Source organism: Aliidiomarina minuta, assembly GCF_003987145.1.
Classification (GTDB): domain Bacteria; phylum Pseudomonadota; class Gammaproteobacteria; order Enterobacterales; family Alteromonadaceae; genus Aliidiomarina; species Aliidiomarina minuta.
Map to the genome: position 1 here is coordinate 1892566 of NZ_PIPL01000001.1, position 115343 is coordinate 2007908.

The window sequence follows — 115343 nt, forward strand, 5'->3', positions numbered from 1 at the left end:
GCAGCAGGCTGCAGACTGGGCCGATGTGATCAGTTGGGAGCATGAACAATTAGCGCCAGCGCATGTGCAAATATGCGCTGACAAGTTTTTATCGCCTACGGATAAAATACTAATGCTGACCGATCGTCAGCTGGAAAAGCAGCTGTGCGATGATCTTGGCATTGTCACGTCGCCCTGGTCTGCTTTTCAAACCCGTGATGAACTGGCTCAGTTGCTTGCCGATACTCAGCAAGCGGTTGTCATTAAAGCCGCTCAAGGTGGTTATGATGGTCGCAGCCAGTGGCGCTATCAACCGGGCGATGACACCGCACAAATTTTACAGGGAGCCGGTCAGCAACCGGGTATCGTTGAAAATATGATTCCCTTTGAATGCGAGGTCTCTTTAGTGGGTGCTCGTAATGCCGCAGGCACTACCTGCTGCTATCCCCTCGTGGAAAATGTGCATACTCAGGGCATACTGAGTTATACCCTGGCTGGGCTTAGCCAGCTACCAGCGCACCTGCAACAACAGGCAGAACAGGCTTTTCAACGCTTAACCGACGAATTAAGTTACGTAGGCACGCTGGCCATTGAATTCTTTGTCGTTGGCGAAGGAAATGAAGCCCGTTTGCTGGTCAACGAAGTAGCTCCGCGAGTCCATAACTCTGGCCACTGGAGTTTAAGCGGCTGTAACTGCGATCAGTTTGATCTGCATATACGCAGTCTTACCAATACGCCCTATCCCAAACAACTCGCAACGACACCTACCCTGATGGTGAATGTTATCGGCAGCTCTTCTATAGCTGAAGAACTGTGGCAGGACGCCTGCGCGGACCCTTACTGGTACGGAAAGGCTCCTCGCGCAGGGCGTAAGTTAGGCCATGTGAATTTTCAGGTAGACAACAAAGCTAATGCTAAGGGCCTGGCAAGAAAATGGCAAAGCCCTTTACAAAAACTCGCCTAATCGACAAATAATAATCAAATAGCGGTGAACCTTTCGTTCTTTTCGATCGTTTTAACTTCCACCGCTTTTTAATTTTATTATTATGCAAACAAATACGGCTGTCCTTTTTCGTCCTTACCTCAACATTCCTCTGTGGCAATGGTTGTTTCTGATTGCCACTACGTTGGGGTTATCAGCAGCCTCTCGCTTGCTGACTGTATCGGAAGTTGAGTTTTCGGCTATCTGGCCGGCCTCCGGCATATTCCTTGGTGCTGTGCTCGCTTTAGGTAAACGTTCGCTTTGGGTGCTGCTTCCGAGCATGCTTATCTGGTCAATTGCATTGCAAAAGGAACCCTGGTTGCTGGCTCTGACGGGCGCCGTTGGACTGGCGATTGGCAGCTGTGTAGCCAGTTATCTGATTAGCAGCGGTAAGCACTCTGCAGCAAAACAGGGAACACTCTCTCCGCTCCACTACCTACCCAACTTATATTTTAAGGGCGCCATAATCGGCAGTGGCATTTCTTCCCTGATAGGGGCCGCTGGATACGCACTTGCCGTACCCACTGCAACGGACTTCCAATTGCAGAATATATGGCTGGTGTACTGGATACTCGAAGCACTCGGCGTCATTTTGTTCGCCCCATTATTCTTTCTTGTACTGCATCGTCCCCAGCTCAGCCTGCAAGGATTGAAAAAGGACTTCAGTCGCCACCGCTTCATGATCTGGGGCAGTATTGTGATTCTGGTCATTGTTGCTAGTGTCGTTCTCGGCCAAATTGGCAATAACCGCTATGCCCATGTTCTGGCGCTGGCACTTTTCCCGTTGGTGTACTGGTTTGCTACTGAAGGCAGCTCACCCAGCCTGGATTTCATCATACCCAGCTTTGCTATTATTTTTGTTGTTTTCTCTATTCATCAGTGGGCTGGCCGGCCCCCCATTGACGACATTACCGATTTACTGAGAGTTCTGTTGCAGGTTGGTATTCTGGTGGTGATGGCGCAAATAGTCGCCAACATTAATCATCAGCGTCATATATTACTAGAGAGATTCAGACGTCAGGCCTATCAGGACTATCGCACGGGACTTGCCAATGACCGGGGCCTGTACGAAGCTATTGAGAATACCCTGCAACAACACCACAACGGTAGCCATTGGCTGGCTTATATCAGCCTTACTGATATGCATATCATTAAAGAACTCTTAGCCATGGACGGGGCTATTACCATAGAAAGCGTACTAACCCAGCAACTGCAACAGTTTGCACATGATAACGCCGTCATAGCGAGGCTCAGCGAAGGACGTTATGTGGTATTGCTACCTAATGTTACAAAAGCCCAGGCCTGCGATACTATTCAGCACATATACCATGCTTTGAGCAGGCCTGTTGATGAAGCGGGTATGTCCACCGATCTGCGCATAGCTATTGGTGTAACACCGGTTAATGGACAACTTCACAGTGCTCAACAATATATCAGCGTTGCCGTACAGGCACTGAAACAGGCCCAGCAAAAAACGGTCAGTATCCAATGGGTGGCAGATCCTAAAGCCAGTGCCGCAAACCATTACACCTTGCTACACCGTTTTGGTCTGCTTAAAGAAGCCATAGAAAAAAATCAGCTCGAGCTGTTCGCTCAGGAAATTCGAGGTATTAAAAAAAACCATGAAGGTATTAGCTTTGAGGTTCTGGTGCGTATGCGGGATGAAAATAAAGAACTGCTAAGCCCGGCCTATTTCATACCTGCAGCAGAGGCTTTCGGTCTGATGCCTGCGCTGGACCGCTGGGTTATTAAACATAGCCTTGGTTTCCTGGCGGCGAACAGAAAACGTCTGCGGCATATTCAGAAATGCGCTATTAACTTGTCTGGCGCTTCGCTTTCTGATCCAGAACTCGCTAACTATATTGCCCGACAATTAACTAATTTCTCGATTCCTGCTCATAAAATCACTTTTGAAATTACGGAGACGGAAGCTATTCGCAGCAAACAACGCGCTACCGAATTCATTATCGCCATTCATCAGCTTGGCTGCAGAGTCTCATTGGATGACTTTGGAACCGGCCTCGCCTCATTTGAATACCTGCGGCAGTTTCGCTTTGACGAATTAAAAATCGATGGCGTGTTTATTCGACAACTAGCAGAAAACAATGTCGATGAGAGCATTGTTAATGCAATTTGTCAGGTCGCTGCTACTATGCAGTTAAAAACCGTCGCTGAATTTGTTGAAGACGCAGAACTTTGTGAAAAGCTTGCCAGGCTAGGTGTCGATTATGCTCAAGGCTATGGCATTAGCAAACCGAAACCGCTCAGGGAGTTATTTTTAAATGTCGAAACAGCAGAAGTACCTGCTCGCTATTGATCAGGGAACCACGTCCAGTCGCGCCGTTATATATAACGAAAAACTTCAGCCACTTGCGCAACAGGGCAAAGAGTTCAAACAGCACTTTCCGAACAACGGCTGGGTAGAACATGATCCCGAGGATATCTGGGAAACCACGCTGCACAGTTGCCGAGAAGCCATTAAAGAAGCCGAGATTGAAGCCTCTGCGCTCGGTGGTATTGGCATTACCAATCAACGTGAAACCACCTTGTTGTGGGATCGTAAAAACGGTGAAGTCTTACATAAGGCCATCGTCTGGCAGGACCGTCGCACCGCTGATTATTGCCAGCAACTCAAAGATAAGGATCTGGAGCCTTTCTTCCAAAAACGCACCGGACTGCTACTGGATCCCTACTTCTCCGGTACTAAGCTCGCATGGCTGTTAGACAATGTGGAAGGTGCCCGTGAACGGGCTGAAGATGGCGAGCTTTGCTTTGGTACTGTAGACAGTTACCTGTTGTGGCGTTTCACTAAAGGTAAAGTCCACGCAACTGACGCTTCTAATGCTTCACGCACACTGATGATGAATCTGGAAACGCGGGAGTGGGACGGCGAACTGTTAGAAAAATTGAATATTCCGGCCTCACTGCTACCTGAGATTCGCGACAATACCAGCGACTTTGGTTACACCGATAAGGAATGGTTAGGCGCTGAAGTGCCCATTTGTGCCATGGTCGGCGACCAACAGGGCGCTCTGATTGGCCAGGCCTGCATCGAGGCAGGTATGTTAAAAAGCACCTATGGCACCGGCTGTTTTGCGCTGCTGAATACGGGTCAGGACATCATTCGCTCAGACAATCGACTGTTAAGCACTCTGGCCTATCAGCTCGATGGTGAGGCTTATTATGCCCTTGAGGGCAGTATCTTTATGGCTGGGGCTATTATTCAGTGGCTGCGTGATTCCCTTGGTATGTTAGAAGAGGCCGCGGAAAGTGAGGCTCTGGCAGAAGACATCGGTTATGAGCAAAGCGAGATCATGGTTCCTGCATTTACCGGCTTAGGGGCGCCTTACTGGGACCCGGATGCCCGTGCCGCCATCCTTGGCATGACCCGTGACACCTCGCGCGAACACCTGGCAGCTGCGGCGCTGCGCAGTGTTGCCTATCAGAGTCTGGATTTAGTGCACGCCATGCATAACGACGGACAGAAGGTCGAGGCGCTGAGAGTCGATGGTGGCATGACCGAAAATGACTGGTTTTTACAGGCTCTGGCCGACATTACCGGATGTCCGATTGAACGCGCCGCTATCAGTGAGGCGACTTCGTTTGGTGCTGCTTTTCTGGCTGGGTTGCAAAGCGGCATGTTTAAAAAGCTGAGCGACATCAGTGAACTGCATAAAGTAGATAAAACCTTTAAACCTGAGATAAGTTCTGAACAACGCGACAAACTACGCTCAGTTTGGTTAGCCGCAATAGATAAAGTTCGGTAGACTAACTGCCCTTTTTAAATAGCTTCGGATATTCGCTTTGAAAAAATCAGCAGCTGCGGTCGACTTATTTAATCTCGCGAAAGAAGCGATGGCCATGTCCTATTCGCCCTATTCAGGTTTTCCCGTAGGCGCAGCCATACTCAGCGAAAACGGTAAGGTGTTTAGTGCCTGTAACGTCGAAAATGCAGCTTACCCAGAAGGAATATGCGCAGAAGCGGGCGCCATCTCAGCTATGGTATTGGCTGGCGAACGACGCATTAAAGATATTTATGTGATGGGCAACGGGGATGCATTGGTTTCGCCCTGCGGAGGTTGCCGTCAGCGCATTCGTGAATTTGCCGACGAGCACACCCAGGTGCATATCTGCGGCCCGGAAGGCGTGCGCCGTTCCCTTAATATTAACGAGCTGCTACCTTTATCTTTTGGTCCCGAGCATCTGACTCCGCCCAGTAATAAGGAATCCTGATATGTCACATGTTTCAGCAGAACAGCAAGCTCTAGCGGCAAAGGCCATCAGCCTGTTGGACTTAACCAGCCTCAATGACGATGACAACCAACACAGCATTCGCACACTCTGCGAACAGGCTGTAGTGACAGACACCCAGGGCACCCCTCATTCTGTAGCCGCGCTATGCATTTATCCCCGTTTTGTTCCTTTTGCTCGCCAGCAGCTGGACCAGCTTGGTTTCTATCAGGTTCGCCTGGCCACCGTTGCCAACTTCCCTCATGGTCAGTCAGACATTGATATTGCGGTAAAAGAAACCCGGGCCTGTATTGCTTACGGTGCCGACGAAGTCGACCTGGTATTTCCTTATCAGGCTTTTCTCGACGGTGAAGAAAAAGTAGCAGCAAGCTTAATAGCCGCCTGTAAAAGCGAGTGTAACAATAAGGCTCAGCTCAAAGTTATTCTCGAAACCGGTGAGCTAAAAAGCTCCACTGCCATCACTAAAGCCAGCGAGCTGGCTATTTTAGCCGGTGCCGATTTTATCAAGACCTCTACCGGTAAAGTGGCTGTTAATGCTACACCTCAGTCTGCTGAACTGATGCTGCAAGCCATTGCCGCACAACCGCGCGCTGTCGGTTTCAAACCCGCCGGTGGCATTAAGAACCTGGATGATGTGCAAACTTATTTTAAACTGGTTACCGATACCGTCGGCGAAGAGCGTTTAACTCCTGGCTATTTCCGTTTTGGCGCCAGCTCTTTATTAACCAGCTTGAAAAATATTTTGCAAGGTAGCGACACTCAGCCCGACAGCGAGGGATATTAAATCATGCTTCCTCAGGAAATTATCCGCGCTAAGCGCGACGGCAAAACCCTCAGCGACCAGCAGATAGAATTTTTTGTCAAAGGCATCACCAGCAACACAGTCACCGACGGCCAGGTGGCCGCATTTGCAATGGCGGTGTATTTCAATGGCATGAACCTGTCTGAACGCGTCGCTTTGACCCAGCATATGATGCACTCTGGCAGTGTCATGAACTGGGACAGCCTTAACCTGCCAGGCCCTGTGGTCGATAAACATTCCACCGGTGGCGTCAGTGATATGGTCAGCCTGATGTTAGGTCCTATGGTAGCAGCCTGTGGAGGTTACGTGCCGATGATCTCCGGCCGTGGACTGGGACACACCGGTGGTACTTTAGATAAATTTGAAAGCATTCAGGGCTACAGTACCAGCCCCGATATGCAGACCCTGCGCGATGTTGTCAAAGAGGTTGGCGTAGCCATTATTGGCCAGACCGGTGATCTTGCGCCCGCAGACAAACGTTTCTATGGTATCAGAGACGTCACCGCCACCGTGGATTCAATCCCTTTGATTACCGCCTCCATTCTATCTAAAAAACTGGCCGCAGGACTGTCAGCGCTGGCCATGGATGTAAAATCCGGCAACGGTGCTTTTATGGCAACCTATGAGGATGCCAATGCGCTGGCCGAAAGCATTACTAAAGTCGCTAACCAGGCGGGTGTGCGCACGTCGGCAACTATTACCGACATGAACCAGGCATTGGGCAGCAGTGCCGGAAACGCACTGGAAATGGTTGAAGCTGTGGATTACCTGACCGGTAAACGGCGTAATCCGCGTTTACATGAGGTCACCATGGCGCTTTGTTCGCAAATGCTGCTACTGACTGGCCTGGCAAAAAATCAGAACGAAGCTACCCAGGCCCTGCAAAAGGCTCTCGACAGTGGTGCCGCGGCAGAACGTTTTGCTAAGATGGTGGCGGCACTGGGAGGCCCGACTGACTTTATTGAAAAGCCGATGCGCAGCATGCCGGTAGCGCCGGTTATACTGCCTGTTCACAGTGCCCACAGCGGTTATTTACAGGAAGTGCAAACCCGTGATTTAGGTCTGGTTGTGGTTGAACTGGGCGGCGGCCGTACTGACCCCGCGGCTCCTGTCGACCATGCGGTCGGGCTGAGCCAGCTTCCTGCGGTAGGTGACCGTATTGAAGCGGGAGAACCGCTGGCGATGGTACATGCACGGGATCAAGCCAGTGCTGAAAAAGCATCCGAACAACTGCTGAACAGCCTTACGCTCGGCAAGGAGAAACCCGGCCAGCAAACCGTGGTCTATAAAACTATCAACCCGGAACAAGCGGCCGGACTTACTGTTAACTAAGAACGGTTAACTAAGAACGGTTAACTAAGAGCTATTAACTAAGAGGCACTGTATGGCACGCACTATTATTCTGATGATGGATTCCTTCGGTGTTGGTGCCAGTGCAGATGCTGAACAGTTCGGTGACAGCGGCGCCAATACACTAGCGAGCATTGCCCGCCAGGCGGAACTTAACCTGCCCAACCTGGAACGCCGTGGGCTGGCTAAACTGGCCGAACAAGCCAGCGGCGAACACCCCAAAGGGCTTAATTATGCAGGCAGCATAGATGCCCGCTATGGATACGCCCAGGAAATAAGCCATGGTAAAGACACGCCCAGCGGCCACTGGGAAATGGCCGGGGTACCGGTTTTGTTTGACTGGCATTATTTTCCTGAACAGCCGCACTGCTTCCCTGATACTTTTATTGACGCCCTTGTGCAGCGCAATGATTTGCCTGGTGTACTGGGCGAATGCCATGCTTCAGGCACCACTATTTTAGAACAGTTGGGCGAAACCCACTGTAGCAGCGGCCAGCCTATCATTTACACTTCAGCCGACAGTGTTGTGCAAATAGCCGCTCATGAGGAACACTTTGGTGTAGAGCGCCTGTTGGCTCTGTGTGAAGACTGCCGGGCCTTGCTCGACGAAATGCAGCTAAACGTCGGCCGGGTCATTGCCCGACCCTTTATCGGTGACAGTGCAACCACTTTCAAACGCACCGGCAACCGACGGGATTATTCGGTATTGCCCCCTGCCCCTACAGTACTGGATGCCTTAAAAGCAGCCGGAGGCGAAGTTGTCAGTGTAGGTAAAATTGCCGATATTTATGCGCATCAGGGCATTACCCGGAAAATCAAAGCGGACGGTAACCAGGCTTTATTTGACGCAACGCTACAAGCATTCAGAGAAGCTGGCGATAACAGCCTGATATTTACCAATTTTGTCGACTTCGACAGCCAGTATGGCCATCGCCGGGATATCCCAGGTTATGCCCAGGCACTTAACGAATTCGATAAACGTCTGCCTGAACTGGACGCGCTACTGCTAGACGGCGATCGGGTTTTTATTACCGCCGACCATGGCTGCGACCCCAGCTTCCCAGGCAGTGATCATACCCGCGAGTACGTACCCGTTATCTGTTATGGGCCCGGGCTTTCACCTGCTGAACTGGGGCGTCGTGAAACCTTTGCGGACATCGGCCAGAGCATAGCCAGTCATCATGGCTTGCCTGCCCTCAATTACGGACGGTCCTTTTTATGATCAAGTGGTTTCGTTGCAGTTACCTGCTGCTCATTATCTCCGGCCTTGCGCTGCTAACTTTCAGTCAACTGCAGGCCAGCCAGCCGCATGCTGCCCGCATGCAGGTAGAGGGTCCTATCACGCCGGCAACGACAGATTATTTACGCCGATCCATGCAAAATGCTGCAGAACAGAATGCTCAGGTTCATATCATTCAGATAGACACCCCAGGCGGCCTGGTGTCCTCGACCCGCGATATCATCAGCCTGATTCTTGAATCGGAAGTTCCGGTGATTACCTGGGTAGCCCCGGATGGCGCCAGAGCAGCCAGTGCCGGCACTTATATCGCCTTTGCCAGCCATGTAGTGGCTATGGCCCCGGCGACTCACCTGGGAGCTGCCACACCGGTGCAAATGTCAGCGGATGTCAGTGAGCAGCACACTCAGGAAGAGCAAGAGAGAGATCAGGAACGTGAACTGGAGCGTCGTGACGGTAGCGCCATGGAACGCAAAGTACTGAACGACGCCATTGCCTATATCAGAAACCTGGCGGAACGTCATGGCCGCAATGCCGACTGGGCAGAAGAAGCGGTGCGTGATGCCGCCACCCTGACTGCGCGCGAAGCCGAAGAGATGAACGTCGCTGACTTCCTGGCCAGCAGTGTCGAAAGCCTGCTGCACCAAGCTGATGGCCGCGAAGTGGTGATGTCTGAGGGCACACAGGTACTAGCCACCGAAGGACTCAGTGTGCGCGACTATGATGCCGACTGGCGTAATCAGATTTTATCTGTAATCACCAACCCTCAGTTTGCCTATCTGCTGTTATTAGTCGGCGTATACGGTATTATTTTTGAACTGATGAGCCCGGGAGCACTGTTTCCCGGTATCACCGGCGTAATTTGCCTGCTGCTGGCGGCTTTTTCATTACAGATCCTACCCATTAATGTGGTCGGCCTGCTGCTCATCATAGTGGGCGCTATCTTAATTGTAGTGGAGGCATTTGTACCCAGCTTCGGAGTCATAGGTGTCGGTGGCGTCATCGCTTTGGTGGCGGGTTCACTGATGTTGTACGATGGCACGGTACCTGGCGTGGAGTTACCTATGAATATCATTATTTCTGTAGCCATTTTAGGACTGCTGTCCGTGGCCTTTATTGTACTGGTTATGGCTCGTGACGCCTGGCGCAATCGTAAACCCAGCGACCGCGACGTCAAAGGACTCAGTGGCCAGGTGGTGGAAAACCTGAACCCTCAGGGGCAAGTACGTATTGATGGTCAGATATGGTCGGCAACAGCGGTTGGAGACAAACGCTTAATCACCCATGGTAAACCCATACGGGTGGTTGATCAGCAAGGTAGTATGTTGTTTGTTGAATGGATAGATAAAACCGAGCAGCGCCCTGGCACTGCCCGGTAATTCTTTATTCGCCGTTCTCTTTCTTATACAGCTCAAACCAGGCCAGTGCGTGCTCTACTTTAGCAATCATGCGGCTGGGTGTATTCGACACCCCATGGTGAGCGCCAGGTACCCGTACCATAGCGGTATCCACCTGACGTAACTGCAGCGCCTGATAGTACTGTTCAGTATCAGCGATAGGCGTGCGACGATCTTCTTCACCTGTGTACAGCAAGGTTGGTGTGCTCACATTGCCAACGAGCGACAAGGGCGAACGCTGCCAGTAGTGGTCCAGCTCTTCCCAGGGGTTACCCGGAAACTGATTCTGAATCTGGCGTAAATAACTGTCTGCAGTCAGCACTTTGCTCACCCAGTTAATTACCGGATTAGTGGCTGCCGCTGCATTAAAACGGTCGGTCAGGCCTATCGCATAGGTAGTGCCTATGCCTCCGGCTGATCCTCCGGCAATGAACAGGTTATTGCCATCAATAAAACCTTTTTCCAGCATCGCATCGACAGCCGACATATGATCACCGAAGTCATCTTCCGATGCATATTTGTTGTTCAGCAACATAGCGAAGTCTTCACCGTAAGATGTGCTGCCCCGGTAATTGTTGTACACCACCACATAACCTTCCGCAGCGTAACGCTGAAGTTCAGCAGCAAAATGCGGGCCGTAATTCAGGTGCGGACCACCATGAATTTCCAACAACAGCGGGTAACTTTTGCTGGGATCAAACCCTGGAGGCGTAATATACCAGGCATGGATCTCCTCACCGTCGATAGAAGATTCATAGGTAAATTCATGCACTTCACCCAGTTCACGCTGACCCAACAGGTCTTCGTTCAACGCAGTTAACGTCTGCGCCGGGCCATTGGCGGTCTCAATGAAACCCACTTCGCCAGGTTGTTGGGCGTGACCCCGGGTATAGGCAACGCTGCCCTCGGCATTCATGCTGAACATACCGTTGTTGTAAGGCCGCCCCGAAGGTAAGCCCGATACGTCATCGACCAGATCCAGAATACGGCTGTTCAGGGTAACGCGCGCCAGCTTACTAGAGCCGCGATCTTCATAAAGCACAACCAAAGCATCATTGCCCAGCCACTGAGGAGACTGCAACGAGCGGTCAAAATCACTAAGCAGCTCGGTACTTTCCTGAGTATTCCAGTCCATAACCCGCAGCTTGATGTTGCGATAAGGAATGTTCTCGCCACTGCCATGTAAATAGGCCAGTTGCTGGCCGTCTGGAGAAAACACCGGATGACTTTGCTGACCGCTTTCATCGGTTAGCTGAGTCAGCTCGCCGTCCACCAGTGCGACTTTAAACAAATTCGCTTCCCGGGTGACATATTCCCAGTCATCCACTCGGTTGGCGCTAAACACTATAGCTTCACTGTCACTGGTCCATGCCAGCTGACCGCCATGATTGAAGTTACCTTCAGTCAATTGCCGTGCGCTACCACCTTCTGCTGGTACGACAAACAAATGACGGTAAGCAGATTCCAGCATGCCACGGCCATTTGCCTGATACTCTGTCCGTTCAATAATCACAGGTGTTGGCGACCATTCGGCGCCTTCAGGCTTTTGCGGACGGTGCACCTTTCCCGCGTACTCCGTTTGCGGTGCTTTCACTTCTTGACTGAAAGCAATCTGAGTGCCGTCCGGCGACCAGGTAATACTGGCAGCGTTTTTGTTTAAGCTACTGACCCGCGCTGTTTTATTCTGTTCCAACCAATGCACATGAATCTGATTGCGCCCACTCTGGTTGCTAATAAAAGCAATGCGACTGCCGTCCGGCGACCAGCGCGGTTGACTGTAACTGTGTTCGTCAGCAAATAACGGGTACTGCTGCTGAGTCTCGGTATCAATGACCCACAGACTTTGCAGACTGCTGTCTGTCATGATGTCATTGCTGTTACGTACATAAACGATGTGCTCGCCGTCTGGGGATACCTGTACATCACTGGCATGCTCAAGCTCAAAAATATCCTCTGCTTTAAAATTCTGAAGTTCTGTGCCAGCCAATACTGGCGCGAGCAGCGACAAACTCATAAAGGCCGCCATAAGCGCCTGGGTCATACTTCTAAACATCATATATCCTCTTTTTCATTCTTATCTATCGCAATACATTGCTCAGCCAGCGGCCGATGTCCTGTATCTGCTCAGCACATACCTGGTGCTGCATGGGGTAAGTTTTAAATTCAACCGGGTACTTCCGCTGCTCTAGCCAGTCCCGCGCCTGCTCGCCTAACACCTGAGGCACTACAGGATCCATAGCGCCATGGTGAATTAAAATAGGAGTTTGTTGCTGTGCAAGGCTCAACTGCAAGCTATCTTTAGTCGCCAGATAAGTAGACAAGGCCATCACGCCCGCCAGCTTTTTGTCAAAGCTAAGTGCCGCTTCATAGGCTACTGCACCACCCTGAGAAAACCCGGCCAGCACAATTTTGCTAGCAGGAATCCCGCGTTCAATTTCTCGTTCAACCAGAGCAATCACCGCATCGGCTGAATTTTTCAGCTGCTTTTCGTCCACCTTACGATCCAGGCTCATTTCAACAATGTCATACCAGGCAGGCATACGCATACCGTTGTTGATGGTCACAGGGATGCTTGGCGCACTCGGAAATATGAAGCGTGGATTGACGCCTTCTGCCAGCCCAAGATGAGGTATCACAGGAACAAAGTCACTCCCATCAGCTCCCAAACCATGTAGCCAGATAACCGCAGCATTTGCCGGTTCAACCGGAGTCTTTTCAACACAAGGCAAGTAACTCATTACGGATCTATTCCTATACAATTTAATATTACAACGCACGCATGCTAAAGCAACTTAGAGTCAATCTCCAGCGCCCCGCTCAGGGTTTTATGCACGGGACATTTGTTAGCGATTTCCAATAAGCGGTCACGCTGTTCGTCACTAAGGTCGCCCTCAATGCTGATATGGCGAATAAATTTATCGCTTTTGCCGTCGCTTGCCTTACCTTTTGCATGAGTCAGGGTGACAGTTACCTTATCCAGCGGCCAGTCTTTATGCTTGGCATACATGCGCAATGTCATAGTGGTACAGGCGCCCAGACCCGCCAATACCATTTCCATCGGCGCAGGCCCTTTATCAGCACCACCTAAATCTTCAGGTTCATCAGCCAGCCACTGGTGCTGGGCCGTAGTCACCTGATTGGTAAAAGGCGCCTCTTTTTCTTCCACCTGCACTACGCCGGGTTTTAGTTTACAGCTCGACATATATAACGTTCCTTTTTTATACAATTTTTTTAGTTGGACTCTTGAAAACCTAAGTTCTCGATCCTATCTAATAAGTGCAGGCGGCGGGTCTCACTGAGAACGCAACAGCCTGCACAGGTGAAATATTTAATATCGCTCAAAGAGAGGATAGACCTATGAACACAATAGACTTAACACCACTATACAGAAGCAGCATCGGTTTTGACCGCTTAGCATCTATGCTGGACAATGCATTACGCAGCGACACCAGCTCAGGTGGTTACCCACCATACAACATCGAGGCTCTGGGCGAAAACCGTTATGGCATTACCATCGCAGCCGCCGGTTTCGAACAGGACGAACTCGACATTCAGGTTGAACGCGGCGTGCTTACCGTGCGTGGTAAAAAAGCCAACGATGACGAGGAGCGTAGCTACCTGTATCAGGGAATCGCAGCCCGCGCCTTCGAACGCAAGTTCAACCTTGCTGAACATGTCGAAGTAACCGACGCTGAGATGCGCAATGGCTTATTAGAAATCCGACTGGTAAAAGAAATACCAGAGGCGATGAAGCCACGCAGCATCGAAATCAAAAACACTGACAAGTCGATTGAGCATAAAGGCTCCGCTGCTTAAACCCTTGTTCAGAGCTTAAACAGTAACTTAAACAGTAAAAAGCAGCGCCCTTGGGCGCTGCTTTTTTGTGATTCGACACGTTCGCCTGACCCGGCTTAATACTCTGGTAACTCGTGCGCAGGCACAGGACGGCCAAACCAATAACCCTGAAAGCGATCACAGCCAAGCGCTTTGAGAATTGTAAACTGTTGTTCCGTTTCCACCCCCTCGGCAATGGTCGTCAATGATAAGGTCTTTCCCAAAGAGAGTATGGTTCGAATTAATACCTGATGATGCTCATCATCTGTCATATCACTCACAAAGCTCTGATCGATTTTTAACTCGTCAATAGGCAGGCGATTGAGATAGCCCAGCGACGAATACCCCGTACCAAAATCATCCAGCGAGAAACGCACGCCAACTTTTTTCAGACGGGCCATTTTTTGAATCACCTGTTCAGTATCAATTAAAAGCATCGACTCAGTGATTTCCAGCAATAAGCGGTCGGGGCGGGCGCCGGTTCGCTGCAACGTTTCAATTACCTTGTCCGCGAAGTCATCGGCTCTTAGTTGACGCACACTGACATTCACGGCAATGCTCCACTGAAAGCGCTGGGGATGGTTCTGCCATTCCAGCAACTGCCGACAGGCGCGGTCTAAAATCCAGTCACCCAGGCAAATAATATCATCCGACTGTTCTGCCACGTGAATAAAAACCCCGGGCATCACCATCCCCCGCTGCGGGTGGTGCCATCGGACCAGTGCCTCTACTCCAGCCACCTGCTTGTACCTATCAACCTGTAGTTGGTAATACAATTGCAACTGGTCTTCAGCAATCGCTAGTCTCAGGTCACGTTGTAACTCAAGCTGATCGGTGATTAAACGCTGAATATTGGCATCATAAAAACACTGAGTATTACGACCTGACTCCTTCGCCCGGTACATTGCCTGATCCGCCTGTTGCAAAATGGCATCGATATCACGCTCGCGACCATCAATCAGGGTGATTCCTGTACTTAGGGTAATACGGGCTGTCTGCTGGCCAAAATTAAAAGGCTCCGACAACAAGCGTTCAATTTTCTGTAGTACGACTTCGACCTCAGCAGCAGCTTTGTCCGCATCATTAGTCAAACGTGACAGCAATACCACAAACTCATCTCCGCCCAGACGAGAGACAGTATCCCGATCCCTAACCAGTTTATGCAGGCGACTACCAATTTCCTGCAGCATCAAATCACCCTGAGCATGACCGTAACTGTCATTCAGCTGTTTAAAACGGTCCACATCGATAAAGAGCAGCGCCGCATACTCCTCGCCTTCGACACTCCGTAATACAGCCTTTTCAAGTCTTTCCCGCAGTAGTCGACGATTAGGGAGTCGGGTTAAAGCGTCATAATATGCCAGCTGATTTATCTTTTCTTCAGCCAGTTTCTGTTCGGTCACATCAATGACGACACCGTTCCATAAACGGCCGCTGCTGTCCGACTCCTGGCTAGGCACTGAATGTACGTTAGCCCAATACACTTCGCCATCAGCCAGAATACGTCCTTCCCAGTAAAATTTATCGGTGTACTTAGTAGCATGAGCCTGGGCAGTAAAAAAGGCCTCCTTATCCTGCGGATGAAGTTGTTCATAAACATGCTGTGCTATCGTCACTCCATCAAAGTCTTTACTTAAACGAAAAATCTCACGGAAGCGCTGACTCGTATAGGTTAATTGGTGCTTACCTTCAGGGGTGAGCCGAAACTGATATACTCCAATAGGAATCAACCGGGTTAGCTGGTCGTACTGCTGTACTGAAAGCATCAGCTGAGCCTGCTTTTCCCGTATTTCAACGTCTGCCTTTCTCAATAAACGACGGGCCCGCAAGTAACCCAGGAGCGTCAAAAAAGCGGATAATAACCAAAGGGTCATGGGTAAAATCAGGCTATTTATCCAATCGGCAATTAACTTCGATCTGGGCGCCATGCTCACTACCCTAAGGTCATAGTTTTCTACCGGCTCCATCCAGATATAATCCCGTCGATAATCCCCAATAGCTGTTTCCCGTTGATGAAAAAAGAAGCCCCGGCCCTGCAACATAAGCTCCTGCATAGCTTCAGTTACTTGACTCGAAAAAATCGCCTGCAGTAATTCAGGATCATCATCCACCGGATGAATGTAATTTACATAACCGTCGTCTCGCAGAAATACCGCCTGGACACCTTCTGGCAAAGACATCCTCGCCCAACTTGCATCCCCGCCATCCAAACGGTTACCGGCAGTCAATACACCAGCCAGCTCATTATTCTGATCATAAACAGGAACCCGGAGTGGAATGATCCATTCACCTACAGCCTCAAAGTAATAAGGGCGGCCGATATGAAAACGCTCATCTTCAATGACTCGGCTAAAGCTTTCCCCAGTTTGTCCATGGTGAATAATATTAGGTAGCGGAGCTAGCAGATTACGAGTGCTAGTGGCAATAAACTCACCATCAAGCCCAACCAAACCATAACCTACAATACCAACATGTGAACTTTGCACCCGCTCCAGGTAAGCATCACCGGCAGCAGAGTCATTAAATACGTCGCGATAAACCAATTCATCCGCTAGTCCCCGCAAAATAACTTCAAAAGTACTAAAGTGGCTGCGCAGTCCCTGTGCCATCAGGCGACTGACATGCTGCAGTTCCTGCTCCTGCTGGTTCAGGCTGCGCTCCCATGTGAAGGCCCCAATAGCCAGAGCTGCCAATAAGAATATGGCAATGAATACCCGGCCAAAGGCACGCAGGATTGGTTCCCGATCTTTTGTCGATTTATCAACCATTAATGCCATATTTACTACTTTTCCAGGAAGCTCAGGCTTATATTTTTTATCGTGGTAAATAATGATATCGGCAGTGCGCTAAACAAACTTAAGTAATCTTTAAGTACATAAATCCTCTGCTCGACCTTGCAAAAAAACAACTTAAAGCTCAGGCTTAAAAAGTCTTATAAACAGGAGTTTATGACATGAACTTAAAAGCAATGCTAGTGAGTATTCTCGGGTTGTCCCTAGTCGCATCTGTAGCGACCGCCCAGGTTCCTTCCTTTAACTATGTGGGCGCCAGCTACACTGAGATAGAAGATGGCAACATCAATTACGATGGTTTCGAGCTGGAAGTCTCTGGCCGAATCGGTGAAAATTGGTTTCTTTCTGGCAGTTATGCCGATATTTCAACCTCTCAGGCAGAAGTGGTTTTTGATGATCTGGATATCACCTATGGTCGGCTCGGTTATATTTTTATCGAAGATGAACTAGCGGCTTTATATGCAGGCCCCCAGGTGCAGTACCTTAACTTTGACGGTGGCCTTGGTTCCACCAGCGAAACCGACCTCGGGGTTTTTGTCGGCTTGCGTTTCATTGCCGCCCCCCGTATAGAACTAATGACTGAAGCCAGCTATATTGACATGGATAACAGCATAACTCGTTTTTCAGCAGGTGCCCGCTTCTATATAACACCCAGCCTGTCGGCTGAAACACAGGCTAATTTTGGCGACTGGAGTGGCTTCAGCCTGGGTATTAATTTCCATTTTTAATATTGGGATATCCTGAGATTAGCAGAGGTTTTATCTAAGAGACTGACAAATATCAATTTTACGTCTAGGTTTATAGGGAACTTATAAAAAGGGAAATAGGTATGACTCCAGCACTCGCTCTTGGGCTGGCCTGCATTCTTTTTCTGTGGGCCATTATACTAGGCATCATGCTTGCCTTTGCACGTTATGGGAAAGAGAAAAACCCACCACCGGTTCTGGTGTGGTGGCATGGCGGTTTTGCCATTGTCGGCTTTCTTATTCTGCTATACGGCAGTTTCTTTGTTGGCTACCCCATGCTGGCAAACTTTGGCGTTCTGTTAATTGCATTAGCCGCCATATTCGGTTTATGGATGTACTTTAACTTCCATCGTAAAGAAGTATTAATCCCTATCGCTATCGTATGGGCACATGGGGCACTTGCCGCCGTCGGCTTTATCCTCATCATTATGGCCATGCTAAATATAGCTGATACGGCTCAGGTCTGAAGGCAGCCACACCCCGGCAGTGAGCTGTCGCCGGGTCTTATTTTCAAATTGCTGTCTTAACGCAATTATTACACATCTATTCGACTACACTCCTTGCTTATTAAGGCTTTCAGAGCCACGCTTAAACAGTTGTTTAAAAAAGGAGTACCTACATATGAAGATGAAAACATTATTACTTACCAGCGCCATCGGCCTTACCTTAAGTGCACCGGCAGCAATGGCAAACGAACCTTCTTTTAGCTACGTGTCCGCAAGTTACGTTGAACTCGACGAAGCGGATACTACTTTTGATGGCTTCCAAGCCGAACTTTCCGGCCGCGTTGGACAGCACCTCTTCATTTCAGGGAGTTATGCACAACTATCCGGAGGCTGGGCAGATGTGAGCAATGTCGATTTTGATATTGCCTACGGTCGCCTGGGCATTATTTTCGGAGAAACAGACCAGGTAGCTTTCTACGCAGGTCCACAGGTCCAGTATATTAATGCTGACTTCGGCCTGGGTTCCGACGGTGATTTTGACTTAGGCTCAGAAAGCTCAACGGACTACGGTGCTTTTGGTGGCGCACGACTTATGCTGACATCACGAGTCGAGCTCAACGGCGAAATTAGTTATGTGGATATGGATAACGACGACTACACCTCTTATTCTGCTGGTGCTCGTGTATATCTGACCCCTTACCTTGCAGCCACAGGCCAGATGAACTTCGGTGATCTGGACGGCTTCAGTGTTGGTGTACACTACAGATTTTAATACCATTAAAAACGGTAGTTAAATCAAATGCAGGGCTCTTGTAAAAGAGCTCTGCATTTTTTATGAGATATCAGTCCTTACTCACCCTGTGAGTAAACATTCACCCATTCAACCAGTAAGCGAACGCCATAACCGGTAGCTCCTGTTGGATGTATACCACTAGCAGATTGCAACAATGCGTTACCAGCCATATCAACGTGCGCCCAGGGTGTGTCTTCTACAAACTCACGTAAAAACATGGCGCCAGCGGAAGCGCCTGGCGAGCCACCGTTGATTAAATCCGCGATATTGCTGCGAATAGAAGCCATGTAGCTTTCGTGCATTGGCAAATGCCAGACCAATTCATCCACGGTATCGCCAGCTTGCTGCAGAGATTTTAACATCCGCTCGTCATCGCTGAACACTGCAGAATAAGCGGTACCTACCGCCCCTACTTTGGCGCCAGTTAGCGTGGCAATGTCCACAATAGCGCGGGGGCTAAATTCAGTCTCTGCATACCAAAGGCCATCAGCCAGGCCCATGCGACCCTCGGCGTCAGTATTATTAATTTCAATCGTTTTACCATTGCCCGCAGTGATAATATCGCCAGGCAGTGCCGCATATTCGTTAATCATATTCATGGTTAAAGGCACAATGCCGACCACATTGACCGGTGCATTCTGCCCTGCCAGGGCCTTCATTGCACCAGCAACCGCCGCGCCACCCGCTTTGTCGGTCTTCATGTTACGCATACCGCCGCCAGTCTTAATACTGTAACCACCAGTATCGAAGGTATTACCCTTACCCACTAATGCCAGAGGCGCTTCGTCACTTCCCTTCCAGTGCATTGCCAGCATCCAGGCACCGTCGACACTACCGAGACCGACGCTTAGCATTGCGCCCATGCCCATCTCTTCAACCTGCTCCGGGCTCAACACAGTAATTTCAACGCCCATGTCTTCCAAGGTACGTACACGCTCAATGAAAGCTTTCGGTCCCATGTTACTGCCCGGCTCATCAACTAATTGACGGGCCAGAAACACCCCACGAGCAAGCGCTTCCAGGCGCTTGTATTCGCCTTCAGCCTGCTCAGTTGCGTTCCAGGTCAGGTTCAGAGAGTTACGCTCTTCCGCATCTGACTTGTAGCGATCGAAATGATAGCCGCGCAAGTCCATACCATGCGCGATTTGCGCAATCATCAGTGCTGGGCTCCTCCCCGCGTTCAGCATGCCGGTCTGCAGCACAACATGTTCAGACTTAGCAGCATTCAGCTTTATCACTAATTCAGCACCCGCCTTTTCGTTGGTCACTCGGGTGGCGTCTGATAAGTCACCTACTCCTAACAAAAGGATACGATTTGCCGAACTTCCTGCAGGAGCCAGAACCTCAAGAATTGAACCAGCGCCGCCTTTGAACTCCTCAACCTGCATAGCTCTTTCTAGTTGAGTTTTTGTTTCTCGATCAAGACCGCCCACATTAAGAGAGTCGGTATCAGCTGGCACCAGAATCACTATTGTATCCGCCTGCGATTGATCAGCCTGCTGCGTAAAAGCAACATTTGTATTCAGGTAAGAATTCGCCAGTAGCGGCGTTGAAGATAGTGCCAGAGCGGCACCCAACATAATTGAACGTACGAGTTTCATAGAAGTCTTGCCTTGTTTTAAAACAGAGAGCTAGCATGCGTTTTTTACAATTTAAACACAAGGTTATGGCCGTTATTTGACCAGAAAAATGCGACTAATGGTATATCGGGCATCGCCCGGTAATAAATTCTTCATAAATCACCTCAATCATGTTTTTGATATTATAAGGACAGGGTGAATCTCTGAACTCTGACAAACTTTTTCAGTCCCGCGGGCTGGTTTTCTATATATAGGCTCTATCGAATTCTCACTGGTCTATTGTCTACGATTTATATTACTTGGTATGCTTATCGCGCTCAGCTCGTTCGGCCTGAGCATAGGAACTTTATATATAAGGACTTAATACCAATGAGAAAAGCCTATTTAACGGCAATACTTGCCAGTATGATTTCAGCCCCTGTATTAGCCCAAACGCCTTCATTTAACTACGTTGAAGCGGGCTATTTTGATTCCGATGGTTTAGACGGATTTAATGCCAGCCTGGTTAGAGAACTCTCGGATGATTTTGTCATCTTGGCAGATTTTTCATATGCCAGCGATAGCTTCATGGGGGTTGATGTTGACGCAACCACACTTTCTGGTGGAATTGGTTACCGCTATGCAATTAGCGAGCAAACCGTTCTGGTAGCCGGACCTCAGCTACTTTATGCTCGCGTTAAAGCAAGCACCTCTTTCAACGGTCAGTCATTCTCAGATAGCGATTCTGAAGTTGGTTTCGGTCTATTGGGCATGGTACGCCACATGGTCACGGATCAATTCGAGTTAAACGGTGGGCTTCAACACTACAACATTGCTGATAGTTCCAGCACCGATGCTTTTATTGGTGCACGCTTACACCTAAATGAGCAATTTTCACTAAGTGCAAGCCTGGCTTTCGATGATGCCGACACCGTCTCAGTAGGTGTTGCCTACCACTTCTAAAGTAACGAGCGCGCAAAGAATGGCTGAGGTTGCTGGACTTCCTCAGCCATTTTCCCTACAATCGCAACGCTTCGTGATACCCAATCAACTGGCCGTCACAATATTAGCCTGATATGCGCCCGTAGCTCAGCTGGATAGAGCGCTGCCCTCCGGAGGCAGAGGTCAGAGGTTCGAATCCTCTCGGGCGCGCCATTTCTGCAAGACCTTCCTTGATAGTAAATACTAACTTAAACTTTTCTGTGTCCATTCTGTGTCCAACTTGTGTCCACGTTCTTTACCCTCGACTTTACGGTGGCCGATTTTGACCTCTGCCTCAATTCATTAAGCGGGCTTCAGCAGTATGATGAATTAATGAGCATTCATGCGGTTGCCCTGCCCTTAACCCGGCAAAAGAGCAGATTAAACAGGATCAAAAACAGGCTGCTTAAACGGCCTGATGGCGACAACTAGCTTGAAAAATACCGGTTCAATTTATGTTCGCGATCTCGCCGTGTGTGTATGCTTAACCTCGACGTCAAAAAAAACAGCAAATAAAATGGTGGGATAACAAGATCCTTGAAAATTTCAGATCGAATAGGTAAGTTTATTATCCGTTAGGTGCTGGCTATTCTTCAGGCCTTGAATTATTTGGTTTTTAATCCACAGCGAGTAAGTGAGAGTTTTGAAAAAATATCGTGTAGGGTTTCAGCGGCAAATAAAGCTAATGATTGCCATTACATTGAGTATGACTTTTTCAGTAACATTTGCACAGACAACAGATACTAAAATAGCAGAAGAACTGCAAGCTATCGTGTCTGAAGAACATGCAGACAGTGGCTTAGTCTCTCTGGGAGCGGCAATTTCCAAAAATCGAGTGCATCTGGCGACGGCGGTATACGGTGAAAGAGAAACCAGAAGCGGTGTACCTGTTTCAATCGATGACAAATGGCATATTGGCTCCGTCACTAAATCAATGACTGCCACTATGATAGCCCGACTGGTGGAAAGAGGCGTGTTGCAATGGGATACCACAGTTGGTGACATCCTCACTGACAGCAGGGTAAGACCTCAATGGCGAGACGCCACTTTGTCGCAGCTGCTCACTCACACTGGTGGAGCTGAAACTGATTTTCCTCGGCGGATCCAGTCGCTGCACCCAAAAGAAGGGACAGAGCGCGACGCGCTACGCAAAGAAGAAGTCCTGAAAATACTAGAGGAAAAGCCCGATTATAAGCCGGGCACTGATTTCGCATATTCCAATGTTGGCTATACAATTGCTGCTGTATTGGCCACCACCAAAACCGGGAAAACCTGGGAAGATCTCATTCGTGAAGAGGTGTTTCAACCGCTGGAGTTGTCGAGCGGTGGCTTCGGTCCACCTGTCGATGTAAACGAAACGATGGAACAACCACGAGGTCATAAAATCACTTGGTTTAGCGGCCCGAAAGCGGTAACCACCGACACTGATAACTCTCCTGTCATGGGACCTGCTGGTATGATTCACATGTCGCTCAAAGACTTATCTGCCTATGCGAATGAACATCTTTTGGGCAGTCAGGGTAAAAGCGAGCTGTTGAGTGCCCAAACCTATCAACGACTCCACGAACCCGGTATGGAAGACTATGCCTATGGTTGGATTTTGGCGTTGGATGATTCCTGGGCGAATGAGCACAAAGTGTTATATCACAACGGCTCTAACCGCTTTTGGTTTGCGCTGTTAGTGATTATTCCGGAGTTGCAAATCTCTATAGCCGTCACAACCAATTACGGCGATTTAAAGCCCGCCAGAAAAAGTGCCTGGAATATCGTTAAACATATGACCGCTTTTTTAATGGAAAACCCCGATATCTAATCATCGATCTCCTCTCTTTTTACACGGGACGTATCAGCGCTCAGCTGTCGGCCCGTTGTAGCAAAAGGCTCCCGTCCTTTTCCCATTCAACCCTTTAGTCTTTGCCATTAAGTCCTTCTGGCACTAGATTCATAGCTAGTGTCTTTGACGGGAATGAGTTTGATGGAATTACTTTGAGAAACCATTAGCATGAGTTTGTGCATGTTAGTGGTGGGTTATGGTTTGAATTATTTTGCTTTCAAGAAAGGTATTGCCGACGACGATGGTCTGGTGAATACCAGTGCCTTAAAAAACGCTCTAAAGCCAAAGAAGAAGACTACAAAACCGGTAACGCCTTTTTGGACAAATGGCTGGATTTTGGCGGCGGCTATTACGGTAGCGTTGCGATGATTAAATTGCTTCTGATAGAGCTTGATCAACTGAGCGAATTTATAGCTGACTGGCAGGGACTGGACAACTTTATCGACAGCATTGGCATTGGCATGCTGGTGAGCTTTTTTGTTGAGCAAATCATGAACTTTGTACAAGCCATTATATGGCCCTCTGATTATGTCAGTCGCTTTGCAATTGAGAAGGTGGCGATTTTCGTCCTAATAACCTATATCGCATATAACATTTCCAGAAAGTGAATCGCCACTAGTTTAATAAACACTCAGTAACCACTGTAGTAAACGCCTTTTAGTAACTCGAGTCTGGTCACACTCACCACCCTTTGTCTCCGCGTGCACGAGACATCAATCTCTTAGCGACACTTCAAGTTTCTCAACTTGACGTTGATACGCTTCTGGACTGTCCTTTTTGAATTTAGCCAAGTTAAACAACTTCCATTTAACGGATGGAAAGTGCTGATAGTCATATGCAGACCAGTCGGGTTGTAGTTTGTTGAACAAAAGAATAAACCGCTTATCTGTCGCGTCTAACGACGCTTTTAGTGTATCGATGAGTTTGCGCCGGGTGGCTTCATAATCGGCGTAACTGAACATGAGATTACTCATCCCCTCGAACTGGTTTTCGAAGGCTGCTTGCTGGTCGAGTAAGTTTGGCTCGAGCATCTCATGAGTGGGTCGGTTGCTGCTGATGAGGGCGAATATGAAGCCACGTTTTATTTCGTCCGTAAAGCCAATACCTTCTAATAACAGCTTCGTATCGAAAAGGTCTCTTGGGTGCTGCCGGTCAAGGGCCGCACAGAGTTTACCGCCATAAAGCTGACCAAGGGGGACTATCGGCATGGCACAGAATACGTCGTATTGCTCTTGCGCAGATGAACACAGTGCCGTTTTGGTTGCAGGCTCTAATAAACCACGTCCGACCATATTCACTTCAACCTTAATTTGCACGCCTTGCTGACTAATCTGAAGCTTACAAACATTTGGTTTATGCTGTACGCGAATGGATGCGCTCAATTTTTCAATGCGCTCCTTTGTGCGCCAAAGTGCGGCATTAATGGCATCCAATGTTTCAGGCCGCTCCGCTATCTCGGCATAGGTTAAATCGATGTCTACGGACAGTCTGGGCATGTCCTGCAGAAACAAATTAATGGCCGTACCGCCATGCATCGCAAAACAATCCGCTTTCGCGATTTCTGGCAACACATTCAGAAGCAGCTTCACCTGCCTTTTATAAGCGTCATTCATGCCAATGCCTCCAGTGCCTTCGGTACGGTGATTTGGTACTTCGCCACATACACCCCATCGGCGACTATCGAACGCTTTCCGGAGCCTAAGTCCACGTTGTCTAAGTTCAGGTAGTTTACCCAGTCATGCTTGGCTTTATCTGCCATATAAAGAAACAGGCGTTTGACCTTGATTGATTTGCAGGCTTCAAGCAGTTTTTGCACGGACGCCGGCCGCAGGTTGTTCAGCCCCTCCATTAACTCGAAGACCTCCGTTAATGATTGTGACTTTGGTGCCAAGTATAAGCATTCCATGACTGCCCGTGCAGGGTCGGATACCTTCACTTTAAATTGCTTATGCGATAGTTCGATCAAACCAAGCTCCGGCGGTAGAAAATTGGTGAGGGCGCACTTTACCGAAAGACCCCAGTCCCGTTTCTTGAACCAAAGCGGTAAATGCTCACCCTGATCGCCAAACAGTTGGGCATGTTTCGGAGAGAGCTCTAGGTAGTGTGACTTGCCCTGCAGTGCTAATGCAGTCTTACCCCCTGGATGGATGGATAGACCCAGCTGGGTTTGCAGTGCATAGACAGCCCCCAGATAATCGACCTGGTCGCCGAAGCGGATTAATGCACCCGTACCGACAGATTCAAACCACTGGCTGTTCTTGTAACGTTTCTGGAGATCGTTGCTGTAACCATTATCAACAAGCCAGGCAGAGCAAAGCACAACCCCCGCGGGTTGGTCTCTGAGCAGCTTGTTTAATTTAGATGATGATTCAGCACTCATAGTACCAGCCTGCTATAATTTATAAACCAAGTTAACCCTGAGTTTATATTATTTTATATTTTGGGTCTATTAGTACCTAAATAAATTACATTTTAAACTGCGGGGCTGGTTGTAGATTGATGCTCAACCAAAGAAACAAGCGTACTGATCATCACTCACAAGCTTTAAAAACTCAGTAAGTCGCCTCACTTTTGGCTTTGGCTCATAAGCATGCCATTTCAAATCAGCGCGCTGCCAATAAACTTTCCAGCAATTCTGCGTTTTTACGTAGGTTGTTTTTGCTACCGGCAGTTCCATGGTTTCAGAAGGATTTTGCCACTGCGGTCTGATCTCGAAAATCTCGATACTCTGATTTTCAATTCGGTAACCAAGGTCAAGCTCTGGTCGTATGTGCACCGGCGGTCTTCGTATCGCCATGAACGCTTCAAGTTCTTTCTCACATTTCTTAATTTCGAATTCACTAAGTGCCATGGCAGATTACCTAAAGCGGGAAAAAGGAGCAGGATTTTAACCAAAAATACCCGATTTATACAGGAAGTTCAGTAGCCGATCGTCTGGCTAACTATCCTTTTTTCCATACCCTTTTGTGGCAAGTTTTGCAGCTCCCTGACAACGTACTGACATTAATTGATACTCTATCAGGCTAATTGGCCTCGCTTGACTTTTCTTGAAGCCCTTATAATACTTGGCCTAAGCGGTCAAAGCCTTTCTCCCCCATTTTACATCGTGTAGTGGCTATTCCCTCCGGAGGCAGAGGTAACCAGAAAGTCGACAAAAGAATCCCCCACACTCAAAAACGGTAGTTTAAGTCCGAATTTATCGCTTAATTTGTAGATTTACGGTAGATAATTACCGTTTTTAAGCTTATAGTACCTTAGTAACAGTAACAAACTACCGAGCAGCCTATATGAACCCTGTAACGCTACAGCTTTTTAATCAAGGACGTTGGTGGGACGCCGCATCCCTGGATTTTCACGGTGACCAGATGAATTCGTCTGTCACCCTGTCGTACCTGCCGAGCTATATTCAAAAAATACTAAGTTACGACCGCAGAGATTGTTGGGCGTGCAGCGTCAACGCTCCCGTCACCATGGTTCCTATTGAATACCCTGGGTGGCCTGCACTATTAGACGACTTGCTACCAGCGGGTGAGTCACGAGCCTGGTGGCTGAACTACCTTGATGTCAGCAGACGCAGTGAATTTGAGCAAAACTACGCCCTCCTCACTCGCGCCTGCATAGCACCCGTGGGGAATATTCGCGTAAAAGAAGCCGCTCAAAACCTAGGTACTAATACCCAACGGTTTCCCATTAAGTCAGTTGTTCAGCTTCAACATGAGTTTTTAGAGTACGCCAACGAGCAAGGTGCTGCTGTCGGAGGCGCGACGGGAGCGGGCGGCGCGGCGCCTAAACTGCTGCTCATGGTTGAAGGCAATGACGTCTTTATCGACAGTGACTTCGCAGGACGCCCTTTACAAGCAACCCCTTACCTCACTAAGTTTGCGCGAAATACACGCTCAGTGCGCGACAACAATATTCTTCGCGCGGAAGGTGTTTTCTATCAGGCATTAACAAAGATACTTGATGACACCGGTATCGAAACTATTGATACCTCTCAAATGATGACACATGACTACCAAAATCAAGTTAGCCTTTGGCTGCCGCGCTTTGATGTGGGAATCAAGAATAACCGAGCCACTCGGTATGGCCTTGAGAGTATATACTCAATCATTAATGCGGCACCTGGTAGTTATAAAGACCATTTTGAAGTGATAGATAAAGTCTGGGGCCGAATCAAGACTGTGACACAGATGTCGAGTTTTGAGTTCGCCAGGCAATATTTGGTCCGAGACTTATTAAATCTAATTTTCGGCAACTCCGATAACCACGGGCGCAACGTATCTTTTCTTAAGTTAGAAAACGACATTCAATTTGCTCCCATCTATGATTTTGCACCAATGAAAGCTGACCCTGAGATGGTCACGCGCTTATTTAAGTGGGGCCAAGACTGCGAGCGCAGTGGCTTGGTTCAATTCAATCTTGTAGTGGAGCACCTTGCAGAATTTGCAGACCCCGTATTGCTCCTGGAAAGCCTTAGAGAAATCGCAGAACGACTACTTGAGTTACCTGGTTTGTTGCGAGCGCTAAACTGTCCTCAGGAAATACTAGAATTCCCGACAATCGCCTTTGAGCGCACAAAAGATAAACTAATTAGCTACGGGGTTTACCATGGATAACCTATCGATTGACGATCGCAAAGCGCTCCTGAGACGCATAGATGACGCACTGAACGAGAACGTTATTTCACTTGGCGACGCCATCAAGATAATACGTACCGAGCTCTATGGTATGAACCAAAGAGACTATGCCAAGTTTACCAGGGTCTCCGACAAAACCTTGCGTGATATTGAGAAAGGTAATACAGATCCGCGACTGTCTATGATAAACAAATTGCTAGCGCCCGGTGGTTTTCAAATAAGCGCCAGGGCAGTAAAACAGATCATTTAAACCCAGCTTTCACTCAAGCCCTCAAGAATGTCATCTTTGACAGGTCTCTATTTTTAGTGGTACAAAAAATGATTAACAACTCAACTAATTAACTATTTGGCGGACTGGGGCTCGTCCGCCATTTGATTTGAAGCAGAAAAGGAACATCATGCTGAATCGCCACTGATTTGCTCGACACCTCGTAGCCATAGATTGGAGTGTGCAGAGTTCGATACCATTTCAATCAACGACAAGCAAAAGCGAGATCGTAAAACGCCGATATGAGGCTATCTTAGTGTAACGGTATTTGATCTACTCTATGAAACAGAGGGGTGCTACCCCGTTTCTACGGACGGTTTAAAACGGCCAAGAGCCCTGAGAGTGCCTTTTCGAACAGCTTCCGCGGTCTGCTCAGCCCGAATGCTAATAGAGGCGGCTTCCTCTGATGCAATATCGAGGCTCGCCTCTAACTTTGATGTGATATTCGCGATGACTGAGTCCATGCGCTCTATATCGTAGCCAACACTCTCTGCGTGAGATTTCCAGTGTCGTGGAAAAATCGTATGCCAATGGTAATGCCGATTCTTACTATTCACTGCCATGGCCATTTTTATTTTCTTCGGATGTAAGTTGCCGACTTGCGCGAATCCATGCGCTGACAATGCATCATACAAGGGTGTTAGCCGGTATCCTTTTGGTGTTAGTGCCAAGCTAAAGTGTAAGCATCCCTTAAAATAGCACCTCGATCATAATGAGGGATCCTCGCAAAGCGTTTTTATTTTAGATTTGTAAAAACTGTCTGAAGTATCAATATGTGCTCCATTAAAATGAGAGCGGATTTTTCTATAGGATGACGCCCTTATTAACAAATTATTTCTGAGTTGAGCGTCTTCTATAGTAAGGTTATCCTTATCTGGGTACGGTATGGTGACGCGGTCAACCACATCCGACATTAGGAGTGCGCATACTCCGAAAATTGTGGCATTCTCTTCTTCAATATCGGGATCGATAACTAATCGCTTCAGTTGGACCTCTAAGTGATATAGCTCATGGTAAACAATTTCTACTGCTTTAAGAACGGCTTGCGTATTTGATTCTAATCCTTGGCAGTTATCTAATTGAACAACCAAATATATAGGAGCATGCCTGCTTCCTGATTTTTCTAATCTGAAGTTCTCTTTTAGAGTAAATATTAATCTAACTAGGTGACCGGAAAAAAAATTTTCGATATTCGGAAATGCCTTAGGTAGGGCATAAGTCAAATCGATACCCTCTTCTAGTAAACATTCGGACGATAGTCTATCTGTATAAATTTCTATATCCAACCCATCATTAATTACTCTGGCAATAGGTAAGTCATAATTTAAATGAAATTGTTTTTCCCCAAAACCATATACTGAAAAAGTCTGGATCGTGTTGCCATAACTACGCATCATGTGAAAGCTATAGCCAGCTTGGCTCTCTGGTTCCGAAAATGTCGAACTGCACGCAGATAATGTAAAGCACATTGCAATGAGCAAGAAAGCTATCTTCATATTGGACTTCCTAAACAAAGGGCTGCCACATTCGGGCGCGCCACTACTGCAAGTGCGTATCAAACCATTTGATTACTTCATGGAAAGCTACTTCTTTGTTCTCACTCAGATCATGACCATCATTCGAGTAGAGAACGAACTTATATTCTCGTCCTAATCGTGCCAGCTCCTCAGCCATGGCGACAGAGTTGCGAGCATTCACTCGTTCGTCTTCCTCCCCATGAAGCAACAAAATAGGGATATCTGAGTTAATCTCAGATATCCAATGTATGGCAGAACGTTTTCTAAGTTCATCCTCTTTGTTCGTATCATAATTAGGAATTCGCCCTTCATAAACTCTCTCCATCTCAGGCCTCGTTTCCAAATCTTTCAACAGATCTACGTTACCGGCAATGGTCACTAATGCTTTTACCTGCGAGCTGTCTTTAAGGGCCAGATACGACTGCATAGCCCCCCGACTTGTACCTAACATACCTATTCTGTCCATATCTGCGTTAGGTATTTCGGGCAAAAGCTCTAACAAGCGGGTGACATCTTCAACATCCGCTCCACCAAACTCATCATGGTACTCAGGCTCTCTTTCAAAAGTTCCTCTATATTGCGTACCAATGACAATAAAGCCCTCTTCCGCTAGAGGAAATAAGTCACCAGCCATACGTGCCATGTTCACGCTACCGTAATTACCATTTCCACCACGGTTATAGATAATGACAGGAAGTTCACTATCTGCATCTTTTGGGCGAATAACATACCCATTCACCAACGCATCACCTGAGTGATACCTAAAAGTCTGACAATCGAGTGTTTGTCGATAATGCTCAAAATCCTCCTCGGGGAACTGGCTTCTGAAATTATCAACGCGCTCTTGAATCTCAGCTTCGTCGTCTAGCCTTTGGGATGTGCTTGCCGTAATCATAGATACCCACTCGGAATAGGAGCCGAAAGGAGATCTGAAACAAGTATCTGCGGACAACAGCTGATTTGACTCGTCTTCTGCGGCTTCCCCGACCCCAAAAGCAAAACTAAAGAGGGTTAGAAAGAATAAACATACATTTTTCAACACAAATAAGACTCCAATTTTACAGCGGTCGCTTTTCTTCTATCAATGAGATGTCAGTTTTTATGCCACCTATAAGGCTGGTAATTAGAGGTGGTTTACATTTTGAATTAAAGAGTAATACTTAATTAACTATTTAGCGAACCGGAACTCGTCCGCCACTCGACTCGAAGCAGAAAAGGAACATCATGCTCACTCACTTTATATTCGCGATGGCAATATCGCTCGCGTCGGTAGCAGAACATCAAACTGCACAGCAAACCGAAACGCAGAAAGAGTTACTCCACTTCGCGACAGAGACACAAGAATCACACCTGCACTTTGCCTCTGTCTGGCCGGGTTTTTGGGATGAGAAGACACCATTCATTGTCTTTAATCATGAAGGCCAAGCCGTTCTATTTACCAAAAACGAGCCGATACCGGGTTATCAAAAACTGGCAGATAATTACTATTATTATTCTGAACGTTTACCGAACTTAACCGACTTTCCTTTTCATATTCATTATCCTCTGCCTGACCATCAGATCGCTACCACAGTTCGCCTGAATCTCGACGATGAATCGACTGATGACCACCGTGAAACTCTTTTGCATGAGGCCTTTCATGGCTATCAGAGGACCGAATTTGCAGACCTGGGCCGCTCTGAGTTCCTTGACCCTAAATACCTTGATGAAGCCTCCATTCGCGCCATGCTTCAGCTGCAGTTCGCCCTTGCGAAACAAGCCCATGAAAGCCGCGAGATTGCGCATATTCATGATTGGCTAACCGTTCGTGTGGCGCTAAGCAAAGTCATCGCATCGGAAGTCGCAAGCTACCTCGCTGACGTAGAACATATTGAAGGAACTGCACAGTGGGTTGGTATACAAGGGAGTTTTGCTGAACATTACCGCGATAACATCGACAGTTTTTTCAACCATTTCCCTGCGCTCTTTGAAACCACCCATGCACTGCGTACTTCTGCCTATGTCACCGGCGCTCTCTTGACTGATTTCGTCAATGACTTTTCTGCGTCGGACAACAATTGGCGCCACGCTATCGAGCAGGGTAAAACGCCTTACGAGTTAGCCTTGCAACTATTTTCCATCTCGACCGAAGAAGCACTTGAGCGATTCAATGACGTCATCGCGCAGTATGATTTTTCTGACTATATGGCTCGCGCGCAAGCGACTAAATCGGACCAAGTCACACTAGCGGACATCGAAGCCTCGTACCCTTATCGGTTAGATATCACCATCAATGTGGTCATGGACGACGGTCGTGTAGAGCTACCCATGTCTTTTTCTGGCGGTGACGAGGGTTTTCATCAGCTTGAAGTCAATTTGATTTTCCTGCCGAATGCAGAAACGTTACAGTTAACCATGCAAGGCAGCGTGATCGATATTCGCAACGCGCCAGTGCTTGCCGACATGCGTAAAGTGATGGAGGGCGAAGTGACATATAGCTTTTGGAGTCAATCACCCATGACTACCATGGATGCTTTAAAAAACATGAAGGATTTAGACCTGCAATTTGGTCAATCCATTATTCAGTCACCGGCGGGTTGGACCCTTGGCCCAACCTCGACGAGTGAACACCTTCGGATTACTTTCTAGCCGCTGTCAGGATTCATGGCTCAGAGCCGCTTGATGCTTAAAGCTTCCCGGCGGCTTTGAGAAACTGACGTAACTCTTCTGACTGGTACTTTCGGTTTGTTTGCATATAGATCCATAGCTTTGTCGTGGTTTGTGCCTGAAAACTTAAGATCAGGCAAACTCCCCAAAAGACAGGCTCTTCTGTACCTGCAAAGAAGAACTGATAAGCGCTCCAGATCAAGGCTATAGAGAATAATATTGCGCAACCATAGGCAACATACATTATGCCTCGCATCCCGGTAGAAAACCCGGTTCGCAAATAGCCGACAAGCTCCGCGTCATTATGAATCAAGTTATCTAACTGCTCGGTTTCTTTTTGTAGCATCGTTTTTAGTTCATCATCATTTGTCATTTTAATTACCTCTCAAATACTTTCATTCATAGACTTTCGCAGCAATTCTCGCGCTCTGGACAGCCTGGATTTGACGGTGCCTTCTGGGATCGAAAGCACCAGTGCCGTTTCCGCTACCGAGAGGCCGTTTACGTAATGCAACACGACCACTTCACCTTCCGTGTCAGGTAATCCACGTATCGCAGAAAATACGACCGTGATATCCAGGTGATTTGAAGCTTCCTCAAGCCCGGCTTGATCAGATGTTTCAAAATTTTTTTCATGAAAACTTTTTGCCCAATCGGAAATTTCCCACCTTAAGGCTCTGAATAACCAGCTTTGAAAAAGACTGTCATTCTCTAATTTCGCGATTCGTTTACTGATCTTGAGCCACACATTCTGAACCACATCTTCAGCCACCGTAGCGCTCGATGTTTTGATGGCTGCATACCGCTTCATGGGCAAGAAAAATAGCTTATACAACTCCTGGAGAGCCGCTTTATCACCTCTCTTTGCCTGAAACACCAGGAAGTTAACAGCATTTTTGTGGTTGCCCTCTTTGTTCGTCATAGGATTTCCAACAGGCTCTTTAGTAAACAAATCAATAACAAAACCACTTCTTTTAATATTTCATAAGGAAAGGGATCTGCTAAACATGTGCAATCTTTATCAAAATCCGTTATCAGGTACACTGGGATTAACTCCATTCGACTTTATCGTTATTAATAAAGACGAGACAACAGAGCCTGAGGTTCTTTGCTTTGATATAAAAAAACAGTCATCTAACAACTTCAGCTGATATCACTTCAGCGAAAGCATAAGAGGAAATTAAAAATGAAAAATTATAGGCTATTCATGCTCGCGGCAATGTTAACCGCACTGCCTGCAGCTGCGTTGGCTGACGAGGACTGTAACCTTGAGTCTATTGAACGCATCACACTCGATGTTGCGGATGTCAGAGCATTTAAAGTTTCCGTAGGCCCAGACAAGATTCAGCTACAGGGCCGCGAACAGGATAATGGCGAACTGCGCATTCGCAAATGCGCCTCGTCTAACGACCGCCTGAATGCATTGCAGGCTAACCAGGTAAAGCAAGGTGATACATTAACCTTAGAGCTTGACCATGGTGGTCAGGCCAACTACCGATCCAGTTTCTTCGGTTTCATGCGAACAGAGAATTACGGCTACTTTGAAATTTCCGGCACTGTCCCCAGCCATTGGGCGTTAGATATCGCGGTAGGCTCTGGCGATGCAGATATCACGGAGATCGCCTCCGTTAACATAGTGATCGGAAGTGGAGATGCCAGCATTAAAAATGTCGCCGGTGAAGTCACTGCAACCCTTGGCAGTGGTGACCTGGAAATTAAAAGAGTCGGTTCCTTATCGGTTTCTTCAATTGGCTCAGGAGACTTGGAAGCAGATTACATTTCCGGTACTGCCGATATTGGCAGCATAGGCTCTGGTGATGCTGAGCTCGATAACATCGGTGGTGACGTCACTGTGGGCAACATAGGTTCTGGCACACTCGATATTGAGCGCGTCGCAGGCAATGTTTCTGTGGGCACTCTTGGTTCAGGCGATATTCGCGCCAGTCATATCGAAGGCGACTTCACCCTGCGAAGCAAAGGGAGCGGCTCTATCGACATAAATAATATTCGCGGCTCAGTACAGGTACCTAACCGCTAGTGAAAGAGTCGACTACTATGTGAGGATTCACCTTTATACTATTTTACGATGCAGCGTAATTTGACAGATTTGACGCCACAAATGGACCTATACCGAACATGACCAAACAGCCTTTACTATTAGTTGTCGACTTAGAAGCGACTTGCTGGGATAGCAGCGTACCGGGTACCGATCGCAAACAGACGGTAAACGACATGGAAATTATAGAGTTCGGCTGTGTTGTTGCCGGGCTTGATGGCACCATTGTTGACTCAAAGTCCTTTCTCGTAAAACCAGTAATGCACCCTGCATTATCAAATTTCTGTACCGAGCTAACCAGTATCACTCAGCAGGATGTAGACACGGCGCCTGGTTATAAAGAAGTGACTGCAAGTATCAATCAGTGGCTGAGCACCTTTACTTTATCCGCATGGGGAAGCTGGGGCAATTACGATAAGAACCAGATACAAGCGGACTCACAAAGAATGGGCGGTCATCCTGAGTTTTTTAACCTGCCCCATATCAACCTGAAAACATCCTGGCGCAAAAGTAACGGGCTTAGCCGAAAAGCAAAATCCGGATTAACCCATGCCCTGGCGTTTCACGATCTTGAGTTTGCAGGCCGCCACCACCGGGGTATTGATGATGCAAAAAATATAACCCGGCTGTTACCAAAGATTGATCTCACGTCTGTGCCTAGCGGCTTGAGTTAGTTTCCACGCTTTTATCCGCTTACCGATCCGATGACAAGAAGTCGCTGCATATTCAGCAATCACCATTCATCTTTATATTCGCCCGTTTATCTTCCTCCTTGACTGACTGTCACTGCAAAAACTATGGCTTTGATCTGGCCTTATGATTGACCTCTGATCAGACACACAGAGGATAAACACAATGGCTACTAACACCATCAAGGCAATTGCAGTGTGCGGGCTGGCCCTCGCTTGCGTAAACACGGCCTTCGCATCGGTAATTCCAGAACACGTGATGAAAGCCTATCAACTGGGGATGCAAGGGGATCAAGCACAGAATCAGCGAGCTTTTAATGCACTCACTGAAATCAACCAGAACTCTGCAAACCCCGTTGTTTTGGCTCTGCTGGGTAGTGCTGAAACCACACAAGCTCGATACACCAACAACCCCTGGCAGAAAATTCAGTTTACTGAACAAGGCATTGCCAAATTAAGCAGCGCTGTTGATCAAGCAGCGTCCCTGCCCTATCCATTGCAAGCGCGCGTCAAAGTGACCGCTGGCTGCACCTTCGCTCAAGTGCCAGCAATGATGAATCGCGCAGAACAGGGGCGTTATTTGCTGAATCAAGTCATTGAGCAAACCCATGCATTTGCCAGTCTGGAGCCTGCGTTGCAGGCCTCTGCATACCATTGTGCGGCTATCGCAGCCAGAAGTTTATCTGAGAATGAAGAAGCCCACCGTTTTACGCTACTGGCAGAAGAAATATCTGACCAAACCAAGTAAGGATACAGCATGCTTAGATTTGAGAATATCAATAAAGCCTATCGAACTGGGGGTCTTTCTGTCACCGCGCTAGCGGGCGTGTCGGCGGAGATCAAAGCCGGTGAAACTGTTGCCTTATGCGGTCCCTCGGGTAGTGGCAAGTCGACCTTATTAAACATTTGTGGATTACTGGATAACCAGTATCAAGGGACTATTTGGTTGAATGGTCAAGCTATTCCAAAACACAAAAACCAGCTGACCCAGATAAGACGCGCAAAACTCGGCTTTATTTTTCAGCAATACAATTTAATCCCGGTCATGTCGGTTTATGAAAACCTTGAATTCCCATTGTTGATGCTGGATCTGAGCAAAAAACAACGAAGGGAGCAAGTCACAGAAATCCTGGATAAGGTAGGGCTCAAAGAACATATATCCAAACTTCCTGGCCAACTGTCTGGTGGCCAGCAACAGCGTGTTGCTATAGCGCGCGCTTTGGTCAAGCGTCCAGAAATGGTGATCGCCGATGAACCCACCGCTAACTTAGATACAGCGACGGCAAATATGATCATGGATTTGATGCGGGATCTCGGTAATGACCTGGGCAGCACCTTTCTGGTAGCGACTCATGACCAGCGTATGACCGAACGCTGTCATCGGGTGCTGAATTTAGCCGACGGTATGTTGGGAGCCTTATAATGCGCTGGATTACCTTTGCTTTTTTAAATGTTCTGCGAAACCGACGTCGTTCTCTATTTACTATTTTAGTTGCCGCAGTCGCCGTTGCCGCGATTTTAACGACCAGTGGTTTTGCCCTTTTCACCTACCAGTCTCTTGCGGAAAAAGCGGCCAGAGATGAAGGGAATTTCATCATTACCCATGCCAGGTATTTTACTGAGGAAGAAGACACGCCCTTGCAATACGGATTATCCAATGTCGAGCTTTTACAAAAACAGCTAGTTAAGGATGACGAAATTCAAAGTGCCTTGCCTAGAATCCACTTTAACGGCCTGATCTCAAATGGTGACAAGAGTTCGATCTTTATGGGTCTGGGCGTAGAACCCGAAGAGTTTATGTTAAAAGGGCCTTTTTTAAGTATGGAGTCTGGACGGGCGCTGTCTGATTTTGGCTCAGATACACAACCTCAGATTGTATTGGGTAAAGATTTAGCACGCAGCCTCAAAATTATGGTGGGCGACTATGTGACATTACTGTCAACCACCACCGAGGGTGCGCTGAATGCGATGGATTTTCACGTTCGTGGCATTTACACCACCGGTGTTCCAGATATCGATAAGCGCCAGCTCTATATTAAGTTGCCGGATGCCCAGTCATTGCTCTACACCGATAAAGTCAGCTCATTGTCAGTGTACTTATTTGATATCAATGCTACACAAAGCAAAATGGAGCAGTACCAGTTTCTCAGTGCTTCATTAGCCTTTACTCCCTGGTGGGAACGCGCTTTTTACTACCAGTCCGTTAAAGATTTATACAACCGAATTTTCGGTTTACTGGGGGGCATCATGGTGCTTCTCGTCTTCTTTTCCATCTCCAATACTATGGCAATGACAGTCACGGAGCGAACCCGGGAAATTGCTACTCTGGCTGCCATGGGTTCATATCAATGGGAGATCATACGCAATTTCGTCCTTGAATCGACCATCATTGGTTTTCTCGGGGCGACAATTGGAATCGCTTTCACCGCCTTAACCGCCTGGGGTTTAACCTATCTTGGCCTAGAGATGCCGCCACCGCCTGGCAGCAATCAAGGCTATCCGTTAACCATTGAGTTTTCCTGGCAAATTGCTTTGCTCATCACGGCAATCATGATCTTAGTCTGTGTACTGGCTGCTTTGAAAGCGGCATACAAAGGCAGCGCAAAACCCATTACAGAGGCTCTCAGTCATGTCTAAATTAACTAGTGCAATCCTTTTTACCTTCAATCTTCTTTTGCTGTTGCCTTTAAACGCATTGGCCGGAAACATCCATCAGCTAAGTGGCGAAGCAACACTGCGGACAATAGATAACTTTCGCAGTGAACCCGGTTCGGTAAAAATATCCTCCACAGTCACCTCCTATCGCAATGGCGAAATCACTAACACCCGGCAATACGATGTCTATTCAACAAGCGATAGCCGCTCATTAGTCATCTTTAAGTCGGCATCCGAGCAAGGTCAGAAAGTGCTGATGCGGGGCCATGACTACTGGCTGTTTATGCCGCGAAGTCGCCGCCCTATTCGAATTACGCCCATGCAGAAGCTCTTAGGAGATGCGTCACTGGGAGATATAGCGACGCTGAGTTGGAGTGAGGATTACGAGATTCATGAAACAATCAACAAAGGCGCTACCTGGCGGTTAGAGCTGCATGCTACCTCCCCTAAATTGAGTTACGAAAGAATACTGCTTGAGGTCGATACGACTGATCTTTTTCCACTCAAAGCCGCCCTTTACCTGCGCTCTGGCATGCATGCAAAAACCGCCGAATTCGAACGCGGGGTTCGTAATGAGGAGGTAAGGGTGGTGGCTATGGCGCTGCATGATGAGATGCGACCAGGTCATACAACAGTCATTAGTTATGACCATATTGAGTCCATACATGTGCCAGACAGACTGTTTAACCCTCAGGTTCTTATCCGCACCGATCTTGATCAACTGCTAACAGATTGAGGTTGGTATGAAAAAACATCTGCTTAACTATGTATCAGTTATCACCCTACTGACACTGAGTAGCCCCTTGCTAGCCCAGGTAGACAGCCGGCTGCGGGTTCATGTTCAGGACTTACATGCCAGTCACAATACTATTTTTGCAGCCGAAAATACGACCTCGGTATTTTCAGCCCTGGATATAAGTACCGAGGTAGATGGCATTCGGGTCGCGGCTACCGCCTATTGGCTTAAACAGGCTGACAAGAGCCAGTTTGATCTAAAAGTCTCTGAGGCTTTTTATGACTTTACTCTGCATAACTGGTATCTGTCTGCTGGCAAAAAGAAGCTGGATTGGGACGTGGGTTATGGGTTTCGGCCTCTGGATATGTTTTCACCTACCCAGGCATTAGCCATTTATACCGCCGTACCACCCGGAGTTTTCATGGTAGTAGGCGATTACTTCACAGAGTCCGGCAATACCAGTGTGCTCTGTAACGAAACCGCTTCCTACTATTTAGAAGATGGCCGAAATGTGCCGAAAAGCTCAGGTTGTGGTGGGCGTTACTATCATTATTTCACTGGCTTTGAAGCTCAGCTTATAGGGCATTATGACAATAAACTGGGTTTCAGACTTGGGGGGAATGCGCTCAAAGTCATAGGCAACAGTTTGTCATTGCACAGCTCTCTGTTATGGCAACAAAACTATCGCAGCCCTGTATTTGATAACCAGGCGCTAACGCAGACTGATTCTGCTGTAGTGACTAGCCAATGGCACAGCAACAGTGTGCAAGCCTTATTAGGTTTTAATTATACCTTTGCTTCTGGCATTACTGTAATTGCTGAGTACTGGCATGATGGTCGGGCACCACATGATAAACAATGGCGAGCCTTAATTCAGGCATCCCAAACCAGCGCACAGCCACATCAATTAATGATGATGCGTTCACACTTTGCCACCCAAAACCTGTTTCGGGACAATCTGATGTTACACTTAAGAACCTCATCCGGTCACTGGCGCCCCGAACTTACTGTGTTAACAAACCCCAGAGACAATAGTCTGTTAATTAATACCAGGCTGTGTAATAAAGGCCTTAGGTCTTCTCAGTATTGCCTCGGATTAAGGCAATACGCGGGGGGAAGCGACAGCATATACGAACAACTTAGCTATAACACAACCTGGTATCTGAATATGGAAATACAGCTATAACATGGCGACCAAGATGCATGCACCGCGCAACGGCAATCATTGGCAGAGCCACCTGAAGCTGGCAGTCATCTGTGTTTTAGTCGGTATTATGGTTCACCTGTTTGGTTCGACCAAATACCTGAGTATCTCTATCTTCATCTCATTAGGCATCGGTTTTAGCATTCGCTTCTCACGTTATTGGCTGATAACCCAATATCCTGATATGCGCCTCTGGTTGCAGTATTTTTATGCCCTGGTGCTGGCCTTTCTGGTCTGGGGGGTTGCCCCCATTTTATTAAAGGTGATGGCAGGGCCGGGAGACTCTATTGATTCGCTACAGAATTACCTAGGTATCTTTTTTATTGGCAGCCTGGCCATGGCGCTGGTCAGTTTTGTCTACTATCGCAGTGAACAAACCCTGGCGCTAAAGCAAGCCCTGTTTCAGGCTGAATTGGAACAAGTAAAAAAAGACAAGTTACTACTCGAAACTGAACTACGTTTACTGCAGTCTCAAATAGAACCCCACTTTTTATTTAACACCCTGGCCACTATTCAGGCGTTAATAGCTGTGGATAGTCGACAAGCCAGCGAGATGTTAACCGCACTGACTTCGCTGCTGCGACAAAGTTTGGACAGAACCCGAACCGAATGGCTGACATTAGAGCACGAACTGCAATTTAATAAGGCCTATCTGGCTATCCAAAAAATCAGGTTAGGCGAACGTTTAAAGCTGGAATACGATATTAGCGATCAACTGACCGACGATATTATGTTTCCCCCTATGCTATTACAGCCCTTGCTTGAAAACGCCGTGACCCATGGCATTGAACAACTGAAAAATGGTGGCACCTTAACACTCAGCATCAAACTCGACGGGCAAAACCTTATTATTACTATCATTAATCATTGTAAACCCGGCGGCAGTCAGCACACAGGTGCTCAAGTGGGATTGAACAATGTTCAACAGCGGCTCGCGCAGCTATATGCTGAGCGGGCAAAGCTCAGTTATGATATCGGTTATGATAACAGTGCAGCCGATTTGGTACGTGTTACTTTAGAGGTGCCTATTCATGTCGCAAGCGATTGAAGTTGTCATTGCCGATGACGAGCCCCTGTTACGCGCTCACCTTAAAATGATGATTGAAGAAACATGGCCCGAGGCTGATATTGTTGGTTTAGCAGCAAATGGCGAAGAGGCATTGGCTCTGATTGAAGCCTTCGCTCCAACGGTGGTATTTTTGGATATCAAAATGCCTGGCACTGACGGTCTCGAAGTATCCCGAACATTATGCGACGTCAGCAATCCGCCCTATGTGGTTTTTGTCACCGCCTATGATCAACATGCCGTTGAGGCATTTGAAAACCAGGCCATTGACTACTTATTAAAACCCATAGAAAAAAACAGATTAGAGCGCACCATCAGAAGGATCAAAAAACTACTGCTTAACCAATCACCGGATTTAGATCAGAAGGCTCAATTCAGCGCCCTACTTTCTGAATTACAGAAAAACAGCCAACCGACGCCCACGGCAAGCTATCTAAAATGGCTGAAAGCTAGCAAAAGTCATGAAACCTTCGTTATCGATATAGAGGACGTGGATTATTTTATTGCCGATAACAAGTACACAGAAATTAGCGCTGGCGAACAGAAATATCTGATTAAAACCCCTATTGCAACACTGGAAAACGAACTCGACCCAGATGCTTTCTGGCGCATTCATCGCAATTGTATGGTCAGAGTGGAGCAGATACAGCGTGTCATCAAAGACGAACTCGGGCATGTTGTGGTGGAACTTAAAAATAGCACCGACACCTTGCTTGTAAGCCGGAAGTATCACCGCTTATTCAAACAGATGTAAGCTGGTAGCTCAGTCGCTTCAGATGGGCTCCGCCATTACGGTCTGCTTGTATATGCTCGGGCCGCCTTTTTGAAGCTATGAATTGTACCAATGTTGAGCTTATTGACCAGACACCAGAGTCTGGATAGCAGGCAATTGTTGTACACAACACGACATTTATCGCGCATATTTGCGTTTCCTATTCTGGTTGCTATCTTCTTCGGAAGCAAAGGTGACGAAAGAGGAACCATGTATGGATTTATCTTCTCTGGACTACCGTATTATTTCTACTATCGCCTCGGTGGTAATGACCCTAGCCTGGGTTGCCTATCTGCATCTTGCGCTCACTCAGTACATGCGGGCCAATCGTCCATTTCTGGTGATTCAGCATGCGCATGAAAACGACCCCTCGGCGCTGTGCCTGTTTGTTAACCTGAGTAAGGAGCCTGTTCATTTGCAGGCGGTGATGGCATGCGTTCATAGAGGCGACGAACGTACCTCGTTTCGGATTACAAATTATGAACGCATTACGGCGACCGAGCAGAATGTTCAGTCAAAGCTACGTCAGGGGCCAATTCAGCCGGGCGGATATCTGGTATTGGGGTCTTTTGCTGACATTATGCTCGGCAACCAGTCCGAAGATGAGGATAGCGAAAAATTGACGGCTGACCATCTCTCCCAAATCGATAGCCTGGAGTTATGCGTGGCGGTCGTGTATGCATCCAAAAAATACCACATTGGTGCTCGTCGGCACTTTTTTCTGGAACACCTCGATGGAAACACTAAAATTCACGCGTATAGCATTTTCACGGAACAACTTGTGCATAGGAAACACCGTCGTACAGTGAGAGCCTGGGTAAACGCCGGAGTTGACCCCTGGGAGGAGCAGGATACTGCAGACGAAAGCCAAAGTCAGTCGGGGTCGCATATAGGTAAAAAGCAATCCTAAGAGACTTTATGACCACCCGTTTTATCGAGTTGTACGGCGAAGCCCAGCGGCAACAAACCCGGACCTGATGTTCACCCTAATCTCAATTGACCTTTATCCTGGGAATAATTCCATTTTTCAATAAGATCTCAGTTTTGCTGGAATTTAATTCCACTTGAGGGCATGCTCGATAACTCACATACCTATTATTTAAAGGTCAGGTAATGGTCGTTGCCAGAAAAATTATAACAAGTCTGAATCTTGCTCCATTTACTATTGTCTTAAGTCTTTTCTTTGTCGGCTGCAGTGCCACATCGACCGAACTGCCATCGGATCAATTCCGCTGGACAGATACCGCGACGGTTCAGGCACAGCTAAACTCAGGCGAACTATCGAGTACTCAGCTGGTGCAGTATTACCTCGATCAAATAGCAGGAAACAATCACCAGGGTCATGATATCCGGGCCATCATTGAAGTTAACCCGGAAGCTCTCGAACAAGCTCGGCAGTTGGACGAGGAACGCCAACGTGGCAATGTCCGTAGCCCATTGCATGGGCTCCCTGTTGTGCTAAAAGCCAACATAGCGACTCATGACGAACTCGCAACCACCGCAGGTGCCACGGTGATGAAAGATTTCATTACCAGCAAAGATGCTGCGCTAGTTACTCAGCTGCGCGATGCTGGCGCCATTATTCTAGGTAAGGCGAATTTATCAGAATGGGCTAATTTTCGCGGGCAGGACTCTATAAGTGGCTGGTCAGGTCTGGGTGGACAAACACGCAATCCATATGTACTTACCCATAATCCATGTGGCTCGAGTTCTGGCTCAGGAGCCGCCGTTGCTGCTGACTTTAGCTTACTGGCAATAGGGACAGAAACTGACGGTTCGATAATGTGCCCTGCCTCGGTGAATGGTGTTGTGGGGGTTAAAGCGACACGAGGCGCGGTATCAGGCTACGGCATCATCCCAATTGCGTCAGCTCAGGACATTGCAGGACCCATGACTCGCCAGGTTTTTGGAGCAGCGGTGCTGCTTGATGCAATGACTACCATTGAGGCAAAAAGTCGCTACGGTACATCACTGGCTGAAGCAACAAAACAAAATTTCAAAGGTGAATCTGTAGTGGTCGTTCGTGCATATGATGACCGGTTTAGTGGCATCGAAGTAATGACTGATAACCTGGTGACGGCTTTGCAAAGCAATGGCATAGAAGTTATCGAAGTTGATGAGTGGAGTTTACCTGACCAACTCTATGCGGACGAGTTTGAGGTTTTATTATACGAGTTTAAACGCGATTTGAATGCCTGGCTGGTCGAGTTTGATGCGCCAGCTCAGAGTATGCAGGCGGTCATTGATTTCAACGAAGCAAACGCAGATTCAGAATTAGCACTATTTGGCCAGGAGTACTTTGAAATAGCAGTAAATATTGACCTCACTGATGCTGCAGAGAGTTACAATAACGCGCTATTTAATGGTCGCCGTTTGGCTGAAGAACACCTGGATCAGTACCTCAAAAAACAAGGTGCCAGCGCCATTTTAATACCGGCCTACGGCCCCGCCTGGCCCACTGAACCCACCGAAGACGACGAAGGTTTTAGTTTTGGCACCTCAACCGCCGCTGCAGTTTCTGGCTACCCGTCGATTACCCTACCGCTAGGTCAACAGGGTCCATTACCTTTAGGCCTGAGTGTTATAGGGTTGCCATGGAGTGAGGCAAATTTATTCAGCTTAGCGGCCTTGCTCGAAACGCAACTGGGTGGCTTTAAACCTCCTCAGTTCTTGCCAGCTCTGGAAGCTGAAATAACCGCAGAGTAACTTAACCTGCATTGCTATACTCAAGGCGCACAACGCCTTGAGTATAGGTTCAGCATAAAAACTAACCAAGATCGTCAATATCAACAACGCCCAGTAATTGATAGTGCTGATTAACTACAGGCAGCTCTGGTACCTGATAGTGACTCAGGCAATGAGCGACAAAGTCAGCATCGTGATCCGGCACTATCAACTCGCAGGCCTGTTGTACAAAGAGACCAATGGGAGCTGATGTCTTGGTAATATTAGCCAGCACACGGCCTGATACCACACCGTAAAAGATGCCATGCTCATCGACCACGTACAGGTAATGGCTTTGATGCGCCTGGCTATAATAGTAGTCAATGGCTTCAGCAACCGATGTTTGCAGAGACAAAATACTCACCTTAGGATCATAACTAAAGGCTTTGTGCCATGCCTTACGGTATTTCCAAAAGCGTTGTTGTTTCGGGCGGTTCAGGTGTCTTAACGCTGCATTTCTGATATCCAGGGGAAGTCTGCCAAAGACTCGCGCAAGTTCCTTAAGTGGAAGCTGCTTCAGCAGTCGCCGCCGGGCAATCGGTCGCAGTTGCTTAACAAGTGCGGCCACTTCCTCTTCGGTAAAGCACTGAATGAGGCCAAGCTGAGAGGATACATCAAGCTCAATGAACCGTGCAGCTAGGTCTTCGATATCCAGTAATAACAGGTCTTCGGCCAGGTGCTGTATATCAACCTGGGCGGCCGCTTTAAGCCATTCATCAGCAAGCGATCCGCTGAGCCGGCTGTGTAAAGCTGTGGTTAAATGGTGGTGATAAAATAACATAGTGTGCTCCGTATTTTATAGGTGCCACTATGCGCGAGCTGCCGCTCGCACTACGAGGGCTGGCTAACGCATGATGGCTTTTATACTCGCTGTATCAAAACTGGGAGGTTCAGGTTTCATAATTTCCCTTTTGTTGTGCTGTGTAACTGAGTTTGAAAGAACAGACGGATCCGCAAACCCGCCTGCTCAACCATTGTTTTAGCTGTATGACTTATGCGCCTGATCCGCCAAGAATGGTAACTGCAATGTAGAAGTACAACAGCACACCGACGAAATCAGCAATCGAGGTAATCAAAGGCGCACTCGCTGTTGCCGGGTCAAGCTTTAAACGCGACAGTAGGAAAGGTAAGCTCATACCAATCATGCTACCGGCAAAGACGACTGCCACCATCGAAATAGAGACGACCAGCGCGATATCCGTACCACCGCGGTAAACACCCAGTCCATAAACTGCAATGGCCATAGCGATACCTAACAACAATGCAACCCAGAACTCGCGACCCAGGGTTTTAAGCCAGTCTTTTAAGTGCAAGTCACCGGTTGCCAATGCCCGTACCATCAAGGTTGAGGCCTGAGCGCCCGCGTTACCGCCACTATCGACCAGAAGTGGTAAGAAGAATACGAGAGCAACATAAGTTAAAATGGTGTCCTCGTAACTTTCAATCACTCCGCCGGAGAACATATTGGCAAATACCAGTATGATCAGCCAGGGCGCTCGTTTTGCGAACATGGTCCAGGTGCTGACTTCGCGCAACGACACGTCCTTTAGAGCTAAAGTACCACCGCCTTTGTGGAAGTCCTCGGTGCTCTCGACCACATCAACATCCATCGCATCATCAACGGTAACAATACCAATCAGTTTGTTGCCGCCATTAGTAACGGGCAGTGACAACAAGTCGTAACGACGAATAGCGTCTGCAGCATCCTGCTGTGGCTGCTCGGCACTGACTGAAACTAAGTCTGTGCGCATCACCTCACTGACAGTGGCATCGTCTTTTTCTGTCATCAGCTCACGCAACGACATTGTACCGATCAGGCGCTGCTGCTTATCGACCACGTATACCTGATAAATAGTTTCCATTTCCGCAGCATTCTTGCGCACATAACGCAGTGCTTCGATCACAGTCATATTCTCAGGAATGGCTACATAAGCTGAAGTTACCACCGCACCTACAGTGCCATCGGCGTATGAAGCGAGCTGCAGAATGTCTTCCTGCTCTTGCTTAGCCAGTTTAGGCAAAATGCCTTTTTGCTCTTCCTCCGGAAGACGCTGATACACATCGACCCGCTCATCGCGTGCCATAGCTTTGAACAGACGTAGTTGCTCTGTTTCATCAATAGCTTGCAGCAACTCGTCCTGGTAAGACGGGCTGAAGTAACCAAATAAACTAGCCAGCTCTGGGTTGGGTAACTTAATCAATAACGCAGCCGTTTTCTCAGCCGAAAACTGTTCAAGCTCTTCAACGATATCAGCGTGTTGGTTATTGTTAACTAATAGCAGCCAGTCATTCGCGTCCAGGCTACTCATCTGCATTTCAATTTTTGCTTTTAATTCTGCTTGGGTCATCGGTTTACCCTCCCTTAAAAGGCCACATTAAGGCCAATTGTTACGATGTTGCTACGGACTTCAAAGTCACGTCCAAAGCTTGCATCAAACTCTATACGGTCGTTAAGCACAGTGCGAAAACCAAGCGCTGCCGCAGGACTGTCATCACTTACACCCGCGGTTTCGGCAATTAGATCTAAACGTTCATTAACCGTAAAGGTAGTTGCAAGACCCCAGGTAGGGTTCCACTCTGAATCAAAATTATTGTATTCAGTACCCACATTGACATGCACCATCAAAGCGTCGTTCACCGGATAGCTGTATGGTAAATTAATAAAGCCGCCTTCAAAGTCACTTTCCTGATGATCCCGCATGACACCAACAGAGAGCGCCAATGCGCCGCCATTGAGGTTGGTCGAGAGCATGGTTTTCAATTCCAGACCGTAAGCGGCAAGCTCACTGTCACTGGTGTTGTACTCTACTGGCAGGCTGACTTCCCAACCATTCTGCGTAGTACAGATGGGCATAGCCACCCAGGAATGACTCGCATTAGGCTGATCTACACGTTGCGGTGCACCGGCAGAAGCCCGCTGAAACCAGGTTTCCAGCATGCACTCGCCCGGGGGAGTAATGTCCGCATCGTCCACCAGAAAGTGTCCGCCATTGGCCATCACTGGCTGACTGGCAAATACGGCAAAACCTGCTGCAAAGGCAGCCGAAAGTGTTAAAGCGTTCAGTTTGAACTGCATAAAATTTCCCTTATAGTTTGTGGAAAAATCTATGTGCAGGGATGAGGGCTCAAGTACGTAAAGACATCGCAGGCTAAGCGAATCAGATCAGCTTAGTCATACATGTTTTTAAGTGCTTAAGGGATAAGTCGGTTAAGAATAACTGACAAATTTTGCAGTCCTCAGCTCACGTCAATAGTGTGCTGAGCTAACTGCGAGACTATTAACTAGGCAGGCAGAGAGAAGAGCACAACGTCTGACGCGTTGCACATAGGTTTTTCAAATTTTCAATTTTAGCTAAGCGACAACTCGGAGGTTCCGCGTGGCTACAATTTGCGTTCATAGGTCTCTCAAATAGTTACTTGCACACGCAAGCGGCGCAAATAATACAGGCTAAAAACCGAAAGTCAACTTTCTATTTTAACGAAGCAATCAATATCTAAATAAAGCACTACCTTCGAATATCTGCGTAGCGTCAGCCTTGCCGCAAATAACTGAAAATAGGTTCCTTTAAAATCCGTCTTAGCGGCACCATCGCAGTCACCATGGTGAGTAATAAGGTAGCAAAACAAGCTAAAATAAATGCAACGGGTTCGAAGGAAATCGGTAGCGCACTATTCGCTTGCACTTGTCCCGTTATGAGCGCCAGAATGAATACGGCCAAAGGCACAGCGACGGCAAGTGCCATGAACGCATGCCGTAACACTCTTAACAGTAGACTTTGTGGTGGTGCCCCAATGGCCAGCAAAACGCCGTACTCATGCCGATCCACTCTCAGCCTGGCTTTAATCTGATACCCCAGGCTTATCAGCACACTGGCAATGATTAAAGCCGAAATGAGCACAGTGGAAATAAATAACGAATTCACCGCCTGATCTTGCTGCGCCAGAATCTGGGCTATCGACCTGGTCTCGGAAAAAGAAGGATCAATCATTTCCCGATTCAACCAGGTATGCAACGCTTGTGCGATTCTGTCTGCCTCGCCGAAGAAAAACGTCACAGACCGCGGAGCGTGAGCGCTCGCTTCAACAGATAAATAAATCATTGGCTCGCTCGCCCGCGCCCTTCCGCGGTGAGGCACATTATCAACAATCCCGGTAATCTGTGCGTGACCATGAATTCCACCCAGAGTCAGACTAGTACCCACAAGGTCGCTACCGGAGCCGTTCCCGCCTAGAATATCAGCTGCTCTCCGATTGATGCGAATACCGCTTTGCCAGTCCTCATTACCTGCGAACGTCGCTACATCTAATACGTCAAAATAGTTTCTGGTGACATAATGTATGTCGAAGGTAACCTGCTGAGGTAATAAATTAGGGTCCTCTATGGCGAGCGTCTGCGGTTGTGCAAAAGGTGCAAAGGACACCGCGACCTCACCCGCATCTATATCCGCAACTCCGCCCTCCGTCAGCGACCGGATTGCCAGCCCGGTTCCTCGCTGACTGACGTTCAACGACTGCGTGCTTACCTCAATACTGCTATCGGTCATGGCCTGCCATTGATACAAAGCAAAAGTCAGCGCCATATTTAATGACACCAGGGCTACGGTCAACTGCAACGCCAGGTTTCCCTGCGCACCTAGTTTGCGCAACTTACTACTGCTGGTCCCCATGGCTCTGTCGAACAGTTCTTTTTTCGATACCCTGATAAGCGGCACCAAGAAGCACGCCAGGAAAACTACAGATATCAACATCCAGCTGGCCAGCCATTGCCCGTAGTTGATCCCCAGGCTCATATCCCCCTGCAGTGCCTGGTAGGTCGGATGCTTGCTAATCACGGTTTCCAGTATCAGCAGTAGTAGCAAAGATACAATCGCAATGACCGCAAGCTTGACCGCGGCAACAAACAGGGCGCTGCCAAGCTGATACCTTGGGGTGGCACCAACTACGCGCATGATTTGGTAGTCTTTTTGGTAGATCAAAAAACGGCTGGTGAACACCATGAAGGTATTGAAGGCCAACACCACCCCTAAGGCGACCACCAGGAATATTAACAGCCGCCATTGCGCCAGCATATTTTGTCGCTCGACGGGCGAGAGTTCAATGCCTCGGTATACTTGCAGCACTCCGCCCTCACTCGCAAAGCTCATACCGGAAACGCTGGTGTCAATAGCTCTCAGGCGCTCGGTGAGGCTCTCTTCGTTTAGCCGCTTTTCGGAGCTAAAAACACCAAAATAAATGGGCGCCGCATTCAAAAATCGGTCGACCATGGTTTCGCTACTGGCATCAAATGGCGTGGTAAAGCGCAGATAGTCGCCAGGAATCCATACATCCGGTTGCCAGTTTCCGAGCTTATTTAACGATGCCGGCAACACACCGCCCACCACAAACGCATGGGGCACCCGTTCGTGATAAAAGCGCTCCCCCACTACCGAGGGCGAGGCCTGAAGTTCCTCGCGCCAGAAACGCTCACTAATCCAGACCGTATTGCTCTGTTCAGCAGGGGGTAGTTCGGACACTCCGGTCATACTAAAGAAGTTGTCGGCATAAAAAGCCACCAGAGGGTCGCGCAGTGTCCAATTTGAAGACTCCAATGGAGCATTGCTAAACGACAACCAGGACGCCTGTTCAACATCTGCCAGCTCGGAGGCATTCTGCACGGCCACTTTATTGACCGGGGCCTGACGGCCATCTTCATGCTGATACGCGAGAGTATAAAAATAATCATCGCTGCCAAGCCATCCAGGATTAGCGCTCAACAATATCTGACCAAATCTCAGCGATAAGGTAAGTAACGCGCACACAATGGCAAAGCCAAGCAAAAGAACCAGCAGCTTGCCCCGCTGACCCGCCCATCGCCGCCACTCACAGGTAACCTCAAATAAATAAGAGTTAGTTACCATCGACAAGCCGCCCATCCTCAAGGCGTATTTTACGCTGACAACGGCCTGCAACAGCGGCGTCATGAGTGACCAGAATCACGGTGGTCCCCTCACTCTGTAACTCCAACAACAGGTCCACTATGCTGCCACTGGTCTTCGAATCCAGATTACCTGTAGGTTCATCGGCAAGCAGCAAGCTGGGTTTATTGACCAGAGCCCGGGCTATCGCAACACGTTGCTGTTGACCACCAGAGAGCTCATTGGGCCGTGACTTCATCTTGGCCGATAACCCGACGCGTTCAAGGGCATTGGCAGCTCGTTCAACATATTCCGCTGAAGGCACACTGGAATCGTACCTGAGCGGTAAGGCCACGTTCTCAATCGCCGTCATGTCATTGATCAAATTAAAATTCTGGAATATCCAGCCAATATGACGATTACGCAGCACGCTTTTTTGTTTTGCGGTTAAACCCGTGACCTGATGCGCACGCAAAAAATACTCGCCGGATGTTTCCTGATCAAGTAAGCCGATGATGGACAGCAGTGTCGATTTGCCACTGCCAGATGTGCCTTCAATAGCAAGGCTCTCACCGTCCGCTACCTCCAGCGATATATCACTCAGCGCGTCCAGCTTGCCCGCTCCCTGACCAAAGGTGCGGCCAATGTTATTTAATTTTATTAAGCTATCCATTGGTTAAATCCCTTTTTGTCACGAAGTTTCTTGTGCGCATAGCGACGGGGATATCCAGCAGCACATGGTCGCCCGCTTCTATGCCGGAAACCACCTCTACATAATCCCCACTTAACACACCAAACGTCGCTTCCCGTCTTTCAAAGCGTTCGCCATTACCCACAAAAACATACGCCGTGCTATGTCCCTGCGTCACATAGGTCGGGGTTCGGATGCGTATCACATTCTCAGCTTCTGCAGTGGTAATTTGTGAGGTTACTTCCAGGTTCGGGCGGCTGGAGTCGGGAAGTCCATCAAGAAATACAACCTCCAGGCGCACCTGATTATTCTGCGCACTGGGGTGAATTCTCAGGACTTCGCCCCGCACTCTCTGCCCGCGAACATTAATCACTGCCGCCTGGCCAACCTGTACCTGCGCCGCATCACTGGCTGAAATCAAAAGGTCCGCATACAAAGATTGCGGGTCCGTTATTTGCGCGATGACCTGCCCACGCTGGACCGGTGTTCCAGGCTCGATATCGTCACCAAGCTCATTTAAAAGCCCCGAACGCGTTGCTTTAATATCCAGCTGCTCAATATCGTTTTCCGCCATAGCTAACAGCTTCTCGGCCTGCTCCAACCGATAACGATAGGCTTGTTCTTCGGCGTCCCGGTACTGAGAGAATGCCTCTATGCTTCTACGCCCCAGGTTCAGTTTTAAATGCGCTTGTTCCACTGAGGTTTGCGCACGCAGGAAGTCTAATTGCGCAATGATTTGCTGCTCAATCAGTACTTCCATGGTTTCCAGCTCACGCTCAGCAAACACAATTTCATTGCGCAGTATCTCGACATCATTGTCTAACTGGATCGCTTCTCGTTGTAACTGGGCTTTTGCTGATTCCCAGCCTGCCATAGCTTCCAGCACCGACAACTGAGCGCGCTCTTTTTCGCGTTCCAGCAAAGGGTTTCGCAAGGTGATAATACTGTCACCTTCGGCTAGTTCAGAGCCGGGGTAACGATTAATTTGAACAACAGTGCCATCCACTTCCGAAATAATGCTGCTCGTTTGGCGCGGTAAAAGGCGACCGAACGCAGAAACCCGGGCTTCAACATGACCAATATCCGCCTCACTGATATGGATCTCATGTGCCGTTGAAGCCGTTAAGGTTTTCCACGAGAGCACAGCAAGCGCCAGCAACAAAGCGCACCCGCCAATAATGACCAACGGAAGCCAGCCCCGGCGAAGCAAATTCTCTCGATCTGGAATATCTAGCATTATGAAGTCCGCTTTGCAGTGAATGACCTAGTTTTACTGGGGTACAAGTCCTACTCTGGATGGAATAATCCGGTACTTAGGGAGCTCCTCGAATTCACTTAAACGATCCAGTCTGTTTTGGTAATTTTCCAGCATGCCGGAGGTGAAAACATTGCGATTGTCTCCGCCTGCATCGCGAGCGACATCAAAATATAGCAGGACAAGTCCGCTCTCTTTAAAGGACTCAATGTTAATCAACTGACTCAGTTCTTCGACCGAGGCGGACAATTCGCATTCAACATCCGTCAATGTGTTTTCAAGCTCGGGGTAATGTGAGGCGGCTTCATCAAATGTAAGCCAGTGTTCCTGATCTAAGTCATACAAATAGCCCGCGCCCTGATAAAATTGACACCCCTGCTGCAGGAAAAATTGTTCTACAGTATCGAAGCGCTCGGGGTAAACTCTTTCCCAGCTTTCAGAAGCATGAGCTGATGTGACCTGCCCATAACTGAGTACCATGAACATGGTTGTTAACAGCAGTGTTTTCCCTAACTTAAAATTCATTATATTTACCTATTTTATTCTTTGTAAGCGTTTTTTAACAAGAAAAACTGACGGCCAGATGGCCGCCAGGGTATATTAGCAGCTAACAGAGCATGGACTGGCCGAGGTGCATGCAGTTATACCTCGCTCAGTTTCGACATAACACGTATATGTATCACCAACATAACCACACGCTGAGTCCCCACAAGCCGCCCAAACACTCAAGCAAAGTGAGCTAACTGCAGCAGCACACGCTAAACCAACGATTTTTTTCGTAAACTCATATTTCCATTCCTTTTAGAATATTGAAAGTTTTTTCGCCCAAATTTGGGCAATTCCGCCCAACCGCTCCATAGGCAATATATTTTTAACAATTCATATGGAATATGTATAGTTGGTTGCTAGATTTTTTGCTTTTTGCCTCAACAAAATTAACAGGTTCTGTGAGAAAGGTTGACCAAGAGCATTGAAAAGTCTGCTGAATATGAGAGTGACGACAACTCTTAAAGGGAGCTCCAACGTCACAAATCAGTAAGCTTGTATGTACAAACCATAATCTCTAAATTATCAAAATGGCACAATAACTGACCCAACACACTCATTTCGCCTCAGGCAGGCATATCTTAAAAAAACACTTCCTCAGTTAACTCTGAGCCAGGATAACAATTCATATGACTAGAGGAAGCCAGCCCCGGCGAAGCAAATTCTCTCGATCTGGAATATCTAGCATTATGAAGTCCGCTTTGCAGTGAATGACCTAGTTTTACTGGGGTACAAGTCCTACTCTGGATGGAATAATCCAGTACTTAGGGAGCTCCTCGAATTCACTTAAACGATCCAGTCTGTTTTGGTAATTTTCCAGCATGCCGGAGGTGAAAACATTGCGATTGTCTCCGCCTGCATCGCTAGCGACATCAAAATAAAGCAGGACAAGTCCGCTCTCTTTAAAGGACTCAATGTTAATCAACTGACTCAGTTCATCGACCGAGGCGGACAATTCGCATTCAACAACCGCCAATGTATTTTCCAGCTCAGGATAATGTGAGGCGGCTTCATCATAGGTAAGCGAGTGCCCCTGGTCTAAGTCATACAGATAGGCCACGCCCTGATAAAATTGACAGCCCTGTTGGTTGAATAATTGTAGAACAGTATCGAAGCGCTCGAGGTAAACTCTTTCCCAGTTTTCAGAAGCATGAGCTGATGTGACCTGCCCATAACTGAGTACCATGAACATGGTTGTTAACAGCAGTGTTTTCCCTAACTTAAAATTCATTGTAATCACCTATCCCTTTGGTTTTTTACATGCGCCAGCTCAGCATCTCTTGTAATAGGAAGTCGCCTGGTTGAGACTAAACACTATTGGATCTTTTAATCCCTCCTCAGAGGCATTCCTCATGAAAACCAGCGGCTATTTTGGCACCTTGTTACTTCTGTTCAGTCTGACGGCCCATTCCAGTGTCGACCCGGGGCAGGTCGAAAGCTCCCTCTCATTACGTGACCACTGGATGACACTGACCCGTGACCTGATGAGGTATCCGGCCTGGACCGCTGAAGGCGATGAGTTTCATTACAAACTCAGTGTAGCAGGCGGCTTTCAGTTTTTTCGTGACAACCTGGAAAGCGATGGTGCTGTTCTCGCCTTCGACCATCAACACATTGCCGATACTTTAACTAAGGCCAGTGGCGATAGTATCGATCCCCTGCACCTGCCCTTTGATCAATTTCGCTACGCCGACAATGAACAAAGCATCCGTTTTTTTCACGCTGGTGAATCCTGGCAATGCCAGTTAAATGAACTGCATTGCGCCACTACTCCACGCCAGACGCGCCCAAAAGCCTTTGGTGTGGTAAGAGACTTACGTGTAGATGCCCATAATCCGCTACGCCCCTCGCCCAACGAGCGTTATCAGGCGCATGTCGTTGACTATAATTTAGTGGTAAAAACCGCCGACGGCGAAACAGTCATGGAAACCAGTGACGGTGAGGCTAACCATTTTTATGATCCTGAGTCCATTCAATGGGCACCGGACAGTTCGTCCCTTGTTATCATGCAAGTAAGGCCCGGCGATGCCCGTATGGTCACCCGGGTGCTGACCGCCCCCGAAGACCAACTGGAACCCAAAACGGTTGTGCAGTTATATCCTAAACCCGGAGATGCAGTAGATCAGGATCAGCCGGTCCTGGTGAAGCTTGAGGCGCAGGAAACTCATGTCATAGACAATGCACTCTTCAGCCAACCCTACCAGATAGACCGCGTAGAATGGCAACAGGACAGTAGCAGTTTTACCTTCAGATACACTGAGCGCGGCCACCAGCGGGTACGTTTAATAGACGTCAATGCGACCAGCGCAGAACCCCGCGCACTGGTGAGTGAAAACAGTGACACCTTTATTAATCAGTGGGCTACTTTTTTCCAACCACTGCATCAGGGCGACAAGGGCGCTATCTGGTTATCGGAACGTGATGGCTGGGCTCATCTGTATCATTACAATAGCGAAGGTGAGCTGGTTAATCAGGTTACCAACGGCGCCTGGCGGGTGCGCTCGGTCGTGCATGTCGATGAAGACAAGCAACAGATCTGGTTCTCAGCCAGCGGCCGTTATGAAGGCCAGGACCCCTACTTTGAGCATTATTACCGCGTCAACTTTGACGGCACTGAACTAACCCCATTAACCGAGGGCAATGCCCACCACGAACTGACCTTCTCGCCCGATATGCAGCATTACATTGTGCTGCGTTCACGCACCGACTTGCCCACGGTTGCCGAATTACGCCTTACTCAGGATGGTTCATTGGTGCGTGAACTGGCCAGCGCCGATATCAGCCGCCTGACCGCAGCCGGTTTCCAGCCACCTGAAACCTTTGTCGCCAAAGGCCGCGACGGTGAAACCGATATCTGGGGCCTGATTGTCAAACCACAGGATTTTGACCCCGAACGGCGCTATCCGGTGATTGAAAACATCTACGCCGGTCCGCACGACAGTTTTGTACCTAAAAGCTTCTGGCCCTTTGGTTTACATGCCGGCGGCGATAAAGTGATTGGCATGCAGGCACTGGCCGACCTGGGTTTTATTGTGGTGCAGATTGATGGCATGGGCACCGCAAATCGCTCCAAAGCATTTCATGATGTTGCCTGGCAAAACCTGGCAGACTCCGGTTTTCCGGATCGCATTCTGTGGCATCAGGCAGCGGCTGAGCAATATAACTGGTACCAGATTGATAATGGCGTAGGTATTTACGGCGCATCCGCTGGTGGCCAGAGCACCGTCGCTGCCCTGCTCTTTCATGCTGACTTTTATAGTGTCGGCGTGGCATTTGCCGGCTGTTATGACAACCGTATGGATAAAATCAGCTGGAACGAACAATGGATGGGCTATCCGGTGGGGCCCCATTATGCGCAATCTTCAGTGGTAGAGCATGCCGAATTACTGGAAGGCCAGTTGTTAATCATCAACGGCGAACAGGACAGTAACGTTGATCCCGCATCGACCATGCAATTAGTCGATGCCCTGATCAAGGCAGAGAAAGACTTTGACCTCTTAGTAGTGCCCGGTGGTGAACACTCAGTAGGCCGTTCCAGTGGCCCCGTGCGTTATATTCAACGCCGCCAGTTCGACTTCTTTTCACGCCACCTGGGACAACAGCAAACCCCGGACTGGAACAGCTTAGGCTCCGTGGGGGCTTTGGGAACGGCAACGCAATAATGGCGCAGGTCATTTCAGCAAGGCGAACTCTGGTATGATCATATTCGTTCAGTGTTCGCGTAACCTTTTTGCTTACTTTACGCTACTGAGCCACAACGCAACCTCTTCGAGCACTTCAGCCAGGTGCGATTTGCCGTCTGCGTCGCGAAAGCTGTGATCAAGTCCGGGCAGCATTCTTAATTCGATATGGGTAGCGCCATTTTCAATAAAGGTCGCGATTTCAGACTGGGTTCGCGCTGGGTCAACGCTCTCGTCGGCGTCGGACTGCATTACGAGCACTGGTGCCTGGATATGGTGCAAGGGTTCAAGCTCCCGAGTGCCATCCTCTATACGTTGGGTAAGCGAATTATTCTCTAGGTACGCCGCTGGGCAATCTTCGCGTTCGCCAGTTGCATAAGGCAAAGCAGCATCAATGCCGTACTTTTCTATCGTTAATAAGGCAGCCTCTGGGCTCAGGGTTTGCCACATAGTCTGTATGGACTCGATATGTTGCACGCTATTGCAGTCAGAGCCATGAAACACAACCAACAAAGTATCGGCTGCGGGGTTATTCAGGTAGTACTGAATAACGGAGCCGTCCTCCCGTTTAACCTGTGGCTGTGCCGATAGCGTGAAAGCTACAAAGAAGAGCAAGGCGGCCAGAATAAATACTATGTTTTTCATCATTATGGATCGTTTTAATAGCTAACAGATTTCTGTAGACCCCAAAAAGTTTAAAAATCTCCCCCAAGTACCTGCTCAAACCACTGTCTGGTCTCTTTTGATGTCAGTTGCTCTAGCTCAGCAAGCAATGCTTCAGTTTCAGTCAAGGGTGTAGTCATGTAACCATCCAGCAGCTGGTTAAAGCTTTCGTCTCCGATTTTTTGTTCAAGCTTTTTCAGCAGAAGCGGACCTAGCGCATAATTGACCATAGCAGGCGCACGTTCTTTAACGTCGGCTTTCCAGACAAAGTCATGCCCTTGCGCCCGTTGTTTCCAGTCCGCGACAACGGCTTCATAAGACTCTAATCCAAATTTCTGCCTGACCTCTCTTGCCGCCACGTACTCAGCAAATGACTCTACCATCCAGTAATGGTGTGACATAGGGTCGCCAAATTCTGTCCAATGATGCGCAAGTTCATGGCATATATAATGGTAACTCTGTTGTTCATTTACTAAGAGTTCACTGGTGACAGATAAGTAACTGGAACGAGCAAAACTGGGGCCTGTGCGGTCTAACAACACTAAAGTGGCCGAATCCAGCCTGTTTGTTGTGTCTGTTGCTGCAAATTTAGTATTGAGTGAAATAAGACACTCGTTTCCCATGCTCGCTAATGCGCCAGCATGATCTTCATTTTCAGTGTCGTAGACAACCGTAAAACCTTTATCGACTGCCTGCTTTCCCTGCGATGTTGCATAGATGGCCACGTCTATTGTCGGTTGCTCTGAGATCAGCTGGAGCCCTTTGTCTGTCTGTCGCACCTTACCGGGTCCGTACAGCTTCCAGTCAGCAGGTAGCTCTACGTGCAGTGTGCCCTGAATTGGCGTAGAAAAGTCTGCAAATACCGGATGCCACCCCGAATCGATACTCAGGTGAATGCTCTGATTATCGATATAATTACCATGACCTGCTTCAGCGTCAATCAAACCGCTGTAAGATATATCAATTTCATGCATGGGTGTATCGCCACTAAACTGCAAAGTGATAACACTCCAGACGGGCACGATCTCAGATACGCTAACGGTATAATCTTCTAAGGTGTCTCCGCTAATGTGGCTTATTGCAAAGTCCTTATGCAAAAACAGGCTAGCTGTATTGTTCTTTAAGCTGGTGGAGGGGATAACCAGACGCGAATCGACTTGCAACCCACCAGCCTCATTATTAAAAGAAACCTGGGTCTCATAATGAGTCACTTGCGGAGTCTCGGATGCCGCTATAGCGAAAGACATACCTAATAAGAGATAAAAAAGAACCGTTTTTAACATAAGTCACCCCAGATAGTGTTTATAAACAAGCTAGCAAACTAATCCTCCACAGGCACCAAGCTCTTTGTTACATCTTGTTTCATGGTGTGCACTGCAAAGGCTTTGTTAAATCTCCTATCAATTTTAAACGACCTATAAGGGCCACTTTGAACCTTTGTAATGTTATGTTATAACATTACACTAATTTGATACATCGATCCCTCGCAATGCAATGCTAGGGCCTTTCACGCTTTGACATCATATATAAATAAGAGGGTACTCATGCGCTCGTATACTAACTTAACCTTCGCAATTGCCGCGCTACTCAGCGCCCCAGTCCTCAACGCTTCTGATGAACCTGCAGAAGAACCTGTATTGGCAAATACTGAGAGCAGTCACCCACTTGAAACCATTACCGTGCGGGCTTCAGGCTTAGGCCGCAATGCGGTTGAAATGGCGGGGCCGGTTTCCGTATTAAGTGGCGATGAGCTGACCCAACGGGCTGAAGCCAGTATTGGTGAAACCCTCAAATATGAACCTGGCGTACATGGCAACTATTTTGGCCCCGTAGCCTCCAGTCCGGTAATTCGTGGGCTTGACGGACCCCGCGTACAGGTGGTTCGCAACGGCATGAGCACAGGCGATGTTTCCCGCGAGGGCCCGGATCATGCAATTACCGCGGATGCTATGACAGCACAGCAAATTGAAGTGCTCAGAGGCCCCGCCACTCTGCTATACGGCAGTGGCGCTATAGGTGGTGTCATTAACGTTGTTGACAATCGCATTCCGCGCACCGCATCGGGACGCCCGGACACGTTACTGCAAGGCAAGTTTAATACTGCTGCCACTGAACGCGCACTTAGCTTCTCCCACGACACCAGCGGCGATAACTTAGCCTTCCATGCCGATGGCCACTACCGGAAAAGTAACGACTATCGTGTTCCCAGGTACAGTAATGATGAAGGTTATAGCACGTCCCGGCTGGATAATTCCTGGGCCGAGCATCACACGCTGAATTTTGGCAGCAGCCATATCGCCGATTGGGGGTTCGTTGGTTTTAGTTATGGCTATATGGATAGCAGTTATGGGTTACCTGAAGGGCCTGCCAGCCCTGACGATGAAGACGAAGGAGAACTCATTAAGCTCAACCAGCAACGGGTTGCCCTCGCCGCTGAATATCAGCCTGGCCATCAGAGCTGGGAATTACTCACTGCCGATCTGGCGTTCACAGATTATGACCATGCTGAGTATGACGAAGGTGTGCCCGAAACCGAATTTACCAGCAAAGCCTGGGAAATGCGCTTGACGGGGATCTATCTACTCGACAACGGCTGGCGTGGAGTTATTGGTTACCATGGCACCACACGCGACTACGAAGCCGCGGGCGAAGAAGCCTTCACACCCAACACAGATACCGATAGTCATGCCCTGTTTTTATTGCAGGAACGTCATTTTGGTTCTTTAAAGTTTGAAGCCGGAGCTCGCTTTGAACGGCTGACTCATAAAGCATCGGACGTCGAAGACGCCAGCGGTATTCGCGATATTGATGATCCATTTAACTTATTCAGTTGGTCTATCGGCGGCGTATACAGCCTCAATCAGAATCACCGGTTAACGGCCGCCTTTAGTCAGGCTGAACGCGCACCCATCGCTAATGAACTTTATGCAAACGGCGTACATGTAGGCACCCGCTCCTATGAAATTGGCACCGCTTATCAGGTCACCCACGAAAATGGGCAGACCACCATTGTCAGTGACCCAAGTTTGTCTTCAGTTGAACGGGCCAATAACTTAGATCTGGGTCTGCGCGGCAACTTTGGAGATCTCAGCTACCAACTCAATCTGTTCTATAATCAAATTGACGACTTTGCTTACCTGCGAAATTTAGGCATGCAAATCGCGACCATGGATGCCTATCAGTACACGCAACGCGATGCTACTTTGCGTGGTGCCGAAGCCGAAGTGAGCTGGCAGTTCATGCCAGCGCAACAACTTAGTCTGATGGCGGATACTGTACGTGCCCGTTTAGATGAAGGCGGTAATTTACCCAGAATACCGCCTCACCGACTGGGTGCGGAGTATCAATACCAGGCCAATCAATGGGTGGCAACAGTCGGGGTGTCTCGTTACGGACGGCAAAGTGATGTTGCCGAGAATGAAGAGGTTACCCAAGGATACACTCTTCTGGAAGCCTCGATAAATTATGACTTTAACTGGCAGAACCAGAACATGATGTGGTTTGCCAAGCTACAAAATGCCAGCAACCGACTGGCTTTTGTACACAGCTCTTTCATTAAGGAAGAAGCCCCACTGCCTGGACGTAACCTGACTATCGGACTTCAGGCTCGTTTTTAACTATTTAGTTATTATTGAGTTACTATTCAATCATTAAGGAAGCACTATGTTAAGAACATTATCCATCACGCTCGCCTCAGCAGTTTGCCTCTTTGCTGCACCAGCGTTATCTGATGCCTTTGAACAAGCGCCTTTACCCTATGCCAGTAACGCACTGGAACCTATCATTGACCAGCAGACTATGGAGATTCATTTCGGGCGCCATCATGCCGCTTATATCAATAACCTGAATAGTGCAGTAGCCGAGACTAGCGAGCTACAAGAGCTGAGTTTAGAAGACATGATGCACAATGTGTCCAACTACAGTGTCCAGGTTCGTAACAATGGCGGCGGTCACTACAACCACACACTGTTCTGGGACATTATGGCTCCGGTTGACGAAGGCGGGGAGCCCTCCAGTTCACTACGCGAAGCAATAGAGCATCAATTTGGCTCTCTCGACGAGATGCAGAGCGAGTTTAACAGTGCCGCGGCTTCTCGTTTTGGCTCGGGTTGGGCCTGGCTTATCGTCAACGAACAAGGTGAATTGCAGGTCACCAGCACGCCCAATCAGGACAACCCACTGATGGATGTGGTGGATGACCAGGGAACTCCTATTCTTGCTCTGGATGTCTGGGAACATGCCTACTATTTGCAGTACCAGAATCGCCGTGGCGACTACTCTGAAGCCTGGTGGCAGCTGGTCAACTGGAATAAGGTCAATGAACTGTATGAAGAGGCTATAAACGGCTAAAAATAAGACTGAAAATTAAGAAAAAAAATAGCCCTGTATCAACGGGGCTATTTTTTCTCTCTATCTTCTCTCTCTATTGACTTTAATCTAACTGTATTTTAAGTCCGCGACGGATCAACAAAGCATCGGTGGTAGGCTCCTGGCCACGGAATTTAATGTAAGACTCCATCGGTGGGCGTGAATTACCAACCTCAAGAATATTACTCCGATAGACTTGCCCGTTTTCACGCGACAAGCCGCCTTTTGTCTGCATATAAGCAAAGGCGTCGGCGGCTAAGATCTCACTCCACATATAAGCGTAATAACCCGCTGAATAACCACCACCAATGGAATGGTTGAAATACGTCGACTTGTAGCGCGGAGGCACGGCTGGCATGTCAACCCCGTGTTTACTCAGTGCCGCAGCTTCAAAAGCTTCGACGTCCTGTTCTCCAGCATCTGCACTCAGGGTATGCCATTCCATATCCAGAAAGGCCGCGGAGATATATTCCAAAGTGTCAAAACCCTGGTTAAAGCTACGTGACTGCATGATTTTCTCAAGCAATTCGTCTGGAATCGGCTCGCCGGTTTCATAATGATTGGCATAGTTGCTAATCACCTCAGGATAAGCCGCCCAGTCTTCTTCAAAGGTCGACGGAAACTCAACAAAATCACGAGATACGGAAGTACCTGCCAGCGACGGATAATTCACATCCGAAAACATGCCGTGAATACCGTGGCCCAACTCATGGAACATAGTAGTCACATGATCGTAAGAAATCAGTGTCGGTTCGCCGTCGGAGGCCTTTGGAATGTTCATCACATTCACCACCACCGGCTTTTTATCCAGCAAATGCGACTGACCCACAAAAGAGCTCATCCAGGCACCCCCGCGCTTACCTTCACGCGCAAAGTAATCAGCATAGAAAATAGCCAGGCTAGTGCCGTCGTGGTCAAAGACTTCATAGGCCTCTACGTCAGGGTGATACACAGGCAGGTCTTCACGGCGCTCAAAAGTAATGCCATACAGACGGTTCATGGTATAGAACAGACCGTCATGCAACACCCGGTTAAACTCAAAGTATTCACGCACTTCACTTTCGTCCAGATCATAACGTTCCTGGCGAACCAGTTCAGCGTAATATTCCCAGTCCCATGGCTGAACTTCAAAATCACCGCCTTCACGCGCGATCATCCGTTCAATATCCGCTTGTTCGCGCTTAGTGTTTTCCACCACCGCAGGCACCATGCTGCTAAGCATTTCAAGTACGTTTTCCGGGGTTTCGGCCATGGTATTCTGTAACTGATAGTCAGCCCAGTTCTTGTATCCTAAGAGTTGCGCACGTTCAGCACGTATTTGCGTTAAACGTGAAACCAGGGGGCGGTTATCGTATTCACCTGAAGTTCCCCGATTGGCTGAGGCCTCCCATACCCGTTGACGCAGTTCGCGATTCTTTAACGAAGACAACACCGGCTGGCGTGTTGTGTTGGTAATACTCAGTAAAAACTTACCTTCATGCCCGGCCGCATCTGCCGCATTGCGCGCACTACGCAGCTGACTGTCCGACAAACCTTCCAGCTCTTCTTCACTATCCACAACCACGGCTATCTCGCGTGTAATGGCCAGCTGGTTCTGAGAAAATTGCGTGGCCAGGCGCGCATGCTCTTCATTTAAAGCGCGGATTTGCTGCCGTTCTTCGTCATTTAATCGAGCACCAGCACGCACAAAACGATCGTAATAAATATCCAGCAAGCGTGCTGATTCGGGATCTAAATCCAGTGCTTGACGCTGATTATAGACAGCCTCAACCCGGGCAAAGAGTGCTGGGTTCAAATTGATATCATCGGAGTGTGCAGACATTTTAGACGACAAGTCCCGCTGTATTTGACGGCGTGCTTCGTTGCTATCTGTGCCACTCAAATTCGAAAATACCCGTGATACCCGCGTTAGCAGTTCACCGCTTTTCTCCAGTGCCACAATAGTATTCCCGAAGGTTGGCGCCGCTTCGTTGTTTACAATGGTATCAATTTCCGCCTTATGAACCGCCATGCCACGTTCGAAGGCTGGCATGAAATGCTCATCTTCAATCAAGCGGAAATCTGGCGCTTCGTATTGCAGGGCCGAAGCCTGAGCAAAAGGGTTGTTCGCGAAATCATCTTTCTCAGCTGTTTCGCTGGCTGCGGCAACGCTAAAGTAAGTCGTTTGCGAAGCCTGTACTGAATAGGCTGTTAGTGACAGTACCGCACTAACGGCAACCGCTATTATGTTTTTCTTATGCATGGGTTATTTCCTATGTGGTGTCCAAAAATAATTAGTAATAATCAATCACTACCGCATCGTGTGCATGCAGGCTTTCCAAGTGTCTGACTTTCAGATTGTACGACACAAGCCCCTCAATGCCTTCAATACTGGCCTTAATACGCCTGGCGGCATCCTCGCAAAAAAGTAAATTGGCTCCGTTATTTTCAGCAAACTGCTTTTCATCAACCCGCTTCACGGCGGTTTGCAAAGGCGTACCTATCACCTGCTCAAATTGATTAACCAGAGCTGAAAGATCTGGAATCTGAACACCTTCAAAGCACAGTTCAATCTCCGCAAAAGAGCGTTGGCTATGCGGGGTAGGTACAGCATTTTCAGGATTATTAATCCAATCCAGCAACTGGGCTTTGTTAATGCTTTCATGCTCAAATACAGCATCCAGCTGCTCCGTCAAACCTTCTCTGGCCAGGCCCGCAGAACAAGGGCATGTGCTGGAATAAGGAATGGTTAAGTGCACCGAGGTAAAAAATTTCTGCTGCTTAAACTGAACGTCAATTTTACAGGGGTAAAATTGATAGCCGCTGAACTCACTTACCAGTGCTTTTTTCTGTAGCGCCAATTCAAAGCTAAAAGCAACCCGACTACTTTTTGAAATGCCGTTCTGGTCTATAATAGACTGTGTCAGATACTGACGTATCAGCTTATTTGTAAGCAAATGATGCGAAAACAATTCGTTCAATAAACGATAGAGTCTCGACATATGAATGCCTTTGGCCGACTTTTTCTCCAGCCCGACAAAAGTATCAACATAACAGTGAGTCAATGCCTGATTCTGATTATCGACTGGCAATAGAACAGGCAACGCTATCTTTTCCATGCCCACCCACTTTAACGCGGATTCAGACTGGCCTAACTTTGTTGAGGTGATATCACTCATGGGGGATCTATAACTCATCTTTTATGCTCTCCTGAGCGCGTAAACTCAATCGCCTGCCCAGCCGCTTGAGCGCAGACTATTTTTCCATCCCGATAACACTGAATGCCATTCACCCAGGTGCTTTTCACCGAACTGAAAAAGCTCTGGCCATCGAACGGCGCCCACTGACATTTATAAAAAGTGTCTGTATTACTGACATGAGTAGGCGTTGCAGGGTCAAGAAGCACCAGATCCGCATGATAACCTTCGCGGATAAAGCCTCTGTTTTTTACTTCAAAGCGAATAGCGGGATTATGGCAGGCTTTCTGCACCATGCTTTCAATACTCAATTCCCCCTGTTTAACCAGGTCCAGCAGCATAAGCAGGGCATGTTGCACTAATGGAATGCCGGCTGGGGCAGCAGGATAGGATTGATTTTTTTCACTCAATAAATGCGGTGCGTGATCCGTTGCGATAATGTCCAGCACGTCATGACGCAGCGCCTGCAATAATTGCTTCCTGTCTTGTGCTGACTTAATGGCAGGATTGCACTTAATCAGATTGCCCAACTGGGCATAATCCTGATCATCAAACCACAGGTGATGAACGCAGGCTTCAGCCGTAATCTTCTTGTGTTCAATAGGGCCCGAATCAAACAACGGCATTTCTTTTGCGCTGGTCAGATGCAGCACATGCAAGTTCGCATCGTATTTACGAGCCAGGGAGACCGCATAGGACGATGACACAAAACAAGCCTCGTCATTACGTAACGCAGCATGCTCAAATATGGTTAGCGGGTCTTGCAGAGATAAACGGTTGCGCTCAATCACAGGACCGCTTTCACAGTGGGTCGCAATTAGTATCGGCGACTCCCTGAAAATGGCTTCTAAGGCAGCCGGGTTTTCCACCAATAAGTTCCCGGTCGACGCGCCCATAAACACCTTCACTCCACATACACGGTCTATGTCCACGGACTTAATATCGTCAATATTGGATTCCGTAGCACCCAGGTAAAAAGCATAATTACAGAATGACTTAGTGCTGGCTAAATCCAGTTTGTGGGCAATCGCTGACATATTGGTAGTTGCAGGCGATACATTCGGCATTTCCATCACCGAGGTAATGCCACCTGCAACAGCGGCCATAGATTCCGTGGCTAAATCACCCTTTGCCGTTAACCCGGGTTCTCGGAAATGCACCTGGTCATCTATCATGCCAGGCATCAACAACAGACCTTCCGCGTCATACTCAGTGAATGAACGTGGGGTATTTATTTCACTCTGTATTTTATCAATACACCCATTGCGCACCAGAACATCGCTGTGAAACTGGCGCCCCTCGTTCACCACCTTTGCGTTTTTAATTACAAAATTCACCCGTTACCTACTCTCACTCGTATCGAACGTTCAAAGCCTGAAATGCTTTTCCCGATTCTCATGAATTTCCTTGGCATCCGTGCTGTACTCCGCTGTGGGCCTTATCAACAGACGCTTAATACCTATAGGCTCATCGGTTTCCACGCAATAACCGAAAGTACCTTTATGAATTTTAGTCAAAGCCAGGTCGATTTTGGGCAATAACCGCCGTTTGCGGTCAATCAGCCGAATCAACAAGGCCGACTCTTCTTCATATTGGGCGCGGTCTCCTTCATCATTCGATTCCGGAGGCGAACCCAAACGGGTTTTAGCTTCTTCTATTTCTTCCATAGTGGCTGCTTTCTGACTTAGCAACAGGCGCTCAAAATACTCGAGCTGAGCCTGGTTCATGTAGTCATCCTCGCTCATTGCGAGTAACTCTTTTTCCGTTAAATGAGACATAGATACTCCTTAAGCCAGCGGTTAAACATCACCAAAAGGATTATCCATCTGTAACCAGAAGGGCACGCCTGCAGCAAGCTCTTCGTCGTTCAGCAAACAGTGGTCAAGTTTGGCGGTCACTTCGTCTTTCTGTATGCCCTGACCAATGAAAACCAGTTCCTGGCGCATGTCCCCAAAAGGCTCTTCCCATTTTTCATTGATATAACCCACACTTTCCTCGTCGGTCGGCCAGTCTTTGGCTGGCAAGGACTTCCAGAAATAGCCGGCCACACCATAACGGGCGATGCCGCCGGCCTGGTTCCACTGCATCGCCTGATGCGGTCTGCTTGCTAGCCAGAAGTAACCCTTTGACCGAATTAGTTTGCCTGCGGGCCATGACTGGTGCAGAAACTGGTGGAATTTATCAGGATGGAATGGACGTCGTGCGGTATAGGTAAAGCTACTGATTCCGTACTCTTCCGTTTCCGGGGTATGCTCACCGCGCATTTCCTTGAGCCAGCCGGGAGCCAACGAGGCTTTATCAAAATCAAAAAGGCCTGTGTTTAAAATCAGCTTTGGCTCAACTTCGCCATTCTGTATCGGGTAGACTCTGGCATCCGGATTCAGGCTTTTTACCACCCCCAACACCTGTTGCAGCTGCTCAGCGGGCACTAAATCTGTTTTGCTAATAACAATAACGTCGGCAAACTCAATTTGGTCAACCAATAAGTCTGAGACACTGCGCTCGTCTTCCTCACCCAGGTGCTCGCCACGCTCTTGCAGCGAATCCGCCTCTTCATAGTCCGTTAAAAAATTAGCCGCATCGACAACAGTGACCATAGTATCCAAAGTCGCTGAAGTAGACAGACTCTGACCGTTTTCATCTTCAAAAGTAAAAGTTTCAGCAACCGGAAGCGGTTCTGAAATACCGGTGCTTTCAATAATCAGGTAATCGTATTTACCGCTTTTTGACAGCTCAGCAACTTCGGTCAATAAATCTTCGCGCAGTGTGCAGCAGATGCAACCATTGCTGAGCTCAACCAGCTTTTCATCAGCCCGGCGCAACTCGACATCATTTTTTAAGCTATCCGCGTCAATATTGAGTTCGCTCATGTCATTTACAATCAAGGCAATACGTAAATTGTCGCGATTACTCAGTAAGTGCTTTAACAAAGTAGTCTTGCCGGCTCCAAGAAAGCCGGAAAGAACCGTAACAGGCAGTTTTGATGTTTGCATAAAATCGGCTCCAGTAAGTAATTGTTATGTTATAACATATCGCAACTGGAACTGAAAACATTCGCTTTGCAGTATTACTTTCCCTCGACGGGTAAACTGGAACCCAACGCAATCTCCCTGAAGTGATGAACCATCCGCTGGTTCAGGTTGTCCCTTCGGCTGACCAGATACCACTGCCCGGGCAATGGAAAACCTTTTGCTTTGAGTATGCTGACCGGGTCACTCCCATGTTCAACAATATGCTCAGATAACACCGCCAGACCACTGCCGGCAGCCACACTGACACGAATGGCCTCATTGCTCTCAACTTCTACCCGTTGACTCAGATGCAGCCCCTGACCAGCTAACCAGGTGTCGAATACCATGGCCGTTGCTGAGCCTGGTTCGCGAACCAAAAAGCGTTCATTCTGCAAGGCATAAAAATCAATCTCCGATTGGTTACCGGCCCAGTGATCCTGCGGCGCGATTAACACAAGCTGGTTGCGCATAAACGCCTGAGCATCTGCGTTGGAGTCGGTGGGCGGGTGACTGAAAATATACAGGTCGTCTTTGTTATGAAAGTATCTCTGCAGTGTCGCTTCGCGGTTACCAATGCGCAGTTTCACCTGGATATCAGGAAAGAAGCGATTAAATTCAGCAACTAACTGAGGTACCACATATTGCGCCGTATTGACCAACGCAATGGTTAGCTCTCCGACTACGCCACTTTCAATAGCCGCTATCTTTTCACCACACTCCCGCATACGACGAATCGTATCTCCGGCTGCTTTGTATAATTCCTTCCCAGCGATAGTGGGTAACATCTGCCGCCCCTGCTGAAAGAGAATCTTGGTACCACATATATCCTCTAATCGTTTGATCTGAGCAGAAATAGTCGGCTGTGTAAGATGCAGCTGACGTGCAGCCGAAGAAATGCTCTGGTGCTCGATAACCTGAGTGAAGACTTCCAGCAAGCGAAAGTTTACATGACGTAAATCCATAAGCGACCCATAGATAAAAAGCTATATAAAATAGTGTAAATATTAATTTTTAATTATACATAGCATTCCCCATACTTGCGCTCTAAATCAAAATTTGGAGCTGTGATGCCTGATATTGTAATTGCCTTTTTTGTCCTCGGCCTGATCGCTGGCATCGTCAAATCAGATCTCAAAATGCCTGGTCAGATTTATGAAATACTGACCATACTGCTGATGTTAAGCATCGGTATAAAAGGCGGGCTAGCCCTGCACAGCGACAGTCAGTCGATTATCTGGGGACAACTATTGGCCATTATGTCACTGGGTTTCATCATACCTTTTGCGCTGTTACCCATTTTAAACAAAATTATAAAACTGCCTACGGCAGATGCTATAAGCCTTGCCGCGCATTACGGCTCAGTGAGTGCCGGCACCTTTGCGGTTGCCTGGGCTCTGGCTGAAAGTTATCAGCTACCCATTTCTGCCGATGCTACCCTTTACCTGGTCATTCTTGAGCTACCTGCGATCATTCTGATGCTGGCCTTCTACCACTGGCGCACAAGTAATGGCGGAGAAGGCGCAAAAATGTCGGCCATCTGGCATGAAGCCTTCACCAGCCGGGGCGTCATTCTGTTAATGGGAGGCGTTGCTATAGGTTGGCTGTATGGACCCGAAGGGCTGGGTGCTATCAAAACCCTGGTAATTGACGGCTTTACTTTGTTGCTGGCGTTATTTCTACTGGAAATGGGCTTAACCACAGCGCGGATTTGCCGTCCTCTACCCAGAGAGCACTGGCGCCTGATTCTGTTCGCGGCACTGGCACCACTGATTATGATATGGCCGGGTATTTTACTCGGTGTATTCTTGAACCTTCCGGTAGGCAGCATTTTGATATTAGGCGCACTCAGTGCCAGTGCCTCCTATATCGCAGCTCCCGCGGCCATTCGTGCAGCTATTCCAGAAGCGAACATCAGTAAAGCCATGCTGGCTGCCCTTGGAGTTACTTTCCCACTGAACGTAATTTTGTATATCCCGGTTGCTGCTCACTTACTCTCGGTTCATTTATAAAAACCGCCCCGTAATCCGGGGCATTAGAGTATTCAGCTAAGCCCCGATCACACCACCGTCATCGCGGGTAATAACTATGGTCGAAGAGCGCGGGCGCAGGCCGTTGCCATCGGGCCAGTGACTGCTAAACTCACCAGGGCCAGAACTTTCCCCGGGATGCTGTACATTAACAAACATAGTTTTGCTATCCGGCGTGGTCACCACCCCAGTGATTTCACAGTCCACGGGGCCCACCAGAAAACGCTTCAACTCGCCACTGACCGGATCGGCTGCAAGCATGCCGTTGTTACCAAAAGGGCCTTGCTGCATCGTAGGGCCGCTCATATCCGTTTGAATCCAAAGGCGTGACTGATGATCAAACCAAAGGCCGTCAGGGCAGGCAAAATGGTTCTCCTCTGTCAGCGTAATAGCCGTATCCGGGGTACTTGTGCCCACATCCCCCCCGAGCAGGAAAATATCCCAGGCAAAATGTTCCGCTTGCTGACTTTCAGCTTCACGCCAGCGTACTATATGACCATAAGCATTTTCAGCGCGCGGATTGGCAGCATCCGTCTGCGCTTCGCTACGCCGCGTATTGTTGGTCAAGGTAAAATAAACTTCACCGGTTTGCGGGTGCACGGCACCCCATTCAGGTCGATCCATTTTAGTAGCGCCAGCCACATCTGCCGCTAAACGGGTATTCAGCAAGACGTCAGCCTGAGTCGCAAAATCAACCCCTGCGCTTTGTGCCTGCGCCATGAATACAGGATCATTGATATCCAGTGCCAGCCATTGCCCGCTGCCGTCATCATTGAAGCGGGCAACGTAGAGCTTACCGTCATTCAGCAAATCGCCGGAAGCTGTCGCCTGGTGGTAGGGTTTGGCACTGACAAACTTATAAATATACTCAAAACGGGCGTCGTCACCAGAATAAGCCACTAGGGGCTCACCTTCCACCGGGGGCGCAAAGACCACGCCTTCGTGGGCAAAGCGTCCCAACATACTGCGTTTTACCGGAGTGCTACGCGGGTTGAAAGGGTCAATTTCTACAATCCAACCAAAATGATTGGGTTCATTTCGGTAGTCTTCAGTCGGGCTGTCAGCCAGGATTGAGGCATTGAAGCGATCCGTATCGTCACTGGCCGGTGCTGCGGTTTCCCAATAATAACGACTGTTACCCTGGCGTACCCCATAACGGGCATGTTCGCGGGGTTGTTCGCTGTCATCATTCATAAAACACCCAGCCCAGTTTTCCTCACAGGTTAAGTATGTGCCCCAGGGAGTAAAGCCATGCGCGCAGTTATTAATAGTGCCTCGGGTACTGGTGCCATCCGGGCTGTATTTAGTGATGAGTTTATCGTCACCCGTCACAGGGCCTGCCATTGCCATCGGAGTATTGCCGGTGATACGGCGATTGTAAGGGCTATTCTTGACCAGTATCCATTCACCGCCCCGCTGCTGACGAATATGCGCTACTGACACACCATGCCCCATGAGTTCTTTGAACACCTCATCCTGGGGCCTTGGAGGTTGTGAGGGACCATCACTGTGCAGGATATCTGGGTCCACATATTCATGGTTCATGACCAGCAAGCCTTCAACAGAACTGTCTCCTCCCTTTTTTACATCAATGGGAAAGAAGTGCATACCATCATGATGCGAACCCACCTGCCGGGCCTGATCAAGCGCGCTGTTTGAAGCGTCGCTACGAAATTCAGGCGCATTGGCTGTCAATGGCGTCCCCCAGGGCAAAAAAGGTGTGGCCCGATATCCCTTAGGCACAGTAACGGTGTCCACCCTGTTGGTCATCACGGGTTCAAAACCTAAGCCTTGAGCAACGGCATTTGCTGAAGATGATTGTCCTACACGAGGAGCGCAGGCGGCCAGCAATGGAGATGCTATAAAAGCGCCGACCGCTAAACCTAAACCACCTTTAAGAACAGAGCGGCGACTCATCTGGCGATTAACTACATCGTAAAAGTCCTCTCCTGAAGACGAATTACAAATTGGATCAATCCCACTCAGATCGACAGACAGTTTTTTACGGGTAGCAGGCACACTAAGCTCCTAAAAAGGTAATAAATGGAATGCGACTCAGATAGAAGACTAAGCCTACTTGATTCACATGACAGTTTTATGAAAACTAAAACGTGCTTATCCCCGTTGCTTCCATTGTCCGATACAGAAATCGAAGCCATAAGCTTTCCTCGGCGTAAGTCGCGTAATCGACACTGAACTGACGGTCCTCTCGGTTGCTCCATTGGTCTTCAAACCAACGCAAGCCTTGTTGCAAAGATTCAGTCTCGATTTCCCCTCGCAGTACCACACTGGTTTCGAGATTAAGGTTGTGTAAATTGCGCCGGGTAAAATTAGTCGAACCAAGCAACATTTCCGCACGGCCTTCATTGTCTCTATATAGCAACCACTTAGAGTGACACTGCTCGTCTTGAGTATCACACCAGCGTACCGACACTCCGGCACCATTTAGCTCCTGTGCTACCGGAAGATTAGGCACACCAATTTTCTCGTGCCCAAATGCTTCTTTATTGGGGTCAAGTAGCACCCTGACTTGCACTCCCCGGGTCACAGCATCTTGTAAAGCTCGCACCACATGACGATCAGAAAGATAGAAAATAGCCAAATCCAACTTCTCACCACTCACGGCTTCATTAATAATGCGCAGCAAGGTGCGCTCCACCGCGCGTTCAGTAACTACCTGCACGGTTACATCACTATTCGGAGGCGGCTCCATCGGTTGCAAATCCGTTTCTGGCGCCGATCTGCCCGAAAAGTTGAGGACCGCCGCTTCGCTGGCCAGTAAATCCCAGGCTGCAGGTCCGCTGAAGCGCAGCGCCACATTGCCGTGAGCACTGCTTGGATCATGCGGGTTCGCCGAAGTCACCAGAGCCGTTAATTGATTGTTGTTATCAGTAATAACTAGCTTACGGTGGTTCGCTTTAAAATTAAGCAGCTTCAGGTAACTGCGCAAGGACACTCGCCCCTCACCAAAAGGATTCGGCAAGATCCCCCCCTCGCTATTACCAAAAGGCTGAATAAAAGGGCGCCAAAACGCAGAATACAGCGGGTTGCTATCGCGCAAGCGAGTAAGGTCGGTAATCACAACGGGAATATCGGCCTCTCTCAGCTGTTCGAAGTGTGCTGAGGTCCGACCGCCATATACATTGTTCAGCGGATCTGAAATTACCCAGACCTCAAGGTCAGGGTAACGATCCTTCTGGGCAATGAGCGCCTCGGTGAGCTCCGTTGCGAGAGGACGATAGGCTCCTCTCTCATCCGCCTTAAAATCGTTAAACAAAAACATATCCACCAGGACAAACTTACGTGCCTCAGCAATCATCTCGAATACGGTATCAAATATCTGCTGCTCGATCTGGCGTTCACCATTCGTATCGGTATAAGTAATATCCGCCAAAAACTCCACATCAGTGGCACTTCGCGGTGGCCCTTCGAAGTTTAATCCGGCAGGCAAGGGCTTGTGGACCTGGTACACACCAACAATTACAAGTACGAGCAACAACAGCATGATTATTAATTTTTTTTGATTTCGCATAATTTGCACTGGTTCCCAAGAGCAACGATTTTTTTCACAACAGATACATCGTCACTATAGTGCGCTTTCTATTTTTCATACAGTGTCTTAGATTGGTCGCCGTCCTGTGGTTAACTATATGGGTTTTCGGCGGCCCCTAACGCCCATCGAGAGTCAGAATAATTCGACTTTGCCCTGGCGCCAGAGCTGGTGATCTATGCACTATGCCCCTGTTCTCGTGGCCTTGCCATCCATCGCCTTTGAAGAGGGCTACCTCACCGCTTGCAAGTTGTTGAATTTTATCTTGCTGATCGGCATACAACCTGGTTTCTTTGCCGTGCCCCTGGGGCCCCAGATAATCTCTGTTCACTGCATTATCGGGCAACCATTCACTGCCGCAGCCCGCATAAGTAGTAATCAGTCGACAGGGTAACTTGTCGGTATGAAAGCGCGGGCACATGGCAGCCGTTAACTTTGTCAGACGAACGCCCAACTCCTCAGCTTCCATCAGACATGCATACATATCAGCAACCTGATAGACATCTTCAACAAAAGCCGCCTTTGCTGCATGTTCAGGCAATTCCTGCTGCAAAACGTCGACTAAATCGTTAAGCCGGGTGATACAGCGTAACTGGTTAAACCCTGAGCCTATGAGATACACCAGGTATTGCTGAATCTGGCTGGACAACTGACGCTGCCAACCAGCCAGATTAATATCCTCATTGAAAATATGAGTTAACACATCGACGTCCTGGCTAAAGACCGCATTACGGCTCACCCGGGTTAGCAATTCCTGATCTTGCAGCTCACTATTATGCATAATAATCCTCTACGGATTCGGAGAAATCTTGAAATCTGGTCAAAAAATCCACTTTAATGGACATTTTGCAGGCGACAGTACTTTACTTTCCAGTGTTATATTATAACATAACATTGGTGAGAGAGTTTTCAACCTGACTTTATATTTCAGTTGAAAGTGATGTGAGTGGCGGCCAGGGAAGGCTGTTATACAAAACTCATTAGCAGATTATTTAAAAGAGACCCTCTAATGCGCATAACCTATCTGGCATTTTTCATCGGTTTAATGACTTTACCCGCCGCTCAGGCCATAGCTCATGGCGAACATAGTCATAGTCATAGTCATAGTCATAACGAAGAGCATGATCACAGCAAAGATCATACTCAACAGGGCTCTCATGTGCATGGCGTGGCTTACCTCAGCATTGCTATGGCTGAAGGAGAAATACAGATTGAGCTGCAGGCACCAGCATCAGATATCGTTGGTTTCGAGCATAAACCCGACACGCAGGAGCAAAAAGACGCTATTGATAGCGCTATTGCTCTCTTGCGCCAGGGAGAGTGGCTTAAACTTCAGCAAGGGACAGACTGCTTGCTGGAAAACGCGAATGCAACCAGCACTCAACTTCAGGGGTCCGGTCACGGCGATTTTTTTGCTGAACTCTATTTCCAATGCAACAGCAAGACTCCTGAATATTTCACGGTATCCTTTTTTGAGCACTTCCCATCTGTTGAACGCATCGACACTCAATGGTTAAGCGACATGAACCATGGCAGTCAACGTCTGACACCTGGCAACGCCCGCCTGCAATTCAATTAGAATTGATACTTTTCCATCTCCAAGAGCTCCATCGAATAGGCAGCATGACCCATATCATGCTGCTTTTCACTGATCTTGAGTCGCCCGGTAAACCAAAAAGCCGTATACATACTTTCCACCCTCAGGGGCGGCGCATTATCCACATCAGCAACATAAATCAGCTGATTCGGCGGCGGTGGCGGCACATGAATACAGGCGCCAAAATAAGGCACAATAAAAAAGCTTAGCACTCGTTGGTCATCGTCTACATCCAGCGGCACCACAAAACCTGGCAGTCTGATAATGTTGTTCTCGTAAGCGTCCACCACTTCGGTGGAGGTTAATATTTCATTCCAGGCATCAGCATAAGGGTCTTCCCAGTCGTCAGTAAAAGGATCCGTGGCATCTTCGCTGTAATCGTGCTCCACCATAGGTATGTCATCTAACATCTGCAGTATGTGAGCAGGCATCAGATCTTCCCACTCTATGCTGTACACCTTTTCATCCGCATATAACGGTTGCAGCCCGGCAAAAACAAGCAATGCCAAGCCTACTAAACTTCTTTGAAAAATCATCAGACTCACTGTATGTTATGGTATAACATAACTCGCAACCTTACTTAAAACCCCATGCTAAATCAATATCAACCTATACGGGTTTCCGATCTTAAATTTCAATGGAATAAGAAATCCAACTGGCAACTCAATATCGCAGAGCTGCAGATCCAACGCGGTGAACATACCTTTATAAAAGGCGCATCCGGTAGTGGTAAAAGCACCCTGCTCAGTCTGTTAGCGGGCCTGACGACGGCACAAACTGGACAGATCTGGATTAACGGCAAGAGTCTGCAAACATCGGCGCGTAAGCGAGATCGACTGCGGGCGCAGCATATAGGTTTCGTTTTTCAGCAACTCAATCTAATCCCCTATCTTTCCCTGCGCGAGAATATCCTGCTACCCGCTTATTTTGCTAAAGAACGACTGCAGGAACTGGTGCCCCGTGCTGATATGCTGCTGGAACGGCTGGGTCTTGGCGACATAGATCCGGACACACAAGCGAACAAACTCAGTATTGGCCAACAGCAACGGGTTGCCATAGCCCGTGCTTTAATTACTAAACCCAGTATTCTGATCGCCGACGAACCCACTTCAGCACTGGACACTGATAACCGTGATGGCTTTTTGCAGCTACTGATTCGTGAAAGCGAAGCTTGTGGCACTACCATAGTTTTTGTCAGCCACGATGAGGGGCTGCGCAGCCATTTCCCGCGCACCTTGCGCATGCAGGAAAGCGCACCGGGGGTTATGACATGTTTCTAAAAATCACCTTAAAAAGCCTGCTCAGCCGTCGTGGCACTGTATTGATGACGGTGCTTACACTGGCTATCAGCCTGAGCCTGCTCTTTAGCATTGAACACATTCGCCAGCAGGCAAAAGCCAGCTTTACCAGTTCAGTCTCCGGAACCGATCTTATTGTTGGTGCCCGCTCCGGTCAATTGAACCTGCTGTTATACTCCATTTTCCGGGTTGGTAACCCCACCAACAATATATCCTGGGATACTTACCAACATATAAAACAGCACCGTCAGATTGAATGGACGGTGCCTATTTCACTGGGTGATTCGCACCAGGGTTACCGCGTTATTGGCACTAATGGCGACTACTTCAGGCATTTTAAATATGCCCGCCAACAGCCACTGTCGTTTTCCGCAGGCGAGCCCTTCGGGCAACTCTATGATGTAGTCCTGGGGGCGGAAGTAGCCCGTGATCTGGGTTATACGCTGGGCGATGAAATCGTCATTTCCCATGGCACCGGCTCAACCAGCTTTATGCATCACGACGACAAGCCTTTTACCGTGGTTGGTATTTTACAGACCACCGGCACGCCTGTAGATAAAAGCCTGCATGTATCCCTTGAGGCCATTGAAGCCATTCACCTGGACTGGCAACACGGAGCGCCGATGCCAGGCCAGTCTGTGTCCGCTGAAGAAGCCATGCAAAAGGACTTAACCCCTGAGGCGATTACTGCTTTTCTGGTAGGCATGAAATCACGGGTTGCCAGCTTCACGGTGCAACGACAGATCAATGACTACCGCAATGAACCTCTGACCGCTATTCTTCCCGGCGTAGCATTGGCTGAATTATGGCAAATGCTGTCCAGTGTCGAGAATCTGCTACGCATTATCAGTGCCTTAGTGTTATTCGCTGCTTTTGCGGGCCTGGTCACTACCTTGCTGGCATCAATGAAAGAGCGGGAACGGGAAATTGCTATATTGCGAGCTACCGGAGCACGGCCTGTCACCATTTTCCTGCTGATTCAGGCTGAAGTTATTGGCATTACCCTGGCCGCTTTAGTAAGTGCGCTGGCTTTTGTGCAAGGCATACTTTATTTTGGTCAGTCGTACCTGGCCGAACGTTTTGGCATTATGATTAGCGCCCAGTTACTGAACAGGACCACAGTCGACATTTCGCTGCTGATTTTGATCAGCGCTATAGTCATCGCTTGTGTACCTGCCATTACGGCCTATCGTAAAGCTTTGAATAAAGGGCTGGCACCGCGTATTTAGTAGCATAGTCGACTCGTGGTAAAGAAAGTATAACTCTGCTAAGCTCCTTTCAATCAGGGCCTTTAACGGCCCTGTTCCGGACTTTTCGGAAGACCTTAAGCACGGCATGATGTTATACTGCTCTGACTATTCTGCGAGGATTAAGCATGAAAACACCCACAAGAAACCGACCGCAGAGCATTCATTCCTGGGTTGCCCAAGAATTGGGGTCGAGAATTGTGAGTGGTGTGTATCCTCCAGGCGATTACATACCCAATGAAAATAACATTGGCGAAGAACTTGGCGTATCCAGAACTACCCTGCGTGAAGCTTTTAAGTTGCTCACCGCTAAAGGTTTAATTGAGTCCCGCCCTAAACTGGGTACTCGAATCCGACCGCGCAAGAATTGGAATATGTTTGACGCCGAAGTGCTGCGCTGGTGTTTTAATACCAATCCGGACCCTAAGTTTTATATGTCGTTGTACGAAATGCGAGAAATCATAGAACCCAATGCGGCTAGTCTGGCAGCAATGCATCGCACAGACGAACAAATAACAGTCTTAGCCCAGGCCTATCAGGACATGGAATCCGCCAAGTTAGGCACTGATCAGGTTTATAAAAGCGATCTGGATTTTCACCTGGCGCTGCTGGAAGCGACGAACAATGAGTTCATGGCGTCTCTGGGCATGACCATAGAAACCGCGCTGGAAAGTTCTTTTCGTTTAAGCAGTGCGATAGCAGAAGAATATGTCGACTCTCTGCCAGGGCACAAAGCCGTGTACCTGGCGATCAAAGATGGTGACCCAGAGCGCGCTAAGTTTGAGATGCAAGCTCTGCTAACCCACGCTAAGCACGCTCTGGAACACACCTTAGCTGAGCTCGAACAGCTACCTCAGATTGATACCCAGAGCTAATCAGCCCTATGCCAGGCTTTTCACCTTAATCGGCTTACCTGCAGCTTCTACTGCCAATGTGTTTTGCAACGAACGACCAAAACCTTCCGCTGTAATTTCAAATACATCGCCGCCACGGGTCGTTATGCCATCGCCAAAACTCAGGGTAGCAGTGCCGAAGAAATGCATATGCGCATCGCCAGGCCGGCAGAATTGCGGATATTTAAAGTGATGCCCTTCCAGGTTGGCAATGCTGTGCGACATATTATCTTCACCACTGACAAAAGGTTTTTCCCAGATCACCTTCTGATCCCGCACTATACGTGACTGACCGGTCACATGGGCTGGTAACTCACCTAACAGTATTTCCGGACCCAACGCGCACTGCCGCAGCTTTGAATGGGCCAGGTACAAATAGTTTTGCCTCTCGGTTACATGGTCCGAGAATTCGTTACCCAGCGCAAAACCAATGCGGTAGGGCTGGGCGACGGCGGCAATGCTGAACTACAACCGGTCGAAGCGACCAATTTCGACTTCGGGGCCGAGTATTACTTTGGCGAAACCTCAGCTATTTATGGCACCCTGTTCTATCGCGACGTAGAAAACTGGATAGAACCGAGCACAACCAATGAAACCTATGATGACCAGGTTTACAGCGTAACCCGTCCGACTAACTCTGGTAGCGGTGAGATGAAGGGGCTGGAGCTGGGCTTACAATACTTCCCGGATGCTGTACCTGAGTGGTTGCATGGTATAGGCATTCAAACCAGCTATACCTATATTGATGCCCATACGACCTCTGAAGATGGCTCTGAACAACCTATGCTGGGCGTGTCTGAGAATTCTTTAAGTGCTGTTCTGGTATATGAAAAAGGCCCCTTCAATGCACGTCTGTCACATACCTATCGCGATGACCATTTAGTCGAATTTAATAACACGGCCAATATGCCATCGCAGGTAATAGCCAAGTCACTGAACTTCACTGATTTCTCAGCAGGTTATCAGGTCACAGATGAATTGATTGTGACTTTCGATGCCACAAATATCTTTGGTGAAAAGTATCAGGATTACTTCGGCGACCCGTCTTTGTTTAACCGCGACACCCGCCGTTATTCAACAACCTACTCACTGGGTTTCCGTTATAGTTTCTAAGAAATAGTTCTTAAAAAAGGCTCTGTGAATAAAATCTAAGTCCCGGTCATTAATGAAATGCCCGGGACTTTTTTATAGCTCGCCGCGTTGCTCAGCTGCATCCATCTCGGACTTCAGTCGTTCACTTTCGTCCGCGCGAGGTTTCGTAAAACGGGCCAGCGCCAGATAAAGAACCGGGGTCAGATACAAGGTAAAAACCACAGCAATGCCCAAACCACCGAAAACAACCCAGCCAATAGCATTCCTTGCTTCCGCACCCGCGCCGCTAGATAAGATAAGAGGTAACGCCCCCAGTAAAGTAGACAACAGGGTCATGGTGATAGGACGTAAACGAATTTTAGCCGCTTCTTCAACCGCTTTACGCACAGCATAACCACGGTCTCTCAGTTGATCCGCAAACTCAACTAGCAGGATGGCGTTTTTAGCGAGCAACCCTATAAGCATCACCAACCCGATTTGCGAATATATATTGATCGATGTTCCCGTTATAAAGAGCGCAAACAAGGCAGCTGCAATACCAAAAGGTACCGTCGTCATAACCACCACTGCACTATTGGCACTTTCAAATTGCGCAGCCAGGACTAAAAAAACAATAATAAACGCCAGTACATAGGTCAGCGTCACTTCCCGTGCCGTCTCTTCAAAAGTCAGAGCTTCGCCCAGAAACACCAAGCCTATCTGGTCCGGCAGGTTAGCGAAGGCCAACTCACGCACTTCGTTCACCGCCCTTTCCATGGATATCCCCGGACCCAGTTCCATTTCCAGCTCAATAGCACGACGTTGCGACTGACGCTCCAGCTCCGCCGCAACACCTTCTTCTGATATATAAGCCAGACTGGATAAGGGCACCAGACTGCCATTCACCGAGCCAACATAAAGATTATTTAAATCTGTCGGGTCCACCACACGAGTGCGATCAGCCTGCAGAATAACGGGTACTGACTGGTCACCAACATTCAGGTCGGCAACGTCATCACCGTTAACAGCAACGCGCAACGTAGTCGCAATGTCGGACAAAGGAACACCCAGCTCCTCTGCCCGGCGCCTGTCTATATTTACCCGCAACTGTGGCTGCGTCGGTTGATAAGATATTTGCGGGTTACCTAATTCAGGAAGCTCCTGTTGAATCAGGTCAGCAAAATCCTGCGCCGCAGCGTAAATACCAGCGTACGTTTCACCAGTTAGTGCTAGTTGAAGACCTCCGCCGCCCTGGCCCCTTAAATTAAGACTGTTCGACCCGAATGCCCGTCCGGGCGCACCAGGGATAGAAGACAATGGGCCACGTATTTCCCCTATAATTTCCTGTTGCGAACGATCTCTGTCGCTCCAGTTTTTAAGCGGTACCGTAATAAACACTAAATTAGGGTCCCATTGCCCCACGACGGTATAAATGGAGTCAACATCACCTTCGTCGACATACGGAAGAAGAATATCTTCCATACGATCCGCTTGCCGATCCATGAAGTTAAGCCCCACGCCGTCTGGTCCACGGGCAAAAATCCGGATAACACCACGATCTTCATCGGGCATCAGTTCATTATCCAGAACCTGATATACACTACCGGCACCTATCGCTGCCAGTAAGCAAGCAGCAAATATCCACCAGGCATGGTTAAGTGAAAAGTTCAGACTTTTTGCATACCCGCTCACTAATTTATGACCCAGCGGAGCCAACCTGTTTTTACTGTTTTTCTTAATTGGCAAACGGGCTGTCAGCGCGGGTACTAATGACAAAGCAACAAAGGAGGAAATAATAACCGCCGCTGCGAGCACGCCACCAAACTCACGAAACAGGCGACCTGCAGTCGAAGGTAAAAAAGCAATAGGCACAAAAACAGCCACCAATACGGCTGTTGTAGCTACTACCGCAAAAAACACTTCTCTTGTACCCAACACTGCAGCAGCGCGCGCACCTAATCCCAAAGCCCGGCGTCGCTGAATATTTTCAGTCACTACAATAGCGTCATCGACAATAAGACCGGTAGCCAACACCAGTGCCAGCAGCGTTAATATATTAATTGAGAATCCCAACAGCCAGATAGCCGCCACCGCACCGAACAACGATACTGGTATAGCTATCGCCGGCACTATAGTGGCCCGCCAGGAGCCGATAAACACTCGAAGGGTAATAATAACCAGCAGAATAGTCAGGATAAGGGAGGTGATGACCTCCTGAACCGAACCGCGGATAAACTCGGCATCATCGGAAGTTACCTGCATTTGTAAATCCGGGAAACGGGCCTCAAGCTGCTTAACCAGCGCTAATACTTCATTGGAAATTTGTATGGTATTGGAGCCTGCCTGACGTATCACACCCAGCCCGATGACGGGGCGGCCATCCAGGCGGACCATGCTTTGCGCATCAGCAGGGCCAAAATAAACACTAGCGATATCACCGATACGCGTATCACCGGAGACGATAATGTTTTCAACCTGTTCCGCGGTAATTGAAGTCGCATCAGCACGCACTATAATTTGCTGATCAGTGGAGCGCAGACTGCCCGCTGGCACATCAAAAGGAGCCTGACGCAAAGCGTCTGCTACCTGGGTGACGGAAAGATCAAAGCTGGTCAGTCTCATGGGGTCTAAAACGACCCGCAGCACACGCCGCCGGTCGCCATCGAGACGCACATCCGCCACGCCGGGAATATTTAAAAACCGCGGAGCAAGGTCGGTCTCAATGCGTTCCGTCATAGTTTCCAAATCCAGACTTTCGCTCGACACCGCAATGCTGACCACCGACTGGGCGTCATTATCGGCTTTAATAATAGCCAGCCGCTCGACACCATCCGGTAACTCACGCTGCACCCGGCTTACCGACTCCCGGGTTTCATTAGCCGCGTTGTCCAAATCAATACCCGGACGAAACTCCACTACAATGCGGGTACTGCCTTCTTCACTAGACGCCCTTATTGAGCGCACACCACTAACCCGCGCAACCGCCCCCTCCAGTCGGCTGGTCACTTCGGTATCCACAGTTTCCGGCGCTGCGCCAGGGAAAGCTGCAGTCACGGTAACTACCGGTCGGTCTACATTAGGAAGTTCACGCACTTCAAGACCGCTTATCGCCGCTATTCCCGCTATTACAATTAACAGGTTGAGTACGACTATCAAAACCGGTCGGCGGATCGATAGCGAGGGTAAATCCTTATCATCAGACCGCCGGCTCATTCGCCTTCTCCAGAGGGTCCTGCAAAATTCACCCGCTGCCCTTCGCGCAGACTCTGTACCCCTTCAGTTATCAACAAGTCACCTGGAGCAAGGTCACCGGATACCAGTAAACGACCAGGAAGGCGCTGTTTAATTTGCACGTCGACACGCCTGGCCTGTTCCCCTTCAACTTTCCACACAAATGCAGTGGTCGCCCCCCAGAGCAAGGCAGCCTCAGGCACTACCGCGTAACTATCCCCCTGCAGCTCAAGACGAACACGAAAGCTCATACCTGGACGGAACAAATCCTGTTCATTATCTAGCAATGCACGTACACGTAAAGTACGGTCATTGATATCAATACGCGAGTCAATTTCATTGATTTCAGCGGCAAGTTGAAGGGACCTGTTTTGCCAGGGCTGTACGGTCAAAGTTGGTTTTTGCGCCAGCAGAAATAACGCTGACTCGGGGGCTTTGAAGTTAATTCGTAGCTGCTCTCTTTTATCCAGAGTAGTAATAGCAGTTTGCTCTGTGATTCTATCACCCACTTCAACGTCGGTAAGGCCTACTATTCCGCTAAAAGGAGCTCTGAGTGTACGATCCTCAAGCTCTGTCTCAGCGGCCTTTAGCTCTACTTCTAATAAGTCTCTTATGGTTACCGCATCATCCACTTCACTCTCAGGCACGGCTCCCTGGCTGCTACTCGTTCGTAAACGCTGCAGCGTGCGCTCAGCATCCTGCAGTTGAATAGAGGCTCTCTCCACCGCTACCCGCTGGCGTCGTGAATCAAGCTCCAGTAATACCTGATCCTGACTGACATCTTCACCCGGACTGAAATGAATCGCAGTCACTATATCCGCTACTGCCGGATAGAGGGTCACGGAGCGTAAAGCTTGAGCAGTTCCCACCGACTCAATACGCTGACTTTCATGTTCATAACGAACCTCGGTAACAATCACCTGAGCGGCGCGCTCCTGATTGCCCTGAAGAGCAAAACTCATCATCGAAAAGCTACTGAATAATACTATCCATGCCCATTTCACCAGTTCTTGCCCTTAATAGGTCGTATAGTCGGTTACAACTATTTAAATCTGTCACTTCACAACTTTATAAATACGCTGTTGCTCAGTAATCGATCAATCAATACCCAACCTTTTGACGAATAGCAAAAGTTAGTGATTTTACAATGGAATTTGCAATCTTTAAGGCTTCTACAGTTGCGTTATGAGAGGCATCCGCGTAGAAATAGTAATTGTTCGAAAAGAAGAGCTCTTGCAGAAAGACTAAGGGTTCAGGGTTAACTAATATGGGGATGCCAGATGAAGTCTTATGCTTTGCAGTTCAGTAGCATAGAACATCTACGTGCATTTATAAAAGAGCATAAAATTGCTCAGTCCCGGGGAGTCATTCAGCTTTTCTGCGGCACTCATGAGTTAGATAAAATTCAGGAGATTCTCGACTTCCTGTCTTTAACCTGCCTTGGCTTTGGTGTCATTGGCGCTTCTTCCGGTGGTGAAATCATTGAAGGCAGATGCGTTGATAACGAAATCATTATTAACTTCCTGCTCTTTAAACACAGTAAAGTCCGCACTTTTTATTCATCGACTACTGACCGGGACAGCGGTGTTAAAATTGCCGCCGGACAAGTTGAAGCAACTACCAAAGTAGCCATCTTACTGGGTAATTCACTTAATGAGCATCCCGAGAATTTCATTGAAGGCTTCAATGCCTCAGCTCCTCAGGTAACGGTAGCCGGCGGCAATGCTGCCGATAGCCAGAGCTTTCAGCAAACTTTTGTTATTCGCGACACCGACATTCACCACCAGGGCATTGCAGGCGTGCTGATTAACAGTCAGTCCCTGCGCGCGGAAACAAACTCTATCGTCAACTGGCAACGAATTGGCCAGCCGATGACCGTAACTAAAGCCAGCGATAACGTCATATTCAGCCTCGACAATACGCCGATACGCGAAATCTTTGAACGTTACCTGGGAGACGATATATTCGCCGATTTTCCGACCAGTACACAACAATTTCCGTTGCTGATAGAAAGGAACGGCACTGAGATCGTGCGTAGTCCAACAGGGCTTACAAATGACGAACAGGGGATTGTATTTGCCAGTACCTTTAAAACCGGCGATCAGGTGTTTTTCAGTTTTGCAGATCTAAGCTCAACATTAAAACCCAATAAGGAATATATTGCTCCTCTCGACTCAGCATCCTTAATATACTCCTGTGCAAATCGCAAAGCCTTAATGCAGGAAAACATTAATGACGAAATAAGAACTATAGGCAAATATACCCGTGCGTCGGGTTTCTTTACTTATGGTGATTACTTTCATAAAAATGCCAAAACCAACGTCTTAAACGTGACGACCACTATGCTAACCCTTTCCGAATCAGTGCCTGATAAACCTCGAGCCCTGGTAAAAGCACGGCCGGCTAAAGCAGCGCCCGCAAGAAAAGCAAGCATGCTTGAGCGCTTAACACATCTAACCCATGCGACTGGAGAGGATCTGACGCGCAGTATGCAGTTCCTGCAACAGCACCGTGCCGCACTGGACTCCACGGCCATTGTTTCTATTACTGACATTAACGGTAAAATCACCCATGTAAATTCGCTTTTTGAAGATGTTAGCGGTTATAAAGCCGCCGAGCTAACTGGGAGTGATCATAGCAAAATTCGTCATCCGGATATGCCAGACAGTATTTTTGAAGAACTCTGGAAAACCATTACCGGTAAAAAAACCTGGCAGGGATTAATTAAAAATCGCAAAAAGAACGGTGGCTTTTATTATGCAAAAACCACCGTGGTTCCTGTAGTTAATAGCGAAGGCCTGGTGCTTGAGTACTTTAGTATCTGCACCGATGTCACGCCTTTTGTGCTGGCTCAGAAACGCATTAAAGAACACCTCAATGACACTTTGTCAGGGCTGGGAACGCGAGCCAAGTTAAGCAAGGATATTAAGAAAAATAAAATTAATGCCGTCGCGGTGCTGGATGTTAAAAACTTCAAGCTACTGAATGATTACTGGGGCGTTGACACCGGCGATAAGCTTATAGCCGAGGCGGGACGACTACTGCGCAGTTCGGTCACTTTACATCATCTGCGCGCATATCGGCTGGATGGCGCGGTGTTTGCTATCATGGCGCTCAATGAGGTCAACGAAGAAAAATTCTTACAAAGCATAAACGATATACGCTCAGCACTTGAAAAGAACCTGAGTAATTCCGACTCACAAAGTATTTCTACGGAAATCCAGTTTTCTGCTGGCATTGGAATCAGTGAGTCTAGTCCGCTGCCTTACGCTGAGTCAGCGCTTATTCAGGCAAAAAATTCAAACTCACAACAAGTAGTCTTGCAGCACGAAAATGACGAGGCTGAGCTTTCTTTCTACTGGATCAACGAAGTGCGGGATGCCCTGAATGAAAACCGGGTACGTGCATTTTACCAGGAAATCCGGGGCACCCAAAAAAATCACAAGGAACCGCGTAAATATGAAGCGCTGCTTCGTATTAAGCTGCCATGCGGTAAAATTACCTCACCCTCTGCGTTCTTATCCATTATCAAACGCACACCTTATTATAAAAGGCTTACCAGCTTTATCATTCAGGACGCCATGACGACTTCCAGGGCGCTCAATTGCGTTATCTCAGTCAATTTATCCATTCATGACATTACCAATAAAGCCACTGTCGACGAGATTCTCAACCTGTTACAGAAATATGGTGGTGAAAGTCTCATCTTTGAAATCACCGAATCTGAGGCGGTTACCGACTTTTTCCCTGTGAATCAATTTATAAAAAGTGTACGTAAATATGGTGCCCGGGTTGCCATTGACGATTTTGGCAGTGGTTATTCCAACTTCGACTACCTGATCAACCTTAAACCGGACTTTATTAAGATTGATGGCAGTATTATTAAAAAAATTGCCTCTCATGAACAAACTTTACTGGTCACTCAAGGCATTATCGATCTGGCCCATAAAATGGGGGCGCTGGTGGTTGCTGAGTTCGTTGCTGACGAGCAGACTCAAGCTAAGCTTATCGAATCTGGTATTGATTATCTGCAGGGTTACTTTATCGAGAAACCTCATCCGTTATCTCAGCCTGAAAACGTGGCTGAAGAAAGTTAACTCAGAGCGTCCCGATAAATATTGAAGCGGCGTTGCTGAAACTCTTCCAGTTGCATAAACAAAAACTCCACGTACTGCTGATACTCCGCCCTGATTTCAAGCTCCAGTGCCTGTCTTTGTTCTTCCAGCAATTCCATCAGTTCGTTTTTCATTCGCTCCCGGTTTAACGCTTCATCGACCGCATTTACGGCCAGATCAATGGCTAACCAGGTGGCGACTCCAAAGCCGAGTGCACAGGCTGGTGCCGCCGGGCCACAAACAACGCCAGCACCTGCACCTCCGCTAGTCGCAGCAGCTCTGGAACCTGCTCGCACACTGCTGTGTACCGCCACTCTTGCAGCCATTCGCCGACTGATAACCCGTCCCAGGGCCTGACTGCCGGCACGACCACCGCTACGTAGGGTCAAAGCACCAGCTACACCTGCAGCACTCCCGATACCCACCAGAGATTTAGCCATATAATCATCTACCGCAAACGCCACTGAAGAAGCATCAAAGCAACTGGCATTTGCGGTTAGTTGTTGCAGAAATCGTTGATGCTGGCCATAAAAACCCGCCATTTGCTTGCTGATAAAAGTACTCAGCTCATCTTCCATGCCCAGTACACCTGTCTCCAGCTGCTGCGCAACATGCTGTTCCAGCTTAGCGCTGATAAATGACTCAACAGATACCGAGGATGCCATCCCTGCGCCCAGATACGCCAACTGCTGATATTGACCTCGCAGGCTGAAATTCCAGTCCAGAAAATTATCGACACCCTGCTCCGCAGAATCAAATACTGAATCCAACAGCATTTCTAACTGCTTTTCCACCTGCAGATTAAGTTGCGCTTGTTGTTCTGTCAGGTGATTATTGGCATGTGTAGCCAACATTTGCTGTTCATGCAAACTGCGTTGTTCATTACAGGGCTGACTGGACTGCGCCCATTGCGGGTCCTTCTGCTGCCAGAAAGAAGCAACGTTAATTCGGGTCATCGCTACATACAGAATGATCAGTACTACCAGAGTCAGTGCGTAAGTTTTACTAAAAGCACTGCCCAGAGCTTTGTCCCGCCTGCGTTGGAAGAATGCGACAACCCCCAGCAAAATAATCCAGATAGCGCCGAGCTTAATGCTGTTCAATAGCACAAACGTGAGCCATATTAATAACTTCCAGCCAAGTGCGAGCTCGCCACTGGCGAGCTGCATGATATGCCAGACACTGTCGTTAATAGCCGCGTTCAAACCTAGCAACAGGCCGGTGGCTGGCACCGCGGCTTCCGCATTAGCCACTTGATAGGAACTCAGGGCTACTTCGTACAGATTCAGGTGCCGGGTATCGGCTACTTCCAGCCAGAAAAACTGGACCAGGCTCATGACCAGCGCAATCAGAATGATATTTGCCCAGAATGCGAATCGCAGGCTCATCGCGCTATGGTAGGCAGGTGCTACTTGTTTGCGTAACAGACGGTAGGCTAGCTGGTAACAGAGTAAAAAAGCAGGAATACTGGCAAAAAGCACCGCCCATTCTACTGGCTGCAAGCGTGCACTTAAAATCAAAGCAACCAGGGCTACAACCAGCGAGCTTATGCCAAGGCCAATTTTAGACAGCCAACTGTCCCACAGCAATTCGCGTAACGAACTCTTCTCGTTCAGAACGTGATTTAACAAGGCATGCCGGCGCATACGCCGCACTTGATTCAGATACTGATAAGCCAGCCAGCTGAGCAACATGAGCGCCAGTAACACGCCCTTATCACCCAAACCCGGCAAGGGATAAAGCATCAGCGTTAGTAACACTAACGTAAAACCAGCAACAGATAACAACCAAAACGCCCAGTGTCGGGCAAACAGACTCATATCACAGCCTTCCCGGTTAAAGTCTAACCTCAGTTTAACCTTTACTCATCAACTACGCATAGCAAAGCCTGCTCATGTATAATGCATTTTTTCAGCGCGCTTGAATAGTTACCCGCATAAATGAGCAATATGGTTCCTGATACAGTCAAAAAGAAAATGCAAAGCACCCTCGAGCGGATGCGCGAGAAACCTGGGTTTTCCAACCGTCGGGGGCAAATGCTGATGTTTGCCGAAGTGGCAAAGACTATCCACGGTGTTTATCAGGCGGAGCATGAACAACACAGAGCTATTGTGATTGAAGGCCAGACAGGTGCCGGTAAAACCCTGGGTTATTTATTGCCCGCTATCTGTAGCGCGCAGAAGCTGAAAAAGCAGGTTGTAGTAGCAACCGCCAATGTCGCCTTACAACAACAGATCATGAACCATGACCTGCCCCTGCTACGCAAGGCTGGCCTGCAGTTTGAACAGGCCTTTGTAGCCGGTCGGGGCCGGTACTTTTGCAAACGCGATGCCGAGGCTTTTGCCACGGATTCTGATACCCCTGATTTACTCTCCGATCAGGAAAGTATAAAACGCAGCCAGCAGGATCGTGATGTCGTAGAAAAACTGGTCAGGCTTTACGACAGTGGTAAATGGAACGGACTTAAAGACGACTACCCGGGCCGCGGCAGTTTAGATAAAAGCTGGTGGAGTCAAATAAACGCTAACCGCGATACCTGCTCAAAACGTATGTGCCCCTATTATAACGAATGCGCTTTTTTCAATGCACGCAAAGATGTTCGTGACGCTGACATTGTAGTGACCAATCACGCCATGCTCTATTCTGACCGCCTGCACGTGCAGCACGAAATGCGCCTGCTACCTTCGGCTGAGGATAGTATTTTGATTTTCGACGAGGCTCACCATGTGCGTGATAGTTTCCGCTCCTCACTGGCGGCGACTTTGAACCTGGCAGACTTATCCGCTTTGGACCGCAACAGCGGTCGCCTGATTAGCCATTTAAAAAGCCTGATCACCGGCTTGCAGCTCTCTGTTGGCGATATGGAAGAACTCGAGAAAGGAATGCGCGACGATATTAAAGGCATGACGACCGCCAGTAACCATCTCCTGTTGTCTGCCGACGTTTTACTCGAAGGGCAGTCATTAAGTCAGTACAAGAAGCCTCTGCATCGCTTTGAGCGAGGCCAGTTCCCGCAATCCATGCTCGATACTATCAGCGAACAACTGCAGCCTGCCTTAGATGGCTTACTACAAAGCACTTGCCGGGTGCTGGATAAGGTCAAAGAAAAACATGAACAGGCGGTAGCCGATGACAGTCGTCTGCAAAACTACCTGGCCAGCTGCCGCAACCTGCAACAGCAATTGCAGGCATCACTGGACGCCTGCGTTATTCTGAAAGCGGAAACCAACAGCAAACGGGGTATCGCCAAGTGGATGCTGCGTCATTCCGCTAACCGGGTTGACGTTAGCCTGCACGCAACACCACTGAATGTAGGGACACAGTTTGAGCGTGAGATACTCAGCCCCAGTTTTGCCACAATCTTCACCTCTGCGACCTTACAAACGTTAGGCAACTTTAAAAGTTTCAGTCAGCAACTCAGCCTGCACCCTAAAGATGGTGTTCAGTTCCTGGTCGTGCAGTCGCCCTTTGATTATAAACGGGCTGAGTGCCTCACTTTCAGCCACTTACCTGAACCCAATTTTAAAAATGAAGAACAACATACCAAAGCGATTTTGCAGCGCTTTGTCAGCGATTTAGAACCCCATCGCGCAGCGCTTATGCTGTTCGCTTCACGGCGCCAGATGCAGGCCTTTGCTGATGCACTGCCCAAATCACTGCAGCCAGACTCCCTCATTCAATACAGCGCCCCGCGCGACAGTCTCATTCGAGAGCATAAAAAACGCATTGATAGCGGCAAACGATCCCTGCTCATTGGCTGCCAGAGCTTCTCCGAAGGTTTAGATCTCCCCGGCGACTACCTTACTTTTGTCGGCATCGCCAAGTTGCCTTTTGCGGACATTAGCTGTCCTATCGCGGCTTCAGAAAGTGAGTTTGTTCAGGCTCAGGGCCTGCATCCTTTTTCCCTTATAATGTTACCGGATGCCAGCCGTCGGCTGATACAATGTGTCGGGCGACTAATGCGTAGCACCGAATGTCACGGTAAAGTCGCCATTTATGACAGTCGGCTGCAGACTAAAGGTTATGGTCGCCAATTAATAAATTGCTTGCCGCCCATGCGGCACTCCGTCATCACAGAGGCATGACAAATGAAAATATGGGTCGACGCAGATGCCTGTCCGGTAGTTATCAAGGATATTTTATTTCGTGCCGCACAGCGTAAGAAAATCGCGCTGACACTGGTCGCGAATCAATATGTCCGGGTGCCACCCTCACCTTATATTAAAAGCATGCAGGTCAGCGCAGGATTTGACGAAGCAGACAATGAAATAGTCAGACTTTGCGAAGCTGGCGATCTGGTTATTACTGCCGACATTCCATTAGCAGCGGACGCCATAAAAAAGGGCGCGCTCGCACTCAACCCCCGCGGCGAACTCTATACCGAGGCGAGTATCGGTGAACGACTCAACATGCGCGACTTCATGGACACCATGCGGTCCAGCGGCGTGCAAACCGGAGGTCCTCCAGCCCTGTCCCAGCGCGATCGTCAGGCGTTCGCTAATGAACTGGACCGCTGGCTGGCCAAAGTCTGATTAGCCAATGAAAGTTGAGCCGCTTCATAGTATGGTTAAGCGCATCCCGTACCTTAGTATTCAGGAATAGATCTCATGGCACATGACACTCAGGCAATAAACCGTGCCCGTAATCTCTTTGGTGACCAGCAGCAAATCTGGTTGTTCGGCTACGGCTCCCTAATTTTTAAAGCGGACTTTGACTACCTGGAACGCAAACCCGCACGAATCGACAACTGGAGTCGCCGTTTCTGGCAGGGTTCACATGACCATCGAGGCACGCCAGGCGCACCTGGCCGCGTTGCCACCCTTATCGAATCCCCGGGTACGGTATGCGCTGGCATGGCCTACCTGGTAACCCCTGAAGTGTTCGACCACCTGGATCATCGGGAAAAAAACGGCTATCTGCGTTTCACCACTGAGATGACCTTCCATGACGGTGAACAGGCTCAGGGACTGGTTTATATCGCAACTGAAGACAATGAGGCCTACCTGGGGCCAGCCAGTGAAGAACATATCGCCCAGCATATATTCAGTGCCGCCGGCCCCAGCGGACCTAATGATGAATACCTGCTCCGCCTGGCCGACTCGCTGCGGGATCTGAATGAAGATGACCCTCATGTTTATTCGATTGAAGAGCACCTTCAGGCACTCAAAAAGGACTAATACACTGCTTATGCCAGTAGAGCTGATAATTCTGGGTGTCTTTATTGGCCTCGCTTTCACCAGTGAATCGATCACCGGGTTTGGCAGTATTGTTATTGCGCTTGCGCTAGGTAGCCTGCTCTTCCCCATACCTGAGCTGTTACCCATTCTGGTACCCTTGAGCGTCGTCATGAGCAGCGCCCTGTTGCTACGTTTTCACGCTGACATCGACTGGCAACTTCTATGCAAACGCATTTTACCCACGATGCTGGTGGGCATGCTCGCTGGTATCGCTCTGCTTCAGGTGATCAGCTCGGAGGCCCTGAAAGCCGCCTTTGCCATTCTGGTTTTGTGGTTCGCACTACGCGAATGGTACAAATTGCAGCGCGGCATACTTACCCGTCCAAAACCGGCCTGGTGGCAGCCGGTATGGACTCTTCTGGCTGGCATTACCCACGGCCTTTTTGCGTCCGGCGGGCCTCTGTTAGTGTATTCGCTGAATACCCTGGCAATCAGTAAAGCAAACTTTCGTGCCACTTTGGTCTGTGTCTGGCTTGGCCTTAATCTGACCTATACGCTGATCATGGCCTGGCAGGGCATACTGCAACCCTCACTGCCTTTAGTCGGCGCTTACATTCCCGTGCTTGCCTTTGCCTTCTGGTTTGGCCATGCCATTCACAAAAGAGTCAACGAACGCCAGTTTCGACAAATCGTGTATGCGCTACTGGTGCTCTCAGCATTTGCAATGCTAATTTCTACCCTGTAAATGCTGCCCGGCACGCAAATCGGTAGGGCAGGCTCGGCCTGCCGTGGTAACAACCCGCGTAAACGGTGTAACATTCAAAAATCGGGTCTTATGCACGCACCAACCAGCAGTTACGACCTTTCTTCTTGGCGGCATACAAAATGGTATCAGCCCGTTTCAGAAGATCATGAACGGGTTCAGCTGGGCGACGTATAGCGGCACCGAGGCTAATAGTGACTCTCACCACCTTATCAGCCCCGTTTTTACCACGTTTCGACTGCCCTTGCTTGCTACTGGTGGGACGTTGCTTTGAACGGATTCTAAGAGGATAGCCAGCCACCCGCTGACGCACCCGCTCCAGCGCCTCTTCTATCCGCGGCTGGTCATTATGATTAAACACCAGAGTGAATTCTTCGCCACCATAACGATATGCCTTAAAGCCGCTCTCTTTAGCAAAAATAACGCCCAGTAAGCGCAACACTTGGTCACCAACATCATGCCCATAGGTATCATTAAATTTCTTAAAGTGGTCAACATCGAGCATAACGACCGTACTACGTTTGCCCAGACGCCTTAAATGAGCAAGCAGCGCTCGTCGCTGTGGCAGTTGAGTTAATTCATCGATATAAGCCAGGTTCAGCATTTGCGACGCTAACGCCAGCAAGATAGAGAGACACGCGGCTATCACCACCCATGCCGCAACTTGCGACTGTTGCATGAAAATAATCAACAAGGCAATGCTCAGCCAGCAGGCGAGCTGGCCCCACCGGGCAGGTTGTCTGGGTGAAATCAGCAGGCAAATAAGCCACACCACAGCTACCAAAGCCATTACGGCTATGACCATAAAACTCAGTGGTGACGTTGGCAAAACCGGACTCAATAGAAAAGATGGCGCATCTATTGCCTGGTAATAGCTGGGCAAGGGTAGCACCATAAGTAAGGGTGGAAGTGCCCCGGCCAGCGCCAATAACAGCATACCCTTAAGACTGAATAATGGTGGTTTATTAATAAGTGCCATAACAATGGCAACTGCGGTACTAACAAGAGGGAGAAAAAAATACAACGCCAGCATGTGGCTTTCGCTAAGCGGTGACTGCAACGCAGTATTGACGACCCAGTAGCTACTTAATAATAATGCCAGCCAGTACAACTGAGACCACTGCCGCATGACAACTGCCAGTAGCCCGACTAAAGCGACACTCAGGTAAACCACCAGTGGGACCGGAATGCTATAAAGCAGCTGATGCTCTGGGAATGCAAGAGCAATAAACAGCCAGATAATGACGGGGAGTAACACTAAAAGTGGCAAATCAACCTCTTATCACCAGAACCACAATTTTTTATATGGGTTTATAGTACTGCAAGGGAGTTCGCCAATCCAGATAAGCTTATGTCACATATAACAACGCCCGGGCTACTATCAAGTAGCCCGGGCGCATATCAAAGCACTTTTAGCTAAACTCGCGGCCCTCGACCCCGAACGGCATTAGCCACCAGTGAAATCACTAACAAGACCAGGAATATAAAGAAAATGATTTGTGCAACGCCTGCGGCAGCACCAGCAATTCCGCCAAAACCCATGATTCCTGCAATAATTGCAACGATAAAGAATATCAGTGCCCAACCCAGCATACTTGCTCCTTGATTTCAGTTAACTAACCTCTAAAAGATAGCAGCAAAAAATAAATATGCTGAAAATACTTTGTAAAGTGTTGCTTCTACTAAGCTCCGTAGCTGATAAGCTGAATATCAACCAAGTTAACCAGGGAGTTAAACATGAAAAGCGTTTTATTGAGCCTGACTTTATTATTATTCTCTTTCGGAGCTCTCGCGGGCGAGCACTATATTCCTGAAGATTTGCAGCAAGTGGAACATATTCATCATCCAACTTCTGAGCACTTCACGGCTGGTCAGCCAACCGAACAAGAGATGGGGTATTTTGCTGAGCATGGAGTACGCCATGTGGTTAATCTGAGACCACCGCAAGAAGCACCGGAGGTAAATGGCGCGGCCTGGGCTTCGCAGCACGCTATGGCTTATTACCATATCCCAATTGCCGGTGGCGAAGACCTGACTCAGGAGCACGTCGCTGTTTTCGATAAAATCATGCAACGCATTGGCGATGAGAAAGCTTTATTGCACTGCGGTAGTAGTAACCGGGTTGGCGCTATGGTGGCGTTGCGCGGTGTGTGGCATCAGGGCATGAGTGAAGAAGAGGCCCTGCAACTCGGTCGCGAGTATGGCATGACCTCCCTGGAAGAGCATGTCCTGAAACAACTACACCATTAATTTATAAAGTTCAAAAATCTAATTCCCGGGTGGCATCAACTCTGCCACCCGACTCTCAACCTGGGCTTTTAAGGATTTACGCAAACCCAGCATAAACACCACTTCGGTGACTACGAATAAAGGCCCAATAACCAGGCCAGTAATATCATCAACAAAGGCTGGCTTGCGACCTTCAAAATAGTGGCCAATAAACTGAAAGGCCCAACCCAGCACAAATAAACCTATACCTAACCCTAACCAACTAGTGGTCTGCAACAGGGCAGCACCTTCCCCGACCCACAAACAGATAGCCAGTAGTACCGCCATGAGGACACCCAGCGCGGTGTCAAGACGCACATAATAAACGGCCGCAAACAAGGCAACCAGATAAGCAGGTGAAAGGCTCAAGCCAAATAACATAAACTGCGGACGCGACAACAAAATCACTATGCCAAGTACAATCAGGGGAATACCTACTAAATGAGTAGCAATATTACGGCGATCCCGGTGATAACAGGCGTACTGCGCTAAATGTTCGGTTATGTTTTTCATGCTGAGCTCCGTCAGTTAATTGCTAGTAGCATACGACGGCTCCGGAAAGGCTTCAATAGATTCAGTCTAACGACCAGTCGCTGAGCTTACCCAGACTATTACGCGGCAAGCTCGTTCCAAACTTATAATGCTGCGGCCGTTCAGCACTGCTTAACTGCTCTGCAGCGTAGCTTCGCAAGCTAAATTCCGCGTCATGTTCTACGTCATCAGCGAACACAACAAAAGCTTTCAAACGGGTACTGCCTGCTTTGTCGAAAGCTCTTATGGCGCAGTCTTTGACTTCACTGCGATTAAGCAGCACCTGCCGGACACGAGAGGGAAAAACATTTACACCACCCACCTGCACGGCACCATCGAGCCTGCGCAAAGGCACAAAAGTTTCAGCGGTATACCATTCCACATGATCCTGCATTAACACCTGCTTACCCTGCCAGTGCGGCAGCAATTGATAAGGACCTGGCTCTTTGCGCCAACCTACACCGGATGTTTCACTGGCGCCGTAAACTTCCATCACCTCACTGAATTTAGTGCGCAAGCGTTGCATCACGTCTTCTGGACAGGGAGCTGCAGAACTCACCGCTTTGCAATCATCAGGTACCGGTGTCTGACTGGCTAGTAAGAATTGCCAACGCTGTGGAAAACCTATCACCAAGTCGCCGCGCTCAAGTTGTGTGGCCTGAGCTAAACCGGGTTGGTAACGTTCAATAACCGGGATCTGTAATTTTTCAGCCACTAATACAGAGAAAATAAAACCATATAAGTGATGTGGAGGACAATCGTTTATCAGCCGTTTGCGATCAGTATAACGAGAGGCAAAAAACTCAACTTCCTGTTGTAATTCAGCCCACTCATGGGTACAGATGCTTGGTTCGCCTGTGCTACCCGAGGTACTGACGCTTATTTTTCCACTGCCTTTCTCGCGCGCCTGGCGAATAACCTCAACCCATTGCTGCGGTTCTTTGTAGCGCAACAGATAGTCTTCCAGGCCACTTTCGTGGAGGTGGAAAAAGCGGTTAACGACACCAGCAAGGTGCAAGTGCTCGAGAGAGTCGAGCATGAGAGGAGCCCGCTGCAGGGACATCTGCAGATTCCATTCAGGAAGCTGCAGATTACTTACATCAGTGCCACGTAGCTGTGCCAGCTCAGAGGCCAGCAAGCTACGCAATATGCGCCAGATAGCTTCATTGCTTAACGCATTGACATCCGACATGACTACAGGCGCTTAACAAAAACCCAATAGCTGTCGCCAGATAACGACTTTTTCATATGTACTTTAACTTTTGTTGGTTTCATCTGATAGTCAAATACGTATTCGAACATAGTATTTAAGCTACCGCTTGTGACGCCTTCATTAAAGCGGCCACGGAACTCTTTGCTATCAGTACAGGGAGCAACTTCACGGAAGAAGTTTTTGCCAATAGTTGATTTAGGATCACGTCCGGTAATATCACCTTCAGCAGCATTGTACTGAAGTATTTTGCCGTCTTTATCAAGCTGAATTGCGCCAAAGGCAAGATCATTCAGTTTTGAATCATCCATGTTAGCCAATGAATTTTCGATATCGTCTGAACCAAAGCTTACTATTTCCATGTTATTTCCCTTTTTGTTGCTGTTTAGTGTAAGCACTTAGGGTTACGTCAAAAGCACTACACCGGATCATTGCTTTAAGCGAAAAATGCCAAAGCCTGCTTCGTTAAATTCTACAAAGTCGATCTTTGCTTCTTTTGCCGCGGCGTCTTCTGCGGCTGCTGTGCCAGCACTACGAAAAAATACTCTGGCTTCCTGCGGTAATTGAACCTGCCAGTTGTCAGGTGTATCCAGAACCACTGAATGCTGATTTTCCGCTGACAGTTGCAACATATAATCCGCGATAACCTGACGTACTTCGGCATCCGCTGCGTGCGCTAAGGTGGATCCGTCCAGGTGAGGAAAGTTGCCTCCACCACCTGCTCGATAATTATTAGTTACCACCAGGAACTGGTCGCTATCGCTAACTTCCCGGCCATTATAGGTAAGCTCAGTAATACGCTGAAAACGCTCATTAAGCAAACGACCCTGGGCATCAAATCGGGGAGGCTGACTAATATCAATGCGATACTCAACACCACTCAACATATCGAAGTTATAACTGGCAAAATCCGGGTTAAGCATAGACTGTGCCGTATCGGCATGAGCTTCCACCTGAGCAAAAGCAGTCGCCGACATTTCCAGCCAGTCGCGCACCTGCTTCCCATTTAAGCGCACGACCTGAATAGTATTAGGATAAACATAGAGATCTGCGAGATCCCCCCGAGTCACTGAACCAGCGGGAATGTGAGTGTAATCTGCAGGTCCCTGAAAACCATTGCGAAAAGGTGCCGCGGCGCTCAATAAAGGAAGTTCTGCATCTAGTTCGCCCTGTTCCTGCAACTTTTGAGCGAACCACAACTGTGCCTGATTGATTAAATGAATGGACCGGTCCGGTCGTACCCGGGCAAAAAAATTACTGATATCCTGGTCGATTTCCGCCATGGGCGTATTTAACTGTTGTAGCGTAGCTTCCTGTTCTTTCTGCAACAGATTCACCAGCTCCGCATCATATGCTTCACTAATCTGACGCAACTCCACCTGACTGGAGACGACCTGCCAACCTTGCCCTTGCTGCTCAAGCTTTAAATCAATCAACCCCAGGTGGTTACCCCAATAACCCGGCTGCACCGCAGGCACTCCGTGTATATAACCACCACTGTTATTGACGCCGGGTAAATTCTGATAAGCATCATCGCCCGGAAACAGGCGATGCTGGTGGCCAAATAAAATGGCATCAATTCCTTCTACCTGCGACAGCTGCAGACTAGCCTGCTCAGCAAACAACGGATAGTCGTCAAATGTCTGTAGCCCTGAATGCGGCACAGCAACGACCACATCAGCACCTTCGGCCTGCATTAAGGGAATATAGTGACGCGCACTGTCAACTATATCCCGCACCATCACCCTGCCTTGCAGATGCTGGTGATCCCACTGCATAATCTGAGGCGGTAAAAAACCAATAAAGCCAACTTTCAGCTCATGCTCCTGCCCGTCGCTCGCGATAAAGCGATGTTGCTGAATAACATAAGGCTCAACCAAAGGATTATCCCAACCCTGAGTCTGCTTGCCACTTTTTGCTTCATTCTCAACATAAAATACATTGGCGCTTATATAAGGAAAGTCCGCCCCTGCAATAGTTTTCAACATGAAATCGAGGCCGAAATTAAATTCGTGATTACCCAGGTTAGCAACATCATACTGCAGATAATTTAGCGCCCGCATGACCGGGTGAACCTGCTGTTCAAGGTATTCATTTCCCTTGCTCGCAGCCCAATCGCCCATGGCACTGCCCTGAATCAAATCACCATTATCTACCAACAGATTATTCGGGCTTTCCGCCCGCGCTTGTCCAATCAACACTGCGGTATGCGCAAGCCCGTAGTCTGCAGTTTCAGTTTGCTGAAAATAATCATACCCCAGCACGTAGGCATGCACATCAGTGGTCTGCATCAGCCGCAGGTCCATAGTCACTGGTTGCTCTGCTTCCTGCTGGGCACAGGCCACGAGCAATAAAATCGAAACAGACAACGCAGCCAAACGTACTGGGTAAAATGAAAACAGCATTTATTATTCCTTATCAAGGTCGTTACCAGGTCTTAGGCTAACGCTTTTAGCAAACCCCTGCTAGCCTAAGGCGGTTGAGGAAAATAGTCTTGCTTGCTATTTTAATAGATTGTTTACAAGCGATTATTTTTAATTGACCCATTTTGGGTCAATTTTGCCCCAGGAGAACCAAAGTATGCGCCTTTCTCTTATTGCCGCGGCGGTCGGTATGGCAGTAGCCGTCAGCGCCTGTTCTGACACTAATGATGATTATCCGGATGTGGATGAAAGTCAGGCTGAACAAGCACAGGATACAGAACATCGTCATTCCGACGATGACCGTGCAGATACCGCCACATTCGGGGCAGAAAATCCTTTTTTCATGGCCAGCTCATTGCAATATGAAGCGCCCGACTTTGCTGCTATCGAAGACAGTCATTACGCGCCAGCTTTTGATGCAGGCATGGAACAGCAGGCAGCAGAAATTCAGGCGATTATCGAAAACCCTGAAGATCCCAGCTTTGCCAACACCATTGAAGCCATGGAACGTAGCGGTGAGTTATTAACCCGGGTATCACGCGTATTCTTTGCTATGGCAGGATCTACCAGCAACGATACTATCCGCGATTTACAGGGCGAACTGGCACCTAAGCTATCTTCTCACCGTGATGACATTTTCCTGAACAGCGCTTTATTTGAACGTGTGGACTCGCTATATGAACAACGTGATGAACTCGATCTTGAGAGCGAGCAGTTGCGACTCCTGGAAGTCACTCATGAGCGCTTTATTCGCGCTGGTGCCAACCTGAGCGAAGAGCAGATGGCGCAAATTCGCGAACTTAACGAAGAAGAGTCTGAGCTCACGACCCGCTTTGCCCGCAATGTTCTTGAGATGGGCGATGAAATTGCAGTAGTCGTCGATTCAGAAGAAGAACTGGAAGGACTGGACAGCTCAGCCATTCGCAATGCCAGCCGCCGCGCGGAAGAACGCGACATGGATGACAAATATGTGTTGAGCATTACCAATACTACGCGCCAGCCAGTATTAAGTCAGCTTAGCAACCGTGAGGTGCGCCAGCGGGTATGGGAAGCCTCCGCATACCGTGGACTGGGTCGTGATGGCGGCATTGATAACACCCCAATCGTCAGCCGTCTAGCCAAGCTACGCGCCGAGCGGGCTGAAATCCTGGGTTATGACACCTTTGCTGATTATGCACTGGAAGAGCGCATGATAGGTACGCCCCAGAATGCCCTGGACATGTTGACTGACATGGTAGATGCCGTGGTCGCTAATACCCTGATTGAGCAGGAAATCCTGGAACAACAGGCAGCGGATATGGGCCACGACCACGATTTTGAACCGTGGGATTGGGAGTTCTACGCAGAACGTGTCCGCGAATCACAATACGATCTGGATGAAAACGAAGTACGTGAGTACTTTGAATTTGATCGGGTGCTACACGACGGTGTGTTCTACGCAATGGAGCGCCTCTACGGCATCACTTTCGAAAAGCGTGATGACCTGCCGGCCTACCATGAAGATGTCAGTGTGTATGAAGTATTTGACAACGATGGCGCTAGCCTGGGCATCTTTTACGCCGATTACTTTGCTCGTGAAGGCAAGCGTGGCGGCGCCTGGATGGGTTCTTTTGTAAACCAGTCTCACATGATTGAGAGCAAACCCGTTATATACAACGTGATGAACATTCCGAAAGGACCTGATGGTGAACCTACACTGGTTTCCTACGACCATGTAACTACCATGTTCCATGAAATGGGTCACGGCGTACACGGGCTGTTTTCAGACGTTTACTACCCCAGCCTGGCAGGCACTTCAGTGCCACGTGATTTTGTCGAATCACCTTCGACCTTCCACGAAGACCTGGCCCACGATCCTGAAATTCTGGCCAACTACGCGAAGCACTATGAAACAGGAGAGCAAATCCCTGAAGATTTGCTGAGCCGCGTTATGGATGCACTGAGCTTTAATCAAGGTTTTAATACACTGGAATATATGTCAGCTGCCTTGTTAGATCTTGAATGGCACATGCTAAGTGCCGATGAGCCAGAGCAAGACGTGGAAAACTTCGAAGCAGAAGCACTTGCTAAATACGGTGTGAATTTGCCCAACGTTCCACCACGTTACAAATCAGCCTACTTCTCACATATTTTTTCCGGTGGTTATGCAGCTGGGTATTACTCTTATATGTGGTCTGAAGTATTAGCGGCGGATGCCTTTGCTTACTTTATGGACGAAGGCGGTCTGGAAGGTGATGTTGCTCAGCAGTATCGCGAGCATATTCTCTCTCGTGGGGGTACCAAAGAGGCGATGGAAATGTACATCGACTTCCGTGGTTCAGAACCTGACACGCAGCACCTGCTGATTCGTCGTGGTCTGAGCGACGGTCCGGTTGAACCAACGAATTAGTCCGGTGTGCCTGACTCTAAAAGCCGGTTACTGCAAGTAGCCGGCTTTTTATTTTACAGCGAGTTATAATTCCCCAGCACCTTTAACCGGGCAATTTGAGATACGCTTTTCAACGCGCCGCGCATGGCAATATCAGACAAGCTACCCTCCACATCCATGAAGAAATGATATTTACCAAACCCCTCCCCGGTTGGCCGCGATACTATAGAGGTCAGGTTCAACTTACGTGTAGAGAAGCAATGCAACACTTGCTCCAGTAAACCAGGCCGGTCGGCTTCGTTAATCACCAGAAGCGATGTTTTAGTACCGCCCCCCATCCGATTCGGATTATCACTCAACACCAAAAAGCGAGTCTGGTTATGGGCGTAATCATGCACCCCGCTTTGCGACCAGGAGCTGCGCTTGTTCGCTGCGATATGGCTGGGGATTATAGCGGCCGCTCCGGGTTCAGCCTCCGCGCGTTGCAACGACTCCACATTGCTTTCTGTAGCTACCAGCTCAATATCGCCCAGGCTACTAATGAAATCCCGGCACTGCCCACGCGCTACAAACTGCACAAAGAGTCGCTGTATATCTGTTTTTTTATCGACCTGCCCGATACAGTCAAAAGCAATATCCAGATTAAACTCACTGACAATATGCAGATCCGCATTGACCAAGTGATCCAGCACTACCGGGACAAACCCCTCAGAAACATTCTCAATCGGAACCAGAGCAAAATCACAACCCTGCCCGGTTGCCATCAGAACTCGTTGCAGATGAGAAAAATAAACCACCTCGACAACTTCGTTAAAGCTCTGAGCATAACGCTGAGCAGCTACATCTGAAAAAGTGCCTGCTGGTCCTAAGGTCGCTATTTTTATCATCTTTTTTTCCTCGGTTTGCTTCTGCTCTTATCATGCCAGAGGCTTACGTGGTTATCAGCCATAAAATTAGTTAGTATCCCTAGTGTTATCACTTTATAAACAAGGATTCCCATGCGCACTTCAGCTTTGCTTGCTTCTTTATGCACAGCCAGCCTGCTCAGTAGTCAGGTTACTATTGCCAACGAAGGTCCCGGCCAACGGCTGAGTGACATCGATGATTATATCGAACAGGGTCGGCAACAGTGGCAGATTCCCGGCATGGCCGTCGGCATAGTGCACCAGGACCGTCTGATACACGCTCAGGGGTATGGTTCACTGGGTCTTGAGCATGACACTCCGGTAGACCAGGACACTTTGTTTGGTGTGGCCTCTACCAGCAAAGCTATGACCGCCACAGCGCTGGGTATGCTAGTAGATGACGGTAAACTGGACTGGGACGACAAGGTTATTGAACACCTGCCCTATTTTAAATTATCCGACCCCTGGGTCACTCAAGAAGTGCGTATCCGCGATCTTCTTACTCATCGGGTCGGTGTTGGCCGTATGACCGGCAACCGTATTCGCTTTATGCCGACCAGTGACCGCGAAACCGTCATTCGCCAGATGCGTTACCATGAGTTTGAACAACCTTTTCGTTCTTCTTATGTATACAGTAATGTAATGTATTCTGTCGCTGGCGAAATAGTAGCCGAAGTGTCAGGCATGTCCTGGGATGATTTTGTCGCCCAACGTATCTTTACCCCCCTTGATATGACGCGCTCCAATACCTCCATTACCCAGTTTTCCGAAGACGACCAGAATATCGCCTTTCCGCATCAATTTATTGAAGGCCAGATTCAGCCTATAAATCGGCGTAATTTTGATAACGTCGGCCCTTCAGCTTCAGTGAACACCAGTGTCAGAGATATGGCTCAATGGATTCGCTTACAGTTGGGGGAAGCTGGGGTCTATAACGGTCAACGGCTGGTCAGTGAAGACGTTATGCTGGAAACCCATCAACCGCAAAATGCGCTCAAGCGAAGTCATAATGAAGCCTCACCTGCGGCCTATGGTTTTGGCTGGTCACTGAATAGTTATCAGGGTTACGCTACCGCCTCCCACGGAGGGGCCACTGACGGCTTCAATACCAGCCTGATGCTGGTTCCGGAACTTGATTTAGGCATCATCGTAATAACCAATACCTTCGAGAATTACCGCCCCGCAGTGGTTAATGAAATCATTGATCGGGTGGCGGACTTACCCCGACAGGACTGGAAAGAGACCCAATGGGATGCTTATCAGGAGCGTTTCGCTGAAGTCATGGAACAGCGAGAAGCGATTGAAGCAGAGCGTCAGAGCGACACCCATCCAAGCCTCAACAAAGAACAAATGACAGGGCGTTACGAGGATGACCTTTATGGCGAAGTTGAAGTCTTCGCTACGGAAGATGGCAACCTGGCGTTACACTTCTGGGATGACGGCGAATCCATTCTCGACTTAGAGCACTGGCACCATGATACCTGGCGCGCCAGCTATAGAAACCGCGCTCAACGTGAGAAGTTCGTGCATTTCACCCGCGATAGGGATGGTGAAGCAGGCGCTCTGCATGTCACCTGGACCTTGCGTCCTGCACTACTGCAAGTAGGCATTTACCCCACACCTTACTCGCGGGAAACCCGTTTCCAACGTAAAACGGATTAACGGAGCTTTTTTATGAAGCATTCTCCTCTTATCCAGCGCCATGCCTGTTTTGTCTTGCTCATTGATATACAGCAAAAACTGGCCCCGGCCATTGCTGAAAGCGAGTCAGTCATTGAGCGCAACCAATGGCTTCTGAATATCGCCCACGAGCTTTCGGTACCTGTTGTCGCCACCGAGCAGTATCCTTCAGGCCTGGGGCATACTGTTGCAGCCCTGGAGGAGCAGATGAAACAGGCCATTGTCTATGAAAAGCTGCATTTCAGTGCCTTTCAGGAAAAAAGCATTGCCGATGCTCTGGTCGGACTTAACCGCCCTCAGGTCATTATTACTGGTACCGAAACCCATGTTTGTGTCCTGCAGACCGCCCTCGACATGCAGGAAGCGGGCTTGCAGGTGTTTGTTGTAGAAGACGCGGTCGGTTCTCGTCGCGAGCTGAATAAACAACTGGCACTGCAGCGCATGCAACAAGCTGGTTGCGTCATCGTAAGCAGCGAAATGGTTGCTTTTGAATGGCTGCAGCGCTGCGCTACTGACGAATTTCGTCATATCAGCAAAACCTACATTCGCTAATTCGCCCGTTTTTCCCGCCAGGCACTGCCAACCCGGTCGCCAATCACCAGTAACGCTGGCGTGAGCAGCAAGGTCAGCAAAGTTGCAAAAGCAAGTCCGCCCGCAATAGCACTGGATAACTGCGTCCACCATTGAGTCGATGGGGCGTTTATACCCAGACTGGGCTCCAGCAGGTTCACATTCACGCCCAACACCATAGGCATTAACCCTAAAATTGTAGTTACCGCAGTTAAGAGTACCGGCCGTAAACGCAGACAACCGGTTTCAATAGCGGCATCCAGCGCGGATAAGCCCTGCTGCCGATGCTCATTATAGGTATCGATAAGCACTATATTGTTGTTCACCACGATACCCGCCAGTGCAATGACGCCCATACCCACCATGACAATACCAAACGACTGACCGTTGATAAGCAAGCCGAGCAAAATACCGGCGGTAGAAAGCACAATAGCCGACAGTACCAGAGCCGTTTGATACAGACTGTTAAACTGAATAACCAGAATGAAGGTCATCAGGAATACCGCAATCAGGAAAGCGATCAATAAAAACTGCGCCGCTTCCTGCTGGTCTTCGCCTTCCCCTCCAATACTCACTTGCACCCCCTCAGGCATATCCCCGAGCACACGCTGCTGAATTTCACTTAAACGTTCATCAAGACGGTAGCCCGCCTCCAAATCCGCCTCTATAGTGACCGCTCTGCGCCCGTCCATGCGACGTAGCGTACCCACTTTCGGCGCTGGCACCAGCTCTACTACATGAGCAATAGGTATTTGGCCCCGGGCAGATTGCACCGTCAACTGCTGGAGCTGATCAATATGCCGCCAACTCTCCGGAAAGCGCAGCCGGATATCTACCTCATCGATGGCATCCTCGGGTCGATAGCGGGCCAGCAGAATACCATTGGTAATCAACTGCACGGCGTTGCCTACAGTGACCACGTCAGTGCCTAAACGAGCGGCTTCTTCGCGATTCACCTGCACTCGCCATTCAATACCTGGTAAAGCTCTGTCATCTTCTACATCTATAAAACCGCCGGCCTCTTCCATGGCATCCAGAATCCTCTCCACTTGCTCATCAATCAATGAGGGGTCCGCCGCACTCACCGTTAACTGGAAGGGTTTGCCCTCAGCAGGTCCTTGCTCCTGCTCTCTGAACTCGAGCAAAATACCCGGAATATCTTCCGTTCGCTGCTGCATGTCGGCGAGAATCTCACGGGCTGGTCGTCGCTCCTGCCAGTCAATAAACTGAAACTGCAGGACCCCTATGGTGTCTACGCCCATATTCCAGCCCGGCTCTGCAATAGATCGCGCATACAGGGCTTTAACTTCCGGCATATTCAACAAGCGGCTTTCCACCCGACGTACCAGCTCATCTTTTTCATGAACGGACATATCACCGCGGGCTCTGACCGTCACCTGAGCCGATTCAGGTTCCACCGAAGGGAAAAACTCAACGCCATGGTTAAAACGTCCGTACAGCACATAAATCAGAAGAATCACCAACATCACCGCACCCAGCGTCCACCAGGGACGCTGCAGTGCTGATGTAAGAGAGCGCCGGTACCAACGCCCAAACCATGTGGGCTTGCTATCCTCATGACCCTGGGTGGAGCCACTCACTGCCCCCAGCGTAGGTAAGAAGATAAGCGCCATCACCAGTGAGGCCAGCAGACAGATGATAACGGTGGCGGGCAGGTACTTCATAAATTCGCCCACCACCCCTGGCCAGAAGAGCAAAGGAACGAATACTGCCAGTGTAGTCGCGGTTGAAGCGATAATAGGCCAGGACATGCGGGTTGCCGCTTTCGCCCAGGCATCTGCCGGAGCATCGCCATTGCGCCGGTTACGATCCGCCAGCTCACTAACCACAACAGCGCCGTCGACTAACATACCGGCGACCAGAATCAGCGCAAAAAGCACCATAATATTCATGGTGTAGCCGATCGCCCAGAGAGCCAGAATAGCGGTCAGGAAAGCCCCCGGTATAGTGATACCTACCATCAACGCTGAGCGTACCCCCATCGTGGCAATGATAATCACCAGCACCAACACTACAGCGGTCATCACATTATTCATCAACTCCGACAGCATGGTTTCAACGTCAGTGGATTCGTCCATGATGAAATCGACCTGCAAACCTTCCGGCATCATAGACTCAGCCTGGGTCAACAAGGTCCTGACCTGAGCAACGGTATCAATAATATTGGCGCCGGCGCGCTTGGAAATTTCCAACACCACCGCGGGCTGGTCGTTTATGCGGGCAAAACCCTCAGGATCAAAAAAAGCGCGTCTTAATCTGGCTACATCACCGAAAGTCACCACATTGTCGTCATCAACTTTGACAGGAACTGAGAGCACATCCTCCAAATCAGCGATAACGCTGGGCACCTTCATCGGAAAGCGCCCGGCTCCCGTGTCCAGGCTACCCGCTGCAACCAGCTGATTGTTCCGTGATACCAGCTCAAACAACTCATTGTAGTTAATACCGTAACTGGCCAGTACCTGCGGGTGCGCAATAATCTCTAGTAGATCTTCTCGGTCACCACCGATTTCAACTTCCAGCACTTCGGTAATGCCTTCAATTTCTTCTTTCAACAATCTGGCCGTATGTATCAGCTCAGACTCCGACAGAGGTCCGGAGAGGCCCACTGAAAGCACCGGAAACAAGGCTACGTTGACCTCGTGTACAGTGGGCTCTTCCGCTTCCTGCGGAATATAGGCACGCGCAAGATCGACCTTTTCACGTACATCCTGCAGCGCCGCCCGGGCATCAAAACCGGCATCAAACTCCAGCGTCACAGATGCATGACCCTCTCCAGCCAGTGCGGTCATTTCCCGCAGCCCTTCGAGTGAGCGCAGTTCCTGCTCCATCGGCCGGACCATGAGACGCTCGGCGTCTTCCGGGCTTACGCCCTCGTAAATCATAGACACATAAATGATCGGAATGGGAACGTCAGGATTGGCTTCTTTAGGTATCACCTGGTAGGCGCTGTAACCACCGACCAGCAGAATTAAAAACAGCAGCAGTGTGGCTCGACTGCGTTGCTGCGCAGCGCGGATGATGCTCTCCATCAATCCTCCTCAGCCATAACCACTTCAACCTGCTGGCCCAGCTCGACAAAACCAGCGCCCTGAGTAATTAACCTGACCTGTTCAGGCAGTCCCTCAACCCAGGCCGAGTCGCGACCTGCACTGAGCAGCCTGACTTCCTGTTCACGCACCCGCTCATCCTCATCGACATAACGCACCACCAGGCGCCCATCGCCGTCCAGCGATAACAGTGAAGGAGACAGTTGATGAGCGAAAACTTCCGCAAGCTGAATTTTTAAGCTTGCTGTGCCTCCGGCAATGCGTCTTAAATCAGGATTTTCTGCTTCAACTTCAACAAAGAAACTGCGTGTTTCCGGGTCGGCAACGGTAGCAATATGACGCAACTCACCTCGCAATACGCTGTCATCCAGCAGTTGCACTTCAACCGGCTGCCCCACATTTAATCTGGCGACTTCCTGTTGAGGTATCTGCGCCATAATCCGTAGGCGAGAGATGTCTGTGAAGTGAACTAACTCCTGACCGCTTTGCACATAATCTCCGAGCTCAATCAGGCGCCGATCAAAAATACCGGAAAAGGGAGCTTCAGGACGGGTGTAGCTCAGCGCCATTTCTGCAGCTTCCAGTTCGGTAGCCACTCTGGCCCGTTCAGCAACCAGGCGCAGATACTCTATTTGGGAAGCCAAATCCTGACGCCGTAACTGTTCCGCACCACTTAACTCCGCAGCCGCCAGTTCCGCATCGGCTTCCAGCTGAGCGACCCGTGCCGCGCGTTCTTCTGCATCCAGTTGCAACAATACACTGCCAGACTCGACGCTTTCGCCCTGAGCTACAGGCAAATCAATAACTTCACCCGACACCCTGGCAATTATCTGTATCTGTCGCCAGGGCTCTATACGCCCCTGAACACCCAATTCAGGCTGATAGTATTCAGCTTCGTAAAGCTCTGCTTCAATGCGACTGGGGGACTCAACAACTTCTTCCGTGACATCCGGAGCTTCATCCGCTGAGCGCAGCACATCGCCGGAAGCGAGCCATATAATAAGCAAGAGAACCAGACCAAGCGCTAACCACAGGGGGTTAATACCTTTTAAAAACAACAGTGCGCTCCTTAATCGAAGTGGGGCTTTTATGCGTATACTTTTATGTAATATAAATGCGATACGCTAAAGTTAGCCGAGCTGGACTACTTTTTTAAGTAAAAAACGTAACTAAATATGAATCAAGGGTGAGAGCTTTACTAAGCTGTTACTATTAGAGTTCATTACATTTTGGAGTACATCATGGAAAATCTACCCCTACACTACATCATTATAGTACTCGCCATACTGGCGATTATTTCACTGTCCGTTCGACTTATCCCGCACCGGCACGTAGCCCTGGTGGAACGCTTTGGTAAATATACCCGCACCCTGGAGCCAGGCCTTAATTTCCTAATCCCTTTCGTAGAGAAGATTTCTCACAAACAGTCGTTACGGGTTCAGCAGTTGAATGTCAGTATCGAAACTAAAACCGCTGACAATGTTTTTGTTATCGCTCGTGTCAGTGTGCAGTACTTCGTTGAGTCAGCTGAAGCGGCTTACAATGCTTTTTATCAGCTGGACGATCCAGAAGAGCAAATCACATCTTATGTTTATGACGTAGTGCGTGCTCAGATACCACGTCAGTCTTTGGATAACGTATTTGATAATAAAGATGAAATTTCCAATGTGGTCATGACCCAGCTACAGGACGCTATGGAAGAATTCGGTTTCCGTATACGTAATACGCTGGTCACCGATATTGATCCTAATGAAGATGTTAAACGTTCCATGAACCGTATCAACGCGGCACAGCGTGAGCGTCGTGCGGCCGAACATGAAGCCGAAGCTGAACGCATTAAAATTGTTAAAATTGCCGAAGCGGATAAAGAGTCTAAAATACTCTCTGGTCAGGGTGTTGCTGGTCAGCGAAAAGCCATCGCAGAAGGCTTACGTGAGTCTATTGATATGGTCGTGGATGAGAAGAATGGTATAGGCGCTGAACATGTAGTCTACCTGCTTACGTTCACCAACTATGTCGACGCACTGGAGTCCATCGGTAAAGATAATTCCGTTATCATGGTCCCACAACCTACAGGCCAGCTGGATCAGATGGAAGAAATACGTAACTCCATCATCAGCGGCAGTGCAGTAAGCAACGCAGCCAAGAAAAATGGCGGCAAAAAATCGGCTAGCTAAACTTTAACGGCCGATATGAAAACGCAGGGTCTGTACCACCCAGGACAGGCCCTGTGCAGCTGCCAGTGACTCCGCTGTATTGCCTTGATGATCGTTAACTTCAACGTCCGCTCCAGCCTCAAGTAATACGTCAATCACCTCTTCTGATTGCAGTAGCTGACTTGCACAGCTTCAGCAAAGCGGCAAAACACTGTTTTGTCAGTCAGCCCACATTGAGCAACCAGATACGCAAACTCGAACAACAGTTTGCTATTTTGCTGTTTGAACGTAATAACCGCCAGGTAACCATTACTCCGGCGGGGCAAATGATGGTCGCCAGTGCACGCCGCATTATTCGCGAAGTTGAGCAGATGAAAGCCATTAGTCAGATTCAGATCGACCCCTTTGCAGGTCAATGCCAGCTTGGCGCTTTTCCAACCCTGGCGCCTTATTTATTTCCCAGCCTTGCCCCGGCATTAAAGGACGCCATGCCTGACTTGCGTCTTCTGTTACGCGAAGAAAAGACTCAGCGTTTGCTCGAATTGCTTCATGAAGGCGAGTTGGATCTGGCGTTTATCGCCCTGCCCATAGAGGACGAACAACTGGACGCCGAGTTGTTATTTAATGATGACTTTTTGCTCGCCGTGCATTCCTCTCATGAACTGGCGACTAAAAGCGAAGTCTCTATCGACGTGCTGGATAAGACAGAGCTTATGTTGTTAGAAGAAGGTCATTGCATGCGCCAGCAGGCGCTGGACATCTGCCGTCTGCAAGTCTCAGGCGAGGAGCAGACTTTTCGCGCAACCAGTCTGGAAACATTACGCCAGATGGTACAAGCCGGCACCGGCATTACTCTGGTACCCGGCATGGCCGCGCAAACGGAAACGCCACGGGTTAGTTATATTCCATTTAGCAGCCCGGCACCCAGCCGACAGATAGCGCTGGTAACACGCAAAGAACAACAGCCACAAGTACTTTACCAGCGCATTGCAAGCATCACTAAAGAGCTATTCAGTCCTGGTCGTAGCTGTACTCTGAGGTAAACCTTTCACCCGCCAGATACACAGCTTCGATGCTACGAAGATTACGCACCCGCTGTAAAGGATCTTCATTAAGCACTATGAAATCAGCCCACTTGCCCGACTCCAGCGTACCCAATTCATCGTCCAGTCCCATACACGCGGCCGCATGGCGAGTCGCAGACACCAGCACGTCTTCTGCGCTCATGCCGGCATCTTCCATCATCTCCATCTCCATGTGTTCAAAATAGCCCTGGAAACGAGCAGGTGGGCCGCTATCGGTTCCCATGGCAATACGCACTCCGGCCTCATGCAAACGCATCATATTCTGCTTTGCCAGCGGTAAAGCTTCACGGTAGTAATCGGCTGCCTTTCCACGAAAATTCTGCTGAACTTCCGGTTTTTGAAGTTCCTCCAGAACCTCTTCATCCGCGGTAGCCAGGAAAAAAGGGTCGTCAAAAAAGTCCGGTCGCTCAGCGTAGACATACACCGATACTTCACGGGTCAGCGTAGGCGTCAGGCAAATATTATCCGCCAGCATCAGGTCAATGAGCTCCTGATCAACTTCAGCATCCCGGATACTGTGTGCCAGCAAGCTAGTGCCTTCTTCCAATAATCCTTTAGAGTCTTCTAAGGTAACCATGTGTGAAGCCAGTGGTAGCTCGTATCGATCCGCTGATTCTATGACCTGACTATAAATTTCGCGGGGCATCGCCTCTTGCCGCCCCAGTTGGTCATCTACTCTTATTTTCAGCCAGTCAGGCTGCTGCGGTATCGCCGCTTCAACCTGCTCACGAGCTTGCTGTCGGGTTTCTGGGTTAAGTACATCTCCCGCTAACCACAAGCGTGCGCGTTGAGGGTCTGCCGGCACCTGAGCGTCACGAACCTGAAAGGCTTCCGGAGGCTCATCACCTAAGCTCACGACACTGGTTACGCCATAATGTGCATACAGCTCAAGCTGGTCTCTTACGTTGTCTTCACTATGCGCCGCTTCACCGGTTTGTAATCCCCTTGCCATGCCCACATGACCATGCGCATTGATTAAACCTGGAATAATATATTGGCCACTGACATCATGATAATCGACGCCTTCAGGTAACGGCTGTTCCTCAAGCGAAAAAATGCTCATGACTTTGCCGTTACGCACCACCATAGCGGCGTTCTCCTGGTATCCCTGTTCACTTCCCAGCCATATAGTGGCACCTGCCCAGACTTCAGTGCCTGCAAACATCTGAGCCAGATCCTCGCTTTCTACCGGGTTTTGTCCAGGTTCTGGAGAACAAGCCAGTAAGCCACTGACACATAACAGCATAACTGAATACTTACGCATTCTTTTTCTCCTGTTCACAAAGTTAATCGCCAAGAGCCGCGCCTTCCATCCGTCCGTCTGCGGCCCCTCTCCACCCCTGCGGAGTGCGTTCTATTCCGTGAAGTCCGCTTTCCAGTCCTTCCAGACTGACTCTGTGGCCCATCTCAGTTAATGCACTCTGATGCTGTTCAAGAAAAGTACCTCGTTCGATCTCAAGACGTTCACCCCGATGCAGTATATTGGGAAGGTCAATCGCCTCTTGTAAACTGAGCTCCCAATCCAGAATACCGACGAGAGTTTTCGCCACATATCCGATAATACGACTGCCGCCACGCGATCCCAGAATAAACTGCAATTCGCCTTCCTGATCAAAGACAAAAGTCGGCGCCATGGAGCTACGAGGACGTTTACCACCCTCAACTTTGTTTGCCACCGGCAAGCCTGCGCGTTGCGGCCGAAAATCAAAGTCCGTCATTTGATTATTCATTATCATACCGCCACTCATCATACGGGAGCCAAAAGGTGCCTCGATAGATCCGGTCATACTGGCAGCATTGCCCTGACTGTCTACCACTGCAAGGTGGGAAGTTCCCGCTTCTTCGTCTTCCTCTACAGGAGGTGCGCCTTCAAACTCAGCGACCACGCCTGGGATTCCCGGGTTAGCTTTCACCAATGCCTTTGCCGGATCCAGTAGTTCATAGCGCTGACGCAGATAGTCTTTATCAATCAGGCCCTGAGTATTGACGCGAACAAAGTCTGGATCTCCGATATGAAACTGACGGTCCGCAAAGGCCATCCGATTGGACTCAGCCAATAAATGAATAAATTCAGTACTATCTGGTTGCATAGCCTCGATATCATAATGCTCCAGGACACCCAGGATCTGCAGCAAAGCTATACCTCCCGATGAAGGCGGCGGAGCGCCGCAGATTTGCCATTCGCGGTATTCGCCGCATACCAGATCGCGTTTCACAGCACGATAATTAACAAAGTCCTCACGACTTAATTCGCTCGGCCAGGGCCAGCGCCGGGCTGCGCGAGCACGATAATCAGCCCCCATGTCGCCTTCGTAAAAAACAGCGGGCCCTCGATTAGCTAACTGGCGAAAAGATTCTGCCAACTGCGGATTACGGAGTTTGGGTTGCTCAGAATTTGCAGGCAAAGAAATGTAACGTCTTAAATCAGGAAATAACATCAAAGACGGGTCATAGGCTGCCTGACGACGCAATCGGTTCGGCATAGGAATGCCCTCTTCTGCCAGTTGAATGCTCTGCTCAAAAAGTGTCGCCCAGGGAAGCCGACCATGCTCTTCATGAGCCTTATGCAGCATTGCAATCATGCCCGGCGTACCCACAGCGCGTCCTGTTATCATAGCCAGCCAATGATTAATGGGAATACCGCCGGGAAAGCGAAACCAGTTCGGGGTAGCAATCAGAGGTGCTGTTTCGCGACCATCGTAAAAATGCTGCTCTCTGGATTCGGCATCGTAGTACAGTAAAAAGCCTCCGCCTCCGAGGCCTGTTTCATGTGGTTCACTAAAAGTAAGCGCAATTTTAGTGGCCACCGCTGCATCCATGGCGTTGCCGCCCTGCCGCAGTATCTCGCGCCCAATATCACTGGCATACCAATTTGCTGAAACCACCACATGCTCTTCAGCATGAATAGCGTTGGTTGCCGAGTGGTCGTCAAGTTCCGGACCTTCGCTACAAGCGACAGACAGCACGCTCAGTATAACTATAAGTGGGATTGGTAATTTAATAAGCTATCCTTTTTGTTGCCATTCTTGCAGAATCTATTGCCAATTATAGACCCTGAATGCCTGCCTGACTTCTAACTAGCCAGTAAAAAGAAGCTTCTTTCTTACTCTCTACGTTCAGACTGCTTTTCCAGCATGCTTTCCATCCGCGATAGCTGTGATTGCATATCAGTGACGTGCTGCCGCAGGTATTTAATATCCGCAGCTTCTCCTTCGCCCTGCTCGACTTCAAATGCCGCACTTTCTTTTTGCATCACCTCAAGCACGATTCCTATCATCATGTTAAGGAAGATAAAGGCACTGAGGAAAATAAAGGAAACATAATAAATCCAGGAGAGCGGGTAGACCTCCATAGTTTCATACATAATTGCCGTCCAGCTCTCAAAGGTGGCAATACGAAACAGAGTAAGCACTGAAATAGCAATGTTATCCCAATAAAACGGATTGACATCATGAAACATGAAGCTGCCAACGGCTCCGTAAATATAGAAAATAATAAACATAAAAAGTGCCACGTAGCCCATGCGCGGTAGAGCCTTTAATAAGGCATTCATGAGCATGCGTAGTTCAGGCACCATAGAGACCAGCCGAAGTACACGGAAAACCCGCAGTAGTCTTGCAATCAATACGGTTTCACTGCTTTCTACCGGCAGCAGGCTTGCGACCACAATAATAAAGTCGAAAATATTCCAGCCTGATTTAAAGAAGTCGCGCAGCCTGGGTTCGGCCACCAGACGAATACTGATTTCAAGCAGGAAAAAAAGTGTGACGAACCAGTCCATAAAATTGAGGATGGTCGCAAACCTATTGGTTTCTTCGTAGGTTTTTGCGCCCACCATTAACGCTGACAGCACAATAATGGCTATCACTACAGTTTCAAATATCTTATTTGAACGCAGGCGCAAGAACTGCGCCTGCCAATGTCTAAAGTCTTGCCTTTGCATAACTGCCTTTTACAACGATTTCACTACCAGGCCCACAGGCGCAGACCGAGCCAGCCAGCATACCAGAACCAGAGACTTAACCCACAAGCGGCAACAGCGGCTATCAGGCAGCGAATTTTAGCAATAACGGCCTGCTCATGTCGCCAACTCCATAAGGTCGTAAAAAGCCCTGCCAGAGCGAATAAAGGAAAGGTCAGGCTGAATACAAATACCAGTACCGAACGCCAGTTATCTGTCGCAGCCTCTTCCAGGCTAAGACTACCCGCAACGAACACAAGCAATAGTAAGGATAAAGCTGACAAAGTGATAAAAGTCCGCATCCAGCTGTTATTCAAAGCCTTGTGCCGTCCGAAAGGGTGGGTGAGTAAAATAACCACTGACAGCAGCACTAAAAATGCTGGCATTAACGCTTGCGCAGTGCTTACCCGCTGACGCACTTCACCATGCGCTTCAATCTGCAATTCGCCTTGTAACCCACTGTATAAAACACCTACGACACTACCATCGCGGCGATGTGCCAGACGACTGCCATCTAATGAACGTAAGGGTACTGTCGGTGATAACCAGGGTCTCAGATCCAAATCAGCACCGTCCCGGCTCATGTATGCCATATCAAACACTTGCTGCAATGGTGCCATAAGCTCATGCTGAGGATTCTGTAGCTGATACCAGCCTTGCCAGCGTTGCTCTACCGCAATACCTGAAGGCACCGTCATGACACCACCTTTATCGCGGATAAGAAACTGCCAGATTTGTTCTTCCAAAGCTGGTAATAAAGTATCTGTATTTGTCAGAATGACATAACCGATGTCATGCTGCGGCGCATAACGCAGGGTAGCACTATGCCCTCCGACTGATGATGTCTTACCGTGCCAGTAAGCAAAACGGGCGCGAGTGTCTACCCCCGCGCCCACACCATAAATAAGC

At 48.8% G+C, this 115343-nt stretch carries 101 protein-coding genes and 1 tRNA gene (2 of these 102 only partly in view); 51 read left to right on the forward strand and 51 right to left on the reverse strand.

The annotated features are described in order from the left end of the window. From CWE09_RS09145 to CWE09_RS09180, 8 genes are all read left to right on the forward strand, one after another. Window positions 1–943: the 3' portion of an ATP-grasp domain-containing protein gene (locus CWE09_RS09145; protein WP_126803657.1), read on the forward strand. It extends 146 nt beyond the left edge of the window; only the last 943 of its 1089 coding nucleotides appear in the window; the start codon falls outside the window, past its left edge; it ends in the stop codon at window positions 941–943. A gap of 82 nt (window positions 944–1025) precedes the next feature. Beyond that, window positions 1026–3278 (forward strand): sensor domain-containing phosphodiesterase, encoded by a 2253-nt coding sequence (locus tag CWE09_RS09150; protein WP_126803658.1) that lies wholly within the window; start codon window positions 1026–1028, stop codon window positions 3276–3278. Continuing rightward, window positions 3244–4728 (forward strand): glycerol kinase GlpK, encoded by a 1485-nt coding sequence (gene glpK, locus CWE09_RS09155; RefSeq protein WP_126803659.1) that lies wholly within the window; start codon window positions 3244–3246, stop codon window positions 4726–4728. The genes CWE09_RS09150 and glpK overlap by 35 nt, the downstream gene beginning before the upstream one ends. Window positions 4729–4765: 37 nt before the next feature. Further along, window positions 4766–5194: a cytidine deaminase gene (locus CWE09_RS09160; RefSeq protein WP_241974329.1), complete on the forward strand. Its 429-nt coding sequence runs from the start codon at window positions 4766–4768 to the stop codon at window positions 5192–5194. A gap of 1 nt (window position 5195) precedes the next feature. After that, a complete protein-coding gene (deoC, locus tag CWE09_RS09165) occupies window positions 5196–5996 on the forward strand; it encodes a deoxyribose-phosphate aldolase (RefSeq protein ID WP_126803660.1) in 801 nt (266 codons plus the stop codon). Then, a complete protein-coding gene (deoA, locus tag CWE09_RS09170) occupies window positions 5997–7346 on the forward strand; it encodes a thymidine phosphorylase (RefSeq protein ID WP_126803661.1) in 1350 nt (449 codons plus the stop codon). Between the two features lie 52 nt (window positions 7347–7398). Beyond that, complete coding sequence (locus tag CWE09_RS09175; RefSeq protein WP_126803662.1) at window positions 7399–8586, forward strand: phosphopentomutase; 1188 nt, start codon at window positions 7399–7401, stop codon at window positions 8584–8586. Continuing rightward, window positions 8583–9980 (forward strand): NfeD family protein, encoded by a 1398-nt coding sequence (locus CWE09_RS09180; RefSeq protein ID WP_126803663.1) that lies wholly within the window; start codon window positions 8583–8585, stop codon window positions 9978–9980. Before CWE09_RS09175 ends, CWE09_RS09180 begins: the two co-directional genes overlap by 4 nt. A 4-nt stretch (window positions 9981–9984) precedes the next feature. Here CWE09_RS09180 and CWE09_RS09185 read toward each other — a convergent pair whose 3' ends face one another. Genes CWE09_RS09185 through CWE09_RS09195 form a run of 3 tightly spaced genes read right to left on the reverse strand, consistent with a single transcriptional unit; the run spans window position 9985 to window position 13200 of the window. After that, window positions 9985–12054 (reverse strand): S9 family peptidase, encoded by a 2070-nt coding sequence (locus tag CWE09_RS09185; protein ID WP_420807991.1) that lies wholly within the window; start codon window positions 12052–12054, stop codon window positions 9985–9987. Window positions 12055–12076: 22 nt separating this feature from the next. Further along, window positions 12077–12736 (reverse strand): alpha/beta hydrolase, encoded by a 660-nt coding sequence (locus CWE09_RS09190; protein ID WP_126803664.1) that lies wholly within the window; start codon window positions 12734–12736, stop codon window positions 12077–12079. A 44-nt stretch (window positions 12737–12780) separates the two neighbouring features. Further along, the gene (locus tag CWE09_RS09195) at window positions 12781–13200 is read right to left on the reverse strand and encodes an OsmC family protein (protein WP_126803665.1); all 420 of its coding nucleotides are present in this window, start codon (window positions 13198–13200) and stop codon (window positions 12781–12783) included. 155 nt (window positions 13201–13355) lie between these two features. Between CWE09_RS09195 and CWE09_RS09200 the strand changes: the two genes are divergently transcribed. Further along, window positions 13356–13814 carry an Hsp20 family protein gene (locus tag CWE09_RS09200; protein ID WP_126803666.1) on the forward strand — a complete coding sequence of 153 codons (459 nt, stop codon included), beginning with the start codon at window positions 13356–13358 and terminating at the stop codon, window positions 13812–13814. Between the two features lie 95 nt (window positions 13815–13909). On the opposite strand, the gene CWE09_RS09205 is transcribed toward CWE09_RS09200, so the two are convergent. Continuing rightward, window positions 13910–16609 (reverse strand): bifunctional diguanylate cyclase/phosphodiesterase, encoded by a 2700-nt coding sequence (locus tag CWE09_RS09205; protein WP_126803667.1) that lies wholly within the window; start codon window positions 16607–16609, stop codon window positions 13910–13912. A gap of 176 nt (window positions 16610–16785) precedes the next feature. Between CWE09_RS09205 and CWE09_RS09210 the strand changes: the two genes are divergently transcribed. The 3 genes from CWE09_RS09210 (at window position 16786) to CWE09_RS09220 (ending at window position 18588) form a co-directional block, all read left to right on the forward strand. Then, entirely contained in the window at window positions 16786–17352 is a 567-nt protein-coding gene (locus CWE09_RS09210) for an outer membrane beta-barrel protein (RefSeq protein WP_126803668.1), read from the forward strand. A 101-nt stretch (window positions 17353–17453) separates the two neighbouring features. Then, a complete protein-coding gene (locus tag CWE09_RS09215; protein WP_126803669.1) occupies window positions 17454–17837 on the forward strand; it encodes a hypothetical protein in 384 nt (127 codons plus the stop codon). Between the two features lie 154 nt (window positions 17838–17991). After that, window positions 17992–18588, forward strand: coding sequence for an outer membrane beta-barrel protein (locus CWE09_RS09220; RefSeq protein WP_126803670.1), 597 nt, complete (start codon window positions 17992–17994; stop codon window positions 18586–18588). Window positions 18589–18665: 77 nt separating this feature from the next. Here CWE09_RS09220 and CWE09_RS09225 read toward each other — a convergent pair whose 3' ends face one another. Beyond that, complete coding sequence (locus CWE09_RS09225) at window positions 18666–20210, reverse strand: leucyl aminopeptidase family protein (protein WP_126803671.1); 1545 nt, start codon at window positions 20208–20210, stop codon at window positions 18666–18668. 348 nt (window positions 20211–20558) lie between these two features. On the opposite strand from CWE09_RS09225, the gene CWE09_RS09230 reads away from it, so the two are divergent. The 5 genes from CWE09_RS09230 (at window position 20559) to CWE09_RS09250 (ending at window position 23591) form a co-directional block, all read left to right on the forward strand. Further along, the gene (locus CWE09_RS09230; protein WP_126803672.1) at window positions 20559–21131 is read left to right on the forward strand and encodes an outer membrane beta-barrel protein; all 573 of its coding nucleotides are present in this window, start codon (window positions 20559–20561) and stop codon (window positions 21129–21131) included. A 115-nt stretch (window positions 21132–21246) separates the two neighbouring features. Further along, window positions 21247–21323: transfer RNA gene (locus CWE09_RS09235), tRNA-Arg, on the forward strand. A 469-nt stretch (window positions 21324–21792) separates the two neighbouring features. Further along, window positions 21793–22962, forward strand: coding sequence for a serine hydrolase domain-containing protein (locus tag CWE09_RS09240; RefSeq protein WP_126803673.1), 1170 nt, complete (start codon window positions 21793–21795; stop codon window positions 22960–22962). Between the two features lie 201 nt (window positions 22963–23163). Further along, window positions 23164–23352 (forward strand): hypothetical protein, encoded by a 189-nt coding sequence (locus tag CWE09_RS09245; RefSeq protein WP_126803674.1) that lies wholly within the window; start codon window positions 23164–23166, stop codon window positions 23350–23352. Beyond that, window positions 23349–23591 carry a hypothetical protein gene (locus CWE09_RS09250; protein ID WP_126803675.1) on the forward strand — a complete coding sequence of 81 codons (243 nt, stop codon included), beginning with the start codon at window positions 23349–23351 and terminating at the stop codon, window positions 23589–23591. Before CWE09_RS09245 ends, CWE09_RS09250 begins: the two co-directional genes overlap by 4 nt. Window positions 23592–23696: 105 nt before the next feature. Here the strand turns inward: CWE09_RS09250 and CWE09_RS09255 are convergent, their stop codons facing one another. The 3 genes from CWE09_RS09255 to CWE09_RS09265 form a co-directional block, all read right to left on the reverse strand. Beyond that, complete coding sequence (locus tag CWE09_RS09255) at window positions 23697–24596, reverse strand: nucleotidyl transferase AbiEii/AbiGii toxin family protein (RefSeq protein ID WP_126803676.1); 900 nt, start codon at window positions 24594–24596, stop codon at window positions 23697–23699. Beyond that, a complete protein-coding gene (locus CWE09_RS09260; RefSeq protein WP_126803677.1) occupies window positions 24593–25363 on the reverse strand; it encodes a type IV toxin-antitoxin system AbiEi family antitoxin in 771 nt (256 codons plus the stop codon). The genes CWE09_RS09255 and CWE09_RS09260 overlap by 4 nt, the downstream gene beginning before the upstream one ends. 123 nt (window positions 25364–25486) lie before the next feature. After that, window positions 25487–25834 carry a DUF3024 domain-containing protein gene (locus tag CWE09_RS09265; RefSeq protein WP_126803678.1) on the reverse strand — a complete coding sequence of 116 codons (348 nt, stop codon included), beginning with the start codon at window positions 25832–25834 and terminating at the stop codon, window positions 25487–25489. A 436-nt stretch (window positions 25835–26270) separates the two neighbouring features. On the opposite strand from CWE09_RS09265, the gene CWE09_RS09270 reads away from it, so the two are divergent. Further along, on the forward strand, window positions 26271–27599 hold the full coding sequence (locus tag CWE09_RS09270; protein ID WP_126803679.1) for a type II toxin-antitoxin system HipA family toxin: 1329 nt from the start codon (window positions 26271–26273) through the stop codon (window positions 27597–27599). Next, entirely contained in the window at window positions 27592–27870 is a 279-nt protein-coding gene (locus CWE09_RS09275) for a helix-turn-helix domain-containing protein (protein WP_126803680.1), read from the forward strand. The genes CWE09_RS09270 and CWE09_RS09275 overlap by 8 nt, the downstream gene beginning before the upstream one ends. A gap of 314 nt (window positions 27871–28184) precedes the next feature. Here the strand turns inward: CWE09_RS09275 and CWE09_RS09280 are convergent, their stop codons facing one another. From CWE09_RS09280 to CWE09_RS09290, 3 genes are all read right to left on the reverse strand, one after another. Further along, complete coding sequence (locus CWE09_RS09280) at window positions 28185–28445, reverse strand: hypothetical protein (RefSeq protein ID WP_157982843.1); 261 nt, start codon at window positions 28443–28445, stop codon at window positions 28185–28187. 150 nt (window positions 28446–28595) lie between these two features. Next, complete coding sequence (locus tag CWE09_RS09285) at window positions 28596–29384, reverse strand: hypothetical protein (protein ID WP_126803682.1); 789 nt, start codon at window positions 29382–29384, stop codon at window positions 28596–28598. Window positions 29385–29427: 43 nt separating this feature from the next. Beyond that, the gene (locus CWE09_RS09290; protein ID WP_126803683.1) at window positions 29428–30447 is read right to left on the reverse strand and encodes an alpha/beta hydrolase family protein; all 1020 of its coding nucleotides are present in this window, start codon (window positions 30445–30447) and stop codon (window positions 29428–29430) included. A 182-nt stretch (window positions 30448–30629) separates the two neighbouring features. Between CWE09_RS09290 and CWE09_RS09295 the strand changes: the two genes are divergently transcribed. Next, complete coding sequence (locus tag CWE09_RS09295; protein ID WP_126803684.1) at window positions 30630–32033, forward strand: hypothetical protein; 1404 nt, start codon at window positions 30630–30632, stop codon at window positions 32031–32033. A 37-nt stretch (window positions 32034–32070) separates the two neighbouring features. Here the strand turns inward: CWE09_RS09295 and CWE09_RS09300 are convergent, their stop codons facing one another. Together CWE09_RS09300 and CWE09_RS09305 are read right to left on the reverse strand one after the other, a co-directional pair. Then, a complete protein-coding gene (locus CWE09_RS09300) occupies window positions 32071–32424 on the reverse strand; it encodes a DUF6768 family protein (RefSeq protein ID WP_126803685.1) in 354 nt (117 codons plus the stop codon). A 12-nt stretch (window positions 32425–32436) separates the two neighbouring features. Continuing rightward, window positions 32437–32973 carry an RNA polymerase sigma factor gene (locus tag CWE09_RS09305; RefSeq protein WP_126803686.1) on the reverse strand — a complete coding sequence of 179 codons (537 nt, stop codon included), beginning with the start codon at window positions 32971–32973 and terminating at the stop codon, window positions 32437–32439. A gap of 264 nt (window positions 32974–33237) precedes the next feature. On the opposite strand from CWE09_RS09305, the gene CWE09_RS09310 reads away from it, so the two are divergent. The 11 genes from CWE09_RS09310 (at window position 33238) to CWE09_RS09360 (ending at window position 43935) form a co-directional block, all read left to right on the forward strand. Beyond that, window positions 33238–34089 carry a DUF4097 family beta strand repeat-containing protein gene (locus CWE09_RS09310; protein ID WP_126803687.1) on the forward strand — a complete coding sequence of 284 codons (852 nt, stop codon included), beginning with the start codon at window positions 33238–33240 and terminating at the stop codon, window positions 34087–34089. A gap of 98 nt (window positions 34090–34187) precedes the next feature. After that, entirely contained in the window at window positions 34188–34781 is a 594-nt protein-coding gene (locus tag CWE09_RS09315; protein ID WP_126803688.1) for a 3'-5' exonuclease, read from the forward strand. A gap of 181 nt (window positions 34782–34962) precedes the next feature. Beyond that, a complete protein-coding gene (locus tag CWE09_RS09320) occupies window positions 34963–35544 on the forward strand; it encodes a hypothetical protein (RefSeq protein WP_126803689.1) in 582 nt (193 codons plus the stop codon). A 9-nt stretch (window positions 35545–35553) separates the two neighbouring features. Continuing rightward, the gene (locus tag CWE09_RS09325; RefSeq protein ID WP_126803690.1) at window positions 35554–36219 is read left to right on the forward strand and encodes an ABC transporter ATP-binding protein; all 666 of its coding nucleotides are present in this window, start codon (window positions 35554–35556) and stop codon (window positions 36217–36219) included. Further along, complete coding sequence (locus CWE09_RS09330) at window positions 36219–37433, forward strand: ABC transporter permease (RefSeq protein ID WP_126803691.1); 1215 nt, start codon at window positions 36219–36221, stop codon at window positions 37431–37433. The genes CWE09_RS09325 and CWE09_RS09330 overlap by 1 nt, the downstream gene beginning before the upstream one ends. Next, complete coding sequence (locus CWE09_RS09335; protein ID WP_126803692.1) at window positions 37426–38187, forward strand: outer membrane lipoprotein-sorting protein; 762 nt, start codon at window positions 37426–37428, stop codon at window positions 38185–38187. The genes CWE09_RS09330 and CWE09_RS09335 overlap by 8 nt, the downstream gene beginning before the upstream one ends. A 7-nt stretch (window positions 38188–38194) precedes the next feature. Then, window positions 38195–39373, forward strand: a complete 1179-nt coding sequence (locus tag CWE09_RS09340; RefSeq protein ID WP_126803693.1) for a hypothetical protein — start codon at window positions 38195–38197, stop codon at window positions 39371–39373. A gap of 1 nt (window position 39374) precedes the next feature. Further along, window positions 39375–40439 (forward strand): sensor histidine kinase, encoded by a 1065-nt coding sequence (locus CWE09_RS09345; protein WP_126803694.1) that lies wholly within the window; start codon window positions 39375–39377, stop codon window positions 40437–40439. Then, window positions 40423–41211 carry a LytR/AlgR family response regulator transcription factor gene (locus CWE09_RS09350; RefSeq protein ID WP_126803695.1) on the forward strand — a complete coding sequence of 263 codons (789 nt, stop codon included), beginning with the start codon at window positions 40423–40425 and terminating at the stop codon, window positions 41209–41211. The genes CWE09_RS09345 and CWE09_RS09350 overlap by 17 nt, the downstream gene beginning before the upstream one ends. A gap of 232 nt (window positions 41212–41443) precedes the next feature. After that, window positions 41444–42139: a hypothetical protein gene (locus tag CWE09_RS09355; RefSeq protein WP_126803696.1), complete on the forward strand. Its 696-nt coding sequence runs from the start codon at window positions 41444–41446 to the stop codon at window positions 42137–42139. Between the two features lie 203 nt (window positions 42140–42342). Further along, window positions 42343–43935: an amidase gene (locus CWE09_RS09360; protein WP_126803697.1), complete on the forward strand. Its 1593-nt coding sequence runs from the start codon at window positions 42343–42345 to the stop codon at window positions 43933–43935. Window positions 43936–43996: 61 nt separating this feature from the next. On the opposite strand, the gene CWE09_RS09365 is transcribed toward CWE09_RS09360, so the two are convergent. The 8 genes from CWE09_RS09365 to CWE09_RS09400 form a co-directional block, all read right to left on the reverse strand. Continuing rightward, complete coding sequence (locus CWE09_RS09365; RefSeq protein ID WP_126803698.1) at window positions 43997–44734, reverse strand: magnesium transporter; 738 nt, start codon at window positions 44732–44734, stop codon at window positions 43997–43999. 211 nt (window positions 44735–44945) lie between these two features. Continuing rightward, window positions 44946–46301, reverse strand: a complete 1356-nt coding sequence (gene mgtE, locus CWE09_RS09370) for a magnesium transporter (RefSeq protein ID WP_126803699.1) — start codon at window positions 46299–46301, stop codon at window positions 44946–44948. 14 nt (window positions 46302–46315) lie between these two features. Further along, a complete protein-coding gene (locus CWE09_RS09375) occupies window positions 46316–47029 on the reverse strand; it encodes a hypothetical protein (protein WP_126803700.1) in 714 nt (237 codons plus the stop codon). 454 nt (window positions 47030–47483) lie between these two features. Beyond that, complete coding sequence (locus tag CWE09_RS09380; RefSeq protein ID WP_241974354.1) at window positions 47484–49850, reverse strand: FtsX-like permease family protein; 2367 nt, start codon at window positions 49848–49850, stop codon at window positions 47484–47486. Next, window positions 49840–50520 (reverse strand): ABC transporter ATP-binding protein, encoded by a 681-nt coding sequence (locus tag CWE09_RS09385; protein WP_126803702.1) that lies wholly within the window; start codon window positions 50518–50520, stop codon window positions 49840–49842. The genes CWE09_RS09380 and CWE09_RS09385 overlap by 11 nt, the downstream gene beginning before the upstream one ends. After that, complete coding sequence (locus CWE09_RS09390) at window positions 50513–51775, reverse strand: efflux RND transporter periplasmic adaptor subunit (RefSeq protein ID WP_126803703.1); 1263 nt, start codon at window positions 51773–51775, stop codon at window positions 50513–50515. Before CWE09_RS09390 ends, CWE09_RS09385 begins: the two co-directional genes overlap by 8 nt. A gap of 33 nt (window positions 51776–51808) precedes the next feature. Next, complete coding sequence (locus CWE09_RS09395) at window positions 51809–52318, reverse strand: hypothetical protein (protein WP_126803704.1); 510 nt, start codon at window positions 52316–52318, stop codon at window positions 51809–51811. A 742-nt stretch (window positions 52319–53060) separates the two neighbouring features. Further along, complete coding sequence (locus tag CWE09_RS09400; protein ID WP_126803705.1) at window positions 53061–53570, reverse strand: hypothetical protein; 510 nt, start codon at window positions 53568–53570, stop codon at window positions 53061–53063. A 121-nt stretch (window positions 53571–53691) separates the two neighbouring features. On the opposite strand from CWE09_RS09400, the gene CWE09_RS09405 reads away from it, so the two are divergent. Continuing rightward, window positions 53692–56001: a DPP IV N-terminal domain-containing protein gene (locus CWE09_RS09405; RefSeq protein ID WP_126803706.1), complete on the forward strand. Its 2310-nt coding sequence runs from the start codon at window positions 53692–53694 to the stop codon at window positions 55999–56001. A gap of 72 nt (window positions 56002–56073) precedes the next feature. On the opposite strand, the gene CWE09_RS09410 is transcribed toward CWE09_RS09405, so the two are convergent. Then, a complete protein-coding gene (locus CWE09_RS09410) occupies window positions 56074–56667 on the reverse strand; it encodes a prolyl oligopeptidase family serine peptidase (RefSeq protein ID WP_126803707.1) in 594 nt (197 codons plus the stop codon). Between the two features lie 47 nt (window positions 56668–56714). Then, window positions 56715–57965, reverse strand: a complete 1251-nt coding sequence (locus CWE09_RS09415) for a M1 aminopeptidase family protein (RefSeq protein ID WP_126803708.1) — start codon at window positions 57963–57965, stop codon at window positions 56715–56717. 261 nt (window positions 57966–58226) lie between these two features. Here CWE09_RS09415 and CWE09_RS09420 point away from each other — a divergent pair, with 261 nt between their 5' ends. Next, on the forward strand, window positions 58227–60299 hold the full coding sequence (locus CWE09_RS09420) for a TonB-dependent receptor (protein ID WP_126803709.1): 2073 nt from the start codon (window positions 58227–58229) through the stop codon (window positions 60297–60299). Window positions 60300–60345: 46 nt separating this feature from the next. Then, window positions 60346–61032: a superoxide dismutase gene (locus CWE09_RS09425; protein WP_126803710.1), complete on the forward strand. Its 687-nt coding sequence runs from the start codon at window positions 60346–60348 to the stop codon at window positions 61030–61032. Between the two features lie 82 nt (window positions 61033–61114). Here the strand turns inward: CWE09_RS09425 and CWE09_RS09430 are convergent, their stop codons facing one another. From CWE09_RS09430 to CWE09_RS09455, 6 genes are all read right to left on the reverse strand, one after another. Further along, window positions 61115–63292 (reverse strand): M3 family metallopeptidase, encoded by a 2178-nt coding sequence (locus CWE09_RS09430; RefSeq protein WP_126803711.1) that lies wholly within the window; start codon window positions 63290–63292, stop codon window positions 61115–61117. A gap of 31 nt (window positions 63293–63323) precedes the next feature. Further along, on the reverse strand, window positions 63324–64226 hold the full coding sequence (gene folE2, locus CWE09_RS09435; RefSeq protein ID WP_126803712.1) for a GTP cyclohydrolase FolE2: 903 nt from the start codon (window positions 64224–64226) through the stop codon (window positions 63324–63326). Then, window positions 64223–65563 (reverse strand): dihydroorotase, encoded by a 1341-nt coding sequence (locus CWE09_RS09440; protein WP_126803713.1) that lies wholly within the window; start codon window positions 65561–65563, stop codon window positions 64223–64225. Before CWE09_RS09440 ends, folE2 begins: the two co-directional genes overlap by 4 nt. 30 nt (window positions 65564–65593) lie before the next feature. Then, window positions 65594–66004 carry a TraR/DksA family transcriptional regulator gene (locus CWE09_RS09445; protein ID WP_126803714.1) on the reverse strand — a complete coding sequence of 137 codons (411 nt, stop codon included), beginning with the start codon at window positions 66002–66004 and terminating at the stop codon, window positions 65594–65596. 21 nt (window positions 66005–66025) lie between these two features. After that, entirely contained in the window at window positions 66026–67219 is a 1194-nt protein-coding gene (gene zigA, locus CWE09_RS09450; protein ID WP_126803715.1) for a zinc metallochaperone GTPase ZigA, read from the reverse strand. Between the two features lie 74 nt (window positions 67220–67293). Continuing rightward, window positions 67294–68199, reverse strand: coding sequence for a LysR family transcriptional regulator (locus CWE09_RS09455; protein WP_126803716.1), 906 nt, complete (start codon window positions 68197–68199; stop codon window positions 67294–67296). 105 nt (window positions 68200–68304) lie between these two features. On the opposite strand from CWE09_RS09455, the gene CWE09_RS09460 reads away from it, so the two are divergent. Beyond that, window positions 68305–69246 carry a sodium-dependent bicarbonate transport family permease gene (locus tag CWE09_RS09460; RefSeq protein WP_126803717.1) on the forward strand — a complete coding sequence of 314 codons (942 nt, stop codon included), beginning with the start codon at window positions 68305–68307 and terminating at the stop codon, window positions 69244–69246. 36 nt (window positions 69247–69282) lie between these two features. Here CWE09_RS09460 and CWE09_RS09465 read toward each other — a convergent pair whose 3' ends face one another. The 3 genes from CWE09_RS09465 to CWE09_RS09475 form a co-directional block, all read right to left on the reverse strand. Beyond that, entirely contained in the window at window positions 69283–71283 is a 2001-nt protein-coding gene (locus CWE09_RS09465) for a PhoX family protein (protein WP_241974330.1), read from the reverse strand. An 85-nt stretch (window positions 71284–71368) separates the two neighbouring features. Then, window positions 71369–72796 (reverse strand): phospholipase D-like domain-containing protein, encoded by a 1428-nt coding sequence (locus CWE09_RS09470; protein WP_126803718.1) that lies wholly within the window; start codon window positions 72794–72796, stop codon window positions 71369–71371. A gap of 136 nt (window positions 72797–72932) precedes the next feature. Then, complete coding sequence (locus tag CWE09_RS09475) at window positions 72933–73595, reverse strand: DUF1826 domain-containing protein (protein ID WP_126803719.1); 663 nt, start codon at window positions 73593–73595, stop codon at window positions 72933–72935. Between the two features lie 228 nt (window positions 73596–73823). On the opposite strand from CWE09_RS09475, the gene CWE09_RS09480 reads away from it, so the two are divergent. Beyond that, window positions 73824–74393: a ZrgA family zinc uptake protein gene (locus tag CWE09_RS09480; RefSeq protein WP_126803720.1), complete on the forward strand. Its 570-nt coding sequence runs from the start codon at window positions 73824–73826 to the stop codon at window positions 74391–74393. Here CWE09_RS09480 and CWE09_RS09485 read toward each other — a convergent pair. Further along, complete coding sequence (locus tag CWE09_RS09485; protein ID WP_241974331.1) at window positions 74390–74920, reverse strand: DUF3299 domain-containing protein; 531 nt, start codon at window positions 74918–74920, stop codon at window positions 74390–74392. The two genes, CWE09_RS09480 and CWE09_RS09485, sit on opposite strands and share 4 nt — an antisense overlap. An 81-nt stretch (window positions 74921–75001) precedes the next feature. On the opposite strand from CWE09_RS09485, the gene CWE09_RS09490 reads away from it, so the two are divergent. From CWE09_RS09490 to CWE09_RS09500, 3 genes are all read left to right on the forward strand, one after another. Next, on the forward strand, window positions 75002–75691 hold the full coding sequence (locus CWE09_RS09490; protein ID WP_126803722.1) for an ABC transporter ATP-binding protein: 690 nt from the start codon (window positions 75002–75004) through the stop codon (window positions 75689–75691). After that, complete coding sequence (locus CWE09_RS09495) at window positions 75682–76938, forward strand: ABC transporter permease (RefSeq protein ID WP_126803723.1); 1257 nt, start codon at window positions 75682–75684, stop codon at window positions 76936–76938. Before CWE09_RS09490 ends, CWE09_RS09495 begins: the two co-directional genes overlap by 10 nt. A gap of 146 nt (window positions 76939–77084) precedes the next feature. Further along, window positions 77085–77831 carry a FadR/GntR family transcriptional regulator gene (locus CWE09_RS09500; RefSeq protein WP_126803724.1) on the forward strand — a complete coding sequence of 249 codons (747 nt, stop codon included), beginning with the start codon at window positions 77085–77087 and terminating at the stop codon, window positions 77829–77831. Between the two features lie 6 nt (window positions 77832–77837). Here CWE09_RS09500 and CWE09_RS09505 read toward each other — a convergent pair whose 3' ends face one another. Continuing rightward, the gene (locus CWE09_RS09505; RefSeq protein ID WP_198679687.1) at window positions 77838–78188 is read right to left on the reverse strand and encodes a hypothetical protein; all 351 of its coding nucleotides are present in this window, start codon (window positions 78186–78188) and stop codon (window positions 77838–77840) included. 57 nt (window positions 78189–78245) lie between these two features. On the opposite strand from CWE09_RS09505, the gene CWE09_RS09510 reads away from it, so the two are divergent. Further along, window positions 78246–78962 (forward strand): TonB-dependent receptor domain-containing protein, encoded by a 717-nt coding sequence (locus tag CWE09_RS09510; protein ID WP_198679689.1) that lies wholly within the window; start codon window positions 78246–78248, stop codon window positions 78960–78962. 72 nt (window positions 78963–79034) lie between these two features. On the opposite strand, the gene CWE09_RS09515 is transcribed toward CWE09_RS09510, so the two are convergent. Continuing rightward, window positions 79035–82133, reverse strand: a complete 3099-nt coding sequence (locus CWE09_RS09515) for an efflux RND transporter permease subunit (protein ID WP_126803726.1) — start codon at window positions 82131–82133, stop codon at window positions 79035–79037. After that, window positions 82130–83116, reverse strand: a complete 987-nt coding sequence (locus CWE09_RS09520; RefSeq protein ID WP_126803727.1) for an efflux RND transporter periplasmic adaptor subunit — start codon at window positions 83114–83116, stop codon at window positions 82130–82132. The genes CWE09_RS09515 and CWE09_RS09520 overlap by 4 nt, the downstream gene beginning before the upstream one ends. A gap of 315 nt (window positions 83117–83431) precedes the next feature. Here CWE09_RS09520 and CWE09_RS09525 point away from each other — a divergent pair, with 315 nt between their 5' ends. After that, a complete protein-coding gene (locus tag CWE09_RS09525; protein ID WP_126803728.1) occupies window positions 83432–86248 on the forward strand; it encodes a bifunctional diguanylate cyclase/phosphodiesterase in 2817 nt (938 codons plus the stop codon). On the opposite strand, the gene CWE09_RS09530 is transcribed toward CWE09_RS09525, so the two are convergent. Further along, window positions 86245–88086: a hypothetical protein gene (locus CWE09_RS09530; protein WP_126803729.1), complete on the reverse strand. Its 1842-nt coding sequence runs from the start codon at window positions 88084–88086 to the stop codon at window positions 86245–86247. The genes CWE09_RS09525 and CWE09_RS09530 overlap by 4 nt on opposite strands. 129 nt (window positions 88087–88215) lie before the next feature. Between CWE09_RS09530 and dinG the strand changes: the two genes are divergently transcribed. The 4 genes from dinG to CWE09_RS09550 all read left to right on the forward strand — a co-directional run bounded on the left by dinG (window position 88216) and on the right by CWE09_RS09550 (window position 92188). Beyond that, window positions 88216–90351, forward strand: coding sequence for an ATP-dependent DNA helicase DinG (gene dinG / locus CWE09_RS09535; protein ID WP_157982845.1), 2136 nt, complete (start codon window positions 88216–88218; stop codon window positions 90349–90351). A gap of 3 nt (window positions 90352–90354) precedes the next feature. Beyond that, window positions 90355–90798: a YaiI/YqxD family protein gene (locus tag CWE09_RS09540; protein WP_126803731.1), complete on the forward strand. Its 444-nt coding sequence runs from the start codon at window positions 90355–90357 to the stop codon at window positions 90796–90798. A 75-nt stretch (window positions 90799–90873) separates the two neighbouring features. Next, window positions 90874–91443, forward strand: a complete 570-nt coding sequence (locus tag CWE09_RS09545) for a gamma-glutamylcyclotransferase (protein ID WP_126803732.1) — start codon at window positions 90874–90876, stop codon at window positions 91441–91443. A gap of 10 nt (window positions 91444–91453) precedes the next feature. Next, the gene (locus CWE09_RS09550) at window positions 91454–92188 is read left to right on the forward strand and encodes a sulfite exporter TauE/SafE family protein (protein ID WP_126803733.1); all 735 of its coding nucleotides are present in this window, start codon (window positions 91454–91456) and stop codon (window positions 92186–92188) included. A gap of 88 nt (window positions 92189–92276) precedes the next feature. Here CWE09_RS09550 and CWE09_RS09555 read toward each other — a convergent pair whose 3' ends face one another. Both CWE09_RS09555 and CWE09_RS09560 read right to left on the reverse strand, forming a co-directional pair. Then, the gene (locus CWE09_RS09555) at window positions 92277–93476 is read right to left on the reverse strand and encodes a GGDEF domain-containing protein (protein ID WP_126803734.1); all 1200 of its coding nucleotides are present in this window, start codon (window positions 93474–93476) and stop codon (window positions 92277–92279) included. Window positions 93477–93622: 146 nt separating this feature from the next. Then, window positions 93623–93799, reverse strand: coding sequence for a DUF1328 domain-containing protein (locus CWE09_RS09560; protein WP_126803735.1), 177 nt, complete (start codon window positions 93797–93799; stop codon window positions 93623–93625). 144 nt (window positions 93800–93943) lie between these two features. Between CWE09_RS09560 and CWE09_RS09565 the strand changes: the two genes are divergently transcribed. Then, window positions 93944–94456 (forward strand): protein tyrosine phosphatase family protein, encoded by a 513-nt coding sequence (locus CWE09_RS09565; RefSeq protein WP_126803736.1) that lies wholly within the window; start codon window positions 93944–93946, stop codon window positions 94454–94456. Between the two features lie 18 nt (window positions 94457–94474). Here the strand turns inward: CWE09_RS09565 and CWE09_RS09570 are convergent, their stop codons facing one another. The 4 genes from CWE09_RS09570 to CWE09_RS09585 all read right to left on the reverse strand — a co-directional run bounded on the left by CWE09_RS09570 (window position 94475) and on the right by CWE09_RS09585 (window position 98620). Next, window positions 94475–94987 carry an Mpo1 family 2-hydroxy fatty acid dioxygenase gene (locus CWE09_RS09570; protein WP_126803737.1) on the reverse strand — a complete coding sequence of 171 codons (513 nt, stop codon included), beginning with the start codon at window positions 94985–94987 and terminating at the stop codon, window positions 94475–94477. A gap of 61 nt (window positions 94988–95048) precedes the next feature. Next, on the reverse strand, window positions 95049–96197 hold the full coding sequence (locus tag CWE09_RS09575; RefSeq protein WP_126803738.1) for an AMP-binding protein: 1149 nt from the start codon (window positions 96195–96197) through the stop codon (window positions 95049–95051). A 2-nt stretch (window positions 96198–96199) separates the two neighbouring features. Then, complete coding sequence (pyp, locus tag CWE09_RS09580; RefSeq protein WP_126803739.1) at window positions 96200–96577, reverse strand: photoactive yellow protein; 378 nt, start codon at window positions 96575–96577, stop codon at window positions 96200–96202. Window positions 96578–96643: 66 nt separating this feature from the next. After that, the gene (locus tag CWE09_RS09585) at window positions 96644–98620 is read right to left on the reverse strand and encodes a bifunctional 2',3'-cyclic-nucleotide 2'-phosphodiesterase/3'-nucleotidase (RefSeq protein WP_126803740.1); all 1977 of its coding nucleotides are present in this window, start codon (window positions 98618–98620) and stop codon (window positions 96644–96646) included. A gap of 175 nt (window positions 98621–98795) precedes the next feature. On the opposite strand from CWE09_RS09585, the gene CWE09_RS09590 reads away from it, so the two are divergent. Continuing rightward, entirely contained in the window at window positions 98796–101027 is a 2232-nt protein-coding gene (locus tag CWE09_RS09590) for a M3 family metallopeptidase (RefSeq protein ID WP_126803741.1), read from the forward strand. A 53-nt stretch (window positions 101028–101080) separates the two neighbouring features. On the opposite strand, the gene CWE09_RS09595 is transcribed toward CWE09_RS09590, so the two are convergent. Further along, window positions 101081–101893: a prephenate dehydratase gene (locus CWE09_RS09595; protein WP_126803742.1), complete on the reverse strand. Its 813-nt coding sequence runs from the start codon at window positions 101891–101893 to the stop codon at window positions 101081–101083. Between the two features lie 111 nt (window positions 101894–102004). Here CWE09_RS09595 and CWE09_RS09600 point away from each other — a divergent pair, with 111 nt between their 5' ends. Then, complete coding sequence (locus CWE09_RS09600; RefSeq protein ID WP_126803743.1) at window positions 102005–103573, forward strand: serine hydrolase; 1569 nt, start codon at window positions 102005–102007, stop codon at window positions 103571–103573. A gap of 12 nt (window positions 103574–103585) precedes the next feature. Further along, complete coding sequence (locus CWE09_RS09605) at window positions 103586–104143, forward strand: hydrolase (protein ID WP_126803744.1); 558 nt, start codon at window positions 103586–103588, stop codon at window positions 104141–104143. On the opposite strand, the gene CWE09_RS09610 is transcribed toward CWE09_RS09605, so the two are convergent. Continuing rightward, window positions 104140–107214 (reverse strand): efflux RND transporter permease subunit, encoded by a 3075-nt coding sequence (locus CWE09_RS09610; RefSeq protein WP_126803745.1) that lies wholly within the window; start codon window positions 107212–107214, stop codon window positions 104140–104142. The two genes, CWE09_RS09605 and CWE09_RS09610, sit on opposite strands and share 4 nt — an antisense overlap. Further along, the gene (locus tag CWE09_RS09615) at window positions 107214–108290 is read right to left on the reverse strand and encodes an efflux RND transporter periplasmic adaptor subunit (protein WP_157982846.1); all 1077 of its coding nucleotides are present in this window, start codon (window positions 108288–108290) and stop codon (window positions 107214–107216) included. The genes CWE09_RS09610 and CWE09_RS09615 overlap by 1 nt, the downstream gene beginning before the upstream one ends. 183 nt (window positions 108291–108473) lie before the next feature. On the opposite strand from CWE09_RS09615, the gene CWE09_RS09620 reads away from it, so the two are divergent. Further along, window positions 108474–109409: an SPFH domain-containing protein gene (locus CWE09_RS09620; protein WP_126803747.1), complete on the forward strand. Its 936-nt coding sequence runs from the start codon at window positions 108474–108476 to the stop codon at window positions 109407–109409. A 3-nt stretch (window positions 109410–109412) separates the two neighbouring features. On the opposite strand, the gene CWE09_RS14300 is transcribed toward CWE09_RS09620, so the two are convergent. Continuing rightward, window positions 109413–109547, reverse strand: coding sequence for a hypothetical protein (locus tag CWE09_RS14300; RefSeq protein WP_275541089.1), 135 nt, complete (start codon window positions 109545–109547; stop codon window positions 109413–109415). Window positions 109548–109570: 23 nt separating this feature from the next. Here CWE09_RS14300 and CWE09_RS09625 point away from each other — a divergent pair, with 23 nt between their 5' ends. Next, entirely contained in the window at window positions 109571–110431 is an 861-nt protein-coding gene (locus tag CWE09_RS09625) for a LysR substrate-binding domain-containing protein (protein ID WP_126803748.1), read from the forward strand. Here the strand turns inward: CWE09_RS09625 and CWE09_RS09630 are convergent. The 4 genes from CWE09_RS09630 to CWE09_RS09645 form a co-directional block, all read right to left on the reverse strand. Beyond that, the gene (locus tag CWE09_RS09630; protein WP_126803749.1) at window positions 110400–111737 is read right to left on the reverse strand and encodes an amidohydrolase family protein; all 1338 of its coding nucleotides are present in this window, start codon (window positions 111735–111737) and stop codon (window positions 110400–110402) included. The genes CWE09_RS09625 and CWE09_RS09630 overlap by 32 nt on opposite strands. A 22-nt stretch (window positions 111738–111759) precedes the next feature. Then, window positions 111760–113439 (reverse strand): gamma-glutamyltransferase, encoded by a 1680-nt coding sequence (gene ggt, locus CWE09_RS09635; protein WP_157982847.1) that lies wholly within the window; start codon window positions 113437–113439, stop codon window positions 111760–111762. 137 nt (window positions 113440–113576) lie between these two features. After that, window positions 113577–114416 carry an ion transporter gene (locus CWE09_RS09640; RefSeq protein WP_126803751.1) on the reverse strand — a complete coding sequence of 280 codons (840 nt, stop codon included), beginning with the start codon at window positions 114414–114416 and terminating at the stop codon, window positions 113577–113579. Window positions 114417–114439: 23 nt separating this feature from the next. Beyond that, window positions 114440–115343 carry the 3' portion of a serine hydrolase domain-containing protein gene (locus tag CWE09_RS09645; protein ID WP_126803752.1) on the reverse strand. It continues 905 nt past the right edge of the window, so 904 of the gene's 1809 nt are visible here — the last part of the coding sequence; its start codon lies off the right edge, out of view; the stop codon is at window positions 114440–114442.

What these genes read in the sequence shown, in the direction of transcription:
- CWE09_RS09605 (WP_126803744.1), top strand. Translation starts at nt 103,586, where the DNA reads ATGAAGCATTCTCCTCTTATCCAGCGCCATGCCTGTTTTGTCTTGCTC.
- CWE09_RS09255 (WP_126803676.1), bottom strand. Translation starts at nt 24,596, where the DNA reads ATGAATGACGCTTATAAAAGGCAGGTGAAGCTGCTTCTGAATGTGTTG.
- CWE09_RS09575 (WP_126803738.1), bottom strand. Translation starts at nt 96,197, where the DNA reads ATGTCGGATGTCAATGCGTTAAGCAATGAAGCTATCTGGCGCATATTG.
- CWE09_RS09545 (WP_126803732.1), top strand. Translation starts at nt 90,874, where the DNA reads ATGGCACATGACACTCAGGCAATAAACCGTGCCCGTAATCTCTTTGGT.
- CWE09_RS09270 (WP_126803679.1), top strand. Translation starts at nt 26,271, where the DNA reads ATGAACCCTGTAACGCTACAGCTTTTTAATCAAGGACGTTGGTGGGAC.
- CWE09_RS09315 (WP_126803688.1), top strand. Translation starts at nt 34,188, where the DNA reads ATGACCAAACAGCCTTTACTATTAGTTGTCGACTTAGAAGCGACTTGC.
- CWE09_RS09475 (WP_126803719.1), bottom strand. Translation starts at nt 73,595, where the DNA reads ATGCATAATAGTGAGCTGCAAGATCAGGAATTGCTAACCCGGGTGAGC.
- CWE09_RS09310 (WP_126803687.1), top strand. Translation starts at nt 33,238, where the DNA reads ATGAAAAATTATAGGCTATTCATGCTCGCGGCAATGTTAACCGCACTG.
- dinG (WP_157982845.1), top strand. Translation starts at nt 88,216, where the DNA reads ATGGTTCCTGATACAGTCAAAAAGAAAATGCAAAGCACCCTCGAGCGG.
- CWE09_RS09305 (WP_126803686.1), bottom strand. Translation starts at nt 32,973, where the DNA reads ATGACGAACAAAGAGGGCAACCACAAAAATGCTGTTAACTTCCTGGTG.
- CWE09_RS09250 (WP_126803675.1), top strand. Translation starts at nt 23,349, where the DNA reads ATGATTAAATTGCTTCTGATAGAGCTTGATCAACTGAGCGAATTTATA.
- CWE09_RS09620 (WP_126803747.1), top strand. Translation starts at nt 108,474, where the DNA reads ATGGAAAATCTACCCCTACACTACATCATTATAGTACTCGCCATACTG.
- CWE09_RS09640 (WP_126803751.1), bottom strand. Translation starts at nt 114,416, where the DNA reads ATGCAAAGGCAAGACTTTAGACATTGGCAGGCGCAGTTCTTGCGCCTG.
- CWE09_RS09340 (WP_126803693.1), top strand. Translation starts at nt 38,195, where the DNA reads ATGAAAAAACATCTGCTTAACTATGTATCAGTTATCACCCTACTGACA.
- CWE09_RS09480 (WP_126803720.1), top strand. Translation starts at nt 73,824, where the DNA reads ATGCGCATAACCTATCTGGCATTTTTCATCGGTTTAATGACTTTACCC.
- CWE09_RS09510 (WP_198679689.1), top strand. Translation starts at nt 78,246, where the DNA reads ATGGTCCGAGAATTCGTTACCCAGCGCAAAACCAATGCGGTAGGGCTG.
- folE2 (WP_126803712.1), bottom strand. Translation starts at nt 64,226, where the DNA reads ATGAGTTATAGATCCCCCATGAGTGATATCACCTCAACAAAGTTAGGC.
- CWE09_RS09245 (WP_126803674.1), top strand. Translation starts at nt 23,164, where the DNA reads ATGTTAGTGGTGGGTTATGGTTTGAATTATTTTGCTTTCAAGAAAGGT.
- CWE09_RS09420 (WP_126803709.1), top strand. Translation starts at nt 58,227, where the DNA reads ATGCGCTCGTATACTAACTTAACCTTCGCAATTGCCGCGCTACTCAGC.
- CWE09_RS09520 (WP_126803727.1), bottom strand. Translation starts at nt 83,116, where the DNA reads ATGATGAGTTTTGCTCTTCAGGGCAATCAGGAGCGCGCCGCTCAGGTG.
- CWE09_RS09490 (WP_126803722.1), top strand. Translation starts at nt 75,002, where the DNA reads ATGCTAAATCAATATCAACCTATACGGGTTTCCGATCTTAAATTTCAA.
- CWE09_RS09455 (WP_126803716.1), bottom strand. Translation starts at nt 68,199, where the DNA reads ATGGATTTACGTCATGTAAACTTTCGCTTGCTGGAAGTCTTCACTCAG.
- CWE09_RS09275 (WP_126803680.1), top strand. Translation starts at nt 27,592, where the DNA reads ATGGATAACCTATCGATTGACGATCGCAAAGCGCTCCTGAGACGCATA.
- CWE09_RS09265 (WP_126803678.1), bottom strand. Translation starts at nt 25,834, where the DNA reads ATGGCACTTAGTGAATTCGAAATTAAGAAATGTGAGAAAGAACTTGAA.
- CWE09_RS09285 (WP_126803682.1), bottom strand. Translation starts at nt 29,384, where the DNA reads ATGAAGATAGCTTTCTTGCTCATTGCAATGTGCTTTACATTATCTGCG.
- CWE09_RS09220 (WP_126803670.1), top strand. Translation starts at nt 17,992, where the DNA reads ATGAAGATGAAAACATTATTACTTACCAGCGCCATCGGCCTTACCTTA.
- CWE09_RS09550 (WP_126803733.1), top strand. Translation starts at nt 91,454, where the DNA reads ATGCCAGTAGAGCTGATAATTCTGGGTGTCTTTATTGGCCTCGCTTTC.
- CWE09_RS09180 (WP_126803663.1), top strand. Translation starts at nt 8,583, where the DNA reads ATGATCAAGTGGTTTCGTTGCAGTTACCTGCTGCTCATTATCTCCGGC.
- zigA (WP_126803715.1), bottom strand. Translation starts at nt 67,219, where the DNA reads ATGCAAACATCAAAACTGCCTGTTACGGTTCTTTCCGGCTTTCTTGGA.
- CWE09_RS09375 (WP_126803700.1), bottom strand. Translation starts at nt 47,029, where the DNA reads ATGCAGTTCAAACTGAACGCTTTAACACTTTCGGCTGCCTTTGCAGCA.
- CWE09_RS09335 (WP_126803692.1), top strand. Translation starts at nt 37,426, where the DNA reads ATGTCTAAATTAACTAGTGCAATCCTTTTTACCTTCAATCTTCTTTTG.
- CWE09_RS09185 (WP_420807991.1), bottom strand. Translation starts at nt 12,054, where the DNA reads ATGATGTTTAGAAGTATGACCCAGGCGCTTATGGCGGCCTTTATGAGT.
- CWE09_RS09215 (WP_126803669.1), top strand. Translation starts at nt 17,454, where the DNA reads ATGACTCCAGCACTCGCTCTTGGGCTGGCCTGCATTCTTTTTCTGTGG.
- CWE09_RS09570 (WP_126803737.1), bottom strand. Translation starts at nt 94,987, where the DNA reads ATGAAAAACATAACCGAACATTTAGCGCAGTACGCCTGTTATCACCGG.
- CWE09_RS09600 (WP_126803743.1), top strand. Translation starts at nt 102,005, where the DNA reads ATGCGCACTTCAGCTTTGCTTGCTTCTTTATGCACAGCCAGCCTGCTC.
- CWE09_RS09515 (WP_126803726.1), bottom strand. Translation starts at nt 82,133, where the DNA reads ATGAGCCGGCGGTCTGATGATAAGGATTTACCCTCGCTATCGATCCGC.
- CWE09_RS09260 (WP_126803677.1), bottom strand. Translation starts at nt 25,363, where the DNA reads ATGAGTGCTGAATCATCATCTAAATTAAACAAGCTGCTCAGAGACCAA.
- CWE09_RS09320 (WP_126803689.1), top strand. Translation starts at nt 34,963, where the DNA reads ATGGCTACTAACACCATCAAGGCAATTGCAGTGTGCGGGCTGGCCCTC.
- CWE09_RS09460 (WP_126803717.1), top strand. Translation starts at nt 68,305, where the DNA reads ATGCCTGATATTGTAATTGCCTTTTTTGTCCTCGGCCTGATCGCTGGC.
- CWE09_RS09445 (WP_126803714.1), bottom strand. Translation starts at nt 66,004, where the DNA reads ATGTCTCATTTAACGGAAAAAGAGTTACTCGCAATGAGCGAGGATGAC.
- CWE09_RS09190 (WP_126803664.1), bottom strand. Translation starts at nt 12,736, where the DNA reads ATGAGTTACTTGCCTTGTGTTGAAAAGACTCCGGTTGAACCGGCAAAT.
- CWE09_RS09295 (WP_126803684.1), top strand. Translation starts at nt 30,630, where the DNA reads ATGCTCACTCACTTTATATTCGCGATGGCAATATCGCTCGCGTCGGTA.
- pyp (WP_126803739.1), bottom strand. Translation starts at nt 96,577, where the DNA reads ATGGAAATAGTAAGCTTTGGTTCAGACGATATCGAAAATTCATTGGCT.
- CWE09_RS09200 (WP_126803666.1), top strand. Translation starts at nt 13,356, where the DNA reads ATGAACACAATAGACTTAACACCACTATACAGAAGCAGCATCGGTTTT.
- CWE09_RS09410 (WP_126803707.1), bottom strand. Translation starts at nt 56,667, where the DNA reads ATGATGAAAAACATAGTATTTATTCTGGCCGCCTTGCTCTTCTTTGTA.
- CWE09_RS09360 (WP_126803697.1), top strand. Translation starts at nt 42,343, where the DNA reads ATGGTCGTTGCCAGAAAAATTATAACAAGTCTGAATCTTGCTCCATTT.
- CWE09_RS09150 (WP_126803658.1), top strand. Translation starts at nt 1,026, where the DNA reads ATGCAAACAAATACGGCTGTCCTTTTTCGTCCTTACCTCAACATTCCT.
- CWE09_RS09345 (WP_126803694.1), top strand. Translation starts at nt 39,375, where the DNA reads ATGGCGACCAAGATGCATGCACCGCGCAACGGCAATCATTGGCAGAGC.
- CWE09_RS09565 (WP_126803736.1), top strand. Translation starts at nt 93,944, where the DNA reads ATGAAAAGCGTTTTATTGAGCCTGACTTTATTATTATTCTCTTTCGGA.
- CWE09_RS09390 (WP_126803703.1), bottom strand. Translation starts at nt 51,775, where the DNA reads ATGCTAGATATTCCAGATCGAGAGAATTTGCTTCGCCGGGGCTGGCTT.
- CWE09_RS09470 (WP_126803718.1), bottom strand. Translation starts at nt 72,796, where the DNA reads ATGCGAAATCAAAAAAAATTAATAATCATGCTGTTGTTGCTCGTACTT.
- CWE09_RS09210 (WP_126803668.1), top strand. Translation starts at nt 16,786, where the DNA reads ATGAACTTAAAAGCAATGCTAGTGAGTATTCTCGGGTTGTCCCTAGTC.
- CWE09_RS09230 (WP_126803672.1), top strand. Translation starts at nt 20,559, where the DNA reads ATGAGAAAAGCCTATTTAACGGCAATACTTGCCAGTATGATTTCAGCC.
- CWE09_RS09300 (WP_126803685.1), bottom strand. Translation starts at nt 32,424, where the DNA reads ATGACAAATGATGATGAACTAAAAACGATGCTACAAAAAGAAACCGAG.
- CWE09_RS09560 (WP_126803735.1), bottom strand. Translation starts at nt 93,799, where the DNA reads ATGCTGGGTTGGGCACTGATATTCTTTATCGTTGCAATTATTGCAGGA.
- CWE09_RS09405 (WP_126803706.1), top strand. Translation starts at nt 53,692, where the DNA reads ATGAAAACCAGCGGCTATTTTGGCACCTTGTTACTTCTGTTCAGTCTG.
- CWE09_RS09630 (WP_126803749.1), bottom strand. Translation starts at nt 111,737, where the DNA reads ATGCGTAAGTATTCAGTTATGCTGTTATGTGTCAGTGGCTTACTGGCT.
- CWE09_RS09430 (WP_126803711.1), bottom strand. Translation starts at nt 63,292, where the DNA reads ATGCATAAGAAAAACATAATAGCGGTTGCCGTTAGTGCGGTACTGTCA.
- CWE09_RS09495 (WP_126803723.1), top strand. Translation starts at nt 75,682, where the DNA reads ATGTTTCTAAAAATCACCTTAAAAAGCCTGCTCAGCCGTCGTGGCACT.
- CWE09_RS09365 (WP_126803698.1), bottom strand. Translation starts at nt 44,734, where the DNA reads ATGTTATTTTATCACCACCATTTAACCACAGCTTTACACAGCCGGCTC.
- CWE09_RS09415 (WP_126803708.1), bottom strand. Translation starts at nt 57,965, where the DNA reads ATGTTAAAAACGGTTCTTTTTTATCTCTTATTAGGTATGTCTTTCGCT.
- CWE09_RS09400 (WP_126803705.1), bottom strand. Translation starts at nt 53,570, where the DNA reads ATGAATTTTAAGTTAGGGAAAACACTGCTGTTAACAACCATGTTCATG.
- CWE09_RS09225 (WP_126803671.1), bottom strand. Translation starts at nt 20,210, where the DNA reads ATGAAACTCGTACGTTCAATTATGTTGGGTGCCGCTCTGGCACTATCT.
- CWE09_RS09540 (WP_126803731.1), top strand. Translation starts at nt 90,355, where the DNA reads ATGAAAATATGGGTCGACGCAGATGCCTGTCCGGTAGTTATCAAGGAT.
- CWE09_RS09380 (WP_241974354.1), bottom strand. Translation starts at nt 49,850, where the DNA reads ATGGTAACTAACTCTTATTTATTTGAGGTTACCTGTGAGTGGCGGCGA.
- mgtE (WP_126803699.1), bottom strand. Translation starts at nt 46,301, where the DNA reads ATGACCCAAGCAGAATTAAAAGCAAAAATTGAAATGCAGATGAGTAGC.
- CWE09_RS09175 (WP_126803662.1), top strand. Translation starts at nt 7,399, where the DNA reads ATGGCACGCACTATTATTCTGATGATGGATTCCTTCGGTGTTGGTGCC.
- CWE09_RS09325 (WP_126803690.1), top strand. Translation starts at nt 35,554, where the DNA reads ATGCTTAGATTTGAGAATATCAATAAAGCCTATCGAACTGGGGGTCTT.
- CWE09_RS09585 (WP_126803740.1), bottom strand. Translation starts at nt 98,620, where the DNA reads ATGCTGTTTTCATTTTACCCAGTACGTTTGGCTGCGTTGTCTGTTTCG.
- CWE09_RS09350 (WP_126803695.1), top strand. Translation starts at nt 40,423, where the DNA reads ATGTCGCAAGCGATTGAAGTTGTCATTGCCGATGACGAGCCCCTGTTA.
- glpK (WP_126803659.1), top strand. Translation starts at nt 3,244, where the DNA reads ATGTCGAAACAGCAGAAGTACCTGCTCGCTATTGATCAGGGAACCACG.
- CWE09_RS09395 (WP_126803704.1), bottom strand. Translation starts at nt 52,318, where the DNA reads ATGAATTTTAAGTTAGGGAAAACACTGCTGTTAACAACCATGTTCATG.
- CWE09_RS09610 (WP_126803745.1), bottom strand. Translation starts at nt 107,214, where the DNA reads ATGGAGAGCATCATCCGCGCTGCGCAGCAACGCAGTCGAGCCACACTG.
- CWE09_RS09355 (WP_126803696.1), top strand. Translation starts at nt 41,444, where the DNA reads ATGGATTTATCTTCTCTGGACTACCGTATTATTTCTACTATCGCCTCG.
- CWE09_RS09530 (WP_126803729.1), bottom strand. Translation starts at nt 88,086, where the DNA reads ATGAGTCTGTTTGCCCGACACTGGGCGTTTTGGTTGTTATCTGTTGCT.
- deoC (WP_126803660.1), top strand. Translation starts at nt 5,196, where the DNA reads ATGTCACATGTTTCAGCAGAACAGCAAGCTCTAGCGGCAAAGGCCATC.
- CWE09_RS09205 (WP_126803667.1), bottom strand. Translation starts at nt 16,609, where the DNA reads ATGGCATTAATGGTTGATAAATCGACAAAAGATCGGGAACCAATCCTG.
- CWE09_RS09500 (WP_126803724.1), top strand. Translation starts at nt 77,085, where the DNA reads ATGAAAACACCCACAAGAAACCGACCGCAGAGCATTCATTCCTGGGTT.
- CWE09_RS09525 (WP_126803728.1), top strand. Translation starts at nt 83,432, where the DNA reads ATGAAGTCTTATGCTTTGCAGTTCAGTAGCATAGAACATCTACGTGCA.
- CWE09_RS09385 (WP_126803702.1), bottom strand. Translation starts at nt 50,520, where the DNA reads ATGGATAGCTTAATAAAATTAAATAACATTGGCCGCACCTTTGGTCAG.
- CWE09_RS09590 (WP_126803741.1), top strand. Translation starts at nt 98,796, where the DNA reads ATGCGCCTTTCTCTTATTGCCGCGGCGGTCGGTATGGCAGTAGCCGTC.
- CWE09_RS09195 (WP_126803665.1), bottom strand. Translation starts at nt 13,200, where the DNA reads ATGTCGAGCTGTAAACTAAAACCCGGCGTAGTGCAGGTGGAAGAAAAA.
- CWE09_RS09595 (WP_126803742.1), bottom strand. Translation starts at nt 101,893, where the DNA reads ATGATAAAAATAGCGACCTTAGGACCAGCAGGCACTTTTTCAGATGTA.
- CWE09_RS09425 (WP_126803710.1), top strand. Translation starts at nt 60,346, where the DNA reads ATGTTAAGAACATTATCCATCACGCTCGCCTCAGCAGTTTGCCTCTTT.
- CWE09_RS09330 (WP_126803691.1), top strand. Translation starts at nt 36,219, where the DNA reads ATGCGCTGGATTACCTTTGCTTTTTTAAATGTTCTGCGAAACCGACGT.